Origin of the sequence: Cronobacter sp. EKM101R, assembly GCF_963888145.1 — a bacterium.
GTDB classification, from domain to species: domain Bacteria; phylum Pseudomonadota; class Gammaproteobacteria; order Enterobacterales; family Enterobacteriaceae; genus Cronobacter; species Cronobacter turicensis.
In genome coordinates, this window is sequence record NZ_CAWPHW010000023.1 from 384,365 (window position 1) to 496,222 (window position 111,858).

General features: G+C 57.3%; 101 protein-coding genes, 12 tRNA genes and 2 pseudogenes (1 of these 115 running past the window's edge). 56 read left to right on the plus strand and 59 right to left on the minus strand.

Features of this window, described 5'->3' with window-relative positions; all coding sequences use genetic code 11:
• The 4 genes from AACV31_RS14375 to AACV31_RS14390 all read left to right on the plus strand — a co-directional run.
• On the plus strand, nucleotides 1–1,079 hold the 3' portion of the coding sequence (locus AACV31_RS14375) for an ABC transporter ATP-binding protein (protein ID WP_012815747.1). 37 nt of this gene lie to the left of the window's left edge; the window shows 1,079 of its 1,116 coding nt (coding positions 38–1,116); its start codon lies off the left edge, out of view; it ends in the stop codon at nucleotides 1,077–1,079.
• Between the two features lie 9 nt (nucleotides 1,080–1,088).
• Nucleotides 1,089–2,744, plus strand: a complete 1,656-nt coding sequence (locus AACV31_RS14380) for a glycoside hydrolase family 13 protein (RefSeq protein ID WP_105538063.1) — start codon at nucleotides 1,089–1,091, stop codon at nucleotides 2,742–2,744.
• The gene (locus tag AACV31_RS14385; RefSeq protein ID WP_165153313.1) at nucleotides 2,744–4,417 is read left to right on the plus strand and encodes an alpha-glucosidase; all 1,674 of its coding nucleotides are present in this window, start codon (nucleotides 2,744–2,746) and stop codon (nucleotides 4,415–4,417) included. The genes AACV31_RS14380 and AACV31_RS14385 overlap by 1 nt, the downstream gene beginning before the upstream one ends.
• Before the next feature lie 84 nt (nucleotides 4,418–4,501).
• Nucleotides 4,502–4,783: a hypothetical protein gene (locus tag AACV31_RS14390; protein WP_075199693.1), complete on the plus strand. Its 282-nt coding sequence runs from the start codon at nucleotides 4,502–4,504 to the stop codon at nucleotides 4,781–4,783.
• 19 nt (nucleotides 4,784–4,802) lie between these two features.
• On the opposite strand, the gene rna is transcribed toward AACV31_RS14390, so the two are convergent.
• Nucleotides 4,803–5,609: a ribonuclease I gene (rna, locus tag AACV31_RS14395; protein WP_105538060.1), complete on the minus strand. Its 807-nt coding sequence runs from the start codon at nucleotides 5,607–5,609 to the stop codon at nucleotides 4,803–4,805.
• Between the two features lie 107 nt (nucleotides 5,610–5,716).
• Nucleotides 5,717–7,078 (minus strand): anaerobic C4-dicarboxylate transporter DcuC, encoded by a 1,362-nt coding sequence (gene dcuC / locus AACV31_RS14400; protein ID WP_012815752.1) that lies wholly within the window; start codon nucleotides 7,076–7,078, stop codon nucleotides 5,717–5,719.
• Nucleotides 7,079–7,549: 471 nt separating this feature from the next.
• Between dcuC and pagP the strand changes: the two genes are divergently transcribed.
• Both pagP and cspE read left to right on the plus strand, forming a co-directional pair.
• Nucleotides 7,550–8,128, plus strand: coding sequence for a lipid IV(A) palmitoyltransferase PagP (pagP, locus tag AACV31_RS14405; protein WP_007768012.1), 579 nt, complete (start codon nucleotides 7,550–7,552; stop codon nucleotides 8,126–8,128).
• Nucleotides 8,129–8,318: 190 nt separating this feature from the next.
• Nucleotides 8,319–8,528 carry a transcription antiterminator/RNA stability regulator CspE gene (cspE, locus tag AACV31_RS14410; protein WP_002439184.1) on the plus strand — a complete coding sequence of 70 codons (210 nt, stop codon included), beginning with the start codon at nucleotides 8,319–8,321 and terminating at the stop codon, nucleotides 8,526–8,528.
• A gap of 229 nt (nucleotides 8,529–8,757) precedes the next feature.
• On the opposite strand, the gene crcB is transcribed toward cspE, so the two are convergent.
• On the minus strand, nucleotides 8,758–9,141 hold the full coding sequence (gene crcB, locus AACV31_RS14415; protein ID WP_165153315.1) for a fluoride efflux transporter CrcB: 384 nt from the start codon (nucleotides 9,139–9,141) through the stop codon (nucleotides 8,758–8,760).
• Between the two features lie 82 nt (nucleotides 9,142–9,223).
• Here crcB and AACV31_RS14420 point away from each other — a divergent pair, with 82 nt between their 5' ends.
• The gene (locus tag AACV31_RS14420) at nucleotides 9,224–10,012 is read left to right on the plus strand and encodes a deaminated glutathione amidase (RefSeq protein ID WP_165153317.1); all 789 of its coding nucleotides are present in this window, start codon (nucleotides 9,224–9,226) and stop codon (nucleotides 10,010–10,012) included.
• A 126-nt stretch (nucleotides 10,013–10,138) separates the two neighbouring features.
• Nucleotides 10,139–10,342, plus strand: coding sequence for a twin-arginine translocase subunit TatE (tatE, locus tag AACV31_RS14425; protein ID WP_007768016.1), 204 nt, complete (start codon nucleotides 10,139–10,141; stop codon nucleotides 10,340–10,342).
• Between the two features lie 86 nt (nucleotides 10,343–10,428).
• Here tatE and lipA read toward each other — a convergent pair whose 3' ends face one another.
• The 15 genes from lipA to leuS all read right to left on the minus strand — a co-directional run bounded on the left by lipA (nucleotide 10,429) and on the right by leuS (nucleotide 26,133).
• Nucleotides 10,429–11,394: a lipoyl synthase gene (gene lipA / locus AACV31_RS14430; protein WP_007768017.1), complete on the minus strand. Its 966-nt coding sequence runs from the start codon at nucleotides 11,392–11,394 to the stop codon at nucleotides 10,429–10,431.
• A 191-nt stretch (nucleotides 11,395–11,585) separates the two neighbouring features.
• Complete coding sequence (locus tag AACV31_RS14435; RefSeq protein ID WP_007768019.1) at nucleotides 11,586–12,581, minus strand: YbeF family transcriptional regulator; 996 nt, start codon at nucleotides 12,579–12,581, stop codon at nucleotides 11,586–11,588.
• Between the two features lie 320 nt (nucleotides 12,582–12,901).
• Nucleotides 12,902–13,543: a lipoyl(octanoyl) transferase LipB gene (gene lipB, locus AACV31_RS14440; protein WP_165153319.1), complete on the minus strand. Its 642-nt coding sequence runs from the start codon at nucleotides 13,541–13,543 to the stop codon at nucleotides 12,902–12,904.
• Nucleotides 13,544–13,621: 78 nt separating this feature from the next.
• A complete protein-coding gene (ybeD, locus tag AACV31_RS14445; RefSeq protein ID WP_007768025.1) occupies nucleotides 13,622–13,885 on the minus strand; it encodes a DUF493 family protein YbeD in 264 nt (87 codons plus the stop codon).
• Between the two features lie 105 nt (nucleotides 13,886–13,990).
• Nucleotides 13,991–15,205: a D-alanyl-D-alanine carboxypeptidase DacA gene (gene dacA, locus AACV31_RS14450; RefSeq protein ID WP_165153321.1), complete on the minus strand. Its 1,215-nt coding sequence runs from the start codon at nucleotides 15,203–15,205 to the stop codon at nucleotides 13,991–13,993.
• Nucleotides 15,206–15,349: 144 nt separating this feature from the next.
• Nucleotides 15,350–16,537 (minus strand): endolytic peptidoglycan transglycosylase RlpA, encoded by a 1,188-nt coding sequence (rlpA, locus tag AACV31_RS14455; RefSeq protein WP_165153323.1) that lies wholly within the window; start codon nucleotides 16,535–16,537, stop codon nucleotides 15,350–15,352.
• Between the two features lie 10 nt (nucleotides 16,538–16,547).
• Nucleotides 16,548–17,660: a peptidoglycan glycosyltransferase MrdB gene (gene mrdB / locus AACV31_RS14460; RefSeq protein WP_075199091.1), complete on the minus strand. Its 1,113-nt coding sequence runs from the start codon at nucleotides 17,658–17,660 to the stop codon at nucleotides 16,548–16,550.
• Between the two features lies 1 nt (nucleotide 17,661).
• Nucleotides 17,662–19,563: a peptidoglycan DD-transpeptidase MrdA gene (mrdA, locus tag AACV31_RS14465; RefSeq protein ID WP_015740510.1), complete on the minus strand. Its 1,902-nt coding sequence runs from the start codon at nucleotides 19,561–19,563 to the stop codon at nucleotides 17,662–17,664.
• Between the two features lie 25 nt (nucleotides 19,564–19,588).
• Nucleotides 19,589–20,056, minus strand: coding sequence for a 23S rRNA (pseudouridine(1915)-N(3))-methyltransferase RlmH (gene rlmH, locus AACV31_RS14470; RefSeq protein WP_015740511.1), 468 nt, complete (start codon nucleotides 20,054–20,056; stop codon nucleotides 19,589–19,591).
• A gap of 3 nt (nucleotides 20,057–20,059) precedes the next feature.
• A complete protein-coding gene (rsfS, locus tag AACV31_RS14475) occupies nucleotides 20,060–20,377 on the minus strand; it encodes a ribosome silencing factor (protein WP_007768055.1) in 318 nt (105 codons plus the stop codon).
• A gap of 243 nt (nucleotides 20,378–20,620) precedes the next feature.
• Complete coding sequence (locus tag AACV31_RS14480) at nucleotides 20,621–21,241, minus strand: adenosylcobalamin/alpha-ribazole phosphatase (protein WP_165153325.1); 621 nt, start codon at nucleotides 21,239–21,241, stop codon at nucleotides 20,621–20,623.
• 15 nt (nucleotides 21,242–21,256) lie between these two features.
• Nucleotides 21,257–21,916 (minus strand): nicotinate-nucleotide adenylyltransferase, encoded by a 660-nt coding sequence (nadD, locus tag AACV31_RS14485; protein ID WP_165153327.1) that lies wholly within the window; start codon nucleotides 21,914–21,916, stop codon nucleotides 21,257–21,259.
• Entirely contained in the window at nucleotides 21,909–22,940 is a 1,032-nt protein-coding gene (holA, locus tag AACV31_RS14490) for a DNA polymerase III subunit delta (protein ID WP_015740514.1), read from the minus strand. The genes nadD and holA overlap by 8 nt, the downstream gene beginning before the upstream one ends.
• The gene (lptE, locus tag AACV31_RS14495) at nucleotides 22,940–23,536 is read right to left on the minus strand and encodes an LPS assembly lipoprotein LptE (protein WP_105581049.1); all 597 of its coding nucleotides are present in this window, start codon (nucleotides 23,534–23,536) and stop codon (nucleotides 22,940–22,942) included. Before lptE ends, holA begins: the two co-directional genes overlap by 1 nt.
• A gap of 14 nt (nucleotides 23,537–23,550) precedes the next feature.
• The gene (gene leuS / locus AACV31_RS14500) at nucleotides 23,551–26,133 is read right to left on the minus strand and encodes a leucine--tRNA ligase (protein WP_165153329.1); all 2,583 of its coding nucleotides are present in this window, start codon (nucleotides 26,131–26,133) and stop codon (nucleotides 23,551–23,553) included.
• A gap of 227 nt (nucleotides 26,134–26,360) precedes the next feature.
• Here leuS and AACV31_RS14505 point away from each other — a divergent pair, with 227 nt between their 5' ends.
• On the plus strand, nucleotides 26,361–26,843 hold the full coding sequence (locus AACV31_RS14505; protein WP_075199096.1) for a zinc ribbon-containing protein: 483 nt from the start codon (nucleotides 26,361–26,363) through the stop codon (nucleotides 26,841–26,843).
• Between the two features lie 44 nt (nucleotides 26,844–26,887).
• Here the strand turns inward: AACV31_RS14505 and AACV31_RS14510 are convergent, their stop codons facing one another.
• From AACV31_RS14510 to miaB, 9 genes are all read right to left on the minus strand, one after another.
• Nucleotides 26,888–27,613 (minus strand): amino acid ABC transporter ATP-binding protein, encoded by a 726-nt coding sequence (locus tag AACV31_RS14510; protein WP_007768080.1) that lies wholly within the window; start codon nucleotides 27,611–27,613, stop codon nucleotides 26,888–26,890.
• Nucleotides 27,613–28,287, minus strand: a complete 675-nt coding sequence (gene gltK / locus AACV31_RS14515) for a glutamate/aspartate ABC transporter permease GltK (protein ID WP_105538050.1) — start codon at nucleotides 28,285–28,287, stop codon at nucleotides 27,613–27,615. The genes AACV31_RS14510 and gltK overlap by 1 nt, the downstream gene beginning before the upstream one ends.
• Nucleotides 28,287–29,027 carry an amino acid ABC transporter permease gene (locus AACV31_RS14520; protein WP_007768084.1) on the minus strand — a complete coding sequence of 247 codons (741 nt, stop codon included), beginning with the start codon at nucleotides 29,025–29,027 and terminating at the stop codon, nucleotides 28,287–28,289. The genes gltK and AACV31_RS14520 overlap by 1 nt, the downstream gene beginning before the upstream one ends.
• A gap of 161 nt (nucleotides 29,028–29,188) precedes the next feature.
• Nucleotides 29,189–30,094 (minus strand): amino acid ABC transporter substrate-binding protein, encoded by a 906-nt coding sequence (locus AACV31_RS14525; RefSeq protein ID WP_007768087.1) that lies wholly within the window; start codon nucleotides 30,092–30,094, stop codon nucleotides 29,189–29,191.
• Between the two features lie 361 nt (nucleotides 30,095–30,455).
• Nucleotides 30,456–31,997, minus strand: coding sequence for an apolipoprotein N-acyltransferase (lnt, locus tag AACV31_RS14530; RefSeq protein ID WP_165153331.1), 1,542 nt, complete (start codon nucleotides 31,995–31,997; stop codon nucleotides 30,456–30,458).
• Between the two features lie 4 nt (nucleotides 31,998–32,001).
• Entirely contained in the window at nucleotides 32,002–32,877 is an 876-nt protein-coding gene (corC, locus tag AACV31_RS14535; protein WP_007699505.1) for a CNNM family magnesium/cobalt transport protein CorC, read from the minus strand.
• 102 nt (nucleotides 32,878–32,979) lie between these two features.
• The gene (ybeY, locus tag AACV31_RS14540) at nucleotides 32,980–33,447 is read right to left on the minus strand and encodes an rRNA maturation RNase YbeY (protein WP_165153333.1); all 468 of its coding nucleotides are present in this window, start codon (nucleotides 33,445–33,447) and stop codon (nucleotides 32,980–32,982) included.
• Nucleotides 33,444–34,505, minus strand: coding sequence for a PhoH family protein (locus AACV31_RS14545; protein ID WP_041923329.1), 1,062 nt, complete (start codon nucleotides 34,503–34,505; stop codon nucleotides 33,444–33,446). Before AACV31_RS14545 ends, ybeY begins: the two co-directional genes overlap by 4 nt.
• 204 nt (nucleotides 34,506–34,709) lie before the next feature.
• Nucleotides 34,710–36,134: a tRNA (N6-isopentenyl adenosine(37)-C2)-methylthiotransferase MiaB gene (gene miaB / locus AACV31_RS14550; RefSeq protein ID WP_007768099.1), complete on the minus strand. Its 1,425-nt coding sequence runs from the start codon at nucleotides 36,132–36,134 to the stop codon at nucleotides 34,710–34,712.
• 145 nt (nucleotides 36,135–36,279) lie between these two features.
• Here miaB and ubiF point away from each other — a divergent pair, with 145 nt between their 5' ends.
• Nucleotides 36,280–37,455 (plus strand): 3-demethoxyubiquinol 3-hydroxylase, encoded by a 1,176-nt coding sequence (gene ubiF, locus AACV31_RS14555; RefSeq protein ID WP_165153335.1) that lies wholly within the window; start codon nucleotides 36,280–36,282, stop codon nucleotides 37,453–37,455.
• 238 nt (nucleotides 37,456–37,693) lie between these two features.
• On the opposite strand, the gene AACV31_RS14560 is transcribed toward ubiF, so the two are convergent.
• The 12 genes from AACV31_RS14560 to nagB all read right to left on the minus strand — a co-directional run bounded on the left by AACV31_RS14560 (nucleotide 37,694) and on the right by nagB (nucleotide 44,707).
• A tRNA-Gln gene (locus AACV31_RS14560) sits at nucleotides 37,694–37,768 on the minus strand.
• A 90-nt stretch (nucleotides 37,769–37,858) separates the two neighbouring features.
• Nucleotides 37,859–37,932 (minus strand) — tRNA-Gln (locus AACV31_RS14565).
• 62 nt (nucleotides 37,933–37,994) lie between these two features.
• A tRNA-Met gene (locus AACV31_RS14570) sits at nucleotides 37,995–38,071 on the minus strand.
• Nucleotides 38,072–38,101: 30 nt separating this feature from the next.
• Nucleotides 38,102–38,176 (minus strand) — tRNA-Gln (locus AACV31_RS14575).
• 36 nt (nucleotides 38,177–38,212) lie between these two features.
• Nucleotides 38,213–38,287: transfer RNA gene (locus AACV31_RS14580), tRNA-Gln, on the minus strand.
• Between the two features lie 22 nt (nucleotides 38,288–38,309).
• Nucleotides 38,310–38,394 (minus strand) — tRNA-Leu (locus AACV31_RS14585).
• An 8-nt stretch (nucleotides 38,395–38,402) separates the two neighbouring features.
• Nucleotides 38,403–38,479 (minus strand) — tRNA-Met (locus AACV31_RS14590).
• A 250-nt stretch (nucleotides 38,480–38,729) separates the two neighbouring features.
• On the minus strand, nucleotides 38,730–40,394 hold the full coding sequence (gene asnB / locus AACV31_RS14595) for an asparagine synthase B (RefSeq protein ID WP_165153337.1): 1,665 nt from the start codon (nucleotides 40,392–40,394) through the stop codon (nucleotides 38,730–38,732).
• 298 nt (nucleotides 40,395–40,692) lie between these two features.
• Nucleotides 40,693–41,445: an HAD-IIA family hydrolase gene (locus AACV31_RS14600; RefSeq protein ID WP_007706733.1), complete on the minus strand. Its 753-nt coding sequence runs from the start codon at nucleotides 41,443–41,445 to the stop codon at nucleotides 40,693–40,695.
• A gap of 62 nt (nucleotides 41,446–41,507) precedes the next feature.
• Nucleotides 41,508–42,728, minus strand: a complete 1,221-nt coding sequence (gene nagC / locus AACV31_RS14605) for a DNA-binding transcriptional regulator NagC (protein ID WP_007768110.1) — start codon at nucleotides 42,726–42,728, stop codon at nucleotides 41,508–41,510.
• 8 nt (nucleotides 42,729–42,736) lie between these two features.
• Nucleotides 42,737–43,885 (minus strand): N-acetylglucosamine-6-phosphate deacetylase, encoded by a 1,149-nt coding sequence (gene nagA, locus AACV31_RS14610; protein WP_165153339.1) that lies wholly within the window; start codon nucleotides 43,883–43,885, stop codon nucleotides 42,737–42,739.
• 21 nt (nucleotides 43,886–43,906) lie between these two features.
• A complete protein-coding gene (gene nagB / locus AACV31_RS14615; RefSeq protein WP_007706747.1) occupies nucleotides 43,907–44,707 on the minus strand; it encodes a glucosamine-6-phosphate deaminase in 801 nt (266 codons plus the stop codon).
• 337 nt (nucleotides 44,708–45,044) lie between these two features.
• Here nagB and nagE point away from each other — a divergent pair, with 337 nt between their 5' ends.
• The 5 genes from nagE to AACV31_RS14640 all read left to right on the plus strand — a co-directional run bounded on the left by nagE (nucleotide 45,045) and on the right by AACV31_RS14640 (nucleotide 53,871).
• A complete protein-coding gene (gene nagE / locus AACV31_RS14620; RefSeq protein ID WP_165153341.1) occupies nucleotides 45,045–47,000 on the plus strand; it encodes a PTS N-acetyl glucosamine transporter subunit IIABC in 1,956 nt (651 codons plus the stop codon).
• Between the two features lie 129 nt (nucleotides 47,001–47,129).
• Nucleotides 47,130–47,546 (plus strand): hypothetical protein, encoded by a 417-nt coding sequence (locus AACV31_RS14625; RefSeq protein ID WP_165153343.1) that lies wholly within the window; start codon nucleotides 47,130–47,132, stop codon nucleotides 47,544–47,546.
• Nucleotides 47,547–47,652: 106 nt separating this feature from the next.
• Nucleotides 47,653–49,320 (plus strand): glutamine--tRNA ligase, encoded by a 1,668-nt coding sequence (gene glnS / locus AACV31_RS14630; RefSeq protein ID WP_007768123.1) that lies wholly within the window; start codon nucleotides 47,653–47,655, stop codon nucleotides 49,318–49,320.
• A 445-nt stretch (nucleotides 49,321–49,765) separates the two neighbouring features.
• A complete protein-coding gene (gene chiP, locus AACV31_RS14635) occupies nucleotides 49,766–51,163 on the plus strand; it encodes a chitoporin ChiP (protein WP_165153345.1) in 1,398 nt (465 codons plus the stop codon).
• Nucleotides 51,164–51,219: 56 nt separating this feature from the next.
• Entirely contained in the window at nucleotides 51,220–53,871 is a 2,652-nt protein-coding gene (locus AACV31_RS14640) for a beta-N-acetylhexosaminidase (RefSeq protein WP_165153347.1), read from the plus strand.
• Between the two features lie 57 nt (nucleotides 53,872–53,928).
• Here the strand turns inward: AACV31_RS14640 and AACV31_RS14645 are convergent, their stop codons facing one another.
• The 5 genes from AACV31_RS14645 to ybfF form a co-directional block, all read right to left on the minus strand.
• Nucleotides 53,929–54,540 (minus strand): helix-turn-helix domain-containing protein, encoded by a 612-nt coding sequence (locus tag AACV31_RS14645; RefSeq protein ID WP_032806291.1) that lies wholly within the window; start codon nucleotides 54,538–54,540, stop codon nucleotides 53,929–53,931.
• 321 nt (nucleotides 54,541–54,861) lie between these two features.
• Nucleotides 54,862–55,314 (minus strand): ferric iron uptake transcriptional regulator, encoded by a 453-nt coding sequence (gene fur / locus AACV31_RS14650; protein ID WP_075199105.1) that lies wholly within the window; start codon nucleotides 55,312–55,314, stop codon nucleotides 54,862–54,864.
• Nucleotides 55,315–55,604: 290 nt separating this feature from the next.
• Entirely contained in the window at nucleotides 55,605–56,135 is a 531-nt protein-coding gene (fldA, locus tag AACV31_RS14655) for a flavodoxin FldA (RefSeq protein WP_015740539.1), read from the minus strand.
• Between the two features lie 161 nt (nucleotides 56,136–56,296).
• Nucleotides 56,297–56,578: a LexA regulated protein gene (ybfE, locus tag AACV31_RS14660; protein WP_004387174.1), complete on the minus strand. Its 282-nt coding sequence runs from the start codon at nucleotides 56,576–56,578 to the stop codon at nucleotides 56,297–56,299.
• Between the two features lie 128 nt (nucleotides 56,579–56,706).
• Complete coding sequence (ybfF, locus tag AACV31_RS14665) at nucleotides 56,707–57,474, minus strand: esterase (RefSeq protein ID WP_075199106.1); 768 nt, start codon at nucleotides 57,472–57,474, stop codon at nucleotides 56,707–56,709.
• A 183-nt stretch (nucleotides 57,475–57,657) separates the two neighbouring features.
• Here ybfF and seqA point away from each other — a divergent pair, with 183 nt between their 5' ends.
• Nucleotides 57,658–58,209: a replication initiation negative regulator SeqA gene (gene seqA, locus AACV31_RS14670; RefSeq protein WP_015740541.1), complete on the plus strand. Its 552-nt coding sequence runs from the start codon at nucleotides 57,658–57,660 to the stop codon at nucleotides 58,207–58,209.
• A 24-nt stretch (nucleotides 58,210–58,233) separates the two neighbouring features.
• Nucleotides 58,234–59,874 (plus strand): phosphoglucomutase (alpha-D-glucose-1,6-bisphosphate-dependent), encoded by a 1,641-nt coding sequence (gene pgm / locus AACV31_RS14675; RefSeq protein WP_165153349.1) that lies wholly within the window; start codon nucleotides 58,234–58,236, stop codon nucleotides 59,872–59,874.
• A 75-nt stretch (nucleotides 59,875–59,949) separates the two neighbouring features.
• Here the strand turns inward: pgm and potE are convergent, their stop codons facing one another.
• The 9 genes from potE to kdpF form a co-directional block, all read right to left on the minus strand.
• Nucleotides 59,950–61,263: a putrescine-ornithine antiporter gene (gene potE / locus AACV31_RS14680; protein ID WP_105538042.1), complete on the minus strand. Its 1,314-nt coding sequence runs from the start codon at nucleotides 61,261–61,263 to the stop codon at nucleotides 59,950–59,952.
• Entirely contained in the window at nucleotides 61,263–63,458 is a 2,196-nt protein-coding gene (gene speF, locus AACV31_RS14685; protein ID WP_165153351.1) for an ornithine decarboxylase SpeF, read from the minus strand. Before speF ends, potE begins: the two co-directional genes overlap by 1 nt.
• Before the next feature lie 267 nt (nucleotides 63,459–63,725).
• The gene (gene speFL, locus AACV31_RS14690; protein ID WP_003858645.1) at nucleotides 63,726–63,830 is read right to left on the minus strand and encodes a leader peptide SpeFL; all 105 of its coding nucleotides are present in this window, start codon (nucleotides 63,828–63,830) and stop codon (nucleotides 63,726–63,728) included.
• A gap of 332 nt (nucleotides 63,831–64,162) precedes the next feature.
• Entirely contained in the window at nucleotides 64,163–64,840 is a 678-nt protein-coding gene (gene kdpE / locus AACV31_RS14695; protein WP_075199111.1) for a two-component system response regulator KdpE, read from the minus strand.
• Nucleotides 64,837–67,521 (minus strand): two-component system sensor histidine kinase KdpD, encoded by a 2,685-nt coding sequence (gene kdpD, locus AACV31_RS14700; RefSeq protein ID WP_165153353.1) that lies wholly within the window; start codon nucleotides 67,519–67,521, stop codon nucleotides 64,837–64,839. Before kdpD ends, kdpE begins: the two co-directional genes overlap by 4 nt.
• 9 nt (nucleotides 67,522–67,530) lie before the next feature.
• Nucleotides 67,531–68,103 (minus strand): potassium-transporting ATPase subunit KdpC, encoded by a 573-nt coding sequence (gene kdpC, locus AACV31_RS14705; RefSeq protein ID WP_161589127.1) that lies wholly within the window; start codon nucleotides 68,101–68,103, stop codon nucleotides 67,531–67,533.
• A gap of 11 nt (nucleotides 68,104–68,114) precedes the next feature.
• Nucleotides 68,115–70,163, minus strand: coding sequence for a potassium-transporting ATPase subunit KdpB (kdpB, locus tag AACV31_RS14710; protein ID WP_165153355.1), 2,049 nt, complete (start codon nucleotides 70,161–70,163; stop codon nucleotides 68,115–68,117).
• Between the two features lie 20 nt (nucleotides 70,164–70,183).
• The gene (kdpA, locus tag AACV31_RS14715; protein ID WP_165153357.1) at nucleotides 70,184–71,866 is read right to left on the minus strand and encodes a potassium-transporting ATPase subunit KdpA; all 1,683 of its coding nucleotides are present in this window, start codon (nucleotides 71,864–71,866) and stop codon (nucleotides 70,184–70,186) included.
• Nucleotides 71,866–71,955, minus strand: a complete 90-nt coding sequence (gene kdpF, locus AACV31_RS14720; RefSeq protein WP_015386886.1) for a K(+)-transporting ATPase subunit F — start codon at nucleotides 71,953–71,955, stop codon at nucleotides 71,866–71,868. The genes kdpA and kdpF overlap by 1 nt, the downstream gene beginning before the upstream one ends.
• Before the next feature lie 315 nt (nucleotides 71,956–72,270).
• Between kdpF and AACV31_RS14725 the strand changes: the two genes are divergently transcribed.
• The 7 genes from AACV31_RS14725 to pxpA all read left to right on the plus strand — a co-directional run bounded on the left by AACV31_RS14725 (nucleotide 72,271) and on the right by pxpA (nucleotide 78,096).
• Nucleotides 72,271–72,477 carry a YbfA family protein gene (locus AACV31_RS14725; protein WP_007768176.1) on the plus strand — a complete coding sequence of 69 codons (207 nt, stop codon included), beginning with the start codon at nucleotides 72,271–72,273 and terminating at the stop codon, nucleotides 72,475–72,477.
• Between the two features lie 150 nt (nucleotides 72,478–72,627).
• The gene (locus tag AACV31_RS14730) at nucleotides 72,628–73,581 is read left to right on the plus strand and encodes a YbgA family protein (protein ID WP_075199117.1); all 954 of its coding nucleotides are present in this window, start codon (nucleotides 72,628–72,630) and stop codon (nucleotides 73,579–73,581) included.
• Nucleotides 73,582–73,593: 12 nt separating this feature from the next.
• Nucleotides 73,594–75,015, plus strand: coding sequence for a deoxyribodipyrimidine photo-lyase (gene phrB, locus AACV31_RS14735; RefSeq protein ID WP_165153359.1), 1,422 nt, complete (start codon nucleotides 73,594–73,596; stop codon nucleotides 75,013–75,015).
• A 10-nt stretch (nucleotides 75,016–75,025) separates the two neighbouring features.
• Nucleotides 75,026–75,769 carry a type 2 GTP cyclohydrolase I gene (locus AACV31_RS14740; RefSeq protein ID WP_041923337.1) on the plus strand — a complete coding sequence of 248 codons (744 nt, stop codon included), beginning with the start codon at nucleotides 75,026–75,028 and terminating at the stop codon, nucleotides 75,767–75,769.
• 20 nt (nucleotides 75,770–75,789) lie between these two features.
• Nucleotides 75,790–76,446, plus strand: coding sequence for a 5-oxoprolinase subunit PxpB (gene pxpB, locus AACV31_RS14745; protein WP_075199119.1), 657 nt, complete (start codon nucleotides 75,790–75,792; stop codon nucleotides 76,444–76,446).
• Nucleotides 76,440–77,372 (plus strand): 5-oxoprolinase subunit PxpC, encoded by a 933-nt coding sequence (pxpC, locus tag AACV31_RS14750; protein WP_105538237.1) that lies wholly within the window; start codon nucleotides 76,440–76,442, stop codon nucleotides 77,370–77,372. The genes pxpB and pxpC overlap by 7 nt, the downstream gene beginning before the upstream one ends.
• Nucleotides 77,362–78,096, plus strand: coding sequence for a 5-oxoprolinase subunit PxpA (gene pxpA, locus AACV31_RS14755; RefSeq protein ID WP_165153361.1), 735 nt, complete (start codon nucleotides 77,362–77,364; stop codon nucleotides 78,094–78,096). Before pxpC ends, pxpA begins: the two co-directional genes overlap by 11 nt.
• Nucleotide 78,097: 1 nt before the next feature.
• Here pxpA and AACV31_RS14760 read toward each other — a convergent pair whose 3' ends face one another.
• Entirely contained in the window at nucleotides 78,098–78,646 is a 549-nt protein-coding gene (locus AACV31_RS14760) for a winged helix DNA-binding protein (protein WP_105538235.1), read from the minus strand.
• A gap of 246 nt (nucleotides 78,647–78,892) precedes the next feature.
• Between AACV31_RS14760 and AACV31_RS14765 the strand changes: the two genes are divergently transcribed.
• The 4 genes from AACV31_RS14765 (at nucleotide 78,893) to nei (ending at nucleotide 82,511) form a co-directional block, all read left to right on the plus strand.
• Complete coding sequence (locus AACV31_RS14765; protein ID WP_165153363.1) at nucleotides 78,893–79,615, plus strand: DUF969 domain-containing protein; 723 nt, start codon at nucleotides 78,893–78,895, stop codon at nucleotides 79,613–79,615.
• On the plus strand, nucleotides 79,612–80,598 hold the full coding sequence (locus tag AACV31_RS14770; protein WP_041923341.1) for a DUF979 domain-containing protein: 987 nt from the start codon (nucleotides 79,612–79,614) through the stop codon (nucleotides 80,596–80,598). The genes AACV31_RS14765 and AACV31_RS14770 overlap by 4 nt, the downstream gene beginning before the upstream one ends.
• Before the next feature lie 19 nt (nucleotides 80,599–80,617).
• Nucleotides 80,618–81,613 (plus strand): DUF2891 domain-containing protein, encoded by a 996-nt coding sequence (locus AACV31_RS14775; protein WP_165153365.1) that lies wholly within the window; start codon nucleotides 80,618–80,620, stop codon nucleotides 81,611–81,613.
• Between the two features lie 106 nt (nucleotides 81,614–81,719).
• Nucleotides 81,720–82,511 (plus strand): endonuclease VIII, encoded by a 792-nt coding sequence (gene nei, locus AACV31_RS14780; RefSeq protein WP_105538232.1) that lies wholly within the window; start codon nucleotides 81,720–81,722, stop codon nucleotides 82,509–82,511.
• 464 nt (nucleotides 82,512–82,975) lie between these two features.
• On the opposite strand, the gene gltA is transcribed toward nei, so the two are convergent.
• Complete coding sequence (gene gltA, locus AACV31_RS14785; RefSeq protein ID WP_007768279.1) at nucleotides 82,976–84,262, minus strand: citrate synthase; 1,287 nt, start codon at nucleotides 84,260–84,262, stop codon at nucleotides 82,976–82,978.
• 231 nt (nucleotides 84,263–84,493) lie between these two features.
• Nucleotides 84,494–84,625, minus strand: a complete 132-nt coding sequence (locus AACV31_RS23210; protein WP_420888510.1) for a hypothetical protein — start codon at nucleotides 84,623–84,625, stop codon at nucleotides 84,494–84,496.
• Nucleotides 84,626–84,900: 275 nt separating this feature from the next.
• Between AACV31_RS23210 and sdhC the strand changes: the two are divergent.
• The 8 genes and pseudogenes from sdhC (at nucleotide 84,901) to sucD (ending at nucleotide 94,773) form a co-directional block, all read left to right on the plus strand.
• Nucleotides 84,901–85,304: pseudogene (sdhC, locus tag AACV31_RS14790) on the plus strand (succinate dehydrogenase cytochrome b556 subunit).
• A complete protein-coding gene (gene sdhD, locus AACV31_RS14795; protein ID WP_007706826.1) occupies nucleotides 85,298–85,645 on the plus strand; it encodes a succinate dehydrogenase membrane anchor subunit in 348 nt (115 codons plus the stop codon). Before sdhC ends, sdhD begins: the two are co-directional and overlap by 7 nt.
• On the plus strand, nucleotides 85,646–87,412 hold the full coding sequence (gene sdhA, locus AACV31_RS14800; protein WP_007768284.1) for a succinate dehydrogenase flavoprotein subunit: 1,767 nt from the start codon (nucleotides 85,646–85,648) through the stop codon (nucleotides 87,410–87,412).
• Nucleotides 87,413–87,427: 15 nt separating this feature from the next.
• Nucleotides 87,428–88,144 (plus strand): succinate dehydrogenase iron-sulfur subunit, encoded by a 717-nt coding sequence (locus AACV31_RS14805; RefSeq protein ID WP_007669742.1) that lies wholly within the window; start codon nucleotides 87,428–87,430, stop codon nucleotides 88,142–88,144.
• A 440-nt stretch (nucleotides 88,145–88,584) separates the two neighbouring features.
• Entirely contained in the window at nucleotides 88,585–91,392 is a 2,808-nt protein-coding gene (gene sucA / locus AACV31_RS14810) for a 2-oxoglutarate dehydrogenase E1 component (RefSeq protein WP_007768286.1), read from the plus strand.
• 14 nt (nucleotides 91,393–91,406) lie between these two features.
• Entirely contained in the window at nucleotides 91,407–92,627 is a 1,221-nt protein-coding gene (odhB, locus tag AACV31_RS14815) for a 2-oxoglutarate dehydrogenase complex dihydrolipoyllysine-residue succinyltransferase (protein WP_075199128.1), read from the plus strand.
• A gap of 110 nt (nucleotides 92,628–92,737) precedes the next feature.
• A complete protein-coding gene (sucC, locus tag AACV31_RS14820; protein ID WP_007768293.1) occupies nucleotides 92,738–93,904 on the plus strand; it encodes an ADP-forming succinate--CoA ligase subunit beta in 1,167 nt (388 codons plus the stop codon).
• Nucleotides 93,904–94,773 (plus strand): succinate--CoA ligase subunit alpha, encoded by an 870-nt coding sequence (gene sucD / locus AACV31_RS14825; RefSeq protein ID WP_007706855.1) that lies wholly within the window; start codon nucleotides 93,904–93,906, stop codon nucleotides 94,771–94,773. Before sucC ends, sucD begins: the two co-directional genes overlap by 1 nt.
• Before the next feature lie 81 nt (nucleotides 94,774–94,854).
• Here sucD and AACV31_RS14830 read toward each other — a convergent pair.
• A pseudogene (locus tag AACV31_RS14830) lies at nucleotides 94,855–95,451 on the minus strand (GntR family transcriptional regulator); the annotation flags it as partial.
• 14 nt (nucleotides 95,452–95,465) lie between these two features.
• Here AACV31_RS14830 and AACV31_RS14835 point away from each other — a divergent pair.
• The 19 genes from AACV31_RS14835 to pnuC all read left to right on the plus strand — a co-directional run bounded on the left by AACV31_RS14835 (nucleotide 95,466) and on the right by pnuC (nucleotide 108,515).
• The gene (locus AACV31_RS14835; RefSeq protein ID WP_255491220.1) at nucleotides 95,466–95,810 is read left to right on the plus strand and encodes a glycosyl hydrolase-related protein; all 345 of its coding nucleotides are present in this window, start codon (nucleotides 95,466–95,468) and stop codon (nucleotides 95,808–95,810) included.
• A gap of 681 nt (nucleotides 95,811–96,491) precedes the next feature.
• Nucleotides 96,492–98,060 carry a cytochrome ubiquinol oxidase subunit I gene (cydA, locus tag AACV31_RS14840; RefSeq protein ID WP_015740565.1) on the plus strand — a complete coding sequence of 523 codons (1,569 nt, stop codon included), beginning with the start codon at nucleotides 96,492–96,494 and terminating at the stop codon, nucleotides 98,058–98,060.
• A 15-nt stretch (nucleotides 98,061–98,075) separates the two neighbouring features.
• Nucleotides 98,076–99,215, plus strand: coding sequence for a cytochrome d ubiquinol oxidase subunit II (gene cydB, locus AACV31_RS14845; protein WP_161589117.1), 1,140 nt, complete (start codon nucleotides 98,076–98,078; stop codon nucleotides 99,213–99,215).
• Nucleotides 99,216–99,228: 13 nt separating this feature from the next.
• On the plus strand, nucleotides 99,229–99,342 hold the full coding sequence (gene cydX / locus AACV31_RS14850; RefSeq protein ID WP_004387905.1) for a cytochrome bd-I oxidase subunit CydX: 114 nt from the start codon (nucleotides 99,229–99,231) through the stop codon (nucleotides 99,340–99,342).
• Nucleotides 99,342–99,635, plus strand: a complete 294-nt coding sequence (gene ybgE, locus AACV31_RS14855; protein ID WP_015740567.1) for a cyd operon protein YbgE — start codon at nucleotides 99,342–99,344, stop codon at nucleotides 99,633–99,635. The genes cydX and ybgE overlap by 1 nt, the downstream gene beginning before the upstream one ends.
• Nucleotides 99,636–99,768: 133 nt before the next feature.
• Nucleotides 99,769–100,173: a tol-pal system-associated acyl-CoA thioesterase gene (gene ybgC, locus AACV31_RS14860; protein WP_004387903.1), complete on the plus strand. Its 405-nt coding sequence runs from the start codon at nucleotides 99,769–99,771 to the stop codon at nucleotides 100,171–100,173.
• On the plus strand, nucleotides 100,170–100,865 hold the full coding sequence (gene tolQ / locus AACV31_RS14865; protein WP_015740568.1) for a Tol-Pal system protein TolQ: 696 nt from the start codon (nucleotides 100,170–100,172) through the stop codon (nucleotides 100,863–100,865). The genes ybgC and tolQ overlap by 4 nt, the downstream gene beginning before the upstream one ends.
• Nucleotides 100,866–100,868: 3 nt before the next feature.
• Nucleotides 100,869–101,297, plus strand: a complete 429-nt coding sequence (gene tolR / locus AACV31_RS14870; protein ID WP_007768318.1) for a colicin uptake protein TolR — start codon at nucleotides 100,869–100,871, stop codon at nucleotides 101,295–101,297.
• A 39-nt stretch (nucleotides 101,298–101,336) separates the two neighbouring features.
• A complete protein-coding gene (gene tolA, locus AACV31_RS14875; RefSeq protein WP_105538229.1) occupies nucleotides 101,337–102,626 on the plus strand; it encodes a cell envelope integrity protein TolA in 1,290 nt (429 codons plus the stop codon).
• A 124-nt stretch (nucleotides 102,627–102,750) separates the two neighbouring features.
• Nucleotides 102,751–104,043, plus strand: coding sequence for a Tol-Pal system beta propeller repeat protein TolB (tolB, locus tag AACV31_RS14880; protein ID WP_015740570.1), 1,293 nt, complete (start codon nucleotides 102,751–102,753; stop codon nucleotides 104,041–104,043).
• A 34-nt stretch (nucleotides 104,044–104,077) separates the two neighbouring features.
• Nucleotides 104,078–104,596: a peptidoglycan-associated lipoprotein Pal gene (gene pal, locus AACV31_RS14885; protein ID WP_004386751.1), complete on the plus strand. Its 519-nt coding sequence runs from the start codon at nucleotides 104,078–104,080 to the stop codon at nucleotides 104,594–104,596.
• Nucleotides 104,597–104,605: 9 nt separating this feature from the next.
• Nucleotides 104,606–105,403 (plus strand): cell division protein CpoB, encoded by a 798-nt coding sequence (gene cpoB, locus AACV31_RS14890; protein ID WP_165153367.1) that lies wholly within the window; start codon nucleotides 104,606–104,608, stop codon nucleotides 105,401–105,403.
• Nucleotides 105,404–105,567: 164 nt separating this feature from the next.
• Nucleotides 105,568–105,643, plus strand: a tRNA-Lys gene (locus tag AACV31_RS14895).
• A 107-nt stretch (nucleotides 105,644–105,750) separates the two neighbouring features.
• A tRNA-Val gene (locus tag AACV31_RS14900) sits at nucleotides 105,751–105,826 on the plus strand.
• A gap of 3 nt (nucleotides 105,827–105,829) precedes the next feature.
• Nucleotides 105,830–105,905 (plus strand) — tRNA-Lys (locus tag AACV31_RS14905).
• Between the two features lie 145 nt (nucleotides 105,906–106,050).
• Nucleotides 106,051–106,126 (plus strand) — tRNA-Lys (locus AACV31_RS14910).
• 97 nt (nucleotides 106,127–106,223) lie between these two features.
• Nucleotides 106,224–106,299 (plus strand) — tRNA-Lys (locus AACV31_RS14915).
• A 411-nt stretch (nucleotides 106,300–106,710) separates the two neighbouring features.
• Nucleotides 106,711–107,772 (plus strand): quinolinate synthase NadA, encoded by a 1,062-nt coding sequence (gene nadA / locus AACV31_RS14920; RefSeq protein ID WP_165153369.1) that lies wholly within the window; start codon nucleotides 106,711–106,713, stop codon nucleotides 107,770–107,772.
• A gap of 23 nt (nucleotides 107,773–107,795) precedes the next feature.
• Nucleotides 107,796–108,515: a nicotinamide riboside transporter PnuC gene (gene pnuC / locus AACV31_RS14925; RefSeq protein WP_165153371.1), complete on the plus strand. Its 720-nt coding sequence runs from the start codon at nucleotides 107,796–107,798 to the stop codon at nucleotides 108,513–108,515.
• Here the strand turns inward: pnuC and zitB are convergent.
• Nucleotides 108,512–109,465 (minus strand): CDF family zinc transporter ZitB, encoded by a 954-nt coding sequence (gene zitB / locus AACV31_RS14930; RefSeq protein WP_165153373.1) that lies wholly within the window; start codon nucleotides 109,463–109,465, stop codon nucleotides 108,512–108,514. The two genes, pnuC and zitB, sit on opposite strands and share 4 nt — an antisense overlap.
• A 129-nt stretch (nucleotides 109,466–109,594) precedes the next feature.
• Nucleotides 109,595–109,987 (minus strand): protein YbgS, encoded by a 393-nt coding sequence (locus tag AACV31_RS14935; protein WP_165153375.1) that lies wholly within the window; start codon nucleotides 109,985–109,987, stop codon nucleotides 109,595–109,597.
• A 324-nt stretch (nucleotides 109,988–110,311) separates the two neighbouring features.
• On the opposite strand from AACV31_RS14935, the gene aroG reads away from it, so the two are divergent.
• A complete protein-coding gene (gene aroG / locus AACV31_RS14940) occupies nucleotides 110,312–111,364 on the plus strand; it encodes a 3-deoxy-7-phosphoheptulonate synthase AroG (protein WP_075199137.1) in 1,053 nt (350 codons plus the stop codon).
• The last annotated feature ends 494 nt before the right edge of the window (nucleotides 111,365–111,858 follow it).

Below are 111,858 nucleotides of genomic sequence, written 5' to 3' on the forward strand. Positions count from 1 at the left end.
ACGGCACCCATGCCGAAGTGATTAAGCCGCTCGATTTACAGATCAACAGCGGCGAATTTGTGGTGGTGGTCGGCCCCTCCGGCTGCGGCAAATCGACGCTGCTGCGCCTGGTGGCGGGGCTTGAGGAGATAACCGACGGCGATATGTATATCGATGACCAGCGGGTCAACGACGATTCGCCATCCGAACGCGGCATCGGCATGGTGTTCCAGTCCTATGCGCTTTATCCGCATATGACGGTCTACCAGAATATGGCGTTCGCGCTCGAAATGGCGAAAGTGTCGGTGAAGGAGATAGACGAGCGGGTGCGCGAGAGCGCGCGGATTTTACAGCTGGAGCACCTGCTGGATCGCCGCCCGAAAGATCTCTCCGGCGGCCAGCGTCAGCGTGTGGCGATAGGCCGCGCGATTGTGCGCGAGCCGAGCCTGTTTCTCTTCGACGAGCCGCTCTCCAACCTCGACGCCTCGCTGCGCGTGCAGATGCGCATGGAAATAGCGGCGCTGCACAAGCGCATTCACGCCACCATTCTCTATGTCACTCACGATCAGGTGGAGGCGATGACGCTCGCGGATCGGATCGTCGTGCTCAATCAGGGCCAGATTGAACAGGTCGGCACGCCGCTTGCGCTTTACGATGCCCCGGCCAATGTGTTTGTCGCGCAGTTTATCGGCTCGCCGAAGATGAACCTGATCCCAGGAAAAATGCTGCGCGTGATGGAACACGCCTGCGAGGTGGAGCTGGAAAACGGCCTGCGCCTGACGCTGCCGGTGCAGGCCGCCGCCGGGCAGGAGGGCGACGAGGTGCAGCTCGGCATTCGCCCGGAGCACGTGGAGATCATGACCCTTGCGAAAGCGGACGTGGAAGGCGAAGTGTTATTCGTAGAGCATATGGGAAATGAAACCCTGGTTTATGTTAACGGCGGTTATGGCGCAGAACCGCTGGTCATGCGCCATACTGAGAGGCTGGAAGTCCGGCCGGAGCATCATCTGGGGCTGAAACTGCCAGTGGAACACTGTTACCTTTTTGACAGCGCGGGCAATGCGTTTGTGCGGCTCAGCGGCCCGAAAACCCAGCACTAAGGGAGCGTGATGAAAGCAATCGACAAGAAGTGGTGGCACAACGCGGTGGTCTACCAGATCTATCCGCGCAGCTTTATGGACGCCAACGGCGACGGCGTGGGCGATTTAGCGGGGATCATCAGTAAGCTCGACTATCTGCAACAGCTTGGCATCAACCTTATCTGGCTCTCGCCGGTCTATAAATCGCCGATGGACGACAATGGCTACGATATCTCCGATTATGACGACATCGCCGCGGAGTTCGGCACGATGGCGGAGATGGAGCAGCTGATCCAGGAAGCGAAAGCGCGCGACATCTACATCCTGATGGATCTGGTGGTGAACCATACTTCCGATGAGCACCCGTGGTTTATCGAGGCGAAAAAGGGCAAAGATAATCCGTACCGCGATTTCTATATCTGGCGCAAACCGGCGCCGGACGGCGGCCCGCCTAATGATTACCGCTCGCATTTTGGCGGCAGCGGCTGGGCGTATGACGAGGCGAGCGGCGAATATTACCTGCACCAGTTTTCGGTGCGCCAGCCGGATCTGAACTGGGAAAATCCGCGCGTGCAGGAGGAGATCCACGCGATGATGAACCGCTGGCTGGATAAGGGCATCGGCGGTTTCCGCATGGACGTTATCGACTTAATCGGCAAAGAGGTGGATAGGCAGATCATGGCGAACGGCAAGCATCTGCACGTGCTGCTGCGCCAGATGCATGACGCCACGTTCGGCCCGCGCGATTCGCTGACCGTGGGCGAAGCCTGGAGCGCCACGCCGGAAGATGCGCTGCTCTACAGCGACCCGGAACGCCGCGAATTGTCGATGGTGTTTCAGTTCGAACATATCAAACAGACCTGGGATGAAAAAGCCGGTAAGTGGCGCAGCAGGCCGTTCGAGCTGCCGCGCTTTAAGGCAGTGATCGATAAGTGGCAGACGGCGCTTGCCGACCGCGGCTGGAATTCGCTGTTCTGGAGTAATCATGACCTGCCGCGCGCGGTGTCGAAATTCGGCCACGACGGCGAGTTTCGTGAGGTCTCGGCGAAAATGCTCGCCACCGCGCTCCACTGCCTGCGCGGCACGCCCTATATCTATCAGGGCGAAGAGATCGGCATGACCAATGTGCGTTACTCCACCATTGAAGAGTATCGCGATATCGAAAGCCTCAATTTTTACCGGGAACTTATCGCAGGCGGCCTGACGCATGACGAGATGATGACCGGTATTTACGCCAACGGCCGCGACAACGCCCGCACGCCGATGCAGTGGGATGAGAGCCCGAATGGCGGCTTTACCACTGGCATGCCGTGGCTTGGCGTGAACCCTAACTACCGCGAGATTAACGTGGCGCAGGCGCTGGCCGAGCCCGATTCCATTCTCTGGCACTATCAAAAGCTGGTGGCGCTGCGTAAACAGTATCCGATTCTGGTGTATGGCGATTATCAGATGCTCTTTGCCGAGCATCCGGAAGTGTTCGCCTGGGTGCGCCGCTACGAGGGTGACACGCTGCTGGTGATTAACAACTTCTTCGGCAACGCCATTACGTTGCCCATTCCGGAAGCGATGCAGGCGTGGCACGGCGAATGCCTTATCAGCAACTATGCGCCGCGCGATCAGCTCGCCGTGAGTCTGGAACTGCAACCTTATGAATCTTTCGCGCTGTTAATCCATCAGGAGGGGTAATGAGTGAAGCATCGACGCAGGTAAAAGGCCGCTGGTGGAAAGAGGCGACGGCCTACCAGATTTATCCGCGCAGCTTTAAAGACAGCAACGGCGACGGTATTGGCGATCTCAACGGCATTATTGAAAAGCTCGATTACCTGAAAGATCTGGGTATCGATCTTATCTGGATCTGCCCGATGTATCAGTCGCCCAACGATGATAACGGGTACGACATCAGCGACTATCAGGGAATAATGGCGGAGTTTGGCACGATGGCCGATTTCGACCGGCTGCTGGAGGGCGTGCATCAGCGCGGTATGCGGCTCATCCTCGACCTGGTGGTGAACCATACCTCTGACGAGCACCCGTGGTTTCTGGAGTCGCGCTCCTCGACGGATAACCCCAAGCGCGACTGGTATATCTGGCGCGACGGCAAGAACGGGGCGGAGCCGAATAACTGGGAATCTATTTTCAGCGGCTCGGCGTGGAAGCGTGACGATCTCACCGGTCAGTATTTCATGCACCTGTTCAGCAGCCGCCAGCCCGATCTTAACTGGGAAAACCACGAGATGCGCGCCGCCGTCTACGACATGATGCGCTGGTGGCTGGATAAAGGCATCGACGGGTTTCGCATTGACGCCATCGCGCATATGAAAAAGGAGCCGACGTTAAGCGACGTGCCCAACCCGGAAAAACTGCCTTATGCGCCGTCGATGGTGTCGCACCTTAATTATGACGGCCTGCTCGATTATGTGGACGATATCTGTCGCAACGTCTTTAACCAGTACGACATCGTGACGGTAGGCGAGATGAACGGGCTGGACGCCGCCCATGCGGAAGAGTGGGTGGGCGAAAACCGCGGGCGGCTCAATATGGTGTTTCAGTTCGAGCATGTGCGTCTTTGGGAGCCGCAGGCGGGCCTGCGCCCGACGCCCGCCGTGTTGCGTAACATTTTCACCGCCTGGCAGCAGGCGCTGGAAGGCAAAGGCTGGAACGCGTTGTATGTGGAAAACCATGACGTGACGCGCGTGGTGTCGCGCTGGGGCGATACCGAGCATCACTGGCGCGAAAGCGCGACCTGCATCGCGGCGATGTATTTTCTGATGCAGGGCACGCCGTTTATCTACCAGGGCCAGGAGATCGGCATGACCAACACGCGCTTTGCGAGCCTTGACGATTTTGACGATGTCTCGGCCCATAACAAAGCGCGCGACCTCCGGGATCAGGGGATGAGTGAGGAGGAGATTGTCGCCTTCCTGACGCGTACCGGGCGCGATAACTCCCGCACGCCGATGCAGTGGGACGCGTCGCCGTATGCCGGCTTCAGCACCCATGAACCCTGGCTGAAGGTGAACCCGAACTACGAGATGATCAACGTTGAAAGCCAGCAGCACGACCCGCATTCGGTGCTGAACTTTTATCGGCAGATGATCCACCTGCGAAAGCGTGAGCCGGCGCTGATTTACGGGCGCTACGAGACAGTGCTTGACGATCACGAGCAAATTTACGCCTACCGCCGCGTACTGGGCGATGAACAGTTAGTGGTGTTGTGTAACTTCTCCGGCAAAGCCGCGGAGTGGGACGCAGGGGCGCTGTCGCTTGAGGGCGCGTTCTGCGTGCTGGCGAATCTGGACGATACGCAGGAGCCGCACCGGTTACGCGCCTGGGAGACGCGGGTTTATAAACTGGCGTAAAGCGTCTCAGGGTGTGACGTAACAATCTTTTTTGCGAGACAGATCGCGCCACGATGGCGCGATTTTTTTACATGGACGCAATCTATGATTCGTAAAACACGTCTGGCCGTCCTGGCGTTGCTGGCGGTGTGGTATGCGGCGCCTGCGGGAGCGGCGCTCAGCGATGATGACGTCAAAGCGCAGGTGATTCAGGAGTCGATAGATGTTTATCCCGGCAACTGTCCTTGCCCTTATAACGCGATGCGTAATGGCCGTGCCTGCGGCGGGCGCAGCGCCTGGAGCCGGGCCGGGGGCTACTCACCTATTTGCTATAAACGCGAAGTAACGGCAGAGATGGTCAGGGAGTGGCGCGAGCGCAACGAATAATCGCGCTCGCGTAACAGGATTAATACCCGACGTTATCGAGAATAAAGTTTTTACTGCAGTTACCCGGATGCGGCTGTGGGGCAAACGAGTCGGCGGTGAGCGGCGCGTTGATCTTCGCGGCATTCAGCGAGATCTGCATCTCGGTAAGGTAAGCCGGATTGCCGTTGCAGGTGAGCTTCACCGCACGCACGCTCTGGCGGCCAAACGCTTTAGCGACGGCGGTATCAAACGCCTGGCGGCTGACCGCTTTACCGTAGTTGGCGGCAAGAAACGCGCCAATCGGACTCTGCTTCACTTCATTGTTCATGCGCACCATGGTGCCGAAATAGGCGTCCGGATCGAAGCCGAAGCAGACGCCGTGTTTGGCGTATTCATAACGCTCAAGGCAGGAATCGCCGCCAGCGCCCGGCATCGTCTCGCTGAGCTTCTCAGCGGTTTCCAGCGACAAACCGGTTTCCGCCGCCTGGCATTTTTTATCGGCGCGGGCGAGCGGCATATTCGGAATGGGGCGCGTGGCGCAGCCGTAGCGCATCCAGCGTTTCTCATCAACGCCGCGTAAGGCGACAGATTTCGGCAGGCCGGGCCACAGGCCGTGCACGGTCAGGTAGTTGCGTTTATCGTCTTCTTCTTTTTGCAGCGCGCATTCGGCGGGTTCATCGCGTTGCCGCTCGTGCATACTCTGGCAAAAACCGGTTTGCCATGAGAGCGCCAGCACGTAGCGATCGAAATCGCCATACTGCTTCGCTTCCAGCGGCTGCGCGACGGCGGTCGTCGCAGCCATCGCCAGTAGTGCGCCCGCAGCGAGTAAAACTTTCCTGTTAACCATAGTATGGGTCCGAAATCGACGGGATAAATCACAAGGGTGTGTCATTTAACCATAAAAAAAGCGCCGCGAGGGCGCTTTTCAGACTGATTCCGCTTAAGGACAGACGATTATGCCGCCACCAGCAGCTGCGTAGCGACGATAACGACGATTAATCCAACCAGCACCGGCACCGAAGTGCGCTTGACGACTTCAAACGGAGAGATTTTCGCCATCCCGGCGACGGCCACCACCACGCCGGAGACCGGCGAAATAGTGCGGCCCAGGTTAGAGGCCTGCAGCATCGGGATCGTCAGATAAGCCGGGTTCACGCCTGCGCTGTGCGCGAGCTTCGGGATCATCTCAACGAACGCGTAAAACGGCGCGTTGCCGGAGCCGGTCGTCATCGCGGCGAGCATCGTGAGCGTGACCAGCACCAGCATCAGAATAATGCTGGCCGAGCCAAACGACGTGGCGATGGAGATAAGGCTCTGGATAAAGCCGATAGTGCTGAGCCCCTGAGCGAAAACGCCAGCCGCCACCAGCAGAATGACCACGCCTGCGAAGGCGTCCGCCATGCCGCGGTACGCCACTTCCAGTCCGGCAAAAACCGTTTTGCTGTCAAAGCTGCGGATAAACTCAATAACGGCGGTCAGCACCATGCAGATGACCAGAATCGTGATGATATGCAGCTGCGGGCCCCATTTGCCGTCGAAAATCAACACGCCAATAATGGGGCTGAACGGCAGAATCGCGTAAAAAGCGGGCGCGTTAGTGGTGATGTCTTTCACATCCAGCGTTTCATGATAGATGTGCTCTTTTTTATCGAGCCAGCGCTGCCAGAAGAAGTGGGCAATCGCCATGCTGATGATGGCCGCGATGGAAATCGGCAGCGTGGTTTTAAACGCGAAATCGATGAGCGGCATCTCAGAGGCCTGCGCGGCCAGCACCACATCGCCGGACGTCGGGGAGAGAATAATCGCCGCCGGAGAGGCGCAGATAGCCGCCGCCGCGCCGCGACTGATGCCGACATTCACCATCACCGGGAAGAGCGTCGCCATCAGCAAGACGCCAAGCCCGGTCGCTGAGGAGACGGCGAGCGACATCAGACAGGCGACGAAATAGGCGGCAATCATCAGCAAATAGGGCGAGTTAATATAACGCAGCGGGCGGGAGGCGAGCTTTACCACCATATCGTTAGCGCCGGTGTGCGTCATATAGGCGGCAAACCCGCACAGCATCATAATCATCATGCCGAGATCGCCGCCGCGGCTCATCAGCAGAATTTTTATATATTCAAAAATATCGCTGACGGCGTAGCCGGTACTGGTCTCTTTCGCCGGTAATATGGCGTGACCCATTAGCGCGCTAATAATTAACAGTAAAATACCGCCGACAAACAGCACGCCCGTGGCGGAATAACCTTTAATGATATAACGCGCGACCCCCACAATAACCACGACGCCTGTGAGGAGTTCCAGAATTGTTCCCATAATTGCCTCTGTTGAGCGACTGCAGAAATAACCTGGCGACGTCAGGCGCGTGGCGCAGGCATGATGCGGGGGAATGTGCCTGAATTACCCTGAGCGTTATCTGATACACATCAATAAACCTTCCGCTAGCCGCAAAGATGAACAGCAGGCAAATAAACTATCAATAAATTAATGGGTTGCATAGCACTGTGGCTACGCCGGGACACTGATAATGACGCAGAGGCGCAGGCAGACCGAAATTTACGTTAGGGAAAAGCGCTCGGGACAGTTAATGACGGGCATTATTCCGGCAGGGGCGAGAATATGAAAAACAACGATTTTTAGCGCATGTACAGCGGGGGAGAAGCGTCTGAAAAAGGGCAAGCTGCGCGGCTGCCGGCTCGCTTTAGGAATTAACTGGCAGCCGGTTAAGTCTTCATTGAGGCACGATCGCGTAAAATATGCCTTCATACTAACAGTGGTAATTAAGACGTGACCGTAGTTAATAAATCCTTTCTGACGTTTCTTGTATTTTTCTGCCAGATATTATTTCCTCTGAACGCCTCGGCGCTGGAAGCGCCACGTACCGTAAAGGCCTGGGCCTCTGTGCTTGGCGATAACATCGCTGAGACATGGAACGAGCCGCAGCACGTGGATCTCTATGTTCCGGCTATCACTTGGCATGCGCGTTTCGCGTATGACAAAGAGAAAACCGATCGCTACAACGAACGCCCGTGGGGCGCGGGTATCGGCAAATCGCGCTGGGATGAAAAAGGCAACTGGCACGGCCTGTATGTGATGGCGTTTAAAGATTCCTACAACAAATGGGAGCCTATCGCCGGTTATGGCTGGGAAGCGACATGGCGCCCGCTGCCTGACGACGCATTCCATGTGGGGCTGGGGTATACGCTTGGCGTAACGGCGCGCGATAACTGGGATTACATCCCGATTCCGTTGGTGCTGCCGCTGGCGTCGGTGGGCTATGGACCTGCGACATTCCAGATGACGTACATCCCCGGAACCTACAACAACGGAAACGTTTACTTCGCGTGGCTCCGGTTGCAGTTTTAAGCGCAAAATATTTTCAGTCATAAGAAAATGCGCTAAGCCAGACAAAACAAGGCTCACAAGCCCAACGGCAAAAAAAGTTCGCGACTTTTATCACTTTTTCTAAAAGTTGGACTGGACAAAAGCCACCACAATTGATGTACTGATATCCGACACAGCATTTGTGTCGATTTTTCATGTAAAGGTAATTTTGATGTCTAAGATTAAAGGTAACGTTAAGTGGTTTAATGAATCCAAAGGATTCGGTTTCATTACTCCGGAAGATGGCAGCAAAGACGTGTTCGTACACTTCTCTGCGATCCAGAGCAATGGTTTCAAAACTCTGGCTGAAGGTCAGCGTGTAGAGTTCGAAATCACTAACGGTGCCAAAGGCCCTTCTGCTGCTAACGTAATCGCTCTGTAATTACAAACAGCAAGAATTTCAAAACCCGCTGACTCAGCGGGTTTTTTTATGCCTGCCGTTTTACTTTTCCTCAGTAAAACAGAAAGCTTTTCAGGAAAAACGCGACCACCAGAACGCTGAATAACACCGCCAGCCAGCTCATCATTTGCGCTTTCATAAGCCCCTCCCGACACAGACGATAAGCCGATAGTGGCAGAGAAAAATTAAGCTAACATTAACGCGGCGTCGGCTAGCGCACGCTGACGGAAGAAAAAAGCCAGAATGCGAGCGCCGTCATCATAAACGAGCCGAACAGGTTCAGCGCCACGTTAAGCCCCGCCCAACCGATGCGGCCCTCCTGCAGCAAAAACACCACTTCAGCGGAGAAGGTCGAAAAGGTCGTCAGGCCGCCGCACAGGCCAGTCGTAATGAGGAGTTTCCACATTGGATCCAGGTGCGTCATGCGGCTGAACCAGGCAAGCCCGGCGCCAATGATAAATGCCCCGGCGAGGTTAGCGGTAAGCGTTCCGAGAGGAATCGCGTGGTGCGCAGGATTGAAGCGCAGACCGAGCCACCAGCGCAGCACGCTGCCGGTGCCGCCGCCGAGAAATACCGCAAACATAATTTTTAACATGGGACGCTTGTCATGATGTTATTTGAAAGACGAATAGTTTACCGTCAGCAAAGGCATGCTGGCTACCGGAAGGGGAAGTGAAATGAAAGTGGCGGTTGGACAGTTTGCGGTCACGCCTGACGCGCAACAAAATGCACAAACCTGCACAGCGCTGATGGCTAACGCCGCCAGCCAGAATGCCGCGTTGCTGGTGCTGCCGGAGGCGTTGCTGGCGCGCAGTGACAGCGACCCGGATATGTCGGTGAAATCGGCTCAGCCGCTTGATGGCGACTATGTTCTGCGCCTGCGCGAGGAGAGCGCCAGAAACCGCCTGACAACGCTTCTGACGCTCCATATCCCGACCGCTAAGGGCAGGGCGGCCAACACGCTTATCGCGCTGCGCGGCGGCGAGATTATCGCGCAGTATCAGAAGATTCATCTGTATGACGCTTTCGCGATGCAGGAGTCGCGGCTGGTGGACGCTGGCAGCACGTTGCCGCCGTTAATTGAGGTGGAGGGCATGAAGGTCGGGCTGATGACCTGCTATGACTTACGCTTCCCGGAGATGGCGCTGAGCCTGGCGCTTGAGGGCGCTGACGTGCTGGCGTTGCCAGCGGCCTGGGTGCGTGGGCCGCTCAAAGAGCATCACTGGGCCACGCTGCTCGCGGCGCGGGCCCTGGACACCACCTGTTATATCGTGGCGAGCGGCGAGTGCGGCAACCGCAATATCGGCCAGAGTCGCGTGGTGGACCCGCTTGGCGTGACGATCGCGGCGGCGGGGGAACGTCCGGAGCTGATTTTCGCTGAGATTTCAGCGATGCGCGTGGCGCAGGTGCGTGAACAGCTGCCGGTGCTCAAAAACCGTCGTTTCGCGGCGCCAGAATTATTTTGATGTTTTTTTATCCAGCGCTTGATTCATCTCGTTACAGATTGCTATTGTGTGTCGGGCTTAAATGACCGTTAATAAGTACGGTCTTTGACATCGCCGACTGGCGCCAGATTTTCTAAGAAGGTAAGTATGGGTGAAATTAGTATTACCAAACTGCTCGTGATCGCCGCACTGGTTGTTCTGCTGTTTGGTACCAAAAAACTGCGTACGCTTGGGGGCGACCTGGGTGCTGCGATTAAAGGCTTCAAGAAAGCAATGAACGACGACGAGTCCGGCGCGAAAACGCCTGCGGCGACCGAAGCCCCGGCAGAACGTCTTTCTCACAAAGAATAATTCCTGCCCCTGCGGCATAAAAAAACCGGCTCACAGAGGCCGGTTTTTTTGTGGGCGAAGCCCGATGGTAACAACTTGTTACGCGCTTATTTCACTTCTTCGCCTTTCGCCTGGAGATCGGCATGGTAGGAAGAGCGTACGAACGGGCCGCAGGCGGCGTGGGTAAAGCCCATCGCCAGCGCTTCCGCTTTCATCTCTTCAAACTCATCCGGGCTCACATAGCGCTGTACCGGCAGGTGGTGACGGCTCGGCTGCAGGTACTGGCCCAGCGTCAGCATGGTCACGCCGTGGGCGCGCAGATCGCGCATCACGTCGATGATTTCCGCATTGGTCTCGCCAAGGCCAACCATCAGCCCGGATTTGGTCGGGATCTCCGGGTGCGCTTCTTTAAAGCGCTCCAGCAGCTTCAGCGACCAGTTATAGTCCGCACCCGGACGCACCTGACGATAAAGACGCGGCACGTTTTCCAGATTGTGGTTAAACACATCCGGCGGCGTGGCGGTCAGGATCTCCAGCGCTTTATCCATACGGCCGCGGAAATCGGGCACCAGCGTCTCGATTTTGATGGTCGGGCTCTTTTCACGGATAGCCGTAATGCAGTCGGCAAAGTGCTGAGCGCCGCCGTCACGCAGGTCATCGCGATCCACAGAAGTGATAACGACGTAGCGCAGCGCCATATCGGCGATGGTTTGCGCCAGCTTCTGCGGCTCGTTAGCGTCCGGGGCGACCGGACGGCCGTGCGCCACGTCGCAGAACGGGCAGCGACGGGTGCAGATAGCGCCGAGGATCATAAAGGTCGCGGTGCCGTGGTTGAAACACTCCGCAAGGTTCGGGCAGGAGGCCTCTTCACAAACCGAGTGGAGGCCATTCTTGCGCATCGCCGCTTTGATACCCTGGATGCGGGTAGAGTCGGCAGGGAGTTTGATTTTCATCCACTCCGGCTTTCTTAACAAAGCCTCCCGCTCTGTCGCCACATTCTTAACCGGGATAAGGGCCATTTTATCGGCATCGCGGTATTTAACACCGCGTTCCATCACAATGGGTTTACTCATAGCGTGCGTGTTCCAGTTGCGGATAACGAAGGAAAGCGTTTAAATTCAAGCTAATGTTGTATTTATCAACTATTTTTGAATTAACGGCACGCAGTATAACATTACTGCCACACAGAATCAGCCTGAGGGCATCCGAAACGCCGAAGAATTTGTAAAATAGTTGTTATTCTGTGCCCTTAAGCGGTCGCCCATTAGGAGGGCGACGCGCCGGCTGAAACGGTCTGATGCGTAAACCCTTCCACAATCGCTTCAATGACATTCTGCACCACAGGATCACGCAGGCTGAATTTATTGTAATGCAATGAAATGTCGAAAGTTTCTTTTATAACGACATCACTTTCCACTTCAATAAGCCCAAAGCTGTCTTTAAATAACGTGAATATTCGTGCGGGCATAAAGCCGATTAAATCGCTGCTGCCGATGATAGAGGCGATCGTCACCATATTGTAACTGCTAAACGAAACGTTTCGATCGGGCAGTAAGGTATTAATCTGCTTACGTACGCCATTCACCATTCCGCCCGGCAGCATGATGAAAGTGTGCTCCCAGGTTTGCAGGTCTTCCGACGTGACCGGCTCGCCAGTCCGCGAGCAAGGATGGCCGCGACGACACACCACGGCGACGCGATCTTTAAAGAGCAGGTGCGTGCTGAGAGTACGCGAAGACCATGAGCCGCTGTCGACCACCAGGTCGGTCTGGAACTGGCTCAGCTGGGTTTCAGTGTCCTGCAGCGGGATGTTACGGATTTGCAGATGGGGATTTACCGTGCGGATCTGCTTGTAAATCTGTGGGATCACCAGCGCGCCCAGCGAGGCGGAGGTGGCAATAGTAATGGTGCGCTGTTTTTCGTGCTCGCCCTGTAAATCCAGCGCGCCGAGAATAGATTCCAGTCCCTGACTGATATATTCATGCATGTGAGTCGCATAAGCAGTCGGGGTGACCCCTTGCCCTTTGCGAATAAACAACGGATCGGGAAATATCAGTCGCAGTTTCTGAATAGACTGGCTGATGGCCGATGGCGTCAGGTTCAGTACTCTTGCCGCGTTTACGATGCCTTTATGCACGTATACGGCTTCGAAAATCGTCAGCAGGTTTAGATCGATATTTCGCAGAGTCTGGAATATTTGCGGTCTACTGTCATCTTCCTGTTTGGCTGAAGGTTTTTCAGGGGGATGGTTCAATTCCACGCTACGCTCCAACTGTATAGATAAATCAAATAATAGAGAGGTTCTATTTATAATAACTGTGAACAGGTCCCTTAGCCGACAATAAAACGCTCCGGGGATCTTACCCGCATAAAGTGAACAGGACTTTACATGGACGGCATAGGGGCGGGTGGTGTTTTCAGATAAATCCCGCTAATCTTCTCTTGCCGTTAATCCATTGATGAGATTAAGGAAAATCTATTCAGGCGCAGAGAAAATAAATAATCCGTTATGGAATGTAAAGCGGCAAATTGCATATCGATTAAAGGCCGCCACAAGAAGGGCGGCGAACCAGGAAAGTCTTAAGCGCTGATATATTCCGCGGGGGGATTATTAAGTAGCGCTAAAAAGTGATGCACCAGTCGTGGTTGCACCGCTTCAGGGTTTGCGCCAGCAGAAAGGGCGCTCACCTGGGTCATTTCCATCCCGGCGTACCCGCAAGGATTAATACGTAAAAAAGGGCGTAAATCCATATTAATATTGAGTGCAAGCCCGTGAAACGAGCAGCCTTTACGAATACGCAGACCCAATGAGCAGATTTTTTTGCCATCCACATAGACGCCTGGCGCGTCTGGTCGAGGGTAGGCGTTAATATTCCACTCTGCAAGTGTATTGACGACGGTCTGTTCCAGTAAGGTGACCAGGTCACGCACGCCAAGTTTGCGGCGTCTGAGATCTAACATCACATACATGACCTGTTGGCCGGGGCCGTGATAGGTCACCTGGCCGCCGCGATCGCTCTGAATAACCGGAATGTCGCCTGGCATCAATACATGCTCTGCCTTGCCGGCCTGCCCCTGCGTAAACACGGGGGTGTGCTCGACCAGCCAGATCTCATCCGGGGTGGTTTCTTCGCGTTCGTCGGTAAACTGATGCATTGCCTGCGAAACGGGTTCATAAGGCTGAAGCCCGAGCTGGCGAACAATGATTTTTTCCTGAAGCAAAACGGCGTCTCCGAAGAGAGAAGGTGCGGGGAGTATATCACGAAGAGAAGTTACCCGGACGCGGCCGGGTAACGGGGATTACAGTACCATACGCACGATGTCGATATTGCCAAGCTCTTCATAGAGCGTTTCCACCTGCTCGATATGCGTCGCATTGATGGTAATCGAAACGGAATGGTAGTTGCCTTTGCTGCTCGGTTTAATCTGCGGCGTGTAGTCGCCGGGAGCATGGCGCTGCACTACCTCGACGACCAGATCGACCAACTCAGGCTTCGCCAGGCCCATTACTTTGTAAGTAAAGGGGGTCGGGAACTCAAGCAGCTCGTTAAGTTTGGTTTTCATGTCAGCTCCAGCGTTACGTCAAAAAATAATAACTCCCGCCGAAGCGGGAGTTGGATTGATGCTTAGTATATGGGGATGAAAGTCAGGCTTTCAAGTGGTCAGTAATTAACCAAACCAGTGGTGGAACATCAGTTTGATGTAATCGATGATGCGGCCAAAGAAATTGCCTTCCTGAATCTCTTCCAGTACGACCAGCGGGCGCTGCTCGATGGTTTTACCGTCCAGCTGGAAATTAATGGTGCCGACCACCTGATTTTTCGCCAGCGGCGCGTGCAGCTCAGAGGTGTTCAGCACATAGCTCGCTTTCAGATCTTTCATGCGGCCACGCGGGATGGTCAGATAGATATCTTTATCAACGCCCAGCGATGCGCGGTCGTTATCGCCAAACCAGGCCGGTTCAGACGCAAACTCTTTGCCCGCTTTCAGCGGATTTACGGTTTCGAAGAAACGGAAGCCCCAGGTCAGCAGTTTTTTGCTTTCAGCTTCGCGGCCTTTAAAGGTGCGACCGCCCATCACGGCGGAGATGAGGCGCATCTGGCCTTCGGTGGCAGACGCAACCAGGTTGTAGCCTGCTTTGTCGGTGTGACCGGTTTTGATGCCGTCCACATTCAGGCTGTTATCCCACAGCAGACCGTTACGGTTGGTCTGGCGGATGCCGTTGAAGGTGAACTCTTTCTCTCTGTAGATGGAGTATTCGTTCGGCACATCGCGGATCAGCGCCTGGCCAATCAGCGCCATATCGCGCGCAGAGCTGTACTGACCATTAGCGTCAAGACCGTGTACGGTCTGGAAATGGGTGTTTTTCAGGCCCAGCGCGGTAACGTAGCTGTTCATCAGGCCCACAAACGCGTCCTGGCTCCCTGCGACGTAGTCGGCCATCGCCACGCAGGCGTCGTTGCCGGACTGCAGGTTAATCCCGCGGATCAGCTGAGAAACCGGCACCTGCATGCCAGGCTTCAGGAACATCAGGGATGAGCCTTTGAAGACCGGGTTGCCGGTGGCCCAGGCGTCGTTGCCGATAGTTACCACATCGGACTCTTTAAATTTGCCTGCTTTCATCGCCTGGCCGATGACATAACTGGTCATCATTTTGGTCAGGCTCGCCGGATCGCGGCGCGCGTCAGCGTTCTGCTCCGCCAGCACTTTCCCTGAGTTGTAATCGATGAGGATGTAAGCTTCCGCGTCGATCTGCGGCACGCCTGGGATCATCGTTTTGATATTAAGGTCGTCGGCATGGGCGGCGGTGGAAAGGGCTGCGACAGAAAGCACCGTGGTAACGGCGAGACGCTGCATAAAACGAACGGAGAAAGTGGTCTTCATGGTCTGAACAACGACATCCGTGATGAGTGAAAAAAAGTGCCTTACTATAGCAAATGCCTTATGGGCTGGCATCCGACTTTGCGCATGACTTTGTTAACGGCCTTTACCGTAACTGACAAAGCGGCAGGCCAGCCCGGCCTGCGTTTATTGGGCGACAGTAATGAAAGATTGTACCTGCGCTTCACTCTGCAAACGCTGCTGGAGCGAGGCGGCCTGCGATTTGCTGGCGAACGGGCCTAACTGAACGCGATAGACGGCGCCGTTCTGGCTGACGCGTCCCGGTACGGAAAACTGTTGGCTCAGTTTTTGCTGCCACTGCGCGGCGCGCGCGCTGTCGCTGACGGCGCCGACCTGCACCACATAATTCCCTGCGGCGGCGGTCGTGGAGGCGCTGGCGGCTGGCGCGACGCTGCCCTGCACGGAGCCTGGCGCGGTCACCGGCGCGTTGCGGGTAGCGGGCGCGGCAAGCTGCGCAGGTTCAGCGGCAGGTTGCGCGGGAGCGCTCGTGGTGACGGGCTGCGCCGTCGCGGCAGGCGGTGTGGTAGTTTCTGGTTCTGAACTCTCCAGCACGCCCGAGGCAAGCGTCGTCGGCGCGCCTAAGAAGCCGCCGCTTTTCACCGGCGCGCCGGTGGTGTCATCGCTTTGCAGCGTATCGTTGCTCACCGGACGGATATCGCCCTGCGGCTCGGTAGGCTGCGGAGCAGAAGAGACGCTGCCGAGACCGCCGCTTAAATCAGGACGCGCCGGAAGCGCGTAAGTTTGTTTCGCAACCGTCGTACAGGCCATGCCCGGCCCGGAGAGCGAGCCGTCCGGCGCGACGATGATAGGATCGATACGCACTTTGGTGTTGTTTGACGTGTTCAGACGATCCGCTGCAGCGCGGGAGAGTGAGATCACGCGGTCGTTGCCGTAAGGGCCGCGGTCATTAATGCGCACTACAATCATGCGGCCGTTGGCGAGGTTAGTAATGCGCGCATAGCTCGGCACCGGCAGGGTAGGGTGCGCGGCGGTGAGCTGCATCGGGTCGAACGGTTCGCCCGAGGCGGTCAGGTTGCTGTCCGGCTCCGCGTCGTAAATCGCCGCCAGCCCCGCCTGGCTGAAGCGCGAGAGATCCTGAACGATGCTGTAGCGCTTACCGTCGCGCTCATAATCGCTGTTTACGGAAGGATTCAGTTGTTCATAGCGAGGATCCGCGCCGCTTATCTCAACGACTGGACCGTTGCAGACCGGCTGCTGTGGCGCTACGTTCGCCTGTTGTTGCCCTTCGTTATTCACGCCGCAGGCGGTTAATAATCCTGCGGCGATGCAGACGCCAATCCACTGCTTACGCATTGCGAACCTCTTATACGCTCTTCGACAACATTTTCCTGTGGGTATGGATCGACATCACGATGCCAAACCCTGCCATGAGTACAATCAGGGCGGAGCCCCCGTAGCTGACCAGCGGCAGCGGAACGCCCACCACCGGTAAGATACCACTCACCATACCAATATTCACAAACACATAAACGAACAGAATCAGCATCAGGCCGCCCGCCATGACGCGCCCGAAGGTCGTCTGAGCGCGCGCGGCGATCCACAGCCCGCGCATAATCAGCAGCACATAGAGCGCCAGCAGCACCAGTACGCCCACCAGGCCCAGCTCTTCGGCGAGTACCGCGAAGATAAAGTCGGTATGGCGTTCAGGCAGGAATTCCAGCTGCGACTGGGTGCCGTGCAGCCAGCCTTTGCCGCGCAGTCCCCCTGAGCCGATGGCGATTTTCGACTGAATAATATGATAGCCCGCGCCCAGCGGATCGCTTTCCGGATCAAGCAGCATCATCACGCGCTGGCGCTGATAATCGTGCATCAGGAAGAACCACAGGATGGGAATAAAGGCCGCGATAAGCACCACCGCGATACCGATCAGACGCCAGCTTAAACCTGAGAGGAACAGCACGAACAGGCCGGAGGCGGCGATGAGAATTGAGGTGCCGAGATCGGGCTGAGCGGCCACCAGCAGCGTCGGCATGAAAATCAGCACCAGCGCGATGCCCGTGTTTTTCAGCGTTGGCGGGCAGACGTCGCGGTTAATAAAGCGCGCCACCATCAGCGGCACGGCGATTTTGGCGATTTCCGAGGGCTGGAAACGCACCACGCCGAGATCGAGCCAGCGCTGGGCCCCTTTGGAAATGGCCCCGAAGGCGTCTACCGCCACCAGCAAAATAATACAGACGATATAAAGGTAAGGCGCCCAGCCTTCGTAGACGCGCGGCGGGATCTGCGCCAGCACGATCATAATCACCAGACCCATCATGATCTGGCCTATCTTGCGCTCCATCATGCCGATATCCTGGCCGCTGGCGCTCCAGATAACCATGGCGCTGTAAAAACAGAGCGCCAGGATTATCAGCATCAAGGTTGGGTCGAGGTGAATTTTATCCCACAACGACTTTTTATTCGGATTGTCGGTCATCTTATCGATCCTCCGCCGCCGCTGTGGCGGGGTTTTCCGCCGGCAGTTCGGTGTTATTGTCCCCGAGCATAATGTGGTCAAGGATTTGACGCATGATGGTGCCCACTGCCGGGCCTGCACCGCCGTTCTCCAGGATCATCGCCACCGCCACTTGCGGGTTATCGTAAGGCGCGAAGGCGGTCATCAGCTTGTGGTCGCGCAGACGTTCAGCGATGCGGTGCGCGTTATAGGTTTCGTTGGCTTTCAGCCCAAAGACCTGCGCGGTACCGGATTTCGCGGCGATTTTATACGGCGCGCCAGCGAAGTATTTGTGTCCGGTGCCGTTGGCGCGGTTGGCGACGCCATACATGCCGTCTTTAGCGATTTCCCAGTAACCGGAATGAATATCGCCCACCGGCGGCTGTTCCGGCTGTCTCCACGGCACTTTCTGGCCGTTGACGACGGTGGTCATCAGCAGGTGCGGCACTTTCACCACGCCGTCGTTAATCAGGATCATCATGGCTTTGTTCATCTGCACCGGCGTGGCGGTCCAGTAGCCCTGGCCGATGCCGACCGGAATGGTGTCGCCCTGATACCACGGCTTTTTAAAGCGCTTCATCTTCCATTCGCGCGTCGGCATGTTGCCGGAGCGCTCTTCGGAGAGATCGATACCCGTCAGGCTGCCGTAGCCGAACTTGCGCATCCACTCGGAAAGCCGGTCGATGCCCATGTCGTAAGCGACCTGATAGAAAAAGGTATCTGCTGATTCTTCCAGTGATTTCGTGACATTAAGCCGCCCGTGTCCCCATTTTTTCCAGTCGCGATAACGCTTCTCGGAGCCTGGCAACTGCCACCAGCCGGGGTCGAACAGCGACGTGTTGCGGTTGATAACCCCCGCGCTTAATGCGGAAACCGCCACGTACGGCTTCACGGTAGACGCAGGCGGGTAGACGCCCTGAGTGGCGCGGTTAATCAGCGGCGTGTTCGGGTCGTTGAGCAGGCCGGAGTAATCTTTGCTGGAGATACCATCCACGAACAGGTTCGGGTTATAGCTTGGCATCGAGACCATCGCCAGGATGCCGCCGGTACGCGGGTCAGTGACCACAACCGCGGCGCGACTGCCCTGGAGCAGGGTTTCGATATAGGTCTGAAGCTTCAGGTCGAGCGTCAGGTAGATGTCGTGGCCCGCCTGCGGCGGCACTTCTTTCAGCTGGCGAATGACGCGCCCGCGGTTGTTAACTTCAACCTCTTCATAACCGGTCTGGCCGTGCAGGACATCTTCGTAGTAGCGCTCAATACCAAGCTTGCCGATATCGTGCGTGGCGGCGTAGTTGGCGAGCTTACCGTCTTTATCGAGGCGTTCGACGTCTTTATCGTTAATCTTTGAGACGTAGCCAATCACGTGCGTCAGCGCCGCGCCGTAGGGATAGTAGCGCCGCTTATAGCCTTTAACTTCCACGCCGGGGAAGCGGTACTGGTTCACCGCAAAACGCGCTACCTGCACTTCCGTCAGGTTGGTTTTCACGGGAATGGACGTAAAGCGGTGTGAACGCGCGCGCTCTTTTTTAAAGTTCGCAATATCGTCATCGTTAAGATCGACCACGGAGCGCAGCGCCTCCAGCGTATCCTGCACGCTGTCTACCTTTTCAGGCATCATTTCTATCTGGTAGATAGTGCGGTTCAGAGCGAGCGGCGTACCGTTGCGATCGTAGATAATCCCGCGGCTTGGCGGGATAGGCACCAGTTTGATGCGGTTTTCGTTAGAGCGGGTCTGATAGTCGTTAAAACGCAGGATCTGTAAGTGGTAGAGATTAAAGATAAGAATCCCGGTCAGCACCAGGATGCCGGCAAAAGCGACCAGCGCCCGACGCACAAAGAGCGCGGACTCAGCCGTATAATCACGAAAGGAATCCTTGAGTTTCATCCGCTGCTTAACTTACCTGTGGTGATTATTCACGATGATACGGGTGATTGGTGGTAATACTCCAGGCGCGGTAGAGACTCTCCGCGACAATCACACGTACCAGCGGATGGGGCAGGGTCAGCGTGGAAAGCGACCAGCTCTGTTCGGCCGCCGCCTTGCAGGCATCGGACAGGCCTTCCGGCCCGCCGATAAGCAGGCTGACATCGCGGCCGTCCTGTTTCCAGCGCTCAAGCTCGCGGGCCAGCTGCGGCGTATCCCACGGGCGTCCCGGAATATCCAGCGTCACGATGCGGTTTTTCCCCGCCGCCGCCAGCATCATCTCGCCTTCTTTATCAAGAATGCGTTTGATGTCGGCGTTTTTGCCGCGCTTCCCTGCCGGGATCTCAACGAGCTCGAACGGCATATCTTTGGGGAAGCGGCGCAGATATTCGCTGAAACCTGTCTGCACCCAGTCGGGCATTTTTGTGCCAACGGCGACCAGCTGAAGCTTCACGCCTTAACCCCAGAGCTTTTCCAGCTCATACAGGCGACGGCTCTCTTCCTGCATGACGTGCACCATCACATCGCCGAGATCGACGACGATCCAGTCGGCGGCGTTTTCGCCTTCAACACCGAGCGGCATCATGCCCGCCGCGCGGGATTCCTGAACGACATGATCGGCGATAGACATCACGTGACGGCTGGAGGTGCCGGTGCAGATAATCATACAATCTGTAATGCTGGATTTGCCCTTAACATCAATGGCGATAATATCCTGGCCTTTAAGATCGTCAATTTTATCAATGACAAAATCCTGGAGTGCTTTACCCTGCAAGTTTTCCCCCTGGGAATGTGAACCTCAGATGACGCCGGATGCGCCATCGGATAATCGATACGAGTACAGCGCGCGTAATGCGGGCGGGCTGCGCTCAGAAGTGGGCTATCATCCCACCGCAGGCAAGAGTTTGCATCGCCATTTTTGTAAAACAATTTCAGAAAGGCGGCTTGCGGCGGGAAATATCTGGCAGCGGAGGATAACAGTATCGCCCGTTGTGTCAATGCCTGAACCGCAATCGGTTCAGCGCGCGTCAGCGGAAGGACGCCACGGCGCGCGGTTGTTTAACGTCTGCAACTGCGTGAAGCCGTCATAACGCGCTACACGGCTCCATGCCCCCTGCTCCAGCAGGAAATGCCACAGCGAGCGGCCCGGCATATCGAGCAGGCGGGCAATCAGCAGGCTCAGCACGCCCTGATGGCTGACTATAAGGATATTCTCAGCCTCCTGCGGCGCGCTCAGCGTCTCAATAAACGTATCCACCCGCGCGGCAAACGCGGTGAAGCTTTCGCCATTGGTGGGTACGGCGTTTTGCCAGTCTGCGCACCAGGCGCCATAAGCCTCTGGATCTTCCAGCAGTAAATCGCGGTGGTGGCGCATCTCCCAGTCGCCAAAGAACATCTCGTTCAGACGCGGGTCGGTTTCGATGCGCTCATGGCGGCCGTCGAGAACAAGGCGGGCGGTGTGTTGCGCGCGGCCCAGCGCGCTGCACAATACACGGTCAAAAGCCACGTCGCGGAGCATATCGCCGACCGCTTGCGCCTGCGAGACGCCGACGGGCGTCAGCGCGGTTTCCGCATGGCCGCTGTAGAGACCTGCGACGTTCGCTTCGGTTTGTCCGTGACGTACCAGCCAGAGTTTCATCACCTTTCCCTTGTGTTACGGCTGGCGATACAGCGCGTGACGGTGGATATATGCCAGCACCGCGGGCGGCAGCAGGTCGTCGCACGGCTGCTGTTGCGCCAGGCGCGCGCGGATGTCGGTCGCGGAAATCGGGTAGAGCGGGGTGTCGGCAAGATAGATTTTCCCGGCGGGCTGGCGGTGAAGCTCGTCAGCGTGGCGGGCAAGACGGGGCGCTAGCCAGCGCTGGTCCTCATCGGTTTTCATCGCCACCGGATAACCCGGACGGCGGCAGACCAGCAGATGGCAGCACGCCAGCAGCGCTTCGTAGTTGTGCCACGTGCGCAGCGTCAGCAGGGAATCCTGCCCGATAATAAACGCCAGCGGCGCGTCCGGGCCCGCTTCGCGGCGCAGCTGCGCCATCGTTTCGCTGGTCCAGGAGGGCGTGGCGCGTTGCAGTTCCCGGATGTCCAGACGGAACAGCGAGTTACCGGCGATCGCCAGCTCAACCATCGCTTTGCGCTGAAGACTGCTGGCGCCCGGCTGCGGGCGGTGCGGCGGCACATTGTTTGGCAGCATCGTCACCTGCGTCAGTTTTACCTCTCTGGCGAGCGCTTCCACGGCGCGCAGATGACCGTAATGAATCGGATCAAAGGTGCCGCCATACCAGGCCTGAAGCGCAGGGATGCTGTCAGTCATCGATAAACACCCCGGCCAGCGCTTTGTGGCACAGCACCAGCGAGAGACTCTCCAGCTCCGGCCAGACGTTCTGGCCGTAATCCTGCTTGAGCGTGATTTCGCACTGCGTCAGCAGGCGTACTGCCTGCCAGAGCCTGTCATCGCTCAGACGTGAGAGCGCCTCGGTGATCAGGGCGCGGCGGTTCTGCCAGACGCGGTGCTGGTCAAAGAGCGCGCGCAGCGGCGTGGTTGCCGACTGGCGTTTTAGCGTCACCAGCGTCAGCAGTTCGCGCTGTAGGGTGCGCAGCAGAATCACCGGCTCGGCGCCTTCCTGACGTAACTGTTGAAGAATATGCAGCGCGCGTTTGCTTTTGCCTGCCAGCAGGGCATCGACCCAGTGGAATGGCGTAAAGTGCGCGGCGTCGTTAACTGCCTGTTCAACGCGCGGCAGCGTCAGTTTGCCGTCCGGCCAGATAAGCGACAGCCGCTCCAGCGCCTGGGCGAGGGCCAGCAGGTTGCCTTCGTAGCAGTAACAGAGGAGCTGACAGGCGGCGTCGTCAAGTTGCAGATTCATCTGCTTCGCCCGGTTAGCCACCCAGCGCGGCAGCTGCGCCTGCTCCGGCGTCTGGCAGGTTATCTGCACGGCGCGGTCGGCCAGCGCGGTAAACCACGCGGCGTTTTCCTGGGCTTTGGTGAGCTTGTTGCCGCGCACGATCAGCAGCAAATCGTCATGCAGCAGACTGACCAGCGTGGCGAGTTGTTCGTTGATAGCGGCGTTAGGGCCGTTATCCGGTAAGGCCAGCAGCAGCGTCTGACGGCTTGCGAACAGGCTCATCGCCTGACAGAGCGAGAAAATGGCCTGCCAGTCGGTGCTGACATCAATAATAAAGCGGTGATGCTCTTCAAACCCCTGCGCCTGCGCCTGTTGATGAATGGCGTCCTGGCTTTCCTGGAGCAGTAGCGGATCGTTGCCGAGCACTAAATAGGCCGCGCGCAGCCCTTCGTTGAGCTGCGCGCGGAGTTGTTCAGGGTAAAGCCGTAGCATTACTGAACGGGGAGGGTAGTGGAGACGCGGCCGCTGTCCGGCGTGTCAGCGTCGGCAGGTGCCGCGGCAGCCTGCGGCGCATCGCGGTTTTGCGAGACATCGCGGGTATGAACCGCCACCAGCTTACGGATCAGCTGTTCGGCGGCTTTGTCATACATCTCCTGAACGATGATATTGCGCTCAGCCGTCTTCGCCAGCGCCGTTAACGGGTTATCAAAGAACGAGCGGTATACGCGGGCGTCAATCGGGTAGATTTCATGTCCCGGGATCAGCACAGTGGCGTTAACCGTCATCACCATCTGATATTCCGCGGTCTGGCCGTTCTGGAAGACCGATGCGGTATCCTGGGAAATAGACGAGCGGCCAATACGCAGCGACGGTACGTCCTGACGAAGCGAACTCGCCTCGATAATCTCGACGCCGTTCAGACGCAATTGCTTACGCACCGCACGCGTTAACGGACCGTTCGGATCGCCGGAAATAAGAATCAATGTATGCATTTGCTCCGGCACCTGCGTGGTATTGCGCAGATGCCAGCCACAACCGGCGGTGAGCATCACCGCCAGGCCTACAAACAGAGTAATCAGATGTCGCACGCTTCCTCCTGCGCTTAGCCCACAACCAGGTTAAGCAGTTTACCCGGTACGTAAATCACTTTACGCACGGTCACGCCGGCGAGGTATTTCGCCACCAGATGTTCCTGAGCGGCGCGCTCGCGCACCTGCTCTTCGGTCGCGTCAGCCGCTACGGTGATTTTACCGCGCACTTTACCGTTAACCTGAACGACGACCAGCGTCGTGTCTTCCACCATCGCGCTTTCATCAGCCTGCGGCCACGGCGCGTTGTCGATGTCGCCTTCGCCTTTCAGTTCCTGCCACAGCGTAAAGCTGACGTGCGGGGTGAACGGGTTGAGCATACGCACCACGGCCAGCAGCGCTTCACGCATTAAGGCGCGATCCTGCTCACCTTCCTGCGGCGCTTTCGCCAGTTTATTCATCAGCTCCATGATGGCGGCGATAGCGGTGTTAAAGGTCTGGCGGCGGCCGATATCATCGGACACTTTCGCGATGGTTTTATGAACGTCGCGACGCAGCGCTTTCTGATCGTCATTCAGCGCATCGACATTGAGCGCCGGGGCGTCGCCAGGCGCGGTGTGCTCGTACACCAGACGCCAGACGCGTTTCAGGAAGCGGTTTGCGCCTTCCACGCCGGACTCCTGCCATTCAAGCGTCATATCCGCCGGGGAAGCGAACATCATGAACAGACGCACGGTGTCGGCGCCGTAACGCTCCACCATTTCCTGTGGGTCGATGCCGTTGTTTTTGGACTTCGACATCTTGCTCATGCCGGTGTAGACCAGCTCATGGCCTGCGGCGTCGCTCGCTTTCACGATGCGGCCTTTCTCGTCGCGCTCGACGATGGCGTCTTTCGGGGAGACCCAGTTGCGTTCGCCGTTCTGGCCCACATAGTAGAACGCGTCTGCCAGCACCATACCCTGACACAGCAGCTGTTTCGCTGGCTCGTCAGAGTTCACCATGCCCGCGTCGCGCATCAGTTTGTGGAAGAAGCGGAAGTAGAGCAGGTGCATGATGGCGTGCTCGATGCCGCCGATATAAATATCGACCGGCAGCCAGTAGTTGGCCGCTTTCTCATCCAGCATACCTTCTTTGTACTGCGGGCAGGTGTAGCGCGCGTAGTACCAGGAGGACTCCATAAAGGTGTCGAAGGTGTCAGTTTCACGCAGCGCGGGCTGGCCGTTAACGGTGGTTTTCGCCCACTCCGGGTCTGCTTTGATCGGGCTGGTGATACCGTCCATGACCACATCTTCCGGCAGGATCACTGGCAGTTGATCGGCAGGCGTCGGCATAACGGTGCCGTCTTCCAGGGTCACCATCGGGATCGGCGCGCCCCAGTAACGCTGACGGGATACGCCCCAGTCGCGCAGACGGTAGTTCACTTTACGCTCGCCCACGCCTTTGGCGGCGAGTTTATCGGCAATCGCGTTAAAGGCCGCCTCGAAGTCCAGACCGTCAAATTCGCCGGAGTTAAACAGCACGCCTTTTTCAGTGAGCGCTTGTTCGCTCAGATCCGGCGCGGTGCCTTCTGCGGTCAGGATAACGGGCTTAATCTGCAGGCTGTATTTGGTCGCGAATTCATAGTCGCGCTGGTCGTGGCCCGGAACGGCCATGACGGCGCCGGTGCCATATTCCATCAGCACGAAGTTCGCGGCCCATACCGGAATGGCTTCGCCGGTCAGCGGGTGAATCGCTTTAATGCCCGTGTCGACGCCTTTCTTCTCCATGGTCGCCATATCGGCTTCGGCGACTTTGGTGTTGCGGCATTCGGCGATGAAATCGCCCAGCGCCGGGTTAGCGGCCGCCGCAGCCTGCGCCAGCGGGTGACCCGCCGCAACGGCCAGATAGGTGACGCCCATAAAGGTGTCCGGACGAGTGGTGTACACCGTCAGCTTTTCGTCGCTGTTCTGGACGTCGAAGGTGATTTCCACGCCTTCGGAGCGGCCAATCCAGTTGCGCTGCATCGTTTTAACGGTATCCGGCCACTGGTCGAGCTTATCCAGATCGTTTAACAGCTCGTCGGCATAGGCGGTGATTTTAATAAACCACTGCGGGATCTCTTTGCGCTCGACTTTGGTGTCGCAGCGCCAGCAGCAGCCGTCGATAACCTGTTCGTTGGCCAGCACGGTCTGATCGTTCGGGCACCAGTTCACCGCGGACGTTTTCTTATACACCAGCCCTTTTTTGTAGAGCTCGGTGAAGAACTGCTGTTCCCAGCGATAGTATTCCGGCGTGCAGGTCGCCAGCTCGCGGCTCCAGTCATAGCCAAAGCCCAGCATTTTGAGCTGGTTCTTCATGTAGTTGATGTTGTCGTACGTCCACGGCGCTGGCGCGGTGTTGTTTTTCACCGCGGCCCCTTCCGCCGGCAGGCCGAAGGCGTCCCAGCCGATAGGCTGCAGCACGTTTTTACCCAGCATGCGCTGGTAGCGCGCGATCACATCGCCGATGGTGTAGTTACGAACGTGGCCCATGTGTAGTCGGCCAGAAGGATAGGGAAGCATCGACAGGCAGTAATACTTCTCTTTGCTCTCGTCTTCGGTCACTTCAAACGTGCGCTTCTCTTCCCAGTGAAGCTGTACTTTGGATTCTATCTCTTCCGGGCGATATTGCTCTTGCATGGCAGCCAGTAGTCCTGTTTTCAATACAGCTACAAATGTAGCCTTAACGTGTGTTATTTCAGATCCGCATAGCATAGCCGATTCGACCGCTGCGCAACAGCCTTTCAGCCGAGGGGGCGCGAATAAGGAAATGCGTGGTTTTACACGGCCCTGTGCGCTGGCTGGCAAAGCGCTGCGGGATTAACGACTACAATAAGAAGAGGTTACCCATCCAGGAGGAAAAGGCGATGAACAAGGTTGCGCAATATTACCGTGAACTGGTGACCTCGCTCACCGAACGCGTACGCAACGGGGAGCGGGATATCGATGCGCTGGTGGAAAGTGCGAGACAGCACATTGCCCGCACCGGCGAGCTCACCCGGACGGAAGAAGAGGAAGTCACCCGCGCGGTGCGGCGCGATCTGGAAGAGTTCGCGCGCAGCTATAAAGAAAGCCAGGACGAGCTGACGGACAGCGTCTTTTTACGGGTAATCAAAGAGAGCGTCTGGCAGGAGCTGGCGGATATCACCGATAAAACCCAGCTGGAGTGGCGCGAAGTGTTCCAGGATCTTAACCATCACGGCGTGTATCACAGCGGCGAGGTGGTGGGTCTTGGCAATCTGGTGTGTGAAAACTGCCACCATCATCTGGCCTTTTACACGCCGGAAGTGCTGCCGGTCTGCCCCAAATGCGGCCATAACCAGTTCCAGCGTCGGCCGTTCGAGCCTTAATAAAACAACGCGCGGGCCGAAGCCCGCGCTGTTGTCGTGCGGTTTTAGTGGAGGATTTTGGCGAGGAAGTCTTTCGCGCGTTCCGATTTCGGGTTAGCGAAGAACTCTTCTTTCGGCGAGTCTTCCACAATCTTGCCTTCATCCATAAAAATGACGCGATGCGCGACTTTACGCGCAAAGCCCATTTCGTGCGTGACCACCATCATGGTCATCCCTTCCTGCGCCAGCTCGACCATCACGTCCAGCACTTCATTGATCATTTCCGGATCAAGCGCCGAGGTGGGTTCGTCGAACAGCATCGCGACCGGATCCATGCAGAGCGCGCGGGCAATCGCCACACGCTGCTGCTGGCCGCCGGAGAGCTGCGACGGGAATTTATTGGCATGCGCGGACAGCCCGACGCGCTCCAGCAGCTTCAGGCCTTTTTCACGGGCCGCCGCTTTATCGCGCTTAAGCACTTTGATCTGCGCGAGCGTCAGGTTTTCAATAATGGACAGATGCGGGAACAGCTCGAAATGCTGGAACACCATGCCGACGTGGGAGCGCAACTGGGCCAGATTGGTTTTTTTGTCGTTAACCCTGGTACCGTTGACGACGATTTCGCCCTGCTGAACAGGTTCAAGGCCGTTGACGGTTTTAATCAGCGTCGATTTGCCGGAGCCGGAAGGGCCGCACACCACCACGACTTCGCCTTTTTTCACGGCCGTGGAGCAGTCGGTAAGCACCTGAAAGTGACCATACCATTTTGAAACGTTTTTCAGGGTAATCATTATACAGTCCTTTTCTTCAGCCAGCTGACCAACAGCGATGCACTTAAACTAATGACAAAGTAAACGGCGCCTGCAAACAGGATCATCTCTACCTGCGTGCCGTCGCGCTCGCCGATGGTGGACGCGGTGCGGAAGAAATCCGCAAGGCTCAGCACATAAACGAGCGAGGTATCCTGGAACAACACGATGCCCTGGGTGAGCAGCAGCGGCACCATCGCGCGAAACGCCTGCGGCAGGATAATCAGCTTCATGGATTGCCAGTGCGTCATCCCGAGCGCCAGCGCGGCGCTCGACTGACCGCGGGAGATGCTCTGAATACCGGCGCGGATAATTTCCGAATAATAGGCGGCTTCAAACATCGAGAACGCCACCATCGCGGAAATCAAACGGATGTCCGTTTTCGGCGAGATCCCCAGTACATCCTGCAGAATCCCCGGCACAATCAGGTAAAACCACAACAGCACCATGACCAGCGGAATAGAGCGAAACACGTTGACATAAGCGGTAGCAAACCAGGCAAACGGTTTAAATGCGGAAAGCCGCATCACGGCCAACAGCGTGCCCCAGACGATACCGAAGATGACGGCGGTAACGGTGATTTTTAAGGTAATCACCAGCCCTGCCAGCAGATAAGGCATGGAGGGGATAATCGATCCCCAGTCAAATTCGTACATTATTTGCTCCCCATATTGCCCGGCAGGCGAACTTTACGTTCCACCAGATTCATCACCACCATGATGACTGTGTTGATAAACACATAAGCAAGGGTGATGGCCGTAAAAGATTCCCAGGCGTGAGCGGAGTAGTCGAGCAGTTTGCCTGCCTGCGCCGCCATATCCACCAGACCGATGGTTGAGGCGATGGCCGAGTTTTTCACCAGGTTCATCATCTCGGAGGTCATCGGCGGCACAATCACGCGGTAGGCGTTGGGCAGCAGTACGTAGCGATAGGTTTGCGGCAGCGTCAGCCCCATCGCAAGGCCGGCGTTTTTCTGGCCGCGCGGCAGCGACTGGATCGCGGCGCGCACCTGTTCACACACGCGAGCGGCGGTAAAGAGCCCGAGGCAGATCATCGAGGAGAGGAAGAACTGCACGTTAGGATCGAGCTCCGCTTTAAACCACATGCCGAGATTTTCCGGCAGTAGTTCCGGCACCACCAGATACCAGGTGAAGAACTGAACGATCAGCGGAACGTTGCGGAAAAGCTCGACGTAACAGGTACCAAGGGCGGAGAGAAAACGATTAGGCACGGTGCGCAGGATGCCAAACAGGGAACCGACCAGGAACGCGATTATCCAGGCGCTTATCGACAGCGCGACGGTTACCTGGAAGCCACTCCATAGCCAGCCTAAATAGGTGGTGTTGCCGAACGGCGCATCCTGCAGAAAGATGCCCCAGTTCCAGTCTATAGACATAACGTACTCCGAAAAAAAGAAGGGTAGCAGCGCTACCCCCTAAGATTGATGAGAAGCCTCTCTGTTCGCGTCGGTTGGGGAACGGCCAACCGGCGTATAGTCTGTCCGGGCTTGCTTCTTCAATCATGAGGGCAGGGTGACCCGCCCCTTAATGGTTGTAATTAGTTAAGCGCTTTATCGTTAGGCTCTTTGAACAGGGCTTTCATGTCGTCGGAAAGCTCGAAGTTCAGGTTGAGGTTTTTCGGCGGAATCGGGTTTTTGAACCACTTATCAAACCATTTCGCCGCTTCGCCGGAGGTCTGCGCCTGGGCGATAGTATCGTCTACCAGTTTTTTGAATGACTCGTCGCCTTTACGCAACATGCAGCCGTAGGCTTCTTTGGATTGCGGCGTGCCGACGATTTCCCAGTTATCCTGTTTCTTCGCTTTCGCGCGTTCGCCCGCCAGCAGGGCGTCATCCATCATAAACGCCACCGCGCGGCCGCTTTCCAGCGTGCGGAAGGAGTCGCCGTGATCTTTGGCGCTGATGATGCGCATATCCATTTTCTTCTCGTCGTTAAGCTTATGCAGCAGCACTTCTGAGGTGGTGCCGGAGGTCACGACGACCGCTTTGCCTTTCAGGTCCGGGAAATCTTTAATCGGGCCGCCTTTTTTCACCAGCAGGCGGGTGCCCACGACGAAAATGGAATCAGAGAACGCGGCCTGTTTCTGGCGCTCCAGATTATTGGTGGTGGAGCCGCATTCGAAATCAAACGTGCCGTTTTGCAGCAGCGGGATGCGGTTCTGCGACGTAATCGGGATCATTTTGACCTGCAGATCCGGCTTGTTGAGCTGTTTCTTCACGGCTTCAACGATAGCGTTGGAGTAATCCTGCGAATAGCCGACCACTTTTTGCTGGTTGTCGTAATAGGAGAAAGGAACTGAGGATTCGCGATGGCCGACGACGATAACGCCGTTAGCTTTGATTTTATCCAGCGTGCTTTGACCGCCGCTTGCGTCTTCCGCATGGGCCAGACCTGCGCTCAGACCCATTACCAGCATTGCTGCGGTCAGTTTACGTAACTGCATATCCAACTCCTTTATCGCGGCGCCAGAAACGCCATTGATACCCAATTGTGAATGTGTGTTGTTATATCCTGCCGTCCCGCCAGCAGCGTTAGTACCGTGTTGGTACCATTTAGCCTGGCTGGATGTAAATAATTTGCTGTGAATTTGTTTATTTTTGCGAAGCGCGCCGCACCAATTGGAGGCAAAAATGCGGTGTTGCACTAAAGTGGTGCCGCAAAAGATCGCTGCTGGTGCATATGACACGCCTGCGTCGCCCGATAAGGCGTTTCAGCTAAATCATTGGATTAACTAAAGCAAAGCGTGTGCCAGAAAAGAAAAAGGCCAGCATAGCTGACCTTTTTAGCAGGAATGTAGCGGTAAGTTATGAACGTCTGCGCCTGCCGAGGCTCATCAGCACAGAGACAAAACCACCCAGCGCGACGATTATCCAGATTGTGGCATTGCCAAAGCGGGCATACGGCGTAAGCCCGCTGGTGGGCGTGACAGCGGCGTTTAACACCTCGCGGGTGAACTGCGGGATAATCGCCTGAACGTCGCCGTTGGCATCAATGACGGCCGTAACGCCGTTATTGGTGCTGCGCAGCAGCGGACGCGCCAGCTCCAGCGCACGCATGCGCGCCATCTGGAAATGCTGCCACGGACCGATAGAGTGGCCAAACCAGGCGTCATTCGAGATAGTCAGCAGGAAGTCGGTATCCGGGCGGAAGTTATCGCGCACCTGTTCGCCGAGAATGATTTCATAGCAGATAGCCGCCGTGAGCTTCATGCCATGCGCCTGCAACTGAGGCTGCATATATGGACCGCGGCTAAAGGAAGACATCGGCAGGTCGAAGAACGGCGCCAGCGGGCGCAGAATCGATTCCAGCGGTACAAACTCGCCAAACGGCACCAGATGATTTTTATGGTAGCGATTGGCGGAGTTGTAGCTGTAGGGCGTACTGGCGCCGAGCGTAATGATGGTGTTGTACGTGTCGTAACGGTTTTTCTCGTTAAGACGCGCATCCACCACGCCGGTTATCAGCGTCGCGTCGCTATCGCGCAGCACGGTGTCGAGATCGTGCAGGAACTGCTGCTGGTTGCTCTCTAAATCGGGAATGGCGGATTCCGGCCAGATAACAAGCCCGGCTTTACCGAGCTGCTCACGCGTGGCGTTAAGATAAATACGCAGCGTATTCAGCAGCTCGCGCTCGTCCCACTTCATCGACTGCGGGATATTGCCCTGCACCAGGGCGACGTTTATCGCGCGTTCGGCATGCGGCTGATACCACTGGATATAGCGCAGCGGGAAGGGCAGCGCGAACAGCACGAGCGCGCAGACGGCGGGTTTCCAGGCGCGATGCACCACCGCCAGCACCAGCAGGCCGCTGACCGCCATCAGTAAGAAGGTGATGGCTTCAACGCCCATGACCGGCGCCAGGCCTTTCAGTGGGCCATCAATCTGGCTGTAGCCAAATTGCAGCCACGGGAAGCCTGTCAGCACCCAGCCGCGTAAAAACTCGGTCAGATGCCAGACGACCGGCGCGGCGACGGCCATGCGCAGCCAGCTGGTTTTCGGCCACAGACGCGCCAGCACGCCAGCGAACAGACCGGTATAAAGCGACAGATACGCGGCGAGGAGAATCACCAGCGCCACGTTAACCGGCCCAGGCATTCCGCCGAACTGGGCGATGCTCACATAGACCCAGTTCACGCCGCTGCCGAAGAGACCAAGCCCCCAGCAGAAGCCGATCCCGGCGCTTTGCATCGGGCGACGGTTAAGGGTAAGCCCCTGCAGGCCCATCAGTGAAATGAGGGCGGCGGGCCAGAAATCGTAAGGGGAAAAGGCCAGCGTTCCGCTGGCACCGAGAAGCAGCGCCAGCAGCAGACGCACGCGCTGGCGTTCAATCATTGAGGCAAGAGCCATTCCATTAGTCTTCCAGTTTAGGCTGCGGCGAGTTTTCCGGCATTCTGACGTGGACCTGGATAATACGACGGCTGTCCGCCATGGCAACTTTAAACTGGTAACCATCAATGTCGATGGTTTCTCCGCGCGCAGGCAGATGACCGAATGCCTGCATCACCAGACCGCCGATGGTGTCGACTTCTTCATCGCTGAACTGGGTGCCGAAGGTGTCGTTAAAATCTTCAATGGACGCCAGCGCGCGCACGGTCCAGGTGTGGCGGCTGAGCTGACGGAAATCGATATCTTCTTCGTCGTCGTATTCATCTTCGATTTCGCCGACGATGAGCTCCAGAATATCTTCGATAGTCACGAGCCCGGATACGCCGCCGAATTCGTCAATCACGATAGCCATGTGATAACGCTGGGAGCGGAACTCTTTCAGCATCCGGTCAACCCGTTTGCTTTCCGGCACGACAACCGCCGGGCGCAGCACTTTATCCATGCTGAAGGCTTCGGCATCGCTGCGCATAAACGGCAGCAGATCCTTGGCCATCAAAATCCCTTCAATGTGATCTTTATCTTCGCTGATCACCGGAAAACGCGAATGCGCCGATTCGATAATGACGTCGAGACATTCATCGATGCTCTGGTTGCGTTTCAGGGTGACCATCTGAGAGCGGGGGATCATGATGTCGCGAACGCGCTGGTCGGCGATATCCATTACCCCTTCGAGCATGTCGCGCGTATCCTGGTCGATAAGCTCGTTTTGCTCGGAATCACGGATAAGCTCAAGCAGTTCGTCACGGTTTTTCGGTTCACCGTGGAACAGCTGGCTTAAGAGGAGGGAGAAAAATCCCTTTTTATTAAGTGAGTCGCTACTGTGTGAGTTGTCGTCGCTCATGGCGTTAGTTCAGGGTTCTCATGTTGGTTGATGTATCGCTCGCGGCGGAAAAGACACGCCGCGGCGGTAGAAATCACTGGCGGCAACGGAGCGCCGCACAGATTACGCTTTCTCGGCAATGTACGGATCGTCAAAGCCCAGGGCAAGCATTATCTCGGTTTCGATGCCTTCCATTTCTTCGGCTTCGTCATCCGCGATATGGTCATAACCCAAAAGATGCAGGCTGCCATGCACCACCATGTGCGCCCAGTGGGCTGCCAGCGGCTTTTCCTGTTCACGCGCTTCGCGCTCGACCACCTGACGACAGATGATCAGATCGCCAAGCAGCGGCATCTCGATGCCAGGCGGCGCTTCGAACGGAAACGACAACACGTTGGTGGGTTTGTCCATACCACGATAAGTCAGATTTAAGTCATGACTTTCCGCTTCATCCACCAGACGCACCGTGACTTCTGATTCTTCCTGAAATTGCGGCACGACGGCATTCAGCCATGTCTGAAACTGCGCCTCGTCCGGCAAACCGGCGGTGTCTTCGCAGGCCACCTGCAAATCAAGGATAACCTGGCTCATTTACTCTCCTGCGCGCCGGCGGCCAGCGCCTGGGCTTCACGTTTACGTTCGGCGGCCTGTTCGGCTTTCCGTTTCTGGTCCGCTTCTTCCCACGCTTCATAGGCGGTAACGATACGCGCAACCACCGGGTGACGCACCACGTCTTCGCTATGGAAGAAGTTAAAGCTGATCTCTTCGACTTCCGAGAGCACTTCAATGGCGTGGCGCAGGCCGGATTTCAGGTTTCTCGGCAGGTCAATCTGCGTGACGTCGCCCGTGATAACCGCTTTGGAGTTAAAGCCGATGCGGGTCAGGAACATCTTCATCTGTTCGATGGTGGTGTTCTGGCTCTCATCCAGAATGATGAACGCATCGTTAAGCGTACGGCCGCGCATGTACGCCAGCGGCGCGACTTCAATCACGTTGCGCTCCATGAGCTTTTCCACGCGCTCAAAGCCGAGCATCTCAAACAGCGCGTCATACAGCGGGCGCAGGTACGGGTCGACTTTCTGGCTAAGATCGCCTGGCAGGAAGCCCAGTTTTTCACCGGCTTCCACCGCCGGACGCGTCAGCAGAATACGACGGATCTCCTGGCGCTCCAGCGCGTCCACGGCGGCCGCAACCGCGAGATACGTTTTACCCGTACCGGCAGGGCCAATACCGAAGGTGATATCGTGATCGAGAATATTCGCGATGTACTGCGCCTGATTTGGCGTGCGCGGTTTAATCACGCCGCGTTTGGTCTTGATATTGACCGCTTTGCCGTACTCCGGCACGCTTTCGGCGCTCTGCTCCAGCACGCGGAATTCTTTAATGGCCAGATGAATTTGTTCCGGCTCGATCTCTTTGATTTCGCCGCGCATTGGCGCGGTATCGACGTAAAGGTTACGCAGAATATCCGCCGCCGCGCTGACGCAAAGGGTGCGGCCGGTCAGTTTAAAGTGGTTGTCGCGACGGGCGATTTCGATACCGAGGCGGCGTTCAAGCTGTTTGATGTTGTCATCAAAGGGTCCACAGAGGCTAAGCAGACGAGCGTTGTCTGCCGGTTCCAGCGTAAATTCACGAGTTTCGATATTCAAACTTGTCCTCTTGGTCACTCAGGGCCAGTTAAGGTGAATAAAAATGCCTGCTGATTTTCTCAGGGCCTGAGAGAAATTATTCACGGCGAGGGAAAAAGGCGCAAGCGACAACCCGGATATTTGGGTGACGCCTTCAGAATACAAGCACGGATGGTGTAAAAATAAGCGTATGCCGCGCCGGGGCGGCATACGTGAGAGAGCAGATTATGGCTGGAAAATCCCGACGCCGAGTTCGTTTTCTTTACGGGTGCGGGCGATAATCGATTCCGGTGATTCCACCACGCGCAGGCCCATCTCTTCCTCGGTGCGGATAACCTTGCCGCGCAGCGAGTTCGGGAACACTTCGGTGATTTCCACATCGACAAATTTACCGACCATCTCCGGCGTGCCTTCGAAGTTCACCACGCGGTTGTTTTCGGTGCGCCCCGAGAGCTCCATGATGCTCTTACGCGACGTGCCTTCCACCAGAATGCGCTGAGTGGTGCCGAGCATACGGCGGCTCCACGCCATCGCCTGCTGGTTGATGCGCTCCTGAAGGATATACAGACGCTGCTTTTTCTCTTCTTCCGGCACGTCGTCCACCATATCGGCGGCGGGGGTGCCTGGACGGGCGGAGAAAATAAAGCTGTAACTCATGTCGAAATTCACGTCGGCAATCAGCTTCATGGTCTGCTCGAAATCCTGCTGGGTTTCGCCAGGGAAGCCGACGATGAAATCGGAGCTAATCTGGATATCCGGACGCGCGGCGCGCAGCTTGCGGATAATGGCTTTATATTCCAGCGCAGTGTGGGTGCGGCCCATCATGTTCAGCACGCGGTCGGAGCCGCTTTGTACCGGCAGATGCAGGAAGCTCACCAGCTCCGGCGTGTCTCGATACACTTCGATGATGTCATCGGTAAATTCGATCGGGTGGCTGGTGGTGAAGCGGATGCGGTCGATGCCGTCAATAGCCGCGACCAGACGCAGCAGGTCGGCGAACGTGCCGGTGGTGCCGTCATAGTTTTCACCGCGCCAGGCGTTCACGTTCTGCCCCAGCAGGTTGACTTCACGCACGCCCTGGGCGGCGAGCTGCGCGATTTCCAGGACGATGTCATCGCCCGGACGGCTGACTTCTTCACCGCGGGTATAAGGAACCACGCAATAGGTACAGTATTTGTTGCAGCCTTCCATGATGGAAACGAACGCCGTCGGGCCATCCGCGCGCGGTTCAGGCAGACGATCGAATTTTTCGATTTCCGGGAAGCTGATGTCCACGACCGGGCTGCGGGTGCCTTTCACCTGATTGATCATTTCCGGCAGGCGGTGCAGGGTCTGAGGCCCGAAAATGATGTCGACGTAGCGGGCGCGATCGCGAATATGGTCACCTTCCTGGGACGCCACACAGCCGCCCACGCCGATAATCACATCCGGGTTCTTTTCCTTTAACGTTTTCCAGCGACCTAACTGATGGAAAACCTTCTCCTGTGCCTTCTCGCGGATCGAGCAGGTATTCAGCAGCAGAATATCTGCTTCTTCCGCCACGTCGGTCAGCGTAAAGCCGTGCGTGGTTTCCAGCAGATCGGCCATCTTCGATGAATCGTACTCGTTCATCTGACAGCCCCAGGTTTTAATATGGAGTTTTTTTGTCATTGACTTGCCATTGCTCAGTTAAAGCCACTCATTTTGGCCGCGTATTGTAATGCTTTGACGGGTTCGTGACCAGTGGCGAGGCAAAGACGTCAGGCGGCGAAAAATCCGGTAAACTGAAGGGAGATTGCTTAAGGATAAAATGACCATGACAAATCAACCCATTGAAGTCGCCGTCGTCGGCGGTGGCATGGTAGGCGCCGCCGCCGCGCTTGGCCTTGCGCAAAATGGTTTTCGGGTGGCCGTCGTGGAGCATGCCGCGCCGCCGCCGTTTTCGCCGCAAAATCCGCCGGACGTGCGGATCTCCTCGATCAGCTGCGCGTCGGTGGATCTGCTGCGCGGGCTGGGTGTCTGGCAACGGGTGCTGGAGATGCGCGCGCATCCTTATCGCCGCCTCGAAACCTGGGAGTGGAACGAAGCGCGGGTTGAGTTCAGCGCTGATGAACTGCAACTGCCCGAACTTGGTTATATGGTGGAAAACAGCGTGCTGCAACGCGCGCTGTGGGAGGCGCTGGAGGCGCATCCGGCGGTCATGTTGCTGTGTCCGGCGACGCTCACTCAGATGACGCCATCGCAAAATGGCCACGAACTGAAGTTCGATAATGGCGACACGGTGCAGGCGCGTCTGGTTGTCGGCGCTGACGGGGCGAGTTCGCAGGTACGCAAATGGGCAGGCATCGGCGTTAACGCCTGGCAGTATCAGCAGTCATGCTTGCTTATCAGCGTGGAATGCGAACAGCCGCCTGGCGACAGCACCTGGCAGCACTTTACCCCCAACGGGCCGCATGCGTTTTTGCCGCTCTTTGATAACCGGGCGTCGCTGGTCTGGTATGACCGTCCGGCGCGCGTCCGTCAGCTTCAGGCGATGAACATGACGCAGCTCGGCCATGAAATCGCGGCGGCGTTTCCGGCCCGGCTTGGCCGCGTGACGCCAGTCGCCTGTGGCGCGTTTCCGCTGGTGCGCCGTCATGCGCTGCGTTATGTGTCGCCAGGCGTCGCGCTGATAGGCGATGCCGCGCATACCATTCATCCGCTGGCGGGGCAGGGGGTCAATCTCGGCTATCGCGATGTCGATGCGCTGCTGAAGGTGGTGATCGATGCGCGCAATGCAGCGGAAGACTGGGCCTCTGGCGCAGTACTGAAGCGCTACCAGCGCCGCCGCATGCCGGATAACCTGCTGATGCAAAGCGGTATGGATCTCTTCCATGCCGGGTTTACCGCGAAGCTGAAACCGCTGCGCGTGCTGCGCAATTTAGGGCTTATCGCCGCCCAGCGCTCAGGCGTCCTGAAGCGTCAGGCGCTGCGGTATGCGCTCGGATTATAATGCCTTAGTTACAACATGCTAATGGGTGTAACGAATGGGAGACGACAGACGCGTTATCGTCGTCATCGCCTGGTAGCCGTTAACGTGTTCAGCGCAGTAAAAAGGCCCGCCTGTGCGGGCTTTTTTAATGGGGCACGGCAGGGCTGAACGGCGAAGCATCATTCGCAACGGCGATATAGAAGAGAGAAAAGGTGGGAGCAGAAAAGAAAAAAGCCTGCTTTCGCAGGCTTTTAAAGAGTGGCTGGGGTACGAGGATTCGAACCTCGGAATGGTGGAATCAGAATCCACTGCCTTACCGCTTGGCGATACCCCAACAAATGTTGGTGCTGAATTGTCAGTTAAAGGAAGAAACAAAGAACCTTCAACCAATGCGTTTAGCTTCTTGCCAACCGCTTCTTCAAAGTGGCTGGGGTGCAGGGATTCGAACCCCGGATGGCGGAATCAGAATCCGCTGCCTTACCGCTTGGCGACACCCCAAGAAACTCTTGCGAACTTTACTTCGCGCATCTCGCACTAAAAAGTGCAGGACGCTTTAAATATGGTGGCTACGACGGGAATCGAACCTGTGACCCCAGCATTATGAGTGCTGTGCTCTAACCAGCTGAGCTACGTAGCCAAATTTTATTGCTTAACCAGTTATAACGACTGGCTGGGGTACCTGGATTCGAACCAGGGGATGCCGGTATCAAAAACCGGTGCCTTACCGCTTGGCGATACCCCAACGACCACTGCGTCATACGCAAAAGTCGAAGAAATATGGCTGGGGTACCTGGATTCGAACCAGGGAATGCCGGTATCAAAAACCGGTGCCTTACCGCTTGGCGATACCCCATCCGTGCAACGCAATTACGAAGTGGTGCGGGAGGCGAGACTTGAACTCGCACACCTTGCGGCGCCAGAACCTAAATCTGGTGCGTCTACCAATTTCGCCACTCCCGCAAAAAAGATGGTGGCTACGACGGGAATCGAACCTGTGACCCCATCATTATGAGTGATGTGCTCTAACCAGCTGAGCTACGTAGCCATCTTTTTTCGCGTTACCTTATCGGCGTTGCGGGGCGCATTATGCGTATTGGGCCTGGAAGCGTCAACACCTTTTTTGGCGAAAATCGACGTAAAGTGACTGTTTGACTAGCTTGCGAACAGCTTGATGCAATATTCGTCGATTCCAGGCGAATTATCCACTAATTCAATGGAAACAACGGTACTGTCTGCTCCTCTTTGCGCCAATAAAAAACGGGCCCGCAGGCCCGCTGTCTGTTTTCTGGCGTTGCTTATTTATAGGCAGACTGGTGTACGCCCACCGCACGGCCTGACGGATCGTTCATGGTTTTAAACGCTTCGTCCCATTCGATAGCTTTCGCGGAAGAGCAGGCGACGGACGGACCGCCAGGCACGCACTCCGCCGCACTTGGCACCGGGAACAGCTCTTCGAAGATTTCGCGGTAGAGATAAGCTTCTTTGGACGCTGGCGTGTTATACGGGAAGCGGAAGCGCGCGGTTTCCAACTGCTGATCGGAAATCTGTTTCGCCGCCACTTCTTTCAGGGTATCAATCCAGCTATAGCCCACGCCGTCGGAGAACTGCTCTTTCTGACGCCATGCCACGCTCGCCGGCAGATAAGATTCAAAACATTCACGCAGGATATGTTTTTCCATCTTGCCGTTGCCGCACATTTTATCCTGCGGGTTGATGCGCATCGCCACATCAAGGAATTTCTTATCGAGGAACGGCACGCGCGCCTCAACGCCCCAGGCCGACATCGCTTTGTTCGCACGCGCGCAGTCAAACATATGCAGCGCCTGCAGCTTGCGCACGGTCTCTTCATGCAGCTCTTTCGCGTTCGGCGCTTTATGGAAGTAAAGATAGCCGCCAAACACTTCGTCTGAACCTTCGCCGGAAAGCACCATTTTGATGCCCATTGCTTTGATTTTACGGGACATCAAATACATCGGCGTTGAGGCGCGAATCGTGGTCACGTCATAGGTTTCGATGTGGTAAATCACATCGCGGATCGCATCCAGCCCTTCCTGCACGGTAAAGTGAATTTCATGATGTACCGTGCCGAGATGGTTGGCGACTTCCTGCGCGGCTTTCAGATCCGGCGAGCCTTCAAGGCCAACGGCAAAGGAGTGCAGCTGCGGCCACCAGGCTTCGGAGCGCTCCTGATCTTCCACACGGCGCGCCGCGAATTTCTTGGTAATGGCGGAAATGACCGAGGAATCCAGGCCGCCGGAGAGCAGCACGCCGTAAGGCACGTCAGACATCAGATGGCTTTTAACCGCATCTTCCAGGGCCTGGCGCAGCTCCGCTTTGTCCGTCACGTTGTCTTTCACTGCGTCATAGTCAAACCAGTCACGCTGATAGTACTGGCGAATTTCGCCGTCCTGGCTCCACAGGTAGCTGCCCGCCGGAAACTCTTTGATGGTGCGGCATACCGGCACCAGCGATTTCATTTCGGAGGCGACATAAAAGTTGCCGTGTTCATCGTGACCCATATAAAGCGGAATGATGCCGATATGATCGCGGCCAATCAGGTACGCGTCTTTTTCGCTGTCATAAAGCACGAAGGCGAACATGCCCTGCAACTCGTCCAGAAACTCCGGGCCTTTTTCCTGGTACAGCGCCAGGATGACTTCGCAGTCAGAGCCGGTCTGGAACTGGAAGCGATCGCCATATTCCGCGCGCAGCGCCTGATGGTTATAGATTTCGCCGTTAACGGCCAGCACGTGCGTTTTCTCAGTGTTGTAGAGCGGCTGTGCGCCTGCGTTAACGTCCACGATGGAGAGACGTTCATGCGCGAGGATCGCTTTGTCGCTGGCGAAGACGCCGGACCAGTCCGGGCCGCGGTGGCGCATCAGGCGCGACAGCTCAAGCGCTTTTTTACGCAGTTCGACCGCGTCGGTTTTGATATCCAGCACACCAAAAATAGAACACATAGAGAACTCCGTTAACCCTGGCGGTAATGTTGTGTTGTCTGTCTGCGAGGCGTTGCGGTTTATGCAATTTTTTCGCTTCGGCCTCTGTCGTTGATTAAGAAAATGCCGCAAAGGGTGCAGGTTGTGCAAGCGTTTTAGCGCGTGAGCCATAAATAGTTCAACGAGCGTTAGCGAAAACTTAAAAACGGTCACTGAAACGGGGTGGTTTTTAACGAATCGGCAAAAAAATAGCGATTTTATTAAATTGAGATTGTGTGGGAGAGACAAAAAAAACGGCCATCGTTAATGGCCGTCAGGTTCAGATAACGTCGATTTCGGCGACGGAGGGATAAATCCAGCTCGGCCGGAATGGCATCGCGTCAATATCATTAATGGTCGAGACGCCCGACAGCACCAGAATGGTTTCCAGGCCTGCCTGGAAGCCAGCCAGAATATCAGTGCGCAGGTTATCGCCCACAATCACAGTGTGCTCGGAGTGGGCCTGCATTTTGTTCAGGGCTGCGCGGATGATCCAGGGGCTCGGCTTGCCGACATAAAACGGCTTGCGCCCTGAAATTTTCTCGATGCCCGCGCACAGCGCGCCGCAGGCCGGATAAAAGCCGCGCCCGTGGGTATCCGGGTTGGTGGCGATAAAGCGCGCGCCATTGGCGACGAAAAAGGCGGCCTTATGCATCATCTCCCAGTTATAGGAGCGCGTTTCGCCCACGATAACGAAATCAGGATTGATGTCGGTAATCGTAAAACCGGCTTTATACAGCTCGTGGATGAGCGCCCCTTCGCCGACCACATAGGCTTTCTTGCCTTCCTGACGACGCAGGAAATCCGCCGTCGCCATCGCGGAGGTGTAAAACACGCTGTCCGGCACGTCGATCCCGGCCGAGGCGAAACGGTTAGCCAGATCCTGGCCAGTCTGGGACGGGTAGTTGGTCAGCAGAACCAGCGGAAACCCTTTTTCAAGGATGCCGGTCAGGAATTCGCTGGCGCCGGGCACCGCAACGTTATCGTGCATCAGCACGCCATCAATATCGCAAATTACGTTCTGAATGGTCATGGACTACTCTGGCTCAGGGAACATAAAGGCGTAACTATAGCGCAAATCGCCACAGTCACTCGTTAACTTTCCAGCAAACGCTGTAATAACAACCCGTTAAGCATGGCGCGTTTTACCAGCGCAAACGCGCCGATAGCCGAGCGATGATCGAGTTGTGAAGGCACAACCGGCAGGTTTTTACGAAACGCTTTCAGGGATTGCGTATTGATACAGCTTTCGATCGCGGGCAGCAGCACTTTCTGCGCTTCAACAATCTCACCGGCGATAACTACTTTTTGCGGGTTAAACAGGTTAATGGCGATGGCGATAGTTTTGCCGAGCTGGCGGCCGACGCGCTCGACCACTTCGCAGGCCAGCGCATCGCCCCGATTTGCGGCTTTGCAAATGGCTTTGATATTGCACTCGTCCTGCGTCAGACGGCTCGGGTGGCCCTGCTCCAGTAACTGACGAACGCGCTGTTCAATGGCCGCGTTGGCGGCAACGGTCTCCAGACACCCGAAATTGCCGCAGTGGCAGCGCTCGCCCAGCGGATCGACCTGGATATGACCAATCTCGCCGACATTGCCGTTACGGCCGATAAAAATGCGCCCGTTCGAGATAATCCCCGCGCCGGTGCCGCGGTGAACGCGCACCAGAATGGAGTCTTCGCAGTCGCGCGTTGCACCGAAGTAGTGCTCCGCCAGCGCCAGGCTGCGGATATCGTGCCCCACAAAACAGGCGACGTTAAAACGCTTTTGCAGCGCGTCAACCAGCGGCCAGTTTTCAACATTGATGTGCGGCATATAGCGGATGACGCCGCTTTCCGGGTCCACCAGCCCTGGCAGGATCACCGACACGGCGATAAGTTCGCGGATTTTTCGCTGCCAGGCGTCGATAAACTGCGCGATGATGTTCAGTAGCGCATGTTCCAGCGTTTCCTGGGTGCGTTCGGGCAGGGGGAAATGCTCTTCCGCGAGCACTTTACTGCTCAGATCGAAGAGCGTCAGCGTGGCGTCATGGCGGCCAAGGCGCACGCCAACGGCCTGAAAATGCCGGGTTTCGGTAACGATTGAGATAGCGCGGCGGCCCCCTGTCGAGGCCTGCTGATCGACTTCTTTAATCAGACCGCGCTCAATAAGCTGGCGGGTAATTTTGGTGACGCTGGCGGGCGCAAGCTGGCTCTGTTCGGCTATCTGAATGCGCGATATCGGACCCTGCTGGTCGATAAGACGGTAAACCGCCGCGCTGTTAAGCTGTTTTACGAGATCAACGTTGCCAATTTGAGCCTGTCCGCCAGTCGTCATGCCTTTATTTACTCAGTAACGACCTCGTTACCATTAACGATGGTCTTGATGATTTTATAATCGCGGGTAAAGGCGGTCAGGTTCGCCACTTTGCCCGCTTCAATACTGCCAAGCCGGTGCGCCACGCCCATGGCGCGGGCCGGATACAGCGTCGCCATACGCAGCGCTTCGTCCAGTGCGATATTGACATGCTCCACCAGGTTGCGCACGCCTTCAATCATGGTCAGCGCCGAGCCGCTCAGGGTGCCGTTTTCATCCACACACAAGCCGTTGCGGTAGTATATTGTTTTGCCAGCAAAAATGAACTCATCAATATTGGCACCCGCAGGCGCCGTCGCGTCCGTCACCAGACACAGCTTGTCGCCTTTGACTTTTTTCGCAAGACGCACATTGGCGAAATCGACATGCAGGCCATCGGCGATAATGCCGCACCAGACATCCGGTTCGTCAAAGATAGCGCCCGTCAGCCCTGGCTCGCGGCCGGTGATGTAAGGCATGGCATTGAACAGATGCGTGGCGAAGCGAATACCGGCGCGGAAGCCTTTTTTCGCCTCTTTAAGCGTCGCGTTGGAGTGCCCGGCGGAAACGACAATGCCCGCGGCGGTCAGTTTTTCGATAACGTCCGGCGCGACGCGTTCCGGCGCGAGAGTGATTTTGGTAATCACGTCGGCGTTTTCGCACAGGAAATCGACCAGCTGTGCGTCCGGCTGGCGCACATAATCCGGGTTATGCGTGCCTTTCTTAACGATGTTCAGCCACGGGCCTTCAAGGTGCAGGCCCAGCGCCTGGTTCTGATGACGCGCCAGGTATTCACGCATCACGCGCACGCCCTGTTTCATCAGCGCGTCGCTACAGGTAATAAGGGTTGGCAGGTAGCTGGTGCAGCCCGATTTCTCGTTGGCTTTTTGCATGATCTCCAGCGTTTCTATGGATACGGCCTCGGCGGTATCGTTGAACTGCACGCCGCCGCAACCGTTGAGCTGCACGTCGATAAAACCGGGGGCGATAATGGCGCCGCCCATATCGCGCTGCTCAATGCCTGCCGGCAGTTCAGCCAGCGGGCAGAGGCGCTCAATCAGGCCATCGGCGATAACAATCGCGTGGTCATCCAGAATGTCGTGGCCGGTGTAAATCCGGCCGTGGGTTAAAGCGTACATAATGCCCCCGGTAACCAGTCCTTAAAGATCTTTGATATTTTCAGCTTCGAGCTCGGTGAAGTATTTCAGCGTCTTCACTTTCAGTTCCATGGTGGAAGGCTCATCGCATACGATAACCGCTTTCGGATGCAGCTGCAGACAACTGATGGTCCACATATGGTTGACGTTGCCTTCTACCGCCGCCTGCAGCGCCTGCGCCTTAACGTGGCCCAGCACCAGAATCATGACTTCCTGCGCGTCCAGCAGCGTGCCGACGCCCACGGTGAGCGCGTATTTTGGCACCTGATTTACATCGCCGCCAAAGAAACGCGAGTTCGCCACACGGGTGTCGTGCGTCAATGTTTTGATACGCGTGCGGGAGGCCAGAGAAGAGGCGGGTTCGTTAAACGCGATATGACCGTCGTTGCCGACGCCGCCCATAAACAGATGAATTTTGCCGTAAGCGCGAATTTTTTCTTCATAGCGGCGGCATTCTGCGTCAATATCCGGCGCGTTGCCATCCAGCAGATTGATATTTTCTTCCGGAATATCAACATGCTCGAAGAAATTGCGATACATGAAGCTGTGGTAGCTTTCGGGATGATCTTTCGGCAGGCCAACATATTCGTCCATGTTAAACGTCACGACATGTTTGAAACTGACCTGGCCTGCTTTATGCATCTCAATCAACGCTTTGTAGGCTTCAAGCGGCGTGCCGCCTGTCGGAAGACCCAGAACGAAAGGGCGGTCGGCGGTGGGGTTGAAATCGTTAATGCGCTTAACAATATGGCGGGCGGCCCATTTGCCAACCTGCTGCGGCGTAGCCAGCGGAATCAGTCTCATTGTTCACCTCGGAAGTTAGAAACAGGAGCGGATTAAACGACTCACAGTGTAAGGGTATACCCGTTCGCTGAAAGCAGGAGCAATCCGTCTCGATTTTTTGAATGATAAAATAAGTTTTCGAGGTAAGCCAGAGTAAAGGCTGCCTGATAACGATATTTGGTGATAAAAATCACAGAAAAGACGCATTTAATTTGCGAGGCGAATTAAACTTCCACACACTACTGAACGCAGATGAAGAGTTGATGCTGTTGTTTCACAACATCTCGTTTTGATTGAACGTTGCACAATAAAAAACGGCTTCAAAGAAGCCAGGTCGGGGTCTCGTAGGGGGAATAGGATGAATATTTTAGGTTTTTTCCAGCGGCTGGGTAGAGCGTTACAGCTCCCTATCGCAGTGCTGCCTGTGGCGGCGCTACTGCTGCGATTCGGTCAGCCAGATTTGCTTAACATTGCTTTTATCGCGCAGGCGGGCGGGGCGATTTTTGATAACCTCGCGTTAATCTTCGCGATTGGGGTCGCCTCCAGCTGGTCCAAAGACAGCGCAGGCGCGGCGGCCCTTGCAGGCGCAGTCGGTTATTTTGTCCTCACCAAAGCGATGGTGACCATCAACCCGGAAATTAACATGGGTGTGCTGGCCGGTATTATTACGGGTCTGGTGGGTGGTGCAGTCTATAACCGCTGGGCGGGTATCAAGCTGCCTGACTTCCTGAGCTTCTTCGGCGGCAAACGTTTCGTGCCGATCGCTACCGGTTTCTTCTGCCTGGTGCTGGCCGCCATTTTTGGCTACGTCTGGCCGCCCGTGCAGCATGCGATTCATGCAGGCGGCGAGTGGATCGTTTCTGCAGGCGCGCTGGGCTCCGGTATCTTTGGCTTCATTAACCGTCTGCTGATCCCAACCGGGCTGCATCAGGTGCTGAACACTATCGCGTGGTTCCAGATTGGTGAATTCACCAACGCTGCGGGTACGGTATTCCACGGCGATATCAACCGCTTCTATGCAGGTGACGGCACCGCTGGCATGTTCATGTCCGGCTTCTTCCCGATCATGATGTTTGGTCTGCCGGGCGCTGCGCTGGCGATGTACTTCGCCGCACCGAAAGCGCGTCGTCCTATGGTCGGCGGTATGCTTCTGTCCGTTGCCATCACGGCGTTCCTGACCGGTGTTACCGAGCCGCTGGAATTCCTGTTTATGTTTCTGGCGCCGGTGCTCTACCTGCTGCACGCGCTGTTAACGGGCATTAGCCTGTTTGTCGCGACGCTGCTTGGCATCCACGCTGGTTTCTCCTTCTCGGCAGGCGCGATTGACTATGCCCTGATGTACAGCCTGCCTGCCGCCAGCAAAAACGTCTGGATGCTGCTGGTCATGGGGCTGGTGTTCTTTGTTATCTATTTCCTGCTGTTCAGCGCGGTTATTCGCATGTTTAACCTGAAAACGCCGGGCCGCGAAGACAAAGAAAGCGAGCTTGTGACTAACGAAGCGAACAGCAATACCGAAGAAGGCCTGGAACAACTGGCGACCAGCTACATTGCCGCAGTTGGCGGTAGCGAAAACCTGAAAGCGATTGATGCCTGTATTACCCGTCTGCGTCTGACCGTGGGTGACTCCGCCCTGGTGAGCGATGCCGCCTGCAAACGTCTTGGCGCATCCGGCGTGGTGAAATTAAACAAACAAACCATTCAGGTTATTGTGGGCGCGAAGGCGGAATCCATTGGCGATGAAATGAAAAAAGTAGTGGCGCGTGGTCCTGTGCCAGCCGCGGCAGCCGCTGGCGTCGCTCCGACAGCCCCCGCAGCACCGGTCATGAAGCCGCAGGCGGTGGCGAATGCAAAAACCATCGCCGCGCTGGTCTCGCCGGTAACGGGCGAAGTGGTCGCGCTCGACGCGGTGCCGGATGAAGCGTTCGCCAGCAAAGCGGTCGGCGATGGCGTCGCTATCAAGCCCACCGATAAACTGGTGGTCGCGCCGGCGGCCGGGACTATCGTGAAAATCTTCAACACCAACCATGCCTTCTGCCTGGAAACTGACAACGGCGCAGAGATCGTGGTGCACATGGGGATTGATACCGTCGCGCTGAACGGCCAGGGCTTTAAACGTCTGGTGGAAGAGGGCGCGCAGGTGACGGTGGGCCAGCCGGTGCTGGAGCTTGACCTGGACTACCTGAACGCCAACGCGCGTTCGATGATTAGCCCGGTCGTATGCAGCAACATCGATGACTTCGGCGGGCTGGTTATCCAGGCGCAGGGCGCGGTGGTTGCAGGCCAGAGCGCGCTGTATGAAATTAAAGGCAAATAATCGCTTCTGAGTCGTTATGCCTGAACGGCGGGGGAACACTCCCGCCGTTTTTTTTCGCCTTTTTTTGGGGCTGGCGCGCACCACTTAACGCCGTGTAGGGTAGCGGACACTGAGATTAAGGAGAATCGTATGCGTCAGATTATTGTCATCCTCTTCGCTGCCGTGTTGTTAAGCGGCTGCATTCCTCGCTACGCCACCCACCGGCCTGCGCTCGATATGGATATTCAAAACGAGCAGGGCAAGCCGGTTCCCCATGCCACGCTCTGGCTGCAAACGCACCGCATGCCGCCGGGGTATTACCCACCGCCGGAAAAATTCACGGCGGATGACAACGGCCATGTTTCCGTCTCGCGCGTCTCGGAGTGGGAAAATATGATTTTCTTTCTCCACGGCACGATGATCTATTCCTGGAGCTGGTGCGTCGAGGCGCCGGGGTATCTTCCACGCGAAGGGAATGTTGAGTCGTTACAGTCGCCAGTCAAATTACTCAAAGCCAGAACGCCCGAGCGTTGCAGGCAAGCTGAGTACGCACAGCGCGGGCAATAACCGGCGGCGCGCGACGGCGGGATTTTCTGTAACTAAAGGTTGTTTCCCGCCTCTGCTTATAAGATCATACGCCGTTAAACGATGTTGACGCTTTGAGGAATATGCGATGAGTGAGGCAGAAGCCCGCCCGACTAACTTTATTCGCCAGATTATTGATGAAGATCTGGCGTCTGGAAAACACACCACGATTTGCACCCGCTTTCCGCCGGAGCCGAATGGCTATCTGCACATCGGCCACGCGAAATCTATCTGCCTGAACTTTGGCATCGCGCAGGATTACCAGGGCCAGTGCAACCTTCGCTTTGACGATACCAACCCGGTGAAAGAAGATCTGGAATTTGTCGAGTCGATTAAAAACGACGTGCAATGGCTGGGTTTCCACTGGTCTGGCGACGTGCGCTACTCCTCTGACTATTTCGATCAGCTTTATAACTATGCCGTTGAGCTTATCAATAAAGGACTGGCATACGTTGACGAACTGTCGCCGGAGCAGATCCGCGAATACCGCGGCACCCTGACCGCGCCGGGCAAAAACAGTCCGTTCCGCGATCGCAGCGTGGAAGAAAACCTGGCGCTGTTTGAGAAAATGCGTGCCGGTGGTTTTGAAGAAGGAAAAGCGTGCCTGCGCGCGAAAATCGATATGGCATCGCCGTTTATCGTCCTGCGTGACCCGGTGCTGTACCGCATTAAATTCGCCGAGCATCACCAGACCGGCAACAAGTGGTGCATCTACCCGATGTACGACTTCACCCATTGCATCTCCGATGCGCTGGAAGGGATCACCCATTCGCTCTGTACGCTGGAGTTCCAGGACAACCGTCGTCTGTATGACTGGGTGCTGGATAACATCACCATTCCGGTACACCCGCGCCAGTACGAATTCTCGCGCCTGAATCTGGAATACGCGGTGATGTCCAAGCGTAAGCTGAACCTGCTGGTGACCGATAAACACGTCGAAGGCTGGGATGACCCGCGTATGCCGACGATTTCCGGCCTGCGCCGTCGCGGTTATACCGCCGCGTCCATCCGTGAATTCTGCAAACGTATCGGCGTGACCAAACAGGATAACACCGTGGAAATGGCCGCGCTGGAAGCCTGCATTCGCGAAGATCTTAACGAGAACGCGCCGCGCGCCATGGCGGTTATCGATCCGGTGAAACTGGTTATCGAAAACTATCCGCAGGGCCACAGCGAAATGGTGTCCATGCCTAACCATCCGAACAAACCGGAAATGGGCAACCGCGAGGTGCCGTTCAGCGGCGAAATCTGGATCGATCGCGCAGACTTCCGCGAAGAAGCGAACAAGCAGTACAAGCGTCTGGTGCTCGGTAAAGAAGTGCGTCTGCGCAACGCGTATGTGATCAAAGCAGAGCGCGTGGAGAAAGATGATGCGGGTGAAATCACCACCATCTACTGCTCCTATGATGCCGAAACCCTGAGCAAAGATCCGGCTGACGGCCGCAAGGTGAAAGGCGTGATCCACTGGGTCAGCGCGGCGCATGCGATGCCGGTTGAGATCCGTCTTTATGACCGTCTGTTCAGCGTGCCGAACCCGGCCGCGGCGGAAGATTTCCTTGCGACCATCAATAAAGAATCGCTGGTGATTAAGCAGGGTTATGCTGAGCCAAGCCTGAAAAACGCCGAAGCGGGTAAAGCCTGGCAGTTCGAGCGCGAAGGTTATTTCTGCCTCGACAATCGCCATGCAAACGGTGACAAACTGGTCTTTAACCGCACCGTAGGCCTTCGCGACACCTGGGCCAAAACCGGCGAGTAACAAGCAGTATGTAACACGACGCCGCTCATGAGCGGCGTTTTTTTTAGCTTTTAAATCAGTCAGTTAACCCTCTTAAAATATTCGCGTCGCGAATTAATTCATGCGGTTATTATCAAACCAGCGTCTGCAATAAAATCTTCTCTCGCTATTTTTTTCTCCTAAAAATAATGAAATCGCTTTCATTTTATATTTTTACCTAAAAACAGGTCTTTTTAGCGTATTAAAATCCAGCTAAATGAAAATGTTACAAAATGAAAAATATTTTGTGCACTGTGTCATAAAGCCACGAAATTTCAGGGGATTAAGATTGATAATTCGCGTCGCGAAAAATAGTCTTGTCATGCTGATTTTGGGGACACTCCGTCAGCGCTTTTGATTTTTTATTTTTCATTCGCTGTACGCGCTTTGCGCGACGCGAATTTTTTACGTCAAAGAGGAATTTCACATGCGTTCGTTGAGATACAAACGTAGCGGCGTCGTGCTGGCTGTCGCCAGCGTCACGACGCTGGGCGGCCTGTGCAGCCCGCCCGCCGTACACGCGGCAGGCTTTATTGATGACTCCACGTTAACCGGCGGCATCTATTACTGGCAGCGCGAGCGCGACCGCAAAGATGTCGTGGAAGACAAATATAAAACCAACCTGTCGCACGCCACCTGGAACGCGAATCTCGATTTCCAGTCAGGGTTCGCCGCCGATATGTTCGGGCTCGACCTCGCCGCGTTCACGGCCATCGAAATGGCGGAAAATGGCGACAGCGGACACCCGAATGAAATCGCGTTCTCTTCCAGCAACAAAGCCTATGATGAAGACTGGTCCGGTGATAAAAGCGGCATCAGCCTCTATAAAGCGGCGGGAAAATTTAAATATGGCCCGGTCTGGGCGCGGGCAGGCTGGTTGCAACCGACAGGCCAGACGCTGCTGGCGCCGCACTGGAGCTTTATGCCCGGCACGTATCAGGGCGCTGAAGCCGGGGCGAATTTTGATTATGGCAAAACAGGCGCGCTGAGCTTTTCGTACATGTGGACCAACGAATACAAGTCGCCGTGGCATCTGGAGATGGACAAGTTTTACCAGAACGACAGAACCACCCGCGTGGATTATCTCCACTCCATCGGCGCGAAATATGATTTTAAAAATTCGCTGGTGCTGGAAGCGGCTTTTGGTCAGGCAGAAGGCTATATCGACCAATATTTCGCGAAAGCGAGCTACAACTTCTCTCTTGCCGGCAACCCGCTCTCTACCAGTTATCAGTTTTACGGCGCGCGCGATAAAGCCAGCCACGGCAGTATCAATGATATCTACGACGGCACCGCGTGGCTCCAGGCGCTGACGTTTGGCTATAAAATTGGCCAGGTCGATCTGCGTCTGGAAGGCACCTGGGTGAGCGCCGAAGGGCAGCAGGGCTATTTTCTGCAGCGCATGACGCCCACTTACGCCTCCTCCAACGGTCGGCTCGACATCTGGTGGGACAACCGTTCCGATTTCAACGCCGATGACGAAAAAGCCGTGTTCTTCGGCGCGATGTATGACCTGAAAAACTGGAATCTGCCCGGTTTCGCGCTCGGCGCCTCGTATGTTTACGCCTGGGATGCGAAACCCTCCACGCTTCCGACCACCGACGGTTACTACGATCCCAACTATCGCCTGAAAGAATCCGCTTACAGTCTGGATGCGGTTTACACCCTGCAGGATGGCCGCGCCAAAGGCACGATGTTCAAACTGCATTTCACCCAGTACGACAACCATTCTGACATCCCGAGCTACGGCGGCGGCTACGGCAACATCTTCCAGGATGAACGCGACGTGAAATTTATCGTTACGGCGCCGTTCACGATTTTCTGATTGCGCAGGGGCGCGCAGATGCGCCTTCCATAAAGGGCAGTGAAAAGGACACGATGATGAAAAAATTACAGGTCAGTCTGTTAGCGGGTGCGGTAATGGGGCTTTTTTCCAGTACCGGCGCACAGGCGTCAACGGCAGAACACATCAGCCAGTTTGGGCTCCATTACGCGATTACCGACAACCAGGCCGCACAACACGGCACAGACTGCGCGGCGCTGGGCGCCGACTGGGCGTCATGCAATAAAGCGGTTATCACGCTCACCAATCCAGGCGATGCGGTGACGGACAAAAACTGGACTATCTGGTTTCACAGCATTCGCCAGATCCTCAAAGTCGATAACGATCAGTTTAAAGTGACCCACGTGATGGGCGATCTCCACAAGCTTGAGCCGACGGACAAATTTACCGGCTTCCCGGCGAAGGCGTCGGTGGAGATCCCGATTATTAATGAGTACTGGCAACTGTTTATCACCGACGTATTGCCGCGCTGGTATGTCACAGCAGACGACGGCGCGCCGAAGGTTATTGCCAGTACCGATACTGAAACGTTAACTGACTTCGTCAGCCCGCTGAAAGATCAGTGGAAACGCACGGCGGATGATAAAAACATTCTGATGACAGCCGAAGCGCGATTCGACAAAAACAGTGACGTCAAAACCCTGAATGCAGAGCATCTGCGCGGGCAGATCGTGCCCACGCCGCGGCACGTTGAAGTACACGGACAAAACGTCTCACTCGATAAGGGCGTTCAGCTCTTTCTCTCCGCACTAGATAAACCCGCGCAGGAGGCGATTACCGCCCGTTTTGCGCTGCTCGGCGTGAAAACCGGCGCGGGGTATCCGGTGCGCACGGCTATCGACAACAAGGCGTTTACCGGCAAAGAGGCGGTGTCAGGCGCGTATCAGCTGCATATCGGGCCACAAGAGGCGACGATTACCGGCTACGACCGCGCAGGCGTTTTTTATGGCCTGCAATCGCTGCTCTCGCTGATCCCTGCGCAGGGCGCGAAGCAAATAGCGACGCTCGACGCCCAGGACGCGCCGCGTTTTGACTATCGCGGCATTCACCTTGATGTAGGGCGCAACTTCCACACCAAAGCGGCCGTGCTGCGTCTGCTTGACCAGATGGCGGCTTATAAGCTCAATAAATTCCATTTCCATCTGAGCGATGACGAAGGCTGGCGTCTTGAAATACCGGGCTTGCCGGAGCTCACTGATGTGGGCGCGAAGCGCTGCCACGATCTCAGCGAAAAAACCTGTCTACTGCCGCAGCTCGGCTCGGGGCCGGACACCAACAACAACGGCAGCGGCTATTTCACGCGTGCGGATTATATTGAAATAGTGAAATATGCCGCTGCGCGCCAGATAGACGTGATCCCGGAAATCGATATGCCTGCGCACGCCCGCGCGGCGGTTATCGCGATGGAAGCGCGTTACGACAAACTGGAAAAAGCAGGCAAAACCGAAGAGGCGAACCAGTATCGTCTGCTCGATCCTGACGATACGTCGGTCACTACCGGTGTGCAGTACTACAACCGCACCGGCTACCTCAACCCGTGCCTCGACTCGTCGCGCCGCTTCGTGGATAAAGTGATAGGCGAGATCCAGCAGATGCACAGAGAGGCCGGACAACCGCTTAGCACCTGGCATTTCGGCGGCGATGAGGCGAAAAATATCTACCTCGGCGCGGGTTATACCGATAAGGCAAAACCAGAGGCCGGAAAGGGGATCATCGACCAGACCCGGCAGGACAAGCCCTGGGCGCGCTCACCGGTATGCCAGAAAAGGGTGCAGGACGGCGTGGTGGCCGATGTCGACCATCTTTCCAGTTACTTTGGTATTGAAGTCAGTAAGCTCGTCAAGGCCCACGGCATCGACACCATGCAGGCGTGGCAGGATGGCCTTAAAGATGCGAAAGACGCCAGCGCGTTTGCTACCTCGCACGTTAACGTCAACTTCTGGGATACGCTCTACTGGGGCGGCTTTGATACGGTGAACGACTGGGCGAATAAAGGTTTTCGCGTCGTGGTCTCTAACCCGGATTACGTCTATCTCGATTTCCCGAACGAAGTGAATCCGGCGGAGAGCGGCTATTACTGGGGCACGCGCTTTAGCGACGAGCGTAAGATTTTCAGCTTCGCGCCGGATAACCTGCCGCAGAACGCAGAGACCTCCGTCGATCGCGACGGCAATGCGTTTAGCGCCAAATCCGACAAGCCGTGGCCGGGCGCGTATGGCCTCTCGGCGCAGCTCTGGAGCGAAGTTGTGCGTACCGATAAGCAGATGGAGTACATGATGTACCCGCGTCTGCTGGCCGTTGCGGAGCGCGCCTGGCATCGCGCCGCCTGGGAGCAGGATTATCAGGCGGGTCGCGAATATAAAGGCGGCGAAACGCATCAGGTGGATGTGAAAGCGCTGCATGAGGACTGGACGCGCTTTGCGAACCTGACTGGCAGCCGCGAACTGCCGAAGCTTGAAAAAGCAGGCGTGCAGTTCCGTTTACCGGTGCCTGGCGCGCGCGTTAAAGAGGGCATGTTGCAGATGAACATCAGCCTGCCTGGCGTCGCTATGGAATATTCCACCGATGGCGGCGCGCGCTGGCAGCGCTACGATGCCGCGAAGCCGCCACGTGTCGCAGGCGCGGTGCAGGTGCGAAGCGTCAGCAGCGACGGCAAACGTTACAGCCGTGTGGAGAATATACAGCCGTAACCCGGCGTAATAAAAAGCCAGCCTCCGGGCTGGCTTTTTTGTGTGGCGCCGTGCGTGTTACAGCGTGTCCGGCAGATGATGGACCGCGACCAGCTTGCCTTTGCTGATTTCAATATTTTTCGCGCTGCGTAATTGAGAAAGGGTCTTCATTACCATGCTGCGTGAAAGATTAGTTTTTTTAACAATATAATCCGCCACGTTAATGCGATTACGCATGAACTCATCCATCGCCGCCAGACAATCGATATTGGCTTTAATCATACTGAAGCTGTTTCTGCCGATCATGATTTCTTCGCGATAGCAAAGCATATTAATAATCCATGAGGACAAAATAAGCAGATGTAACTGGCAGTGATTTTTCTCAATTTCCTGCATAAAATAATCAAAAGGAATTAACTGATAATGACATTCAGAATCAGCCTGTAATTTTGCGAATTGGGATTTACCTAAATTCCTGGCGAGACCAAGAACGGAAGGCGCGCTGCTTTTTTCCAGCAGCAGCCGGTCACTCTGGCGCATCAGAGAGAACTGACCTCCGCGAATGATGCAGATTTCCCCGTCCCGCAGGGGAATGAGCGTATTTTTTTCTGCGCGTGACCAGTTACCGTAGCTATTGAAAATATCCGCGATACGGTAAATCTCAGCAAGCGGTTTAGGGGGTAAGACCATATTGGTTACCTTATATAAAATAGAATTAAATCGTTGCTGTATCTTAATGGATGCTTTTTTATTGCTGCAATAAGGGGCCGGGGAGATAAAAGGCGGAACAGGGATAATCTTACGGCTAAACGATTGACCGGTAAAGATATTTATATTTTCTGAATTTCCATTTAATAAAATATAAGTAGCTTAATTAAGCATTGTGCGCTGTATTAAAACACCATAAATTTTATTTTTATCTAAAAAAATACATTTGTATTTTCAGGAAAAGGTTTTCAGACAATAAAAAAGCCGACAGATGTCGGCCTGGGTTATGCAGCGTGGCGAGTGTTATTTGCCGCCAGCGTCGTGCGCGTGTTCATTTTCGCGGCAATCGCCATCCGCACAGTGACCGTACAGATAGAGGCTGTGGTTGGTCAGACGGATGCCGTGACGCGTGGCGATTTCACGCTGACGAGCTTCAATGGAGTCATCGCTGAACTCGATCACTTTGCCGCAATCGAGGCAAATCAGGTGATCGTGGTGATGCTGTTGCGTCAGCTCGAAAACGGATTTTCCGCCTTCGAAATTGTGACGGGTGACGATGCCGGCATCGTCGAACTGGTTAAGTACGCGATAGACCGTGGCAAGGCCAATCTCTTCACCCATGTCAATCAGACGCTTATAGAGGTCTTCCGCACTGACATGATGATTGACCGGTTCCTGCAGCACTTCGAGGATTTTTAATCGAGGAAGCGTGACTTTCAGGCCGGCCTTCTTTAATGCGGTATTGTTGTCAGTCATGCGGAATCTGTCCTGTTGCTTAACGACTCGCTCCGGAAGGGAGCGATACATCGGATACGCCGAAGATGAATGCGTCTCATTATAGAACTGACATGCCTAAATGAAAACCGCAAGCGTCCGGCAAAAAAGAGCTTAAAAATCGTGGACCAGCCAGCGTTTTTCACGTGGAGGGCCTGATAATTAAGGAAGCCATTGTACAGCTTAGTGAGGGAAAGTTAAAAATTTGTAGCAATTATTTTCATTGCTTTTATCTATCAAACGGCGCGGACATCCGCCCGCGCCATTGATCATCAGGCGTTGATGATTTCCTGCAGATGCAGCTCTTCAGAAACCTGTTTGACCCATTTTTCAACGCGTTCTGCGGTCAGCTCTGGCTGGCGGTCTTCGTCAATCGCCAGACCGACGAAGTGATCGTCGTCCGCCAGACCTTTGGAGGCTTCAAAGTGGTAGCCTTCGGTCGGCCAGTGACCAACGATGGTCGCGCCGCGCGGCTCGATAATGTCGCGAATGGTGCCCAGCGCGTCGCAGAAATATTCAGCGTAATCTTCCTGGTCGCCGCAGCCGAAGAGCGCGACAAGCTTGCCGTTGAAGTCAATTTCTTCCAGCGTCGGGAAAAAATCGTCCCAGTCGCACTGCGCTTCGCCGTAATACCAGGTCGGAATGCCAAGCAGAAGAATATCGAATGCTTCCAGATCCTCTTTGCTGCTTTTAGCAATGTCATGCACTTCAGCAACGTCTTTCCCGAGCTGTTTCTGGATAATTTTTGCGATATTTTCGGTATTGCCGGTGTCGCTGCCGAAAAAGATGCCTACGATTGCCATAAGAAGAATAACCTCTTGAATCTAAATGTGATGGTGCTGGCATAACGCCCACAGATAGGGCAATCATAGCAGAACAAAAGAGGGTGCGGAAACGGTATCAGGCGCCGGGTGCACTCTCTGCTACATTGCCCCGTCCTTTTGGGTAAAAATCAGACCAGACCTTACTCCTGCAAGGCTTTCAGCTGAGCGAGCAGCATCGCTTCTATCAGCTCGCTACGGCTGATATTGCGCGCCTGCGCGAGATGGTTCAGCGCGTCTACCGCGTCGGCGTTCAGCTTCAGCTCGACGCGCTTAAGCCCGCGAACTTTGTCACGCTTAAGCTGGTTGCGCTTATTGATGCGCAGCTGTTCGTCGCGCGACAGCGGGTTGGTTTTCGGTCTGCCCGGACGGCGTTCATCCGCGAAGAGATCGAGCGTTGTGCGGTCCGTTTGTTCTTTTGCCATGGTATGAGTATAGACAGGGGAAACAGGCTGCCGTGGCGGAGCCCGGCGGTATTTCAGCGCGCCATCATACATGAGGCAGCGAAGCGCGCCAACGCATCCGGCGCAGGACGGCGCCGGTCGGTCTGTTTTTAATCAGTTTCCAGAAAACGGCGGATCGCGCGCAGCACCGCCTGTGGTTTTTCGGCATGCACCCAGTGGCCTGCGCCCGCAATCACATGCGCGCGGGCCTGCGGGAACTGCGCGAGCAACGCTTCGCGGTGCGCTTCTTCCACGTAAGGCGACGCGCCGCCGCGGATAAACAGCGCCGGGCCGTGCCAGGCGGGCACCGTCTCCCAGCCGACGATATGCGCATACTGACGCCACAGCACTGGCACGTTAAAGCGCCACGCGCCATCGACAAACGATTTCAGCAGAAACTGCACCACGCCTTCTTCGCTAATATGCTGGCGCATAACTTCCGCCGCCTGCTGGCGCGACGTGGCGCCCGCGTCGCTCACCGCGTTCACCGCGTTAAAAATCTCATCGTGACGGCGCACCTGATAATCCACCGGCGCGATATCAATCGCCACCAGCTTTTCAATGCGATCCGGCGCAAGCGCGGTCACCGCCATCGCCGCTTTGCCGCCCATCGAATGGCCGATAAGGATCACCTTATTCAGCCCCAGCGCGTCGAGAGTTTCGAGAATATCCTGCGCCATCGACGGGTAATCCATCGTCTCGCTGCGCCCGGAAAGCCCGTGGTTGCGCAAATCTACCTGTACAACGTCATGATCTTCCACCAGCTCGCGCGCCAGCACGCCCAGGTTATCCAGGCTGCCGAACAGCCCGTGAATGAGCACAATCGGTGTATTTTGAGTCGGTTGTTGCGCAGATTGCGTGCGGGTATTTAATTTCATGGCAAAGTTCTTTTTTGGCGACTGACAGGTTAGGTTATCATGTTGACCATTCTGCCGCCCGGCTGCAAGGTTCCAGTTAATTCCGACTTTTGCGGCCTTCCTGGTTTGACGCTATCCGCTGTTGGGTTTTAACTCTATAATCCCAACGACTTGTATTCAGAAAAGATATCGCACTGGATTAAGATGAAAACGATTGAAGTTGATGACGAGCTGTATCGCTACATTGCCAGCCACACCCTGCATATTGGCGAAAGCGCGTCCGACATTTTACGGCGCATGTTGAAATTTTCCGCCTCCTCGCAGTTAGCCGCTACCCCAGCCAAAGCAGAGACTTCCGCCATCGTCGCGCCCGCCGCTGAGCCTGAAAAACCGGTAAACCCGGCGCGCGATCGCGTGCGCGCCATGCGTGAGCTACTGCTGTCGGATGAATACGCCGAACAAAAACGCGCGGTCAATCGTTTTATGCTGGTGCTGTCTACACTCTATTCACTGGATGCAAACGCGTTTGCCGAAGCGACCGAGTCATTACATGGCCGTACCCGCGTCTATTTCGCCGGTGATGAGCAAACGCTGCTGCAAAGTGGCAACCAGACGAAGCCCCGCCACGTGCCGGGCACCCCGTACTGGGTGATCACGAATACGAATACAGGCCGCAAATGCAGCATGATCGAACACATCATGCAGACCATGCAGTTCCCGGCGGAATTGATTGAGAAGGTTTGCGGCACCATTTAACTCTTGCGTCAGAAGGACCAGGCCATGGCAGTCGATAACCGTGCGGGACAGCCTGCACAACAGAGTGATTTAATCAACGTCGCCCAGCTCACCGCGCAGTACTACGTGCTGAAGCCGGAAGCGGGCAATGCGGAACACGCGGTGAAGTTCGGTACCTCGGGCCACCGCGGCAGCGCCGCGCGCCACAGCTTTAACGAGCCGCACATTCTGGCTATCGCGCAGGCGATCGCCGAAGACCGTGCGAAAAACGGCATCACCGGGCCGTGCTATGTCGGCAAAGATACGCACGCGCTCTCTGAGCCCGCGTTTATCTCTGTGCTGGAAGTGCTGGCCGCCAACGGCGTCGATATCATCGTGCAGGAGAATAACGGTTATACACCAACGCCTGCGGTCTCTAATGCCATTCTTGAGCACAACAAACGTGGCGGCGCACAGGCGGACGGCATTGTCATCACGCCGTCGCACAACCCGCCGGACGACGGCGGCATCAAATACAACCCGCCTAACGGCGGCCCGGCGGACACCAACGTCACCAAAGTGGTCGAAAATCGCGCCAACGCGCTGCTGGCGGACGGCCTGAAAGGGGTGAAACGCCTCTCTCTGGACGACGCCTGGGCCAGCGGCCGCATTCAGGAAAAAGACCTGGTGCAGCCGTTTATCGAAGGGCTGGCGGACATCGTCGACATGGCCGCTATCCAGAAAGCGGGCCTGAAGCTCGGCGTTGACCCGCTCGGCGGCTCCGGTATCGAATACTGGAAGCGCATCGCGGAGCACTACAAACTTGATCTCACCCTCGTTAACGATCTGGTGGATCAGACCTTCCGCTTTATGCACCTCGATAAAGACGGCGCGATCCGCATGGACTGCTCCTCGGAATCAGCGATGGCCGGTCTGCTGGCGCTGCGCGATAAGTTCGATCTGGCGTTCGCCAACGACCCGGACTACGACCGCCACGGCATCGTCACGCCTGCGGGCCTGATGAACCCGAACCACTATCTGGCGGTGGCGATCAACTACCTGTTCCAGCATCGTCCGCAGTGGGGCCAGGATGTGGCCGTCGGCAAAACGCTGGTTTCCTCCGCGATGATTGACCGCGTGGTGGATGCGCTGGGCCGTAAGCTGGTGGAAGTGCCGGTCGGCTTTAAATGGTTCGTTGACGGTCTCTACGACGGCAGCTTCGGCTTCGGCGGCGAAGAGAGCGCGGGCGCGTCCTTCCTGCGCTTTGACGGCACGCCGTGGTCTACCGATAAAGACGGCATCATCATGTGCCTGCTGGCGGCGGAAATCACGGCCGTGACCGGTAAAAACCCGCAGCAGCACTATGACGAGCTGGCCGCGCGTTTCGGCGCGCCGAGCTACAACCGTCTCCAGGCTTCCGCGACCTCCGCGCAGAAAGCGGCGCTCTCGAAGCTCTCTCCGGAAATGGTTAGCGCCAGCACGCTGGCGGGCGACCCGATCACCGCGCGTCTGACGGCCGCGCCGGGCAACGGCGCTGCTATCGGCGGCCTGAAAGTGATGACCGAGAACGGCTGGTTCGCGGCGCGTCCTTCCGGTACCGAAGACGCGTACAAGATCTACTGCGAAAGCTTCCTCGGTGAAGAACACCGCAAGCAGATTGAGAAAGAAGCGGTGGAAATCGTCAGCGAAGTGCTGAAAAACGCGTAAGTGAACTCCTGAACGGGAGGCACAAAAAACGGCAACCTTCGGGTTGCCGTTTTGCTTTACAGGGTATGCCGCTTATCAACCGTGCTTATTGGTCAGCTCAAAGCGCGGCGACACCAGCCCGTACAGCGTCCAGCCCATAAACGTCACCATCGCGCCATACAGCATCGCCTCCTGGCCTGAGGAGTAGAGCGCGTAGAAGCTGTAAATCGCCCCGAGCAGCGCCACCAGATTCGCCTGTTTCGCCTTGCGCGGCGGCACCTTCGCCACCTGCTGAATAATCACCAGCGCCGCCATCGACAGAATATACGGGATGATATTGGTCACCACCGCCAGGTTGACCAGCACGTTAAACTGCTTGTTGAGCGAAGGGCTGATGGTCATCAACGACAGCACGCTCTGGATGATGACAATCGTCAGCATCCCCTTCACCGGCGCTTCGGCGCGGCTCAGGCGGGAAAAGACTTTCGGGAAATAGCCTTCATCGGCGGAGGAGCGGAACACCTGGGCGATGGTGAACTGCCAGCCGAGCAGCGATCCGCAGCAGGACATCACCATCAGCGCCATAATGATTTTCCCGACGCCCGGCGTAAACATCTGTGCGAAGGCCAGCCCGAACGGCGCGGTGGAGCGGGCCAGATCCAGGTTCGGCACGATGCCTGCAATCACATTGGTGGAGATGATATAAATCACCGCCGCGCCCAGCGTGCCGCCGAGCACCGCAATCGGCACGTTGCGCTCCGGGTTTTCCACCACCTCGGTATTGGCGCAGGCGGATTCCAGCCCCAGAAAGGCCCACAGTGTCATGGCGATAGACGATCCGACCGCGTCGAAAAACGGCACGTGATGCGGATTCCACGAGGCGGCATACAGCGATGGGCTGAACCAGAACCAGCCGATCACCGACAGCCCGACCACCGGAATAATCACCCCCCAGACGGTGACGCTGCTGAGTTTGCCGGTCAGGCGCGCGCCGCCGAAATTCGCGACGGTGCAGATCCACAGCACGCAGAGAGTGGCGATGCCGGTCTGCACCGGCGTTAAGGCCGCGCCGAACAGCTCGCTGCCATAGCCGACCGCCGAAATGGCGATAGCCACGTTGGCGATAAGCAGCGACACCCCATAGGTGTAGTTCGCCATAAAGTTGCCGGATTTACCGAAGGCATACTCCGCGTAGCCGCCCATGCCGCCCGATTTACGGCTGAACATCCCGCATTTGGCGAACGCCCAGGCGAGCGCCATGGAGCCCACCGCAGTAACCAGCCAGGAGATAATCGAAATCGTGCCCACTTCGGCGAGTTTGGTCGGCAGCATGATGATGCCTGAGCCCATCATGTTGACCATCGTCAGGATGGTCAGCTGCACCACGCCCATTTTGTTGGATTTGCTCATCATAACGCTCCTTCTGCGCGGCGTTGCGGCGCCGGTTTTTCACTGACCACGTAACACCAGACCTGATGACGCCCGTCGCAGGCTTCGACATACACGCCCTGCAACTCCGGCGCGAAGCCCGGCAGCAGGTTGATCCCTTCTTCCAGCGCCTGGAAGTAATGCAGCGCCGCGCCGCCCCAGATTTCGCCCGGCACCACGCACAGCACGCCGGGCGGGTAGGGGAGCGCGCCCTCCGCCGCGATGCGGCCTTCCGCCTGCTCCAGACGCACCAGCTCGATATCGCCGCGAATAAACGCCTGGTGGGCCGCCTGCGGGCTCATGGCGACGCGCGGGAAATACGCTTTACGGAACATCGCTTTTTGCAGCGCTTTGACGTTACGGCTGGCGTAAAAGTCGTGCATCTCCTGGCAGAGCTGCCGCAGCGTGTAACCCTCGTAACGTGCCTGATGCTGTTTATAGAGCGAGGGCAACACGTCGCTGAGCGGCGCGTCGCTCTCCAGCAGCTTTTCAAAGCGCGCCAGTTGCGCCACCAGCTGTTGCAGCTTGCTCATCTCCTCGGCGGGCGTCAGCAGGAACAGAATGGAATTAAGATCGCATTTCTCCGGGATGATATGGTTTTCGCGCAGGTAGCTTGCGAGCACGGCGGCGGGCACGCCGAAGTCTTCATATTCGCCGGTCTCTGTATTAATCCCTGGCGTGGTGAGCAGCAGCTTGCACGGGTCGACGAAATACTGGTGCGGCGCGTAGCCCTCAAAGGCGTGCCAGCGCTCGCCGGGCACGAAGTGGAAAAACCGTAAGTCAGAGGCGATCTCCTGCGTCTCATAGCTCTGCCACGGACGGCCGTCGACCATCGCCGGGACAAAAGGCCGGATGGCGCGGCAGTTGTCGAAAATCATCTTGCGGGCGTCAATGCCATATTCCACGCAGCGCATCCACATGCGGCGTCCGGCTTCGCCCTCGTGCATCCGCGCGTTAATGTCCAGGGCCGCGAAAAGCGGGTAAAACGGGCTGGTGGAGGCGTGCATCATAAAGGCGTTATTCATCCGCTTGTGCGGCACGTAACGCGGCTGGCCTTTGATATGGCTGTCTTTTTTATGGATTTGCGAGGTCTGCGAAAACCCGGCCTGCTGTTTATGCACCGACTGCGTAACGAGAATGCCCGGATCGTTTTCGTTAAGCGTCAGCAGCAGCGGCGAGCAGGGGGCCATCATCGGGATAAACTGCTCATAGCCGACCCACGCGGAGTCAAAAAGCAGGTAGTCGCACAGCGGCCCGAGCGTATCCACCACCTGACGGGCGTTATAGACCGTGCCGTCATAGGTGCCGAGCTGGATAACGGCCAGCCGGAACGGGCGCGCCGCGGCGGCGCGCGCTGGCGCCACCTCACGCACTAATTCGCGCAGGTAACGCTCGTCGAAACAGTGGGCGTCGATCCCGCCGATAAACCCGTACGGGTTACGCGCGGTTTCCAGATAGACCGGCGTCGCGCCCGCCTGCAACAGCGCGCCGTGGTGGTTCGATTTATGGTTATTGCGGTCAAACAACACCAGATCGCCTGGCGCCAGCAGCGCGTTGAGCACCACTTTATTGGCGGAGGACGTGCCGTTCAGCACAAAGTAGGTTTTATCGGCGTTAAACACCTCTGCAGCATGCTGTTGCGCAAGGCAGGGCGCGCCTTCGTGGATGAGCAAATCGCCCATCGCCACGTCGGCGTTGCAGAGATCGGCGCGAAACAGCGTATCGCCGAAGAAACTGACGAACTGATTGCCCGCCGGGTGACGGCGGAAAAACTCGCCGCCCTGGTGGCCGGGGCAGTCGAAGGCGCTGTTGCCCTGATTTACGTAATCGACCAGCGCGCGAAAGAACGGCGGGCGCAGCGCCGTTTCATACTTCCGGGCGGCGGCTTCAAGCTGGCGGCCATAGTAGTCGCGGTGCGATTCATTGTATTCAAACACGCCCGCAATCCGCGGCAAATACTCCGCAGGCACCCGTTCTTCGGGCTGGCATACCACAAAAACCGGAATGCCAAAGCCGGTCATTTCAATTTCATCGATAATGCCCTGGAAAATATCGCTGACGGCCATTACCGCCGCGGCGATATCAATATAATCCGTGTCGTGAATATTAATAATCTCGCGGTCCGTTGAAAAACAGTCCGGACATAAACGGCTGACGCCAATTTTTAACGCTTGCATGATGTTTCCTTATTTCAGGCAAAGCAATCCCGCCACTTTTCCTCGCGGAAAATTGCTGAATATGAATGTCGGGCAAAACGCTCCCGCTGCCTTAAAAAGGCAGAACAGGGGATTTACTCTGTATTGGCCAGGCAGCTCCCTGCCAGAAAAATTCTGGTATTACAGAGAACTATGGCGAAAGTGCGCGTGCATTCCCAGGCGATAACCTGTTAATGAATAACGTTAGGCTTGTGCTGAAGAATGATCGGCGCGCAGCAGCGCAACCCGCTAGCGGGCGTTGAAAAGGTGAAAGTCAAAACAGTTGCGGTGGGCGAACATCATAATATGGGTTGTCCGCCTGATATGCGGCATTAACCGATTATTATTTTCCATGTCAGTTTCCTTTCAGTAATTGAAAGCGTGGTCATTTTATCCAGGGTAAGGGGTTAATCTGTGAAGTACATCAATAAAAACGGCCAGAACCAGAAATAATTAGTCGTTATTTATGCATAATGCAGAGCAGATCGCTGTGCGTTGTGTGAATGTAGATTAGTGGTTAATGAAAAGTGTCTTTTTAATTTTTCAGTAAAATAGAGAGCATCCCGTTTATATTTTTCAGTAAACGGAGAGCGAGAATTGAATAAGTAATTAAGGCAGGTGAAAGGCTATTCAGAATAAAAGAGGGGAATACAGGACGCCGCGCCAGATATGACGCGGCGTGGCGCTCAAAGCATAAACCGGTAGCCGATGCCGGTTTCAGTCAGCAGGTGGCGCGGGCGCGCCGGATCGCTTTCCAGCTTCTGGCGCAAGTGGCCCATATAGATACGCAGGTAATGGCTGTGCTCTACCGCGTTCGGCCCCCACACCTGGCTTAATAGCTGGCGCTGGGTGAGTACTTTACCGGGGTTATTCAGCAGCACGCCCAGCAGGCGGAATTCAATCGGCGTCAGGTGGATCTCCTCCGCGCCGCGCGTGATGCGCCTTGCCGCCAGATCGACCGTAATATCGGAAAAACTCACCACCGGATCGCTCTGGCCCGCGCCGCCGTGGCGGCGCAGGGCGACGCGCAGCCGCGCCTGCAATTCGCCGATGCCAAACGGCTTGCCCAGAAAATCATCGGCGCCGGCATCCAGCGCCGCAATTTTGTCCTGCTCGTCGCTGCGCGCCGACAGGACAATCACGGGCGTCTGGCTCCACTGGCGATAGTCGCGGATAAAATCGATGCCGTCGCCGTCCGGCAGGCCGAGGTCAAGGATCACCAGATCGGGCTTGCGGGTGGCGGCTTCAATCAGTCCGCGCTGGAGGGTTTCGGCGTCATAAACGCGCAGCCCTTCGCTCTCCAGCGCCGTGCGCAGAAAGCGGCGGATCTCTTTTTCATCTTCGACTATCAGGACGCTAATCACATGACCTCGTGGATATCCAGTTCCGGGGGCGTTTCTTTGGGCAGCAGCACGTGAAAACTGGCGCCGCCTTCCGGGCGGTTACGGGCGTAAATCTCGCCGCCGTGCACCTCGACAATCGCCTGACAAATCGCCAGCCCCAGACCGACGCCGGGGATAGCGGATTCTTTATTGCCGCGAGCGAATTTAGCAAAGATAGCCTGTTCCTGACCAGCCGGAATACCGGGGCCGTCGTCCCAGACCTCCAGATCGAGCCGGTCGTCGCGCCAGCCCGTGCGCACGCCTATCTGCGCCCGCGCGCCTGCGTATTTGGCGGCGTTCTCCAGAAGGTTAATCAGCACTCGTTCAAAGAGCGGGCCGTCGACATGAATGAGTGTGAGCGGATCGCTAAGGCTCAGCGCGATATGCCGCCCGCCGAGCCCCGGCTCCAGCATCTTGAGCGCGCTGCCCACCACTTCTTCGAGCGTCAGCCACTCCTTGCGCAGGTTAAAGCCGCCGGACTGAATGCGCGCCATATCCAGCAGATTATTCACAAGCCTTGCGGTATTCAGCACATGCTGGCGGATTTCGCTCGCCTGCGGCGCATGTTTCGAGCCTTCGGAGGCCAGATCGAGCGTCAGGATCTCCGCCTGGCCGAACAGCACCGTCAGCGGCGTGCGCAGGTCGTGGGAGAGCGCAGCAAGCAACGAGTTGCGCAGTTGTTCGCGCTCGCTGGCGAGCCGCGCCTGTTCTTCGCTCTCGGTCAGAAAGAGCCGCTCCAGGGCGCTCGCCACCAGTAACGTAAAGGTCTCCAGCAGCCGCTGCTGTTCGGGGATCATCAACTGGCGCAAATTGCCTGGCTCAACGATAACCAGCCCGAGCGTTTTCCCGGCGGTGCGCAGCGGTAAAATCTGATACGGCACGCCGGGCAGGGTGTCGGTGCCCGCCCCGGCGGGCAGGCCTTTATCGAAGCTCCAGCGGGCGATGGCTTCATCCCACGGCGTGATTTCCGACAGCGGCTGCGGCGGCTGGAGTTTGCCCTGATCGTCCGGCAGCAGCAGCAGACCACGTGCGCGAAAGGTGGAGGCGATAAACTGCTGGCTGGTGGCCGCGATATCGCGCGCGCTGCGGCCCACGGCCAGCGCTTTGGACATCTCGTAAAGGTGGCGCGTGCGCTGCTCGCGATAGCGCGCGATGCGCGCCTGATAGCGTACGCCCGCGGTCAGGTTGCCGATAATCAGCCCGACGCTCAGCATCACCGCGAAGGTGAGCAGATACTGCACGTCCGAAACCGCCAGCGTGCCGCGCGGCGCGATAAAAAAGAGATCGAAGCTCACCACGTTGATGACGGTCGCCACCACCGACGGCCAGCGGCCATAAAACAGCGCCACCAGCACCACGCCCAGCAGATAGACCATTACCAGGTTGGCGGCGTCGAACGCGATAAGCCACTGGTGCGCGACCAGCGTAATCAGGGCGCAGAGCGTCACCGCCACCGCGCAGCCGCGCAACTGTACCCGCCACTTCTCCATAAACGGGCGGTTATCGGCAGCTTTGGCGCTGGCAGGCGTGGGTTTGTCATCCAGCGCGACAATCAGCAAATCGAGATCCGGCGCGTGGCGCGCGAGCCGTTCGGCGAACGTATCCTGGCTCCACCAGCGGCGTTTATTGCGCCGCCCGATGACGATTTTGCCAAGGTTATGCTCGCGGGCGTAGCGCAGTATCGCTTTCTCTTCGACCGGGTCGGCGAGGGTGGCGGTTTCCGCGCCCAGCTCCTGCGCGAGATGCAACGCGCTGAGGATGGCGCGCCGCGCCGTTTCAGAGAGCTGATGCAGACGCGGCGTCTCCACATAGACCGCGTGCCAGACGCTGCCGAGCCGCGCCGCGAGACGCGCCGCGGTGCGCACCAGCTTTTCGTTGCCCGCGCCCTGGCCGATGCACAGCAGAATGGCGTCGCGCGTATGCCAGACTTTCTCCTGGCCCTGACGGTCGCGCCAGGCGCGCATCTGATCGTCCACCCTGTCGGCGGTACGCCGCAGCGCCAGCTCGCGCAGCGCGATGAGGTTGCCTTTGCGAAAGAAATGCTCGATGGCGCGCTCTGCCTGGCCTGCGATATAGACTTTGCCTTCATGCAGGCGCTGGCGCAGATCGTCCGGCGGCAGATCCACCAGCACGATTTCATCCGCCGCATCGAAAATCGGATCGGGCACGGTTTCGCGCACCTGAATGCCGGTTACGCCGCCCACCACATCGTTAAGGCTTTCCAGATGCTGAACGTTAACGGTGGTAAAGACGTCAATGCCTGCGTCGAGCAGTTCTTCGACATCCTGCCAGCGCTTCGGGTGGCGAGAGCCGGGCGCGTTGCTGTGCGCCAGCTCATCCATCAGGATCAGCGCCGGGTTACGCGCAAGCGACGCGTCGAGATCGAACTCCTGCACCACGCGGCCCCGGTGATGAATACGCTTAAGGGGCTGGATAGCCAGCCCCTCGAGTAATGCCGCGGTCTCCTGGCGGCCGTGGGTTTCCACCACGCCCACCAGAATATCGAGCCCCTGCGCCCGAAGACGCTGGGCCTCCTGCAACATGGCGTAGGTTTTCCCTACGCCTGCGCAGGCGCCGAAGAAGATTTTGAGTTTTCCGCGCGTCCGGCCCTGCGTCTGCACCAGCAGGCGATCCGGGTCGGGGCGCATCGGCTCTTCGGTCATGATATTTCCTTACGGTTGCAGGGCGTCCAGCGCCAGATTCAGTTGCAGCACATTCACTACCGGCTGGCCGAGAAAGCCCGCGATCGGCGTGTCGGTGGCTTCACGGATAAGGCGCCCCACCTCGGCTTCAGAGATCCCGCGGGCCTGCGCTACGCGCGGCGCCTGCCAGAAGGCGGCGTCCGGCGTAATGCCATAATCAAGACCGCTCGCGGAGGCCGTCACCAGCTCCACCGGCACCGCCGCGCGGGCGTCCGGGTTGGCGGCGCGCAGCGCCTGCACGCGCGCCTGGATCTGTTTATCCAGTTCCGGGTTGCTGGCGGCGAGGTTACTGCCGCCGGAAGCCATTGGATTATAAGGCGCTTCGGCCGTCGCGGAAGGGCGGCCCTGGAAATATTTCGCCTCGCTGAACGCCTGGCCTGTCAGGCGCGAGCCGCGCACCTCACCGTTCTGGCGGATAAGCGAGCCTTCCGCCTGGTCCTTAAACCACCACTGGCCGAGCACCGTGGTCGCCAGCGGATACACGCCGCCGGTGAGGATTGTCAGGAAAACCAACAGGGTGAGGGCGGGACGTAACATAGCCATAATGATTCCTTTTAAACCAGACCAGACAGCGTTAACAGCAGATCGATGAGCTTGATGCCGATAAACGGCACCACCAGCCCGCCCAGACCGTAAATCCACAGGTTGCGACGCAGCATCGCCGCCGCCGCGAGCGGCTTGTAGCTCACGCCTTTCAGCGCCAGCGGGATCAGAAAGACGATAATCAGCGCGTTAAAGATAACGGCGCTAAGAATGGCCGACGTGGGCGAATGCAGGTGCATCACGTTCAGCGCGTTAAGCTGCGGATAGGTCGCCGCGAACGCCGCCGGGATAATGGCGAAATATTTCGCCACGTCGTTGGCGATGCTGAACGTCGTCAGCGAGCCGCGCGTCATCAGCATCTGTTTGCCGATGTGCACCACTTCGATAAGCTTGGTGGGGTTTGAATCGAGATCCACCATGTTGCCCGCTTCTTTCGCCGCCTGGGTGCCGGAGTTCATCGCCACCGCCACATCGGCCTGGGCCAGCGCCGGGGCGTCGTTGGTGCCGTCGCCGGTCATCGCCACCAGCCGTCCTTCGGCCTGGTACTGGCGGATCAGCGCCAGTTTCGCCTCCGGCGTCGCTTCGGAGAGAAAATCGTCCACGCCCGCTTCGGCGGCGATGGCGGCGGCGGTCAGCCGGTTATCGCCGGTGATCATCACCGTCTTGATGCCCATTTTGCGCAGCTGCGCGAAGCGCTCTTTAATGCCGCCTTTGACGATATCTTTCAGCGCGATAACACCGAGCACCTGCGCGCCTTCAGCCACCACCAGCGGCGTACCGCCGGTGCGCGCCACGCCTTCCACGAGCGTGTCGACCTGCGCCGGGAACTGGCCGCCGTTGGCTTCCACATGGCGGCGAATGGCGTCCACCGAGCCTTTGCGGATCATGCGGTCCTGCACGTTGATGCCGCTCATGCGCGTCTGCGCGGTGAAGGGCACAAAAGTGGCCTGAAGACTCTGGACGTCGCGCTCGCGCAGGTTAAAGCGCTGCTTCGCCAGCACCACGATGCTGCGGCCTTCCGGCGTTTCATCGGCAAGCGAGGCCAGCTGGGCGGCGTCGGCGAGCGTTTTTTCATCCACGCCGGGGGCGGGCAGGAAGTCAGACGCCTGACGGTTGCCGAGCGTGATGGTGCCGGTTTTATCCAGCAACAGGACGTCCACATCGCCTGCGGCTTCCACCGCGCGGCCGCTGGTGGCGATAACATTCGCGCCAAGCATCCGGCTCATGCCCGCCACGCCGATGGCTGAAAGCAGCCCGCCGATGGTGGTCGGGATCAGACACACCAGCAGCGCCACCAGCACCGTTACGCTGACCGCCGTGCCGCCGTATTGCGAGAACGGATACAGCGTGGCGGTCGCCAGCAGAAAGACAATCGTCAGCGCCACCAGCAGAATGGTCAGTGCGATTTCGTTAGGGGTTTTGCGCCGCTCGGCGCTCTCCACCATCGCAATCATACGGTCAAGGAACGTCTCGCCCGGGTTGACGCTGCACTGGATAACCAGCCAGTCGGAAAGAATACGCGTGCCGCCGGTCACCGAGGCGAAATCGCCGCCCGATTCACGGATAACCGGCGCGGATTCGCCGGTAATGGCGCTCTCATCCACTGACGCGCCGCCTTCGATGACTTCGCCGTCGCACGGGATAATGTCGCCCGCTTCCACCAGCACGATATCGCCTTTGCGAAGATCGGCGGCGGGGATGTGATCCATCTGGGCATCATGGTGCGGCGCGCGCAGCTTGCGGGCGAACGCGGTCTTTTTTACACCCTTGAGGCTGTTGGCCTGGGCTTTGCTGCGGCCTTCCGCCAGGGCTTCGGCGAAGTTGGCGAACAGCACCGTAAACCACAGCCACAGGCTGATGGCGCCGGTAAACTGCGCCTCGCCGGGCAATTTTCCGGCGGCGATCGCCACGGCAATCAGCGTGGTCAGCAGGCTGCCGACCCAGACGATAAACATGACCGGGTTGCGCCACTGGGCGCGCGGACTCAGTTTTTTCAGAGCATCGAAAAGCGCCTGACGAACCAGCGAGGATTCAAACAGGGCCATTTGCTTGCGACTCATGGATAGCGACTCCGCAATGGTCATTTCACAAAAGAAAGGTGTTCCGCGACCGGGCCTAAGGCGAGGGCGGGGATGAACGTCAGGGCGCCGACCAGCAGCACCGTGCCCGTCAGCAGGCCGATAAACAGCGCGCCGTGGGTGGGCAGCGTGCCGGGGCTTGCGGGCTGCGCTTTTTTAGCGGCGAGCGAGCCGGCTATCGCCATCACCGGGATAATCACCAGGAAGCGGCCGAACCACATGCAAAACGCCAGCAGCAGGTTCCAGAACGGCGTATTGGCGCTAAGGCCGCCGAAGGCGCTGCCGTTGTTATTGGCGGCAGACGAAACGGCATAAAGCACTTCACTGAAGCCGTGAATGCCGGGGTTGAACATGCCCGCCCGGCCCGCGTCGGTCATCATCGCCAGCGCCGTGCCGAGCAGCACCAGCGCAGGCGTGACCAGAATCGCCAGCGCGGTCATTTTCATCTCGCGCACGTCGATTTTTTTGCCGAGGTATTCCGGCGTGCGCCCAATCATCAGGCCCGCGATAAACACGCCCAGCAGCACGAACAGCAACATCCCGTACAGCCCGGAACCGACGCCGCCGAAGACCACTTCGCCAATCTGCATCAGCCACATCGGGATCATGCCGCCGAGGGCGGTAAAGGAGTCATGCATGGCGTTTACCGCGCCGCAGGACGCTGCCGTGGTGACGACGGCAAACAGGCTGCTTGCGAGAATGCCAAAGCGGCTCTCTTTACCTTCCATATTGGCGGCGCTGTCGGCGCCGAGCGAGAGGAGGTGCGGATTACCGGTGGTTTCGGCCCACATCACCAGCGCCACGCAGACCACGAAAATCACCGTCATGGTCCAGAGAATGGCGCGGCCCTGGCGCGCGTCGCCCACCGCATCGCCAAAGGCGAAGCAGAGCGCCGCCGGGATCAGAAAGATAGCCAGCATCTGCACGAAGTTGGTTAGCGCGGTCGGGTTCTCAAACGGGTGCGAGGAGTTGGCGTTAAAGAAGCCGCCGCCGTTGGTGCCGAGCATCTTAATCGCCTCTTGCGACGCCACCGGCCCCATCGGCAACATCTGCCGCGCGCCTTCCAGCGTGGTGAAGGGCTGGTAGGCCGAGAAGTTCTGGATAGCCCCTTGCTGAATAAAGAACAGCGCGATAATCAGCGCGATCGGCATCAGCACCCACAGCGTGACGCGGGTGAGATCCTGCCAGGCGTTGCCAAGCGTCGTCGCCGACTGGCGGGCAAAGGCGCGGATAAGCGCAAACGCCACCGCGATGCCGGTCGCCGCCGAGAGGAAATTCTGCACCGCGAGGCCCGCCATCTGGCTGAAATAGCTGACGGTGCTTTCGCCCGCGTAAGATTGCCAGTTGGTGTTAGCGACGAAACTCACCGCCGTGTTGAGCGCCAGATGCCAGGAGAGCCCCGGCAGGTTCTGTGGGTTAAGCGGCAGAACGCCCTGACACATCAGAATGGCGAACAGCAGCACCAGACCCAGCGTATTAAACAGCAGGATCGCCAGCAGATAGCGCTTCCAGTCCATCTCCTCCTGACGAATGCCGAGCACGGCCCAGAGCACACGCTCCACGCCGCCCACGCCCGGCAGGGGATCGCCGTTAATCAGCCGGGCCAGCAGGCTGCCCAGCGGTTTCGCCAGCGCCATCAGCACCAGCAGAAAACTGGCGATAAGTAAAAATGCGGACGCCGCCATCAGAACGCCTCCGCATTAATCAGGGCGTATACCAGATAGCCCAGCAACAGAAAAACCAGCACGATGCCGGTTATCAGGCCTGCACTCACAATCCACCTCCATGGGGGTTTTTGGAATATGGGCAGAGGGTAGGGATTCGGGCGTAAAGGTTTCGCAAAAATCGCGAAGCGGGGTGTAAAAAAAATATAAAAATGGCAAAAGCCATGATTTAACTGCGGGTTAGTATTTCTTTAACCATTTTGTAACTTATTTACGATATCAATTGTAAAGATGGTAAGAATTCGCCTTAAAAGCTGGTCGGATGAGTAGTAAAATTACAGGCAAAGCGATACAATTTTAACCAGCTCACAGAATCCGGTTTCCGGCCTTGATTGCCGGGCATGTACAGAAAGGGGGAAAAACCTATGTCTTTATATAAAAAATATCCTGCGCATCAGGTCTTCCTGCGTCGCGCGCTGGTGCTGGTGGTTGGCATTGCGGCCCTGCCGGTAATGCTGTTCTGGAAAGATCGCGCGCGTTTCTACAGCTATCTGCACCGTGTGTGGTCGAAAACCAGCGATCAGCCGGTCTGGATGGCGCAGGCTGAACAAACCGCCTGCTATTTTTACTGATTCATACGACACCCTGAAAAACCGCTCACGCCGAGCGGTTTTTTTATGCCTGCGAATGCGCCGCGCCGCTGCGTTTTTCGCTGTCATCAGGCTGGTGTTAACAGGCCGCCTCTGGCTACACTGAGAGTGTATAAAAATGAGGATGGCCGAATGAGTATAAAAATCCCTGTTGGCATTAGCGCCTGTCTTTTAGGGGAAAACGTGCGTTTCGACGGCGGCCATAAACGGCTCGCCTTTGCGGTGGAGGAGCTGGCGCCCTGGGTGAAGTATGAGCCCGTCTGCCCGGAGATGGCCGTCGGCCTGCCGGTGCCGCGCCCGGCGCTGCGTCTGGTGAAAACCGATGAAGGCCTGGCGCTGCGTTTTAGCGATAAGCGCGAGGGCGATTTAACCGGCGAGATGGAAACCTTTTCACGCGAGCGCGTCAGCCGTCTGGATCACCTGTGCGGTTATATCGTCTGCGCTAAATCGCCCAGCTGCGGCATGGAGCGCGTGCGCGTCTACGATGCGGACGGCAAAAACAACCGTAAAGCCGGTCGCGGCATCTATACCGAGATCCTGATGAACGCGCTGCCGTGGCTGCCGGTGGAAGAGGACGGACGTTTGTATGATCCGGGCATTCGCGAAAACTTCGTCGAGCGCATCTATACCCTGCATGAACTCCACGCGCTGCGCGCCGAAGGGCTGACGCGCGGCAATCTGATCGCCTTTCACAGCCGCTATAAGCTTCTGCTGCTGGCGCACTCGCAGCCGCTCTACCGTGAGCTGGGGCGCTTTGTGGCGGCTATCGACCAGTGGGACTCGCTGGAGGCGTATTTTGAAGAGTATCGCCTGCGCCTGATGGCGCTGCTTTCCATTCAGGCGACCCGCCGTAACCACACCAACGTATTGATGCACGTGCAGGGCTATTTCCGCAACCAGCTCAACGGGCGTCAGCGTCAGGAGCTTTCCACGCTTATCGACCGCTACCGTCAGGGCACGCAACCGCTGCTGGCGCCGGTGACGCTGCTCAAGCACTACATGGCGGAATACCCTGACCCTTACCTTGATCAACAACGCTACTTCGAGCCCTACCCGGAAGCGCTGCGCCTGCGCTACGGCCGTTAAACAAGGAGTGTTATGACCACGCATCTGGTCTGGTTTCGCGCGGATCTGCGCGTTAACGACAACCTGGCGCTCGCCGCCGCCTGCCGGGACCCCGACGCGCGGGTCATCGGCCTGTTTATCGCCACCCCGCAGCAGTGGCGAGATCACACTCTCGCGCCGCGTCAGGCGGCGTTTATGCGCCAAAACCTGGACGCGCTGCAACAGGCGCTGGCAGCGCGGGGGATTGCGCTGTTTACGCGCGAGGCGCCCGATTTCGCCGCCGCCGTTGACGCGCTGGCCGCATTTTGCGATGAGCAGCAGGTTTCGGCGCTCTTTTACAACTATCAGTATGAGCTGAACGAAGCGCGACGCGACGCCGCCGTGGAGCGCAGGCTGGAGGGCCGCGTCGCCTGTCAGGGCTTTGACGACAGCGTGATGCTGCCGCCCGGAAGCGTCGTGACCGGCAACGGCGAGATGTATAAAGTGTTCACCCCTTACAGCCGGGCGTTTATACGCCGTCTCGGCGAGGGGTTGCCGCCGTGCGTCAGCGCGCCGAAGCCACGCGCGGGCGGGGCGCTAACCGATGCGCCTGCGCTTGCGCCGTTCGATTACCCGTGTGATACGCCGGACGGTATGCGCTTCCCGGCGGGCGAAGAGGCTGCGCTCAAACGCCTGCGCGACTTTTGCCGGCATGACGCAGGCGACTACCCGGAAAAGCGCGATTTCCCGGCTATTCGCGGCACCAGTTTGCTGTCGCCGTATCTCGCCATCGGCGTCCTTTCCCCGCGCCAGTGCCTGCATCGTCTGTTAACCGAACACCCGCGCGCGCTGGAAGGCGGCAGCGGGGCGGTATGGCTGAATGAACTTATCTGGCGCGAATTCTACCGGCATTTGATCGTCGCCTGGCCGCACCTGTGCCGCCATCAGCCGTTTATCGACTGGACGGCGCGGGTGGCGTGGCAGTCTAACGACGCGCATTTTCAGGCGTGGTGCGAAGGCAACACGGGGTATCCGATTGTTGATGCCGCGATGCGCCAGATGAACGCCACCGGCTGGATGCACAACCGGCTGCGGATGATCACCGCGAGCTTTCTGGTCAAAGACTTACTGATCGACTGGCGGCGCGGCGAACGCTATTTTATGTCGCAGTTGATTGACGGCGACTTTGCCGCCAATAACGGCGGCTGGCAGTGGGCCGCGTCTACCGGCACCGACGCCGCGCCCTATTTCCGCATCTTCAACCCCACGACACAGGGGCAGCGGTTTGACGCCGAGGGCGAGTTTATTCGCCGCTGGGTGCCGGAGCTTAGCCATATTCCCGGCAAGGCCGTGCATGAGCCGCATGTCTGGGCGAAGAAAAACGGCAAGGCGCTGCGTTACCCGCAGCCCATCGTCGACCATAAACAGGCGCGCGTTGCGACGCTCGCGGCGTATGAAGCGGCCCGCAAAGAATAAGAGAGAAACCATGAAAAACAGCGAACTGGAACAACTGATTAACGACAAACTCAACAGCGCCACGTTCAGCGACTACGCCCCGAACGGCTTACAGGTTGAGGGCCGCGACGAGGTGCGCAGAATCGTCACCGGCGTGACCGCAAGCCAGGCGCTGCTGGATGAAGCGGTGCGCCTGGAAGCGGACGCGGTGATTGTGCATCACGGTTATTTCTGGAAGGGGGAATCGCCGGTCGTGCGCGGCATGAAGCGCAACCGCCTGAAGACGCTGCTGACTAACGACATTAACCTCTACGGCTGGCATCTGCCGCTCGACGCGCACCCGCAGCTTGGCAATAACGTCCAGCTGGCGCAGCTGCTCGGCATTGAAGTGAAGGGCGAGATCGAGCCGCTGGTGCCGTGGGGCGAGCTGGCGATGGCGGTGTCAGGCCCGGAGTTCGCCTCCTGGCTTGAAGCGCGTCTCGGCCGTCGTCCGCTGTGGTGCGGCGATACCGGGCCGGATCTGATTAAGCGCGTCGCCTGGTGTACCGGCGGCGGACAGAGCTTTATCGACAGCGCGGCGCGTTTCGGCGTCGACGCCTTTATCACCGGCGAAGTCTCCGAACAGACCATCCATTCGGCGCGCGAGCAGTCGCTGCATTTCTATGCGGCAGGCCACCACGCCACCGAGCGCGGCGGCATTCGCGCGCTCAGCGAATGGCTGAACGAAACCACCGATCTGGACGTGACCTTTATCGACATCCCGAATCCGGCTTAATCAATACAAGAGAGGAAAACGTGCAGCGAGCCCGTTGTTATCTGTTAGGCGAAAGCGCCGTGGTACTGGAGCTGGAGCCGCCCGTAACACTTGCCAGCCAGCAGCGCATCTGGGGGCTGGTGCAGCGCCTCACAGAGGTACCCGCCGTGGTGGAAGTCATTCCCGGCATGAATAACATTACCGTGATGCTGCGCGAGCCGGAAACGATGGCGCTGGACGCTATCGAGCGGCTGCAACGCTGGTGGGAGGAGAGCGAAGCGATCATCCCCGACGCGCGGCGCATCGAGATTCCGGTGGTGTACGGCAAAGACGCCGGGCCGGATCTGGCGGTTGTGGCGAACCACGCCGGGCTCAGTGAAAAGCAGGTGGTCGAGATGCACGCGCAGGTCGATTACGTGGTCTATTTCATCGGCTTTCAACCGGGCTTCCCGTATCTCGGCGGGCTGGCGCCAGCGCTTGCCACGCCGCGTCGCGCCGAGCCGCGGCTTCAGGTGCCCGCAGGCTCGGTCGGCATCGGCGGCAGCCAGACCGGCATCTATCCGCTCCCCACGCCTGGCGGCTGGCAGATTATCGGCCATACGCCGCTTGCGCTGTTTAACCCGCACAATAACCCGCCGGGCCTGCTCGCGCCGGGCGACACCGTGCGCTTCGTGCCGCAAAAGGAGGGCGTATGCTGAAGATTATTCGCGCGGGCATCCACGCCACGCTCCAGGACAGCGGCCGTTTCGGGCTGCGCCAGTATGGCGTAAGCCAGTGCGGCGCGCTGGATGGCCCGTCGCTGCAAATCGCCAATCTGCTGGTGGGCAACGATCCGCACGCGGCGGCGCTGGAGATAACACTCGGTCAGTGCGTGGTGGAGTTCACCGAAGATACCTGGTTTGCGCTTACCGGCGCGGGCTGCGACGCGACGCTTGACGAACGCGCCGTCTGGACCGGCTGGCGGCTTCTGGCCCGCGCGGGCCAGCGCCTGAGCCTGAAGCTGCCGCGCCGCGGTATGCGCAGCTATCTGGCCCTGGCGGGCGGTTTCGACGTGCCGGAAGTCATGGGTTCGCGCAGTACCGATGTGAAAGCAGGCGTCGGCGGTTTTGAAGGGCGGCTCCTGCGCGACGGTGATGAACTGCCCGTCAACCCGCCGACGCGTCATTTCCGCGAGGCGCGCGGCGTGAAGCAACTGCTATGGGGCAATCGCATTCGCGCGCTGCCGGGGCCGGAGTATCACGAATTCAGCCACGAGGCGAAAGAAGCCTTCTGGCGCACGCCGTGGCAGTTAAGCCCGCAGAGTAACCGCATGGGTTACCGGCTGCACGGCCATGTGCTGGAGCGCACCACCGAACGCGACCTGGTGTCTCACGGCCTGTTGCCGGGCGTGGTGCAGGTGCCGCACGGCGGGCAGCCCATCGTGCTGATGAACGACGCCCAGACCACCGGCGGTTATCCGCGCATCGCGTGCGTGATCGACGCCGATCGCTATAACCTGGCGCAACTGCGCCTGGGCGAGCCGATTCACTTCGTGCAGTGCTCCATCGAAGAGGCGCTACAGGCGCGCAGCGACCGGGCGCGTTACCTTGAACAACTGGCATGGCGGCTTAACGATGAAGATTGATCTTAACGCCGATCTCGGCGAAGGCTGCGGCAACGACGCGCTGCTGATGCCGTTGATTAGCTCCGCCAACATCGCCTGCGGCTTCCACGCGGGCGATGCGCAGACGATGCGCGAGAGCGTGCGGCTGGCGCTGGCGCACGGCGTGGCGATTGGCGCGCATCCGGGGTTTGCGGATCGTGAAAACTTCGGCCGCACGGCGATGCAGCTGCCGCCGGAGACGATTTACGCCGAGACGCTCTATCAGGTCGGCGCGCTCGCCGCCATCGCCCGCGCCGAGGGCGGCAGGCTGTCGCACGTGAAACCGCACGGGATGCTCTATAACCAGGCGGCGAAAGACGCAGCGCTTGCCGACGCCATTGCGCAGGCGGTGAAGGATGTTGATGCGACGCTGATTCTGGTGGGGCTGGCGGGCAGCGAGCTGATTCGCGCAGGTGCGCGTTGTCAGCTCGCCACGCGCGAAGAAGTCTTCGCCGATCGCGGTTATCTGGCCAACGGCGCGCTGGTGCCGCGCAGCGAGCCGGGCGCGCTGATTGAGGATGACGACGAGGCGGTGTCGCGCACGCTGATGATGGTGCAGGAAGGGCGGGTGCGCAGCCGTGACGGCGCATGGGCGACGGTGAATGCCCAGACGGTCTGCCTGCATGGCGACGGCGCGCACGCGCTGGCGTTCGCGCGCCGGTTACGCAAGGCGTTCGACGCGCGACAGATTCAGGTCAGCGCGTGATTCACAGCGATGCCGCCGCCCGCGCGGCGGTGTCGTAAAGCGAGGCGATGGTGCGCAGCAGTTGCGCCGTTTCGCCAATCGCCGCGCCCGGTATCCCGCTCTCGACCTGAATCGCGATAAGACACGTTTCGCGCACGTCGCGGTATTTCATACACAGCGCTTTGCCTTCATCCGTCGTCGAGAAATAGAGCTCTTTACCCACCTTTTCACTGGTCACATAGCCCGCTTTCACCAGCTTTTTCAGCGCGTAGGTCACCACGTGCGTGTCTTCCACGTTGAGCACAAAGCAGATATCCGCGAGCTTTTTCTTGCGGTTGCGGTGGTTAACGTGATGCAACAGCGAGACGTCAAACGCGCCCATATCCGGCTCGCCCGCCGCCGTCATGCAGCGCACCATCCATTTGTTAAACGCGTTGCCGGTCATGATCAGCGCGTATTCCAGCTCCGATAACTCCGCGCAGCGCGCCGACACCAGGTGGCGGGACGAGACAATGCGCCCGTCAGTAATATCGTCGTTATCACTTGATACAACCGGTTTTTTACGGCTCATGGCGTCCCTTTCTCTCCTGTGGGTATTGGTAAAAACTATAAAACGACACCGACAAAATAAAAACATTTTATTGATAAATTGTTTACATACTATAACCGTTCAGATATAGATTTTTGGTCAGGTTCTGCACGTTTACAGCACCTCTCGCACAACAACGTTCGCCGCAATGCCCACGCTTCGCCACCCCGGCGAAGGAGCAGAATAGCCTTCGGCGTGCAACGCTCACTTTGGAAAGGGTAACAATGTATGGACGGTTCCTCTCTGTTGCCGCTCATCGGTATTCCGGTGGTGGTTATCGGTTTCGCGCTGCGCTTTAACCCGCTGCTGGTGGTGGTGGTTGCCGGGCTGACGACCGGGCTCACGGTCGGCATGGATTTCGGCATGCTGCTGGAAACCTTCGGCGAAAAGTTCGTTAACAGCCGCTCGCTCGCGACCTTCATTCTGATCCTGCCGGTCATCGGCCTGCTGGAGTATTACGGCCTGAAAGAGCGCGCCCAGGCGTGGGTGGCGAAAATCGCCAGCGCCACCTCGGCGCGTATTCTGATGCTCTATTTCGTGGTGCGCGAAGGCACCGCGGCGCTGGGGCTGATGTCGCTTGGCGGCCACGCCCAGACCGTGCGCCCGCTGCTGGCGCCGATGGCTGAAGGCGCGGCGCTCAATGAATATGGCGAGTTGCCTGCGCACATCCGCGACAAAATCAAAGCCCACGCCGCCGCCTGCGACAATATCGCGGTGTTTTTTGGCGAAGATATTTTTATCGCTTTCGGCGCGGTGCTGCTGATTGACGCGTTCCTGAAAGAGAACGGCATTCCCGGCATTGAGCCGCTGCATATCGGCCTGTGGGCCATTCCAACCGCGATTGCGGCGCTGATTATCCATATGGCGCCTCTGCTGCGTCTTGACGCCAGCATTCGCCGCGAGGTTCTGGCCTGGCGCGCAGAGCAGGGCAACCAGGAGGCCGCGCAATGAGCACATTGCTGACTATCAACCGTGTCTACTACCTGATTGGCTTTATCGTCATGCTGCTGGTGGTAATGACGCTTCGCGATCGCGGTAATCCTAAGCGCTTTACGACCGCGCTGTTCTGGTTCCTGTTCGGCGGGATTTTTCTCTTCGGCGATCTGCTGGTGCAGGAGCTGGGCCGCTCGCTGGCCTACCGCATTATCGGCGGCGCGGTGATTGTTATCGCGCTGCTGGCGGGCTTTGGGCTGGTGGGGAAGGGGCACTATAAAATGTCTACCGAGGAGGAGCGCGAGGCGTCCTCTCAGCGTCTGCGCAACTGGCTGTTTCTGCCTGCGCTGCTGATCCCGGTAGTGACGGTGACAGGCACGCTGTTTATGAAAGGCGTCTCGGTGGGCGGCGTGTTCCTGCTGGATCAAAAACAGCTGACGCTCGCGGCGCTGTGCGTGGCGTGTATCGCGGCGCTGCTGGTCGGCTGGTGGCTGACGCGCGGCACGCCGCTGCATGCTATCCGTCAGTCGCGCCGCCTGGTGGATACCATCGGCTGGGCGGTGATTTTGCCGCAGATGCTGGCGATGCTTGGCGGGGTGTTTGTCGCCGCCGATACCGGCACCGCCGTGCAGCGCGTGGTGAGTCTGTTCGTCGACCCGGAAAACCGTTTCATGCTGGTGGTGATTTACTGCATCGGCATGGCGCTCTTTACGATGATTATGGGCAACGCGTTTGCGGCGTTCCCGGTGCTGAGCGCGGGCATCGCGCTGCCGCTGCTGATTAATCATCACCACGGCGACCCGGCGCCGCTTTTAGCTATCGGCATGTACGCGGGCTACTGCGGCACGCTGATGACGCCGATGGCGGCGAATTTCAATATCGTTCCCGCCGCGCTGCTGGAGCTGAAAGACAAATATCAGGTGATAAAAATTCAGATCCCGACGGCGCTGACGCTGCTGGTGGTGAACGTTTTCCTGATGTATTTCATCGTATTTCGCTAAGGCCCTTTAAGGAGCTGTTATGACATTGACACAACCCCAGGCCGACGCCTTTGCCCGGATGCCCCTGACCTATCTGCGCCAGGAGTACCCGAACCACATTATGCATTTGATGAATGATGACGCCGACGCGCTGCCGCCCCGCGAGCTGCACCCGATCTTCTACGGCTGCTTTGACTGGCATTCGGCGGTACACGGTTACTGGCTGCTGCTGCGCTGTCTGCGCCTCTACCCGACGCTGTCGTGCCGCGAAGAGATTATCGCCCTGTTCGAAGAGCACATTACGCAGGAGAAGGTGGCGCGTGAAGTGGAGTACTTTACCGCGCCGTTTCGCGCCTCGTTCGAGCGCCCGTATGGTTACGGCTGGCTGCTGGCGCTCGCCCAGGAGCTGAAAGCGTCAGACCTGCCGCAGGCCGCGCGCTGGCACGAGACGCTGGCACCGCTGACTCAGGATATTCGCGCGCGTCTTATCGATTACCTCAGCAAGCTGACCTACCCGATTCGTGTCGGCACCCATTACAACACGGCGTTTGCGCTCGCCCTTGGCCTGGATTACGCCCGCGCGCTGGACGACGGCGCGCTTGAGCGCGCCATCACTGACGCGACGACGCGCTTTTATCAGGCCGACACCGACTACCCGGCGCACTACGAGCCGGGCGGCGATGAATATCTCTCCGGCGCGCTGACCGAAGCGCTGCTGATGAGTAAAACGGCGGAGCATTTCCCGGCGTGGTTTGACGCGTATCTGCCGGATATCGGCAACGTGGCGGCGCTGATGCACCCGGCTGTGGTAAGCGATCGCGCCGACCCGAAAATCGCCCATCTCGACGGGCTTAACTTAAGCCGCGCCTGGTGTATGAAGCATATCGCCGCGGCGCTCCCTGAAAATCACCGCGCGCAGACGGCGCTGCACGAGGCGGTGCAACGCCATCTGGCGGCAAGCGTCGAGCATGTGGTCGGCAGCCACTATAGCGGCGGGCACTGGCTGGCAAGCTTCGCGCTGCTGGCGCTGGAGTAACCCGTTAACCGCCGCTTTTTTGCGGCGGTTGCCTTTTTCTCCCGGCGCGCGCTGCTACAGTTTATCCTTACGTTTTAACGCGTAAGTCACCTTAAAAGGATAAACGATGCCGGAAGGACCGGAGATCCGCCGCGCGGCGGACAAGCTTGAAGCGGCGGTGGCGGGTAAACCGCTGACCCATGTCTGGTTTGCCTTTCCTGAATTAAAAGCGTTTGAGGCGCCGCTGACCGGCGCACGGGTGGAGCGATTCGAAACCCGCGGCAAAGCGCTGCTGACGCATTTTTCGTGTGGGCTGACGCTCTACAGCCATAACCAGCTGTATGGCGTCTGGCGCGTGGTAAAGGCGGGCGAAACGCCGCAGACCACGCGAAGCCTGCGCGTGCGGCTTGAAACCGAAGACGCCGCGGTGCTGCTGTACAGCGCCTCGGAAATTGAGATGCTGGACGCCGACGGCGTGGCGGCGCACGCGTTTTTGCAGCGCGTCGGGCCGGATGTGCTTGATATGTCGCTGACGGTGGAGCAGGTGAAGGAGCGGTTGCTAAGCCCGCGTTTTCACCGCCGTCAGTTCAGCGGGCTGCTGCTGGATCAGGCGTTTCTCGCGGGGCTTGGCAACTATCTGCGTGTGGAGATCCTCTGGCAGGCGCAGCTTGCGCCGCGCCATAAAGCGATAGAGCTGAATAACACGCAGCTTGATGCGCTGGCCCGCGCGTGTCTTGAGATCCCGCGGCTTTCGTACCAGACGCGCGGCACGGTGGATGAGAATAAGCACCACGGCGCGCTGTTTCGCTTCGAGGTGTTTCACCGCGCCGGGAAAAAATGTCGCCGTTGCGGGGGGATTATCGAGAAAACGACGCTGTCGTCGCGGCCGTTTTACTGGTGTCCGGGGTGCCAGGAGTAGTTTTAGGGTGCATGGCGGGTGCGCGTTGATTACCTTTTTTGGGAAGACCCGGTGGGTGCGCTGCGCTTACCCACCCTACAAAACCCGGTGGGTGCGCGTCGCTTATCCACCCTACAAAACCCGGTGGGTGCGCTGCGCTTACCCACCCTACAAAACTCGGTGGGTGCGCTGCGCTTACCCACCCTACAAAACCCGGTGGGTGCGCTTCGCTTGCCCACCCTACAAAATTTGATGGGTACGCTTCGCTTGCCCACGCTACAAAACCCGGTGGGTGCGCTGCGCTTGCCCACGCTACAAAACCCGGTGAATGCGCTGCGCTTACCCACCCTACAAAACCCGGTGGGTGCGCTTCGCTTACCCACGCTACAAAACCCGGCGGGTGCGCTGCGCACCCGCCGCGGCGCAAAACGCCCATAAAAAAACGCGCCCGGAGGCGCGTTTTTCAGATTAACCGCAGCGTGGAATTAACGCTTCGTCAGGTCCGACTGGAAATCACGCTGCTCGTAGCCGGTATACAGCTGACGCGGACGCGCGATCTTCATACCTTCGCTGTGCATCTCGTTCCAGTGCGCAATCCAGCCCACGGTACGCGCCATCGCGAAGATAACGGTAAACATGGACGACGGAATGCCCATCGCTTTCAGGATAATGCCCGAGTAGAAATCCACGTTCGGGTAGAGTTTCTTCTCGATGAAGTACGGGTCGTTCAGCGCGATGTTTTCCAGCTCCATCGCCACTTCCAGCAGATCATCTTTGGTGCCCAGCTCTTTCAGCACTTCGTGGCAGGTTTCACGCATCACGGTGGCGCGCGGGTCATAGTTTTTATAAACACGATGACCGAAGCCCATCAGGCGGAAAGAGTCGTTTTTGTCTTTCGCGCGACGCACGAATTCCGGAATGTGCTCAACGGAGCTGATCTCTTCCAGCATCTTGAGCGCCGCTTCGTTGGCGCCGCCGTGCGCCGGTCCCCACAGGGAGGCGATGCCCGCGGCGATACACGCGAACGGGTTCGCGCCGGAGGAGCCAGCGGTACGCACGGTAGAGGTCGAGGCGTTCTGCTCATGATCCGCGTGCAGGATCAGAATGCGATCCATCGCGCGCTCAAGCACCGGGTTCACCTCGTAAGGCTCGCACGGCGTCGAGAACATCATATTCAGGAAGTTACCGGAGTAGGAGAGGTCGTTACGCGGATACACAAACGGCTGGCCGATCGAATATTTGTAACACATCGCCGCCACAGTCGGCATTTTGGAGAGCAGGCGGAAGGCCGCAATCTCACGGTGGCGCGGGTTATTGACGTCCAGCGAATCGTGGTAGAACGCCGCCAGCGCGCCGGTCACGCCGCACAGCACCGCCATCGGGTGTGAGTCGCGACGAAAACCATGGAACAGACGCGTGATCTGCTCATGGATCATGGTGTGGCGGGTGACGGTGGTTCTGAATTCGTCATACTGCTCCTGGGTCGGTTTTTCGCCGTAGAGCAGGATGTAACATACTTCGAGATAGTTGGACTCAGTGGCTAACTGATCAATAGGGAAACCGCGGTGCAGCAGGATACCTTCGTCACCATCAATAAAGGTGATTTTGGACTCGCAGGATGCGGTAGAAGTAAAGCCGGGGTCAAACGTGAAAACACCTTTAGAACCAAGACTACGGATATCGATTACATCCTGACCGAGCGTGCCTTTTAGCACATCCAGTTCGATAGCACCATCACCGTTGTAGGTTAGGTTTGCTTTTATATCAGCCATTTACGGTCTCCTTAGCGCCTGTTGCTTGCGACGGTTAACCGCCGATTTACCTCCAGCCAGCAGGGGACAGTTGCCAGTTTGTTGTGTGGCGCGCAGCTCTGTTTCAGAGGGGAAACCAGGGTACAGAGCGATGGGCGGCTTGCAGGCAACCATTCAAACCTGGGTGAAACAACAGTAAATCAGGGTGTTAGCCGTCAGTATTTGTCAAACCTGTTTATCACTAATACCTGGCTAAATTACTGCGGTCAATACTGGCACACTGTTACATAACTTATTCTCAGGTGAAAGCATGACCCCATAACTTTTGCGAATTATATGCGTTTCCGGGTGATGTTTGTAACTAATTTGTTTAACATTTGTCAAATCAGATGATTAAAAATTAAAATAATGTTGTTATCGTGATCCTGGTCACTGTTCCGACCAAAAGCGGCCAAAGAATTTGTAGGTTAATTGTAATGATATTGTGAACATCCTATACTGCCGCCAGGTCTCCGGAACACCTTGCAACCGCGAGCCACCCAGCGTAGTAACGCGTTATGCAGCCTTTGGAAGCGGTGATTTTGCATGACGCGGAGTTATAGAAAGATGACGCTGCTTGACCCGCCTGCAGACCGGAGGAAGGACACAATAAGAACAGCATGTGGGCGCATTCATGATAAAAAAGGTGAATAAACAACGACCTGTCAACCTGGATCTGACAACGATCCGGTTTCCTGTCACCGCGATTGCTTCTATCCTCCACCGCGTTTCCGGCGTGATTACCTTTGTCGCCGTCGGCATTCTGCTGTGGTTGTTAGGGCTGTCCCTCTCGTCTCAAGAAGGCTTTCTGACTGCGTCCGACATCATGGACAGCTTCTTCGTTAAATTCATCATGTGGGGCATTCTGACGGCGCTGGCCTACCACGTTGTTGGCGGCGTTCGCCACATGTTGATGGATTTTGGCTATCTTGAAGAAACCTTCGCAGCAGGCCAACGCTCCGCTAAGTTCGCTTTTATTATTACTGTCGTGCTTTCAATTCTCGCAGGAGTCCTCGTATGGTAAGCAACGCCTCCGCATTAGGACGCAACGGCGTACATGACTTCATCCTGGTTCGCGCCACCTCTATCGTAATGACGCTGTATATCATCTATATGATTGGCTTCTTCGCGATGAATGGCGACCTGACATATGAAGTCTGGACTGGTTTCTTCTCATCCACCTTCACCAAAGTATTCACCCTGCTGACCCTGGTTTCGATTCTCGTCCATACCTGGATTGGGATGTGGCAGGTGCTGACCGACTATGTAAAACATCTGGCGCTGCGCCTCTTTTTGCAGCTGGCGATTGTCGTCGCTCTGGTGGTTTACGTGATTTATGGCTTTGTTGTGGTGTGGGGTGTGTAAATGAATTTGCCAGTCAGAGAATTTGATGCCGTCGTTATTGGCGCGGGCGGCGCAGGTATGCGCGCGGCGCTGCAGATTTCCCAGAGCGGCCAGACCTGCGCGCTGCTCTCCAAGGTGTTCCCGACCCGTTCTCACACCGTCTCCGCCCAGGGCGGTATCACCGTTGCGCTTGGCAATTCCCATGAAGATAACTGGGAATGGCACATGTATGACACGGTAAAAGGTTCCGACTATATCGGCGACCAGGACGCGATTGAATATATGTGTAAAACCGGCCCGGAAGCGATTCTGGAGCTTGAGCACATGGGTCTGCCGTTCTCCCGTCTTGATGACGGCCGTATTTATCAGCGCCCGTTCGGCGGCCAGTCGAAAAACTTCGGCGGCGAGCAGGCGGCGCGCACCGCGGCGGCGGCGGACCGTACCGGTCACGCGCTGCTGCATACGCTGTATCAGCAGAACCTGAAAAACCACACCACCATTTTTTCTGAGTGGTATGCGCTGGATCTGGTGAAAAACCAGGATGGCGCGGTCGTGGGTTGCACCGCGCTGTGCATCGAAACCGGCGAAGTGGTTTACTTCAAAGCCCGCGCGACCGTGCTGGCGACCGGCGGCGCAGGCCGTATTTATCAGTCCACCACCAACGCCCACATTAACACCGGCGACGGTGTCGGCATGGCGCTGCGCGCTGGCGTGCCGGTACAGGACATGGAAATGTGGCAGTTCCACCCGACCGGCATCGCTGGCGCGGGCGTACTGGTCACCGAAGGGTGCCGCGGCGAAGGCGGTTACCTGCTGAACAAACACGGCGAGCGCTTTATGGAGCGTTACGCGCCGAATGCTAAAGATCTGGCGGGCCGCGACGTCGTTGCGCGCTCAATCATGATCGAAATCCGCGAAGGCCGCGGCTGCGACGGTCCGTGGGGCCCGCACGCCAAGCTGAAGCTCGACCATCTGGGCAAAGACGTCTTGGAATCCCGTCTGCCGGGCATTCTGGAACTCTCCCGCACCTTTGCTCACGTCGACCCGGTAAAAGAGCCGATTCCGGTTATCCCGACCTGCCACTATATGATGGGCGGTATTCCGACCAAAGTGACCGGCCAGGCGCTGACCGTGAACGCGCAGGGCGAAGATGTCGTCATCCCAGGCCTGTTTGCGGTGGGCGAAATCGCCTGCGTATCCGTACACGGCGCCAACCGTCTGGGCGGCAACTCGCTGCTTGACCTGGTGGTATTTGGCCGCGCGGCGGGTCTGCATTTGCAGGAATCCATCGCCGAGCAGGGTCAGCTTCGCGACGCCAGCGACTCCGACGTGGAGCTCTCGCTGGAGCGCCTCAACCGCTGGAACAACAACCGCGACGGCGAAGATCCGGTCGAAATCCGCAAAGCGCTGCAGGAATGTATGCAGCATAACTTCTCGGTATTCCGCGAAGGCGACGCGATGGCCAAAGGGCTTGAGCAGCTAAAAGCCATCCGTGAGCGCCTGAAAAACGCCCGTCTGGACGACACTTCCAGCGAGTTCAACACCCAGCGCGTCGAGTGTCTGGAGCTGGATAACCTGATGGAAACCGCTTACGCCACCGCCGTATCGGCGAACTTCCGTACCGAGAGCCGTGGCGCGCACAGCCGCTTCGACTACCCGGACCGCGACGACGAAAACTGGCTGTGCCACAGCCTCTATTTGCCGCAAACCGAGAGCATGACGCGTCGCGAAGTGAATATGCAGCCTAAGCTGCGCCCGGCTTTCCCGCCGAAAGTGCGTACTTATTAAGAGCGGAGCAATGTGATGAAACTCGAGTTTTCCATTTATCGCTATAACCCGGATGTCGACGACGCGCCGCGCATGCAGGATTACACTCTGGAGCAGGAAGAAGGGCGCGACATGATGCTGCTCGACGCCCTGATGCTGCTGAAAGAGAAGGACCCGAGCCTCTCTTTTCGCCGCTCCTGCCGCGAAGGCGTGTGTGGCTCCGATGGCCTGAACATGAACGGTAAGAACGGCCTGGCATGTATTACGCCGGTCTCTAACTTAGGCGCCGGTAAGCAGAAAATCGTTATCCGTCCGTTGCCTGGTCTGCCGGTTATCCGCGACCTCGTAGTGGACATGGGGCAGTTCTACGCCCAATATGAGAAGATTAAACCTTACTTATTGAATAATGGGCACAATCCGCCGGCACGCGAACATTTGCAGATGCCGGAGCAGCGCGAGAAGCTCGACGGGCTGTATGAGTGCATTCTGTGCGCCTGCTGCTCCACGTCGTGCCCGTCGTTCTGGTGGAACCCGGACAAGTTCATCGGCCCGGCAGGCCTGCTGGCGGCGTACCGTTTCCTTATCGACAGCCGCGATACCGAAACCAACGAGCGCCTGGATGGCCTGAGCGACGCGTTCAGCGTGTTCCGTTGCCATAGCATCATGAACTGCGTGAGCGTTTGTCCGAAAGGGTTAAACCCGACGCGCGCCATCGGCCATATTAAGTCGATGTTGTTGCAGCGCAGCGCGTAAGTAAGCGTTGTGGTAGTGGCGGGCTTACCCGCCCTACAAAGACATGTCCCTCTCCCTGAGGGGAGAGGGAAAAGCAGGAAACCTTTAAAAACCGCCATACAGAGAAGGTCACTACTATTTTCTGTGCGATAACGTGGTGGCGGGTGCGCTTGCGCTTACCCGCCCTACGAAATCTGCCACAGAGAAAGTAGGTAACCGAGATTTTCTGAGCGAGACAAGGCGCGGCTGAACGAGTCCCCAGGAGCATAGTGAACTATGTGACTGGGGTGAGAGAAAGACGCAACGCCGTCACAGCCAGAAAAGCGAGAGTGACAGGCTGTTTTTAAAGGTTCCTTCGCGGGCCCGCACTAGACAAGAGCTCGCAGGTGAACCCCGGCACGTACAACACTGTACGTGGTAGTTTCTACGGCGAAATAAGCAGACATGCTTAAGGGATCACGATGCAGAACGGCGCAATGAAAGCCTGGCTGGACTCTTCTTACCTCTCTGGCTCTAACCAGAGCTGGATAGAACAGCTCTATGAAGACTTCTTAACCGATCCTGATTCAGTGGACGCCCACTGGCGCTCTATGTTCCAGCAACTGCCTGGCACCGGCGCGAAACCGGATCAATTCCATTCAACAACGCGTGATTATTTCCGTCGTCTGGCGAAGGATGCCTCACGTTACTCTTCCTCGATTTCCGACCCTGACACGAATGCGAAGCAGGTTAAAGTCCTGCAGCTTATTAACGCCTATCGCTTCCGTGGCCACCAGCATGCGAATCTCGATCCGCTGGGCCTGTGGCAACAGGAGCACGTCGCGGATCTGGATCCTGCGTTCCACGATCTGACCGAAGCCGACTTCCAGGAAACCTTTAACGTAGGCTCTTTTGCGCTTGGCAAAGAGACCATGAAGCTCGGCGATCTCATCGAGGCGCTCAAGCAGACTTACTGCGGCTCCATCGGTGCGGAATACATGCATATCACCTCGACGGAAGAGAAACGCTGGATCCAGCAGCGTATCGAATCGGTCGCGGGCCACGCGGGCTTTAGCGTGGACGAGAAAAAACGCTTCTTAAGCGAGCTGACCGCCGCTGAAGGCCTGGAGCGTTATCTGGGCGCGAAATTCCCGGGCGCGAAACGCTTCTCGCTGGAAGGAGGCGACGCGTTAATCCCGATGCTCAAAGAGATGATCCGCCATGCCGGTAAGAGCGGCACGCGTGAAGTGGTGCTGGGTATGGCGCACCGCGGTCGTCTGAACGTTCTCATCAACGTGCTGGGTAAAAAGCCGCAGGATCTGTTTGACGAATTCGCCGGCAAACATAAAGAACACCTCGGCACCGGCGACGTGAAATATCACATGGGCTTCTCTTCGGATATCGAAACCGAAGGCGGCCTGGTCCACCTGGCGCTGGCGTTTAACCCGTCGCACCTGGAGATTGTCAGCCCGGTGGTGATGGGCTCGGTGCGCGCGCGCCTCGACCGTCTGGACGAGCCGAGCAGCAACAAAGTGCTGCCGATCACCATTCACGGCGACGCGGCCGTCGCAGGGCAGGGCGTGGTTCAGGAAACCCTGAACATGTCCAAAGCGCGCGGTTACGAAGTGGGCGGTACGGTCCGTATCGTTATCAACAACCAGGTGGGCTTCACCACCTCCAACCCGCTTGATGCCCGTTCTACCCCGTACTGCACCGACATCGGCAAAATGGTGATGGCGCCGATTTTCCACGTCAATGCGGACGACCCGGAAGCGGTCGCGTTCGTGACCCGCCTGGCGCTTGATTTCCGTAATACGTTTAAACGCGACGTGTTCATCGACCTGGTGTGCTACCGCCGTCACGGCCATAACGAAGCCGACGAGCCGAGCGCGACCCAGCCGCTGATGTACCAGAAAATCAAAAAGCATCCGACCCCGCGCAAACTCTACGCTGACAAGCTGGAGCAGGAAGGCGTGGCGAAGCTTGAAGACGCGACCGAAATGGTCAATCTCTACCGCGACGCGCTGGATGCCGGCGAGTGCGTGGTGAAAGAGTGGCGTCCGATGAATATGCACTCCTTTACCTGGTCGCCGTATCTCAACCACGAATGGGACGAAAGCTACCCCAACAAAGTGGAGATGAAGCGTCTGCAGGAGCTGGCGAAGCGCATCAGCAATGTGCCGGATGGCATCGAGATGCAGTCGCGCGTGGCGAAAATCTACGGCGACCGTCAGCTGATGGCGAATGGCGAGAAACCGTTCGACTGGGGCGGCGCGGAAACGCTGGCCTACGCAACGCTTGTCGATGAAGGCATTCCGGTGCGCCTGTCCGGCGAAGACTCCGGCCGTGGCACCTTCTTCCACCGTCACGCCGTGGTGCATAACCAGGCTAACGGTTCTACCTGGGTGCCGCTGCAACACATCCATAACGGTCAGGGCCCGTTCAAAGTCTGGGACTCCGTGCTTTCTGAAGAAGCGGTGCTGGCGTTCGAATATGGCTATGCGACCGCAGAGCCGCGCACGCTGACCATCTGGGAAGCGCAGTTTGGCGACTTCGCCAACGGCGCGCAGGTCGTTATCGACCAGTTCATCAGCTCCGGCGAACAGAAGTGGGGCCGTATGTGCGGTCTGGTGATGCTGCTGCCGCACGGCTACGAAGGCCAGGGCCCGGAGCACTCCTCCGCGCGTCTGGAGCGTTATCTGCAACTCTGCGCTGAGCAGAATATGCAGGTCTGCGTGCCGTCAACGCCTGCGCAGGTTTACCATATGCTGCGTCGCCAGGCGCTGCGCGGTATGCGTCGTCCGCTGGTGGTCATGTCGCCGAAATCGCTGCTGCGTCATCCGCTGGCGGTGTCTACGCTTGAAGAACTGGCTAACGGCGCCTTCCAGCCTGCTATCGGCGAAGTCGATGAACTCGATCCGCAGGGCGTGAAACGCGTCGTGCTCTGTGCTGGCAAGGTGTATTACGACCTGCTGGAACAGCGTCGCAAGAATGATCAGAAGGATGTGGCGATTGTCCGTATCGAACAGCTCTACCCGTTCCCGCATCACGCGGTGCAGGAAGCGTTGAAGCCGTTCGCGCACGTGCATGATTTCGTCTGGTGCCAGGAAGAGCCGCTCAACCAGGGCGCCTGGTATTGCAGCCAGCACCACCTTCGTGAAGTGATTCCGTTTGGTTCTGCATTACGTTATGCAGGCCGCCCGGCCTCCGCCTCGCCGGCGGTAGGGTATATGTCCGTTCACCAGAAACAGCAACAAGATCTGGTTAATGACGCGCTGAACGTCAATTAATTAAAGGATAAATAATGAGTAGCGTAGATATTCTTGTTCCCGACCTGCCTGAATCCGTTGCTGACGCAACCGTCGCCACCTGGCACAAAAAGCCGGGCGACGCGGTGAAACGTGATGAAGTGCTGGTAGAAATCGAAACTGACAAAGTGGTACTGGAAGTACCGGCGTCGGCTGACGGCGTGCTGGATGCGGTACTGGAAGACGAAGGCAGCACCGTGACGTCTCGCCAGATCCTGGGCCGTCTGCGCGAAGGCAACAGCGCGGGCAAAGAGAGCAGCGCCAAACCGGAAGCGAAAGAATCGACCCCGGCGCAGCGCCAGCAGGCGTCTCTGGAAGAACAAAATAACGACGCGCTGAGCCCGGCTATTCGCCGTCTGCTCGCCGAACACAACCTGGACGCGGCCGCCATCAAAGGCACCGGCGTCGGCGGTCGTCTGACCCGTGAAGATGTCGAAAAACATCTGGCGAAAGCGAACGGCAGCGAATCTGCCAAAGCCCCGGAACAAGCCGCCGCGCCGCAGCCGCAACTCGGCGCCCGCAGCGAAAAACGCGTGCCGATGACCCGCCTGCGCAAACGCGTGGCCGAGCGTTTGCTGGAAGCGAAAAACTCCACCGCGATGCTGACCACGTTCAACGAAGTGAACATGAAGCCGATCATGGATCTGCGTAAGCAGTACGGCGACGCCTTCGAAAAACGTCACGGCATCCGTCTGGGCTTTATGTCCTTCTACGTGAAAGCGGTCGTTGAAGCGCTCAAACGCTTCCCGGAAGTGAACGCGTCCATTGATGGCGACGATGTGGTGTATCACAACTATTTCGACGTCAGCATGGCGGTCTCCACGCCGCGCGGCCTGGTGACCCCGGTTCTGCGCGATGTCGACGTACTGGGCATGGCGGACATCGAGAAGAAAATCAAAGAGCTGGCGGTGAAAGGCCGTGACGGCAAACTGACCGTTGAAGACCTGACCGGCGGTAACTTCACCATTACCAACGGCGGCGTTTTCGGCTCGCTGATGTCTACACCTATCATCAACCCGCCGCAGAGCGCGATCCTTGGCATGCACGCCATTAAAGATCGCCCGATGGCGGTGGACGGCAAGGTTGAGATCCTGCCAATGATGTACCTGGCGCTCTCTTACGATCACCGTCTGATCGATGGCCGTGAATCGGTAGGTTTCCTGGTGACCATTAAAGAGTTGCTGGAAGATCCGACTCGTCTGCTGCTGGACGTGTAGTTTCACAAGGGCGGCCCGACCGCCCTCAGGTAGTGTTTATGGTCGCGCCGCGAGGCGCGGCAATTTCGAACTCCGAGCGTGAATGCGCTTTTTCTTGATGGACTGAAGAGATGAACTTACACGAATATCAGGCGAAACAGCTGTTTGCCAGATCAGGCCTGCCGACGCCGGTAGGTTATGCCTGCTCGACTCCGCGTGAAGCAGAAGAAGCCGCTTCTAAAATCGGCTCCGGCCCGTGGGTGGTGAAATGCCAGGTGCACGCAGGCGGCCGCGGTAAAGCGGGCGGTGTAAAAGTCGTTAAGAGCAAAGAAGAGATTCGCGCCTTTGCCGAGCACTGGCTGGGCAAACGCCTGGTGACCTATCAAACGGACGCGAACGGCCAGCCGGTTAACCAGATTCTGGTAGAAGCCGCGACCGATATTGCCAAAGAACTCTACCTCGGCGCGGTGGTTGACCGCGGCTCCCGTCGCGTGGTGTTTATGGCCTCCACCGAAGGCGGCGTGGAAATCGAAAAAGTGGCGGAAGAAACCCCGCACCTGATCCACAAAGTCGCCATCGATCCGCTGACCGGCCCAATGCCGTATCAGGGACGCGAGCTAGCCTTTAAACTGGGCCTCGAAGGGAAACTGGTTCAGCAGTTCACCAAAGTCTTTATGGGCCTGGCGACTATTTTCCTGGAGCGCGACCTGGCGCTTATCGAAATCAACCCGCTGGTGATCACCTCTCAGGGCGACCTGATCTGCCTCGACGGTAAACTGGGCGCTGACGGCAACGCGCTGTTCCGCCAGCCGGATCTGCGTGAAATGCGCGACCAGTCTCAGGAAGACCCGCGCGAAGCGCAAGCGGCGCAGTGGGAACTGAACTACGTGGCGCTGGACGGCAACATCGGTTGCATGGTGAACGGCGCGGGCCTCGCGATGGGCACGATGGATATCGTGAAGCTGCACGGCGGCGAACCGGCGAACTTCCTGGACGTGGGCGGCGGCGCGACCAAAGAGCGCGTGACCGAAGCGTTCAAAATTATTCTGTCTGACGACAAAGTGAAAGCCGTACTGGTTAACATCTTCGGCGGCATCGTGCGCTGCGACCTGATTGCCGACGGCATTATCGGCGCGGTGGCGGAAGTCGGCGTGAACGTCCCGGTTGTCGTACGTCTGGAAGGCAACAACGCCGAGCTGGGCGCGAAGAAACTGGCCGACAGCGGCCTGAATATTATTGCAGCGAAAAGTCTGACGGATGCAGCTCAGCAGGTTGTTGCTGCTGTGGAGGGGAAATAATGTCCATTCTGATCGATAAAAACACCAAAGTTATCTGCCAGGGCTTTACCGGCAGCCAGGGGACATTCCACTCCGAACAGGCTATCGCCTACGGCACCCAGATGGTTGGCGGCGTAACGCCAGGCAAAGGCGGCACCACGCACCTGGGCCTGCCGGTGTTTAACACCGTGCGCGAAGCGGTAGACGCGACTGGCGCGACCGCGTCGGTTATCTACGTTCCGGCGCCGTTCTGCAAAGACTCCATTCTGGAAGCGATTGACGCAGGCATTAAGCTCATCATCACCATTACTGAAGGCATCCCGACGCTGGATATGCTGACGGTGAAAGTGAAGCTGGATGAAGCGGGCGTGCGCATGATTGGTCCGAACTGCCCGGGCGTTATCACCCCAGGCGAGTGCAAAATCGGCATCATGCCGGGCCACATCCACCAGCCTGGCCGCGTGGGCATCGTTTCCCGCTCCGGCACCCTGACCTACGAAGCGGTTAAACAGACCACCGATTACGGTTTCGGTCAGTCGACCTGCGTGGGTATCGGCGGCGACCCGATCCCGGGTTCTAACTTCATCGATATCCTGAAACTGTTCCAGGAAGATCCGCAGACCGAAGCGATCGTGATGATCGGCGAGATCGGCGGCAGCGCGGAAGAAGAAGCGGCGGCGTATATTAAAGATCACGTCACCAAACCTGTCGTGGGCTACATTGCAGGCGTAACCGCGCCGAAAGGCAAGCGTATGGGCCACGCGGGCGCGATTATCGCAGGCGGCAAAGGCACGGCGGATGAGAAATTCGCCGCGCTGGAAGCGGCAGGCGTGAAAACCGTGCGCAGCCTGGCGGATATCGGCGACGCGCTGAAAACCATTCTGAAGTAAATGTCTCGCCTCGTGGGTGTGAGGTAAAACCACCCGATAATAAGATTCGACATGGTTGGCTACCCGCGAGGGTAGCCTTTTTTATTGCCTGCGGCGCGCCACCAGCGTGAACTGATAGTCGTCGCTTTTAAAGACGTTGCGGCTGTATTCAAACACCTGGCCGTCGCGCAGATAACCTAATGAGCGCTTCTCAAGCGTCGGTTGCGCCGGGTCGAGACCGAGCGCCTGTACCACTTCAGCATCGGGCATGACCGGCAGGATCTCCTGTTCGCTGCGGTCGATGACGAGCTTTTTCACCTGCTCGATATAGTGATATTTCGACTGCTCCATCACCTCCCAGGTGAGGTCGGCAAAAAGCCGCACCGGCATCCATGTCTCCTCCAGAATCACCGGCTTTTGCTTAATAAAGCGCACCCGTTTGACATGCCACACTTTATCGGCCGTGGTGAGCTGCAGCCGCGCGGCCAGCGCTTCGTCGGGCCTGATAACCTCAAACAGCAGCACTTCGCTGCGGGTTTCCACCTGTCTGTCCGCGAGCTTTTCCTGAAAGCCGGTGAGCTGATAGATGTCGTAGCGCATGCGCTCTTCTCTTACATAGGTGCCGCTGCCCTGAACGCTCTCCACGATCTGCTCGCCGGTGAGTTGTTTTAAGGCCTGGCGCACCGTCACGCGGCTGACGCAGGCTTACGCCCGTGCAGTGCTATAACAAAATCCCCTGGGATGCGATGAAACTCAATCCTTCAGGGATAACCACGCCACCCTGCTACAGCCTGCTTCAGATGACTTCAGATGGCGCTCAACTGAGCGCGCTGAAAAAAGCCGAAGATCGCGAGGCGCTGATCGTGCGCGTTTATAATCCGTCATGCGAAGCGGCGTGCGGGGCGCAGATCGCATTCGGCGAGCCGCTTAAGGCGTGGCAACAAACGGGAATGGATGAAACGCCGCAAACGGAGAGTATTTTCCCTGACGGGCATACCGGCGAGCTAAAACCCTGCCAGTCCCGGACCTTCAGCGCCACGCTCTGCCGCCGCGTTTAAGGCTTTTCTGTCTGCCGTCGCCAGCGCAACGCCGGGCGACGGCTTTTTTATTTACAGAAAACAGTGCCAATTTTTTTCACTTTGCGACCCGTTGGTAAATTATTTGTGAAATAAAATTGTCATTCCTGATCTAATGAATTCTTTTCCTTTGCCGATATTAACAAGAAAGTGTGATAAATATCTCGAATGAGAATGAACTAAAATAACGTAGGTTAATTATTCGTATCCCTTTCATAACCATCGTCGCGTTAAAAAAACACTTATTGTTAACATTATTTTCACTTAACTCGTTAGGGGTGAAACATAATTAACAATGGGTATCAAAACTGATTTTAATCAAAGTTTTTAGCTTGAAAAAAAGCGAGAGAAAGCGCTAAATTGCGGTCGATCAATCTGGTGTTTAAGCGGCGATTTGGGTATAAATTGATCGCCGTCGTAAAACGTAAATAAAGGGATATGTAAATCTATTTATTATCCCTGGATTGCAGCGTAAAATATTCGTCGAATCAATTTGGAATTCTTTTAACTTATTTGTAACCTTTCGCCATTACTTTTTCACAAATACACGCAGTGATTGAAGCAAGGCTGACGGGAGCAAATGTCATTGGTATTGGGGCATGCGTTGTGGCGCTTTAAAAAGAGCCACGCTCGAAGTCTTCATGCGAGGAGCAAGGAGTCAAGATGTTAGATATAGTCGAACTGTCGCGCTTACAGTTTGCCTTGACCGCGATGTACCACTTCCTTTTTGTGCCGCTGACGCTCGGTATGGCGTTCCTGCTGGCCATTATGGAAACGGTCTACGTCCTCTCTGGTAAACAAATCTATAAAGACATGACCAAGTTCTGGGGCAAGTTGTTTGGTATCAACTTCGCACTGGGCGTGGCGACCGGCTTGACCATGGAGTTCCAGTTCGGGACTAACTGGTCTTACTATTCACACTATGTAGGCGATATCTTCGGTGCCCCGCTGGCTATCGAAGGCCTGATGGCGTTCTTCCTTGAATCGACCTTCGTCGGCCTGTTCTTCTTCGGCTGGGATCGTCTGAGCAAAGTGCAGCACATGGCCGTCACCTGGCTGGTGGCGCTGGGCTCCAACCTCTCCGCATTGTGGATCCTGGTGGCGAACGGCTGGATGCAGAACCCGATCGCGTCTGATTTCAACTTCGAAACCATGCGTATGGAGATGGTGAGCTTCTCCGAGCTGGTGCTGAACCCGGTCGCGCAGGTGAAATTCGTTCACACCGTGGCTGCTGGCTACTGCACCGGCGCGATGTTCATTCTGGGCATCAGCGCGTGGTACATGCTCAAAGGCCGCGACTTCGCTTTCGCTAAACGTTCTTTTGCTATCGCGGCGAGCTTCGGCATGGCGGCGGTGCTTTCCGTTATCGTGCTGGGCGATGAGTCCGGTTATGAAATGGGCGACGTACAGAAAACCAAACTGGCCGCTATCGAAGCCGAGTGGGAAACCCAGCCGGCACCGGCCGCGTTTACGCTGTTTGGCATTCCGGATCAAAAAACTCAGGAAAACCGCTTCGCCATTCAGATCCCTTACGCGCTTGGCATTATCGCCACCCGCTCTGTGGATACGCCGGTGATTGGTCTTAAAGATCTGCTGGTCCAGCACGAAGCGCGCATCCGTAACGGGATGAAAGCGTACGCGCTGCTGGAGCAACTGCGTTCCGGCTCGAACGATCAGGCGTTACGCGATGAGTTCAACAGCGTGAAGAAAGACCTCGGCTATGGCCTGCTGCTGAAGCGTTATACCGACAACGTTGCGGATGCGACCGAAGCGCAGATCCAGAAAGCGACGCAGGATTCTATTCCGAGCGTGGCGCCGCTGTACTTCTCCTTCCGTATCATGGTGCTGTGCGGCATCCTGATGCTGCTGATTATCGGCGCGTCGTTCTGGTCGGTGATTCGTAACCGTATCGGCGATAAAAAATGGCTCCTGCGCGCGGCGTTTTACGGCATTCCGCTGCCGTGGATCGCGGTGGAATCGGGCTGGTTTGTGGCGGAATATGGCCGTCAGCCGTGGGCTATCGGTGAAGTGCTGCCGACCGCGGTCGCGCACTCTAACCTGTCTGCAGGCGACATCCTCTTCTCTATGGTGCTGATCTGCGGCCTGTACACGCTCTTCCTGGTGGCGGAACTGTTCCTGATGTTCAAATTCGCCCGCCTGGGGCCGAGCAGCCTGAAAACGGGTCGCTACCACTTCGAGCAGTCCACTGTGGCTTCTCAGCCGGCACGCTAAGCGAGGAGACGTAAAATGATCGATTATGAAGTACTGCGTTTGATCTGGTGGCTGCTGGTCGGCATTCTGCTGATTGGTTTTGCGGTTACCGATGGCTTTGATATGGGGGTCGGTATGCTGACCCGCATTCTGGGACGCACCGATACCGAGCGCCGCGTGATGATTAACTCCATCGCGCCGCACTGGGACGGCAACCAGGTATGGCTTATCACCGCAGGCGGCGCGCTGTTCGCTGCCTGGCCGCTGGTGTATGCCGCTGCGTTCTCCGGCTTTTATGTGGCGATGATCCTGGTGCTCGCGTCGCTGTTCTTCCGTCCGGTTGGTTTTGACTACCGCTCGAAGATTGAAGATATGCGCTGGCGTAACATGTGGGACTGGGGCGTGTTCGCGGGTAGCTTCGTGCCGCCGCTGGTGATTGGCGTGGCGTTCGGCAACCTGCTGCAGGGCGTGCCGTTCCACTTCGATAAATATCAGGGCATGTTCTACACCGGTAACTTCTTCCAGCTGCTGAACCCGTTTGGCCTGCTGGCAGGCGTGGTGAGCGTGGCGATGATCCTGACGCAGGGCGCAACCTATCTGCAAATGCGTACCACTGGCGAGTTGCATCTGCGCTCCCGCGCCACCGCGCAGATTTCCGCGCTGGTGATGATGGTCTGCTTCGTTCTGGCGGGCGTCTGGGTGATGTACGGCATTGACGGTTATGTGGTGACCTCCGCCATCGATCCGCGTGCGGCCTCCAACCCGATGAACAAAGAAGTGGTTCGTCAGGCGGGCGCCTGGTTTGCTAACTTTGATAAGATGCCGGCGCTGTGGGCGATCCCTGCGCTGGGCGTGGTGCTGCCGCTGCTGACCGTGCTGGCGTCGCGTCTGGAGAGAGGCGCCTGGGCGTTTGTATTCTCTTCACTGACGCTGGCCTGCGTTATTCTGACTGCCGGTATCGCGATGTTCCCGTTCATTATGCCGTCCAGCACCATGCTGAACGCCAGCCTGACGATGTGGGACGCGACCTCCAGCCAGCTGACGCTGACCGTAATGACCTATGTCGCTGCGGTGTTTGTACCGACTATTTTGCTCTACACCACCTGGTGTTACTGGAAAATGTTTGGTCGCATCACCAAAGAACATATCGAAAGCAACACGCATTCTCTGTACTAATAAGGAGCTGACTATGTGGTATTTCGCCTGGATTCTCGGAACGCTTCTTGCCTGTGCTTTCGGGATCATTACCGCGCTGGCGCTGGAGCACGTTGAAGCGACCAAAGCCGGTAAAGTCGAGTCGTGATGAAACGCCTCATCACCGCGCTTTACGCGCTGATGGATAAGAGCCCGTTAAGGGCTCTTTCCTTAATTATGGCGCTGGTGCTGGCGGGTTGCATGTTCTGGGACCCGTCGCGCTTCGCGGCGAAGACCAGCGGCCTTGAAATCTGGCAGGGCTTGTTCCTGATGTGGGCCGTCTGCGCGGGTGTGATTCACGGCGTGGGTTTTCGTCTTCGCGCCGTACACTGGCAGGGAATTTTCTGCCCGTTGATTGCCTTTCTGGTGATGTTGGCCGGGCTGCTTTTTTTCTTTGCCTGAACGCGGCGACACCTGTGATTCTGTGGGCTTTCCGGAGCCCATAAATATTTACTCTCCGTTTACTTCTCCCCATTCCCAACCCACATTCACTTGCGTATAGTAGCAGCGTTTATTTGCATTACCGGGATGTAGAGTGAGCACAACGCTGTTTCGATGGCCGGTTCGTGTCTATTACGAAGACACCGACGCCGGTGGTGTGGTTTACCACGCCAGTTACGTCGCCTTTTATGAAAGAGCACGCACAGAGATGCTGCGCCACCACCACTTTAGTCAGCAAGATTTACTGGCGGAGCGAGTAGCCTTTGTGGTTCGCAGGATGTCGCTTGAGTATCTTGCGCCTGCCCGACTCGACGATATGCTCGAAGTCCAGACCGAAATTACAACGCTGCGTGGCACCTCCATGGTGTTCAGGCAACGGATTGTTAACGCGGAAAACCAGCTTCTCAATGAAGCCGAGGTGCTGATTGTCTGCGTTGATCCACTCTTAATGAAGCCTCGTGCGCTTCCCAAGTCTATTGTCGCGGAGTTCAAGCAGTGACTGACATGAATATCCTTGATTTGTTCCTGAAGGCAAGTCTTCTGGTTAAACTTATCATGTTGATTTTGATTGGTTTTTCAATCGCATCCTGGGCCATCATCATTCAGCGAACGCGCATTCTCAACGCTGCGTCGCGCGAAGCGGAAGCCTTTGAAGATAAATTCTGGTCAGGCATTGAGCTTTCCCGCCTGTATCAGGAGAGCCAGGGACGCCGTGAAAATCTCTCCGGCTCCGAGCAGATCTTCTACGCCGGATTTAAAGAATTCGCCCGTCTGCATCGCGCCAACAGCCATGCGCCGGAAGCGATTGTCGAAGGGGCGTCGCGCGCGATGCGTATTTCAATGAATCGCGAGCTTGAAACCCTCGAAACGCATATTCCTTTCCTCGGCACCGTAGGCTCTATCAGTCCGTATATCGGCCTGTTCGGCACCGTGTGGGGGATTATGCACGCCTTTATCGCGCTGGGAGCTGTGAAGCAGGCGACGCTGCAGATGGTCGCGCCGGGTATCGCGGAAGCGCTTATCGCGACGGCGATCGGTCTGTTCGCGGCAATCCCTGCGGTTATGGCTTACAACCGCCTGAACCAGCGCGTGAACAAGCTGGAGCTGAATTACGACAACTTTATGGAAGAGTTCACGGCTATCCTGCATCGCCAGGCTTTTACTAGCACCAGCGAAAGCAACAAGGGGTAAGTCATGGCCAGAACACGTGGACGTGGTCGTCGTGAGCTGAAGTCTGAAATCAATATCGTCCCGCTGCTGGACGTGCTGCTGGTGCTGCTGCTGATTTTTATGGCGACGGCGCCCATCATCACCCAGAGCGTGGAAGTGGACTTGCCGGACGCCACGGATTCCCAGACCGTCAGCAGCAATGACAACCCGCCGGTGATTATTGAAGTCTCCGGCGTGGGCCAGTACAGCGTGGTGGTGGAAAAAGACCGTATGGATCAGCTGCCTGCTGAGCAGATTGTTGCCGAGGCGCAGCGTCGTCTGCAGGAGAATCCGAAGACGGTCTTTTTAATCGGTGGCGCCAAAGAGGTTCCTTACGACGAGATTATTAAAGCGCTGAACCTGTTGCATCAGGCGGGCGTGAAATCTGTCGGCTTAATGACGCAGCCTATCTGATCCACCGCCTGACAGGGCTACAAGTTTTGGAAACCGAGAGTGGCAAAGGCAACCGAACAAAACGATAAGCTGAAACGCGCGATCATCATTTCCGTAGTGCTGCACGTGTTGCTGATTGGACTACTGATCTGGAGCTCGTTCGATGAGCATATCAGTGAAGACGCAGCGGGCGGCGGCGGCGGATCGGCTATTGACGCCGTGATGGTCGACCCAGGCGCGGTGGTGCAGCAGTACAACCGCCAGCAGCAACAGCAGGCAAGCGCTAAACAAGCCGCCGAGCAGCGCGAGAAACAGGCGCAGCAGCAGGCGGAAGAACTGCGCGAGAAACAGGCCGCCGAACAGGAACGCCTGAAAAAGCTTGAGCAGGAACGCCTTGAGGCGCAGGAGAAAGCGCAGCAGCAGGCGGAACAGCAGAAACAGGCTGAAGAAGCCGCGAAGCGCGCGCAGGAGCAGCAGAAACAGGCGGAAGAGGCGGCAGCCAAAGCTGCAGCAGAGGCGAAAGCAAAAGCTGACGCTCAGGCGAAAGCCGCTGAAGAAGCCGCGAAGAAAGCCGCTGCCGACGCGCAGAAAAAAGCGCAGGAAGAGGCCGCTAAAGCCGCTGCTGCTGCGAAGAAAGCGCAGGAAGAGGCAGAGAAAAAAGCAGCCGCCGATGCGGCGAAAAAAGCGCAGCAGGACGCCGAGAAGAAAGCGGCGGCTGAGGCTGCGAAGAAAGCCGCGGCAGAGAAAGCCGCCGCCGAAAAAGCCGCTGCGGCAGAGAAAGCGGCCGCAGAAAAAGCGGCAGCCGAGAAGAAAGCCGCCGCAGCGGAAAAAGCGGCCGCGGAAAAAGCAGCGGCAGCCGAGAAAGCCGCTGCCGATAAAAAAGCGGCGGCAGAAAAAGCCGCTGCGAAGAAAGCCGCCGCTGCGAAGGCGGCTGCAGAAAAAGCAGCGAATGCGGAAGGCGTGGACGATCTTCTTGGCGATCTCAGCTCAGGTAAGAATGCGCCGAAAACCGGCGGCGGAGCGAAAGGCAGTAATGCAGCGCCAGCGGGGAGCGGTAATAGTAAGAACAACGGTGCCAGCGGCGCTGAAATCAATGGCTACGCTTCGCAGATAAAGTCCGCCATTGAAAGCAAGTTCTATGATGCGTCGTCGTATTCAGGAAAAACCTGTACGCTGCGCATTAAGCTTGCACCGGACGGCTTACTGCTGGATATCCAGTCGGAAGGCGGCGATCCTGCGCTTTGTCAGGCAGCCATTTCCGCCGCCCGACAGGCTAAGATTCCTAAACCGCCAAGCCAGGCTGTTTATGAAGTCTTTAAAAACGCGCCGTTGCTTTTCAAACCACAGTGATTTCCGGTAAAACCGGGCTTCACTGTCCGGTTTAAGCCGGCGTGCGATGTGGTTGTCTATCTTTGAGTTTGTTAACATTCTGCTAAATTATCGTGGGCTTTGACGTCCAGATAAGGGAGATATGATGAAGCAGGCATTACGTGTAGCATTTAGTTTTCTGATGCTGTGGGCAGCCGTGCTGCACGCAGAAGTACGTATCGAGATAACCCAGGGGGTTGACTCGGCGCGTCCGATTGGTGTGGTGCCGTTCAAGTGGGCAGGCCCGGGCGCCGCGCCTGAAGATATCGGCGGCATCGTGGCGGCGGATCTGCGCAACAGCGGTAAATTCAACCCGCTCGATCGCTCCCGCCTGCCGCAGCAGCCGTCTTCCGCACAGGAAGTACAGCCGGCGGCATGGTCTGCGCTCGGTATTGACGCGGTCGTGGTAGGGCAGGTGACGCCGAATGGCGACGGCAGCTATACCGTGGCGTATCAGCTGGTTGATACTGGCGGCGCGCCGGGCACTGTACTCGCGCAGAACTCTTACAAAGTGAACAAACAGTGGCTGCGTTATGCAGGCCATACCGCCAGCGACGAAGTGTTTGAGAAGCTGACCGGTATTAAAGGCGCTTTCCGCACCCGTATCGCTTATGTAGTTCAGACCAACGGCGGCCAGTTCCCGTATGAGCTGCGTGTTTCTGACTACGACGGCTACAACCAGTTTGTGGTTCACCGCTCACCGCAGCCGCTGATGTCTCCGGCCTGGTCGCCGGATGGCAGCAAGGTCGCTTACGTGACCTTTGAAAGCGGTCGTTCTGCGCTGGTTATCCAGACGCTGTCTAACGGCGCTGTGCGTCAGGTGGCTTCGTTCCCGCGTCACAACGGCGCGCCGGCATTCTCGCCAGACGGCAGCAAACTGGCGTTCGCGCTCTCTAAAACCGGCAGCCTGAACCTGTACGTGATGGATATCGGCTCCGGCCAGATTCGTCAGGTAACAGACGGTCGCAGCAATAACACCGAGCCGACCTGGTATCCGGACAGCCAGACGCTGGCCTATACCTCTGACCAGGCCGGTCGTCCGCAGGTTTATAAAGTCAACATCAACGGCGGCGCGCCGCAGCGCGTGACCTGGGAAGGCTCTCAGAACCAGGATGCTGACGTAAGCTCTGACGGTAAATTTATGGTGATGGTGAGCTCCAATGGCGGCGCTCAGAACATCGCTAAACTGGATCTGGTAACGGGTGGCGTGCAGACTCTGTCGTCAACGTTCCTGGATGAAACGCCAAGTCTGGCACCTAACGGCACTATGGTTATCTACAGCTCTTCTCAGGGGATGGGATCCGTGCTGAACCTGGTTTCTACAGATGGGCGTTTCAAAGCGCGTCTTCCGGCAACTGATGGACAGGTTAAATTTCCTGCCTGGTCGCCGTATCTGTAATAATAATTAATTGATTACTAAAGGAATCAAAGAAATGCAACTGAACAAAGTGCTGAAAGGGCTGATGATCGCTCTGCCTGTTATGGCAATCGCGGCGTGTTCTTCTAACAAGAACGCCAGCAATGACCAGAGCGGCGAAGGCATGCTGGGTGCCGGCACTGGTATGAACGGCAACGGCGGCAACATGTCTTCTGAAGAGCAGGCGCGTCTGCAGATGCAGCAGCTGCAGCAGAACAACATCGTTTACTTCGATCTGGACAAGTACGACATCCGTTCTGACTTCGCTGCAATGCTGGATGCGCACGCTAACTTCCTGCGTAGCAACCCGTCTTACAAAGTGACCGTTGAAGGTCATGCGGATGAGCGCGGCACCCCGGAGTACAACATCTCCCTGGGCGAGCGTCGTGCTAACGCTGTTAAGATGTACCTGCAGGGTAAAGGCGTTTCTGCTGACCAGATCTCCATCGTTTCTTACGGTAAAGAAAAACCTGCAGTACTGGGTCACGACGAAGCGGCATATGCCAAAAACCGTCGCGCCGTACTGGTTTACTAAGAGAATTGCATGATCAGTAACTTCAGACATCACCTGTTGGGTCTGTCGTTACTGGTTGGCGTAGCGGCCCCCTGGGCCGCTAATGCCCAGGCGCCAATCAGTGATGTCGGCTCAGGCTCGGTCGAAGACCGTGTCGTTCAACTCGAGCGTATTTCCAACGCTCACAGTCAGCTTTTAACTCAGCTTCAGCAGCAGCTCTCCGATAACCAGTCCGATATTGATTCCCTGCGCGGTCAGATTCAGGAAAATCAGTATCAGCTTAACCAGATTGTGGAACGTCAAAAGCAGATTTTGCTGCAGATGGACAGTCTGAGTAATGGCAATGGCGGAGCGGCCGCGGCGCAGGGCGGCGATCAGGCGCAAAACGGCGCGGCGCAAGCCTCACCGGACGCTGGCGCATCAGCGCCCGCAGCCAGCGCACCGACGCAAAGCGGGGATGCCAATACCGATTACAACGCAGCGATCGCGCTGGTGCAGGATAAATCCCGTCAGGATGAAGCCATCACCGCGTTTTCCAATTTCATTAAGCAATACCCGGATTCCACTTACCAGCCGAATGCCCATTACTGGCTCGGCCAGCTGAATTACAACAAAGGTAAGAAGGATGACGCGGCGTATTACTTTGCTTCGGTGGTGAAGAACTACCCCAAATCACCGAAAGCGGCGGATGCGATGTTTAAGGTTGGCGTAATCATGCAGGATAAAGGCGACACCGCGAAAGCGAAGGCCGTTTATCAGCAGGTTATCTCCAAATACCCTGGCACCGAAGGCGCAAAGCAGGCGCAAAAACGTCTGAATGCGATGTAATGCATGCGGCTTGACCAGATCCCGTATTATTTCTGGTCTTGCCGCATGAAACGTAAGCAGTTAAGTGATCTGTCTCGAAATTTTTGTTGCGTCAGAATCTTAAATCAGTAATATATGCCGCCGTTGCCACGGGATACGAAACAAACCCGCGGTGGCGAAAATGTGGGTCGTTAGCTCAGTTGGTAGAGCAGTTGACTTTTAATCAATTGGTCGCAGGTTCGAATCCTGCACGACCCACCACTCGCTCAGGTGGTTTAAATGAGCGATATCGTGAAGGCAACGTTGCGCGCATCGTTAAGATAAATTCCCTCCACGACTGACCACACGCAGTAAACCAGCGTAGTATCGGGTGATTAGCTCAGCTGGGAGAGCACCTCCCTTACAAGGAGGGGGTCGGCGGTTCGATCCCGTCATCACCCACCACTCGGGTCGTTAGCTCAGTTGGTAGAGCAGTTGACTTTTAATCAATTGGTCGCAGGTTCGAATCCTGCACGACCCACCATCGTTTCTGTGAAAACATGAGCGATATCGTGAAGGATAACGTTGCAAAGCAACGGCCCGAAGGGCGAGCGAAGCCGAGTCATCCTGCACGACCCACCAACGCTTTTGTTGGTATAAGCAGTAAATCTTTCAGATAACACCCGAACGGGTCGTTAGCTCAGTTGGTAGAGCAGTTGACTTTTAATCAATTGGTCGCAGGTTCGAATCCTGCACGACCCACCACTGAACGCGTGGGTGTTAACAGAAGGTGTGAAGGATAACGTTGCAAGACAGCATTTATCTTCCACAACCTCCCTCTGAAAGAAAGCAGTTCCCGAGCGGGTCGTTAGCTCAGTTGGTAGAGCAGTTGACTTTTAATCAATTGGTCGCAGGTTCGAATCCTGCACGACCCACCATCGCCTGATGTAAAAACAGAGGCGATATGTGAAGGATAACGTTGCGAAGCAACGGCCCGAATGACGAGCGAAGCGAGTCATCCTGCACGACCCACCAATGTAAAAAGGCGCCCTAAAGGCGCCTTTTTGCTATACGTACAGGTTCGGGTCGAGCCATTTATGGCGAGACAACGGAGCCGCGCGCAGCGTCTTTTTGCTTATCCGTATTTCCCGCCATTATCTGCCAATACGCGCTTTGTCTTTGCTACTGATTCCCATCATTCCTCACAGCCTGCCTCCCCACCTTTTCCTGTGACTTTTCCCCTTCAATCCGCTATCTTGTTTAGCATATAAAACAAATGAAGCTGCCAGGTGGCTCTCAACGGCTCGGTAACGCGGCTTTAGTTAAGTGCAAAAAACGAGATGGCGCAAATGAGTGTAATGTTCGATCCCGAAGCCGCAATTTATCCTTTCCCGCCAAAGCCTGCGCCGCTGAACGCAGACGAGAAGGCCGTTTACCGCGACAAAATAAAGCGTCTCCTTAAAGAACGCAACGCGGTCATGGTCGCTCACTACTATACCGACCCGGAGATCCAGGCGCTGGCCGAAGAGACGGGCGGCTGTATTTCTGATTCGCTTGAGATGGCGCGTTTCGGCGCGAACCACCCTGCGACGACGCTGCTGGTCGCAGGCGTGCGTTTTATGGGCGAAACCGCCAAAATCCTAAGCCCTGAAAAAACCATTCTGATGCCAACGCTTCAGGCGGAGTGCTCGCTTGACCTCGGCTGCCCGGAAGAAGAATTCGCCGCGTTTTGCGACAGCCATCCGGATCGCACCGTGGTGGTCTATGCCAATACCTCGGCGGCGGTGAAAGCGCGCGCTGACTGGGTGGTGACATCCAGCATCGCCGTTGAGCTGATTGAACATCTCGATAGCCTCGGCGAGAAAATCATCTGGGCGCCGGACCGCCACCTGGGCCGCTATGTGCAAAAGCAGACCGGTGCCGATGTGCTCTGCTGGCAGGGCGCATGCATCGTGCATGATGAGTTTAAAACGCAGGCGCTGGCGCGTATGAAAGCCCTGTCCCCGGATGCCGCCGTGCTGGTGCACCCGGAGTCGCCGCAGGCGATTGTCGATATGGCCGACGCCGTCGGCTCCACCAGCCAGCTCATTAACGCCGCGAAAACGCTGCCGCACCAGACGCTCATCGTGGCGACCGATCGCGGCATCTTCTACAAAATGCAGCAGGCCTGCCCGGAAAAAACGCTGCTTGAGGCGCCGACCGCAGGCGAGGGCGCAACCTGCCGCAGCTGCGCGCACTGTCCGTGGATGGCGATGAATGGCCTTCAGGCCATCGCAGAGGCGCTGGAGCATGGCGGAGCGGCCCATGAGGTTCACGTTGACGCCAGCCTGCGAGAAGCCGCGTTAACGCCGCTTAACCGCATGCTGGATTTTGCGGCTACACTTCGTCTTTCGGTTAAAGGAAACGCGTAAGGACATTACGCTTCGGGGATAATATGGATTTTTTTAGCGTACAAAACATTCTGGTGCATATTCCGCTTGGCGAGGGTGGGTACTCATTATCATGGATTGAAGCGGTCGGCACGCTTGCGGGGCTGTTATGCATCTGGCTGGCGAGCCTTGAGAAAATCGTTAACTACGTGTTCGGCTTAATCAACGTCACGCTGTTTGCGATTATTTTCTTCCAGATCCAGCTCTATGCGAGCCTGCTGCTGCAAGTGTTTTTCTTTGTGGCGAATATTTACGGCTGGTACGCGTGGTCGCGCCAGAGCAGCGATAACCAGGCGGCGCTGCACATCCGCTGGCTGCCGCGCCCGAAAGCCTTCGGTTGGCTGGCGGTCTGCGTGGTGGCGATTGGGTTAATGACGCTGTGGATCGATCCCGTGTTTGCCTTCCTGACCCGCATTGCGGTGCAGGTTATGCAGGCGGTCGGGCTTAACGTGGCGGCGCCCCAGCTTCAGCCTGACGCCTTCCCGTTCTGGGATTCCTGCATGACGGTCTTGTCCGTGGTGGCGATGATCCTGATGACCCGTAAATATGTCGAAAACTGGCTGCTGTGGGTCATTATTAACGTCATCAGCGTGGTGATTTTCGCCCGCCAGGGCGTTTATGCGATGTCGCTGGAGTACCTGATCCTGACGTTTATCGCGCTCAACGGCAGCCGGATGTGGATCAAAGCGGCGCACGAGCGGGGCTCGCGCGCGCTGTCTCACTAATGTGAATGGCCGTGGGCGTGCGGTGTGGCGTCCCCGGCATTCAAATCACAGTCTTTAACGCTGCATGACTGGTACTCAAGCTGTACCGTCGCGTGGGCTATCTGGTAGTGATGCCGCAGATAATCGTGAATGCTCGCCATCAGGGCGTCATGATCGTGCGGCGGGATCACTTGCACATGCAGCGTCATCACCGGTTTTTCGCCGACCAGCCACAGATGCACATGATGCACGTCGCGCGCTTCCGGGATTTCGCGCACCAGCCTGCGGCGCAGCTGCTCCACATCTACCGCGCGGGGCGCGCCTTCCAGCAGTTCATTCATGCTCTCCTGAAGCAGCCGCCAGGCGCTGCGCAGCACAAGACATGAGACCAGAATCGAGAGAATCGGGTCGATGGGCGTCCAGCCGGTCCAGAGAATAATCACCGCGGCGACAATCGCGCCAACAGAGCCCAGCAGATCGCCAAGCACATGCAGCGCTGCGGCGCGCACGTTCATGTTTTTCTCATCACTGCCGCGGTGCAAAATCCAGAATGACAGCAGGTTCGCCACCAGACCCGCAATGGCGATACCCAGCATCGGCCCACCCGCGACGGGTTCGGGCGTAATAAAACGCGCGATAGCCTCCCAGACGATAATGACCGTAATCACCAGCAGCGCCAGCGCATTGACGAAAGCGGCAAGCGTGGTTAAACGCAGTAGCCCAAAGGTATGCCTCGCGTTCGGGCTGCGGCGCGCGAAGCGCACGGCCATCAGCGCCACCAGCAGCGCGGCGGCGTCGGTAAACATATGGCCCGCGTCGGCCAGCAGCGCCAGTGAGCCGGAAAGCAGACCGCCGGCAATCTCCAGCACCATAAAAATGGCGGTGATCAGAAAGGCGATCAGCAGGCGTTTACTGTTAGAGTTATGAGAATGCTCGTGAGGATCGTGTGTATGAGAATGGGAATGGGCCATAGCGTGTGTCGCTCAACATTTTTGTTGTGGTTATCAATATCAGTCAGTTGCGCGGCAATCGCGCGTTACCACAATAGCAAAAATAAAGGAGAGCCGAAGCTCTCCTTTTGTATTCAGGCGTTAATGCGCTTACTGGGAAGTGCTGCCAGAGGTGCTCGGGCAGGCGTCGCCAGTACACTGTACGCTACCGGTAGAGCCGGAAGTGCTGCTACCGGTGGCGCCCATGTCGCCGCTGGTGCTGTGCGCGGTGCCGGAAGACGTACCAGTTGACGTGCCGGTGCCGGTGTTCACGCCGCTGTTGGCGGAATTAGTGCCGGAGGTATTGATGTTGCTGTTATCAACGCCGTTCGGAGCGACATTCTGTTTAGCGTCAGGCGCTACCTGGCCTGCGTTGGCGGCTGCGTTTGCAGAGCCCGTATCGCTACCCCCGGTTGCAGAACCGGAATCGGCGGCAAGCGCCGCGCCGCTGGCCAGAGTCAGAGTGGCGGTCAGAAAGAGTGAAGTCAGTTTATTCAGTTTCATAATCATGCTCCTGTTCTGGTCGTTATTGCTGGATAACTTCTTCCAACAGTGCACTGCGAAAAAGTTGATCAGCGTGTGTATTGCGGTCGAAAAAACCACACCATCGCCGAAAGGCAGTAGGTGATTCGGTAAAATGTATAAAACAGAGTGCTAACAATTAAAAAGTGTAGACTGGATCTCCCTTTACGCTACTTTCTGGCGTTTTTAAGTTAACTTCCAGGAATTTTCCGTGCGAAGTGTAAATGCGTGTTTACACTACTGGCGCGACAAGATAGATTGAAAGCATTGCTTTCCCACAAAACTGCAGGGCCTCCTGGAACCATCATGACTTATCAGAACGACGATCTCCGCATTAACGGCATCAACGAGTTACTCCCGCCTGTCGCACTCCTGGAAAAATTTCCCGCTACCGAAAAAGCCGCTGAAACCGTATCTGCGGCGCGCCAGGCGATTCATCAGATCCTGCATGGCGATGACGATCGCCTGTTGGTGGTCATCGGCCCGTGTTCTATTCACGATCCGATGGCGGCAAAAGAGTATGCCTCGCGTCTGCTGCCGCTGCGTAAAGCGTTAAAGAACGAGCTGGAAATCGTTATGCGCGTCTATTTTGAAAAGCCGCGCACCACGGTGGGCTGGAAAGGGCTCATCAACGATCCGCATATGGATAACAGTTTCCAGATTAACGATGGCCTGCGGATTGCGCGTAAATTGCTGCTGGATATCAACGACACCGGCCTGCCAGCGGCGGGTGAGTTCCTGGATATGATTACGCCGCAATATCTGGCGGATTTAATGAGTTGGGGCGCTATCGGCGCGCGTACCACGGAATCGCAGGTGCATCGCGAACTGGCGTCCGGGCTGTCCTGTCCGGTCGGTTTTAAAAACGGCACCGACGGCACCATTAAAGTGGCGATTGACGCCATCAACGCCGCCAGCGCGCCGCACTGTTTCCTGTCGGTGACCAAATGGGGCCACTCGGCTATCGTCAACACCAGCGGCAACAGCGACTGCCATATTATTCTGCGCGGCGGTAAAGCGCCGAACTACAGCGCGGCGCACGTTGCCGAAGTGAAAACCGGTCTTGAGAAAGCGGGCCTGAAACCGCAGGTGATGATCGATTTCAGCCATGCCAACTCCAGCAAGCAGTTTAAAAAGCAGATGGATGTCGGCGCGGATGTCTGCGCGCAAATCGCCGGCGGCGAAAGCGCCATTATGGGCGTGATGATTGAAAGCCATCTGGTGGAAGGCAACCAGAGCCTGGAGAGCGGTGAGCCGCTGGTGTATGGCAAGAGCGTCACCGACGCCTGCATCGGCTGGGAAGATACCGACGCTATCCTGCGTCAGCTCGCCGAAGCGGTCAAAGCGCGTCGCGGTTAAGTCGCTGTCTGAGAGGCCGGAAGAAAAGGTGGGTGCGCTGACGCTTACCCACCCTACATACCTCTTGTACCGTTCTAGTAGGGCGGATAAGCGAAGCGCACCCGCCGTTTCACGCGTCGCGGTTATACGCTTCCTGTGGTGGGTGCGCTAACGCTTACCCACCCTGCATACTTCTCGTACCGTTATAGTAGGACGGGTAAGCGCAGCGCACCCGCCGTTCCACGCGTCGCGGCTATACGCGCCCTGTGGTGGGTGCGCTAACGCTTACCCACCCTACATACCTCTCGTACCGTTATAGTAGGGCGGGTAAGCGAAGCGCACCCGCCGTTCCACGCGTCGCGGTTATACGCTCCCTGTGGTGGGTGCGCTAACGCTTACCCACCCTACATACCTCTTGTACCGTTGTAGTAGGGCGGGTAAGCGAAGCGCACCCGCCGTTTCACGCGTCGCGGTTATACGCTTCCTGTGGTGGGTGCGCTAACGCTTACCCACCC

Bases quoted from the DNA above. Each gene is read 5' to 3' on its own strand.
- pnuC (WP_165153371.1), top strand. From the start codon at position 107,796: ATGGATTTTTTTAGCGTACAAAACATTCTGGTGCATATTCCGCTTGGC.
- mrdB (WP_075199091.1), bottom strand. From the start codon at position 17,660: ATGACCGACAATCCGAATAAAAAGTCGTTGTGGGATAAAATTCACCTC.
- AACV31_RS14600 (WP_007706733.1), bottom strand. From the start codon at position 41,445: ATGACCATTCAGAACGTAATTTGCGATATTGATGGCGTGCTGATGCAC.
- nagC (WP_007768110.1), bottom strand. From the start codon at position 42,728: ATGACGACTGGCGGACAGGCTCAAATTGGCAACGTTGATCTCGTAAAA.
- glnS (WP_007768123.1), top strand. From the start codon at position 47,653: ATGAGTGAGGCAGAAGCCCGCCCGACTAACTTTATTCGCCAGATTATT.
- speFL (WP_003858645.1), bottom strand. From the start codon at position 63,830: ATGGAAAATAATAATCGGTTAATGCCGCATATCAGGCGGACAACCCAT.
- AACV31_RS14520 (WP_007768084.1), bottom strand. From the start codon at position 29,027: ATGTCTATAGACTGGAACTGGGGCATCTTTCTGCAGGATGCGCCGTTC.
- cpoB (WP_165153367.1), top strand. From the start codon at position 104,606: ATGATCAGTAACTTCAGACATCACCTGTTGGGTCTGTCGTTACTGGTT.
- gltK (WP_105538050.1), bottom strand. From the start codon at position 28,287: ATGTACGAATTTGACTGGGGATCGATTATCCCCTCCATGCCTTATCTG.
- ybfE (WP_004387174.1), bottom strand. From the start codon at position 56,578: ATGGCAAAAGAACAAACGGACCGCACAACGCTCGATCTCTTCGCGGAT.
- nagE (WP_165153341.1), top strand. From the start codon at position 45,045: ATGAATATTTTAGGTTTTTTCCAGCGGCTGGGTAGAGCGTTACAGCTC.
- corC (WP_007699505.1), bottom strand. From the start codon at position 32,877: ATGAGCGACGACAACTCACACAGTAGCGACTCACTTAATAAAAAGGGA.
- ybfF (WP_075199106.1), bottom strand. From the start codon at position 57,474: ATGAAATTAAATACCCGCACGCAATCTGCGCAACAACCGACTCAAAAT.
- ybeD (WP_007768025.1), bottom strand. From the start codon at position 13,885: ATGAAAACCAAACTTAACGAGCTGCTTGAGTTCCCGACCCCCTTTACT.
- cydB (WP_161589117.1), top strand. From the start codon at position 98,076: ATGATCGATTATGAAGTACTGCGTTTGATCTGGTGGCTGCTGGTCGGC.
- miaB (WP_007768099.1), bottom strand. From the start codon at position 36,134: ATGACAAAAAAACTCCATATTAAAACCTGGGGCTGTCAGATGAACGAG.
- AACV31_RS14640 (WP_165153347.1), top strand. From the start codon at position 51,220: ATGAAAAAATTACAGGTCAGTCTGTTAGCGGGTGCGGTAATGGGGCTT.
- AACV31_RS14730 (WP_075199117.1), top strand. From the start codon at position 72,628: ATGAGTATAAAAATCCCTGTTGGCATTAGCGCCTGTCTTTTAGGGGAA.
- sucD (WP_007706855.1), top strand. From the start codon at position 93,904: ATGTCCATTCTGATCGATAAAAACACCAAAGTTATCTGCCAGGGCTTT.
- leuS (WP_165153329.1), bottom strand. From the start codon at position 26,133: ATGCAAGAGCAATATCGCCCGGAAGAGATAGAATCCAAAGTACAGCTT.
- tolR (WP_007768318.1), top strand. From the start codon at position 100,869: ATGGCCAGAACACGTGGACGTGGTCGTCGTGAGCTGAAGTCTGAAATC.
- cydA (WP_015740565.1), top strand. From the start codon at position 96,492: ATGTTAGATATAGTCGAACTGTCGCGCTTACAGTTTGCCTTGACCGCG.
- sdhA (WP_007768284.1), top strand. From the start codon at position 85,646: ATGAATTTGCCAGTCAGAGAATTTGATGCCGTCGTTATTGGCGCGGGC.
- AACV31_RS14480 (WP_165153325.1), bottom strand. From the start codon at position 21,241: ATGAAACTCTGGCTGGTACGTCACGGACAAACCGAAGCGAACGTCGCA.
- nagA (WP_165153339.1), bottom strand. From the start codon at position 43,885: ATGTACGCTTTAACCCACGGCCGGATTTACACCGGCCACGACATTCTG.
- odhB (WP_075199128.1), top strand. From the start codon at position 91,407: ATGAGTAGCGTAGATATTCTTGTTCCCGACCTGCCTGAATCCGTTGCT.
- tatE (WP_007768016.1), top strand. From the start codon at position 10,139: ATGGGTGAAATTAGTATTACCAAACTGCTCGTGATCGCCGCACTGGTT.
- AACV31_RS14770 (WP_041923341.1), top strand. From the start codon at position 79,612: ATGAGCACATTGCTGACTATCAACCGTGTCTACTACCTGATTGGCTTT.
- AACV31_RS14390 (WP_075199693.1), top strand. From the start codon at position 4,502: ATGATTCGTAAAACACGTCTGGCCGTCCTGGCGTTGCTGGCGGTGTGG.
- AACV31_RS14625 (WP_165153343.1), top strand. From the start codon at position 47,130: ATGCGTCAGATTATTGTCATCCTCTTCGCTGCCGTGTTGTTAAGCGGC.
- mrdA (WP_015740510.1), bottom strand. From the start codon at position 19,563: ATGAAACTCAAGGATTCCTTTCGTGATTATACGGCTGAGTCCGCGCTC.
- lnt (WP_165153331.1), bottom strand. From the start codon at position 31,997: ATGGCTCTTGCCTCAATGATTGAACGCCAGCGCGTGCGTCTGCTGCTG.
- zitB (WP_165153373.1), bottom strand. From the start codon at position 109,465: ATGGCCCATTCCCATTCTCATACACACGATCCTCACGAGCATTCTCAT.
- kdpB (WP_165153355.1), bottom strand. From the start codon at position 70,163: ATGAGTCGCAAGCAAATGGCCCTGTTTGAATCCTCGCTGGTTCGTCAG.
- nei (WP_105538232.1), top strand. From the start codon at position 81,720: ATGCCGGAAGGACCGGAGATCCGCCGCGCGGCGGACAAGCTTGAAGCG.
- nadD (WP_165153327.1), bottom strand. From the start codon at position 21,916: ATGACTGACAGCATCCCTGCGCTTCAGGCCTGGTATGGCGGCACCTTT.
- AACV31_RS14420 (WP_165153317.1), top strand. From the start codon at position 9,224: ATGAAAGTGGCGGTTGGACAGTTTGCGGTCACGCCTGACGCGCAACAA.
- asnB (WP_165153337.1), bottom strand. From the start codon at position 40,394: ATGTGTTCTATTTTTGGTGTGCTGGATATCAAAACCGACGCGGTCGAA.
- phrB (WP_165153359.1), top strand. From the start codon at position 73,594: ATGACCACGCATCTGGTCTGGTTTCGCGCGGATCTGCGCGTTAACGAC.
- potE (WP_105538042.1), bottom strand. From the start codon at position 61,263: ATGAGCAAATCCAACAAAATGGGCGTGGTGCAGCTGACCATCCTGACG.
- AACV31_RS14380 (WP_105538063.1), top strand. From the start codon at position 1,089: ATGAAAGCAATCGACAAGAAGTGGTGGCACAACGCGGTGGTCTACCAG.
- AACV31_RS14760 (WP_105538235.1), bottom strand. From the start codon at position 78,646: ATGAGCCGTAAAAAACCGGTTGTATCAAGTGATAACGACGATATTACT.
- ybgE (WP_015740567.1), top strand. From the start codon at position 99,342: ATGAAACGCCTCATCACCGCGCTTTACGCGCTGATGGATAAGAGCCCG.
- cspE (WP_002439184.1), top strand. From the start codon at position 8,319: ATGTCTAAGATTAAAGGTAACGTTAAGTGGTTTAATGAATCCAAAGGA.
- aroG (WP_075199137.1), top strand. From the start codon at position 110,312: ATGACTTATCAGAACGACGATCTCCGCATTAACGGCATCAACGAGTTA.
- kdpC (WP_161589127.1), bottom strand. From the start codon at position 68,103: ATGGCTATGTTACGTCCCGCCCTCACCCTGTTGGTTTTCCTGACAATC.
- AACV31_RS14525 (WP_007768087.1), bottom strand. From the start codon at position 30,094: ATGCAGTTACGTAAACTGACCGCAGCAATGCTGGTAATGGGTCTGAGC.
- gltA (WP_007768279.1), bottom strand. From the start codon at position 84,262: ATGGCTGATATAAAAGCAAACCTAACCTACAACGGTGATGGTGCTATC.
- sucC (WP_007768293.1), top strand. From the start codon at position 92,738: ATGAACTTACACGAATATCAGGCGAAACAGCTGTTTGCCAGATCAGGC.
- dcuC (WP_012815752.1), bottom strand. From the start codon at position 7,078: ATGGGAACAATTCTGGAACTCCTCACAGGCGTCGTGGTTATTGTGGGG.
- speF (WP_165153351.1), bottom strand. From the start codon at position 63,458: ATGCAAGCGTTAAAAATTGGCGTCAGCCGTTTATGTCCGGACTGTTTT.
- AACV31_RS14765 (WP_165153363.1), top strand. From the start codon at position 78,893: ATGGACGGTTCCTCTCTGTTGCCGCTCATCGGTATTCCGGTGGTGGTT.
- cydX (WP_004387905.1), top strand. From the start codon at position 99,229: ATGTGGTATTTCGCCTGGATTCTCGGAACGCTTCTTGCCTGTGCTTTC.
- tolB (WP_015740570.1), top strand. From the start codon at position 102,751: ATGAAGCAGGCATTACGTGTAGCATTTAGTTTTCTGATGCTGTGGGCA.
- nadA (WP_165153369.1), top strand. From the start codon at position 106,711: ATGAGTGTAATGTTCGATCCCGAAGCCGCAATTTATCCTTTCCCGCCA.
- ybeY (WP_165153333.1), bottom strand. From the start codon at position 33,447: ATGAGCCAGGTTATCCTTGATTTGCAGGTGGCCTGCGAAGACACCGCC.
- AACV31_RS14775 (WP_165153365.1), top strand. From the start codon at position 80,618: ATGACATTGACACAACCCCAGGCCGACGCCTTTGCCCGGATGCCCCTG.
- holA (WP_015740514.1), bottom strand. From the start codon at position 22,940: ATGCTACGGCTTTACCCTGAACAACTCCGCGCGCAGCTCAACGAAGGG.
- rlpA (WP_165153323.1), bottom strand. From the start codon at position 16,537: ATGCGTAAGCAGTGGATTGGCGTCTGCATCGCCGCAGGATTATTAACC.
- AACV31_RS14935 (WP_165153375.1), bottom strand. From the start codon at position 109,987: ATGAAACTGAATAAACTGACTTCACTCTTTCTGACCGCCACTCTGACT.
- pgm (WP_165153349.1), top strand. From the start codon at position 58,234: ATGGCAGTCGATAACCGTGCGGGACAGCCTGCACAACAGAGTGATTTA.
- AACV31_RS14805 (WP_007669742.1), top strand. From the start codon at position 87,428: ATGAAACTCGAGTTTTCCATTTATCGCTATAACCCGGATGTCGACGAC.
- AACV31_RS14645 (WP_032806291.1), bottom strand. From the start codon at position 54,540: ATGGTCTTACCCCCTAAACCGCTTGCTGAGATTTACCGTATCGCGGAT.
- pal (WP_004386751.1), top strand. From the start codon at position 104,078: ATGCAACTGAACAAAGTGCTGAAAGGGCTGATGATCGCTCTGCCTGTT.
- sucA (WP_007768286.1), top strand. From the start codon at position 88,585: ATGCAGAACGGCGCAATGAAAGCCTGGCTGGACTCTTCTTACCTCTCT.
- seqA (WP_015740541.1), top strand. From the start codon at position 57,658: ATGAAAACGATTGAAGTTGATGACGAGCTGTATCGCTACATTGCCAGC.
- AACV31_RS14505 (WP_075199096.1), top strand. From the start codon at position 26,361: ATGAACAAGGTTGCGCAATATTACCGTGAACTGGTGACCTCGCTCACC.
- crcB (WP_165153315.1), bottom strand. From the start codon at position 9,141: ATGTTAAAAATTATGTTTGCGGTATTTCTCGGCGGCGGCACCGGCAGC.
- AACV31_RS14740 (WP_041923337.1), top strand. From the start codon at position 75,026: ATGAAAAACAGCGAACTGGAACAACTGATTAACGACAAACTCAACAGC.
- pxpC (WP_105538237.1), top strand. From the start codon at position 76,440: ATGCTGAAGATTATTCGCGCGGGCATCCACGCCACGCTCCAGGACAGC.
- nagB (WP_007706747.1), bottom strand. From the start codon at position 44,707: ATGAGACTGATTCCGCTGGCTACGCCGCAGCAGGTTGGCAAATGGGCC.
- sdhD (WP_007706826.1), top strand. From the start codon at position 85,298: ATGGTAAGCAACGCCTCCGCATTAGGACGCAACGGCGTACATGACTTC.
- AACV31_RS14385 (WP_165153313.1), top strand. From the start codon at position 2,744: ATGAGTGAAGCATCGACGCAGGTAAAAGGCCGCTGGTGGAAAGAGGCG.
- AACV31_RS14725 (WP_007768176.1), top strand. From the start codon at position 72,271: ATGTCTTTATATAAAAAATATCCTGCGCATCAGGTCTTCCTGCGTCGC.
- kdpD (WP_165153353.1), bottom strand. From the start codon at position 67,521: ATGACCGAAGAGCCGATGCGCCCCGACCCGGATCGCCTGCTGGTGCAG.
- ubiF (WP_165153335.1), top strand. From the start codon at position 36,280: ATGACAAATCAACCCATTGAAGTCGCCGTCGTCGGCGGTGGCATGGTA.
- pxpA (WP_165153361.1), top strand. From the start codon at position 77,362: ATGAAGATTGATCTTAACGCCGATCTCGGCGAAGGCTGCGGCAACGAC.
- fur (WP_075199105.1), bottom strand. From the start codon at position 55,314: ATGACTGACAACAATACCGCATTAAAGAAGGCCGGCCTGAAAGTCACG.
- rna (WP_105538060.1), bottom strand. From the start codon at position 5,609: ATGGTTAACAGGAAAGTTTTACTCGCTGCGGGCGCACTACTGGCGATG.
- kdpA (WP_165153357.1), bottom strand. From the start codon at position 71,866: ATGGCGGCGTCCGCATTTTTACTTATCGCCAGTTTTCTGCTGGTGCTG.
- AACV31_RS14510 (WP_007768080.1), bottom strand. From the start codon at position 27,613: ATGATTACCCTGAAAAACGTTTCAAAATGGTATGGTCACTTTCAGGTG.
- fldA (WP_015740539.1), bottom strand. From the start codon at position 56,135: ATGGCAATCGTAGGCATCTTTTTCGGCAGCGACACCGGCAATACCGAA.
- dacA (WP_165153321.1), bottom strand. From the start codon at position 15,205: ATGAAGACCACTTTCTCCGTTCGTTTTATGCAGCGTCTCGCCGTTACC.
- chiP (WP_165153345.1), top strand. From the start codon at position 49,766: ATGCGTTCGTTGAGATACAAACGTAGCGGCGTCGTGCTGGCTGTCGCC.
- lipA (WP_007768017.1), bottom strand. From the start codon at position 11,394: ATGAGTAAACCCATTGTGATGGAACGCGGTGTTAAATACCGCGATGCC.